General features: G+C 64.0%; 89 protein-coding genes, 1 other RNA gene and 1 pseudogene (1 of these 91 cut by a window edge). 61 read left to right on the top strand and 30 right to left on the bottom strand.

Annotated elements, in window-relative coordinates:
• Positions 1-309 precede the first annotated feature (309 nt).
• Positions 310-828: an Rrf2 family transcriptional regulator gene (locus P9272_RS11160; RefSeq protein WP_278160578.1), complete on the top strand. Its 519-nt coding sequence runs from the start codon at positions 310-312 to the stop codon at positions 826-828.
• Positions 829-864: 36 nt separating this feature from the next.
• Positions 865-1,323: a carboxymuconolactone decarboxylase family protein gene (locus P9272_RS11155; protein WP_128256414.1), complete on the top strand. Its 459-nt coding sequence runs from the start codon at positions 865-867 to the stop codon at positions 1,321-1,323.
• A 131-nt stretch (positions 1,324-1,454) separates the two neighbouring features.
• On the opposite strand, the gene P9272_RS11150 is transcribed toward P9272_RS11155, so the two are convergent.
• Together P9272_RS11150 and P9272_RS11145 are read right to left on the bottom strand one after the other, a co-directional pair.
• A complete protein-coding gene (locus P9272_RS11150) occupies positions 1,455-2,177 on the bottom strand; it encodes an SDR family oxidoreductase (RefSeq protein ID WP_128256413.1) in 723 nt (240 codons plus the stop codon).
• On the bottom strand, positions 2,174-3,019 hold the full coding sequence (locus P9272_RS11145; RefSeq protein WP_278160577.1) for an SDR family NAD(P)-dependent oxidoreductase: 846 nt from the start codon (positions 3,017-3,019) through the stop codon (positions 2,174-2,176). Before P9272_RS11145 ends, P9272_RS11150 begins: the two co-directional genes overlap by 4 nt.
• Positions 3,020-3,122: 103 nt before the next feature.
• Here P9272_RS11145 and P9272_RS11140 point away from each other — a divergent pair, with 103 nt between their 5' ends.
• A complete protein-coding gene (locus tag P9272_RS11140; protein ID WP_278160576.1) occupies positions 3,123-3,995 on the top strand; it encodes a helix-turn-helix transcriptional regulator in 873 nt (290 codons plus the stop codon).
• 310 nt (positions 3,996-4,305) lie between these two features.
• Here the strand turns inward: P9272_RS11140 and P9272_RS11135 are convergent, their stop codons facing one another.
• Complete coding sequence (locus tag P9272_RS11135; protein ID WP_095769027.1) at positions 4,306-4,935, bottom strand: TetR family transcriptional regulator C-terminal domain-containing protein; 630 nt, start codon at positions 4,933-4,935, stop codon at positions 4,306-4,308.
• A 234-nt stretch (positions 4,936-5,169) separates the two neighbouring features.
• On the opposite strand from P9272_RS11135, the gene P9272_RS11130 reads away from it, so the two are divergent.
• The gene (locus P9272_RS11130; RefSeq protein ID WP_128256410.1) at positions 5,170-6,498 is read left to right on the top strand and encodes an aspartate aminotransferase family protein; all 1,329 of its coding nucleotides are present in this window, start codon (positions 5,170-5,172) and stop codon (positions 6,496-6,498) included.
• A gap of 98 nt (positions 6,499-6,596) precedes the next feature.
• On the opposite strand, the gene P9272_RS11125 is transcribed toward P9272_RS11130, so the two are convergent.
• On the bottom strand, positions 6,597-7,235 hold the full coding sequence (locus P9272_RS11125) for a TetR/AcrR family transcriptional regulator (RefSeq protein ID WP_128256409.1): 639 nt from the start codon (positions 7,233-7,235) through the stop codon (positions 6,597-6,599).
• Between the two features lie 121 nt (positions 7,236-7,356).
• Here P9272_RS11125 and P9272_RS11120 point away from each other — a divergent pair, with 121 nt between their 5' ends.
• From P9272_RS11120 to P9272_RS11110, 3 genes are all read left to right on the top strand, one after another.
• Positions 7,357-8,607 (top strand): Zn-dependent hydrolase, encoded by a 1,251-nt coding sequence (locus tag P9272_RS11120; RefSeq protein ID WP_278160575.1) that lies wholly within the window; start codon positions 7,357-7,359, stop codon positions 8,605-8,607.
• Between the two features lie 65 nt (positions 8,608-8,672).
• Positions 8,673-10,124, top strand: a complete 1,452-nt coding sequence (gene hydA / locus P9272_RS11115) for a dihydropyrimidinase (RefSeq protein ID WP_278160574.1) — start codon at positions 8,673-8,675, stop codon at positions 10,122-10,124.
• Between the two features lie 2 nt (positions 10,125-10,126).
• Positions 10,127-10,504: a hypothetical protein gene (locus tag P9272_RS11110; RefSeq protein ID WP_278160573.1), complete on the top strand. Its 378-nt coding sequence runs from the start codon at positions 10,127-10,129 to the stop codon at positions 10,502-10,504.
• A gap of 17 nt (positions 10,505-10,521) precedes the next feature.
• Here P9272_RS11110 and P9272_RS11105 read toward each other — a convergent pair whose 3' ends face one another.
• Positions 10,522-10,932, bottom strand: coding sequence for a cupin domain-containing protein (locus P9272_RS11105; RefSeq protein WP_278160572.1), 411 nt, complete (start codon positions 10,930-10,932; stop codon positions 10,522-10,524).
• A 113-nt stretch (positions 10,933-11,045) separates the two neighbouring features.
• On the opposite strand from P9272_RS11105, the gene P9272_RS11100 reads away from it, so the two are divergent.
• From P9272_RS11100 to P9272_RS11080, 5 genes are all read left to right on the top strand, one after another.
• Positions 11,046-11,837, top strand: a complete 792-nt coding sequence (locus P9272_RS11100; RefSeq protein ID WP_042637335.1) for an ABC transporter ATP-binding protein — start codon at positions 11,046-11,048, stop codon at positions 11,835-11,837.
• A gap of 351 nt (positions 11,838-12,188) precedes the next feature.
• The gene (locus P9272_RS11095) at positions 12,189-13,067 is read left to right on the top strand and encodes an ABC transporter permease (protein ID WP_278160571.1); all 879 of its coding nucleotides are present in this window, start codon (positions 12,189-12,191) and stop codon (positions 13,065-13,067) included.
• Entirely contained in the window at positions 13,064-14,218 is a 1,155-nt protein-coding gene (locus P9272_RS11090) for an ABC transporter permease (protein ID WP_128256402.1), read from the top strand. Before P9272_RS11095 ends, P9272_RS11090 begins: the two co-directional genes overlap by 4 nt.
• A gap of 39 nt (positions 14,219-14,257) precedes the next feature.
• Positions 14,258-15,229 carry an ABC transporter substrate-binding protein gene (locus P9272_RS11085; protein WP_128256401.1) on the top strand — a complete coding sequence of 324 codons (972 nt, stop codon included), beginning with the start codon at positions 14,258-14,260 and terminating at the stop codon, positions 15,227-15,229.
• A 165-nt stretch (positions 15,230-15,394) separates the two neighbouring features.
• On the top strand, positions 15,395-15,832 hold the full coding sequence (locus P9272_RS11080; protein WP_128256400.1) for a CHRD domain-containing protein: 438 nt from the start codon (positions 15,395-15,397) through the stop codon (positions 15,830-15,832).
• A 65-nt stretch (positions 15,833-15,897) separates the two neighbouring features.
• On the opposite strand, the gene P9272_RS11075 is transcribed toward P9272_RS11080, so the two are convergent.
• The 3 genes from P9272_RS11075 to P9272_RS11065 form a co-directional block, all read right to left on the bottom strand.
• Positions 15,898-17,547 carry a thiamine pyrophosphate-binding protein gene (locus tag P9272_RS11075; RefSeq protein WP_278160570.1) on the bottom strand — a complete coding sequence of 550 codons (1,650 nt, stop codon included), beginning with the start codon at positions 17,545-17,547 and terminating at the stop codon, positions 15,898-15,900.
• Positions 17,544-18,716 (bottom strand): CaiB/BaiF CoA-transferase family protein, encoded by a 1,173-nt coding sequence (locus tag P9272_RS11070; RefSeq protein ID WP_278160569.1) that lies wholly within the window; start codon positions 18,714-18,716, stop codon positions 17,544-17,546. Before P9272_RS11070 ends, P9272_RS11075 begins: the two co-directional genes overlap by 4 nt.
• Before the next feature lie 181 nt (positions 18,717-18,897).
• Positions 18,898-19,830, bottom strand: a complete 933-nt coding sequence (locus tag P9272_RS11065; RefSeq protein WP_278160568.1) for an alpha/beta hydrolase — start codon at positions 19,828-19,830, stop codon at positions 18,898-18,900.
• Between the two features lie 192 nt (positions 19,831-20,022).
• On the opposite strand from P9272_RS11065, the gene P9272_RS11060 reads away from it, so the two are divergent.
• On the top strand, positions 20,023-21,027 hold the full coding sequence (locus P9272_RS11060) for a ribonuclease (RefSeq protein ID WP_278160567.1): 1,005 nt from the start codon (positions 20,023-20,025) through the stop codon (positions 21,025-21,027).
• A gap of 15 nt (positions 21,028-21,042) precedes the next feature.
• Here P9272_RS11060 and P9272_RS11055 read toward each other — a convergent pair whose 3' ends face one another.
• Positions 21,043-22,320: a GGDEF domain-containing protein gene (locus P9272_RS11055; protein ID WP_278160566.1), complete on the bottom strand. Its 1,278-nt coding sequence runs from the start codon at positions 22,318-22,320 to the stop codon at positions 21,043-21,045.
• A 249-nt stretch (positions 22,321-22,569) separates the two neighbouring features.
• Between P9272_RS11055 and ettA the strand changes: the two genes are divergently transcribed.
• The 3 genes from ettA to P9272_RS11040 all read left to right on the top strand — a co-directional run bounded on the left by ettA (position 22,570) and on the right by P9272_RS11040 (position 26,267).
• Complete coding sequence (ettA, locus tag P9272_RS11050) at positions 22,570-24,219, top strand: energy-dependent translational throttle protein EttA (protein ID WP_128256394.1); 1,650 nt, start codon at positions 22,570-22,572, stop codon at positions 24,217-24,219.
• 40 nt (positions 24,220-24,259) lie between these two features.
• Positions 24,260-25,027, top strand: coding sequence for a trans-aconitate 2-methyltransferase (gene tam / locus P9272_RS11045; RefSeq protein WP_278160565.1), 768 nt, complete (start codon positions 24,260-24,262; stop codon positions 25,025-25,027).
• 118 nt (positions 25,028-25,145) lie between these two features.
• A complete protein-coding gene (locus P9272_RS11040) occupies positions 25,146-26,267 on the top strand; it encodes a beta-ketoacyl-ACP synthase III (protein WP_278160563.1) in 1,122 nt (373 codons plus the stop codon).
• A gap of 10 nt (positions 26,268-26,277) precedes the next feature.
• Here the strand turns inward: P9272_RS11040 and P9272_RS11035 are convergent, their stop codons facing one another.
• Positions 26,278-26,844, bottom strand: coding sequence for an isoprenylcysteine carboxylmethyltransferase family protein (locus P9272_RS11035; protein WP_278160562.1), 567 nt, complete (start codon positions 26,842-26,844; stop codon positions 26,278-26,280).
• A 179-nt stretch (positions 26,845-27,023) separates the two neighbouring features.
• On the opposite strand from P9272_RS11035, the gene P9272_RS11030 reads away from it, so the two are divergent.
• A complete protein-coding gene (locus P9272_RS11030) occupies positions 27,024-27,650 on the top strand; it encodes an MOSC domain-containing protein (RefSeq protein WP_278160561.1) in 627 nt (208 codons plus the stop codon).
• Positions 27,651-27,695: 45 nt separating this feature from the next.
• Here the strand turns inward: P9272_RS11030 and P9272_RS11025 are convergent, their stop codons facing one another.
• The 3 genes from P9272_RS11025 to tsaA all read right to left on the bottom strand — a co-directional run bounded on the left by P9272_RS11025 (position 27,696) and on the right by tsaA (position 29,557).
• Positions 27,696-28,655 carry a D-amino acid aminotransferase gene (locus P9272_RS11025; RefSeq protein WP_278160560.1) on the bottom strand — a complete coding sequence of 320 codons (960 nt, stop codon included), beginning with the start codon at positions 28,653-28,655 and terminating at the stop codon, positions 27,696-27,698.
• 84 nt (positions 28,656-28,739) lie between these two features.
• The gene (locus P9272_RS11020; protein ID WP_278160559.1) at positions 28,740-29,054 is read right to left on the bottom strand and encodes a DUF2293 domain-containing protein; all 315 of its coding nucleotides are present in this window, start codon (positions 29,052-29,054) and stop codon (positions 28,740-28,742) included.
• Positions 29,051-29,557, bottom strand: a complete 507-nt coding sequence (tsaA, locus tag P9272_RS11015; RefSeq protein WP_278160558.1) for a tRNA (N6-threonylcarbamoyladenosine(37)-N6)-methyltransferase TrmO — start codon at positions 29,555-29,557, stop codon at positions 29,051-29,053. Before tsaA ends, P9272_RS11020 begins: the two co-directional genes overlap by 4 nt.
• 140 nt (positions 29,558-29,697) lie before the next feature.
• Between tsaA and P9272_RS11010 the strand changes: the two genes are divergently transcribed.
• Positions 29,698-30,705, top strand: a complete 1,008-nt coding sequence (locus tag P9272_RS11010; RefSeq protein ID WP_278160557.1) for a metalloregulator ArsR/SmtB family transcription factor — start codon at positions 29,698-29,700, stop codon at positions 30,703-30,705.
• On the top strand, positions 30,705-31,622 hold the full coding sequence (gene metF, locus P9272_RS11005) for a methylenetetrahydrofolate reductase [NAD(P)H] (protein ID WP_278160556.1): 918 nt from the start codon (positions 30,705-30,707) through the stop codon (positions 31,620-31,622). The genes P9272_RS11010 and metF overlap by 1 nt, the downstream gene beginning before the upstream one ends.
• Before the next feature lie 391 nt (positions 31,623-32,013).
• On the opposite strand, the gene P9272_RS11000 is transcribed toward metF, so the two are convergent.
• Complete coding sequence (locus tag P9272_RS11000; protein ID WP_278160555.1) at positions 32,014-32,934, bottom strand: DMT family transporter; 921 nt, start codon at positions 32,932-32,934, stop codon at positions 32,014-32,016.
• A gap of 206 nt (positions 32,935-33,140) precedes the next feature.
• Between P9272_RS11000 and P9272_RS10995 the strand changes: the two genes are divergently transcribed.
• Positions 33,141-34,361 (top strand): alanine racemase, encoded by a 1,221-nt coding sequence (locus P9272_RS10995; protein ID WP_278160554.1) that lies wholly within the window; start codon positions 33,141-33,143, stop codon positions 34,359-34,361.
• Positions 34,362-34,425: 64 nt separating this feature from the next.
• Here P9272_RS10995 and P9272_RS10990 read toward each other — a convergent pair whose 3' ends face one another.
• Complete coding sequence (locus P9272_RS10990; protein ID WP_278160553.1) at positions 34,426-35,604, bottom strand: lytic murein transglycosylase; 1,179 nt, start codon at positions 35,602-35,604, stop codon at positions 34,426-34,428.
• Positions 35,605-35,788: 184 nt separating this feature from the next.
• Positions 35,789-36,580 (bottom strand): GH25 family lysozyme, encoded by a 792-nt coding sequence (locus P9272_RS10985; RefSeq protein WP_278160552.1) that lies wholly within the window; start codon positions 36,578-36,580, stop codon positions 35,789-35,791.
• A 236-nt stretch (positions 36,581-36,816) separates the two neighbouring features.
• On the opposite strand from P9272_RS10985, the pseudogene P9272_RS10980 reads away from it, so the two are divergent.
• Positions 36,817-38,201: pseudogene (locus P9272_RS10980) on the top strand (serine hydrolase).
• 15 nt (positions 38,202-38,216) lie between these two features.
• Here P9272_RS10980 and P9272_RS10975 read toward each other — a convergent pair.
• From P9272_RS10975 to P9272_RS10965, 3 genes are read right to left on the bottom strand one after another with little or no spacing between them, the layout of a single operon-like run.
• Positions 38,217-38,876, bottom strand: coding sequence for a class I SAM-dependent methyltransferase (locus P9272_RS10975; protein WP_278160551.1), 660 nt, complete (start codon positions 38,874-38,876; stop codon positions 38,217-38,219).
• Positions 38,873-40,171, bottom strand: coding sequence for a DUF3419 family protein (locus P9272_RS10970; protein ID WP_128256378.1), 1,299 nt, complete (start codon positions 40,169-40,171; stop codon positions 38,873-38,875). The genes P9272_RS10975 and P9272_RS10970 overlap by 4 nt, the downstream gene beginning before the upstream one ends.
• Positions 40,172-40,202: 31 nt before the next feature.
• Positions 40,203-43,835, bottom strand: coding sequence for a hydantoinase B/oxoprolinase family protein (locus tag P9272_RS10965; protein ID WP_278160550.1), 3,633 nt, complete (start codon positions 43,833-43,835; stop codon positions 40,203-40,205).
• Positions 43,836-44,012: 177 nt separating this feature from the next.
• Between P9272_RS10965 and P9272_RS10960 the strand changes: the two genes are divergently transcribed.
• From P9272_RS10960 to rnpB, 5 genes are all read left to right on the top strand, one after another.
• Positions 44,013-44,219, top strand: coding sequence for a hypothetical protein (locus tag P9272_RS10960; RefSeq protein ID WP_128256376.1), 207 nt, complete (start codon positions 44,013-44,015; stop codon positions 44,217-44,219).
• Positions 44,220-44,510: 291 nt separating this feature from the next.
• The gene (locus P9272_RS10955; protein WP_128256778.1) at positions 44,511-45,230 is read left to right on the top strand and encodes a DnaJ family molecular chaperone; all 720 of its coding nucleotides are present in this window, start codon (positions 44,511-44,513) and stop codon (positions 45,228-45,230) included.
• A complete protein-coding gene (locus P9272_RS10950) occupies positions 45,227-45,994 on the top strand; it encodes an N-acetylmuramoyl-L-alanine amidase (protein ID WP_278160549.1) in 768 nt (255 codons plus the stop codon). The genes P9272_RS10955 and P9272_RS10950 overlap by 4 nt, the downstream gene beginning before the upstream one ends.
• Positions 45,995-46,178: 184 nt before the next feature.
• The gene (locus P9272_RS10945; RefSeq protein WP_278160548.1) at positions 46,179-46,877 is read left to right on the top strand and encodes a transglycosylase SLT domain-containing protein; all 699 of its coding nucleotides are present in this window, start codon (positions 46,179-46,181) and stop codon (positions 46,875-46,877) included.
• A 128-nt stretch (positions 46,878-47,005) separates the two neighbouring features.
• Positions 47,006-47,401: RNase P RNA component class A (gene rnpB, locus P9272_RS10940), an RNA gene on the top strand.
• A gap of 97 nt (positions 47,402-47,498) precedes the next feature.
• On the opposite strand, the gene P9272_RS10935 is transcribed toward rnpB, so the two are convergent.
• Positions 47,499-48,614 (bottom strand): cystathionine gamma-lyase, encoded by a 1,116-nt coding sequence (locus P9272_RS10935; protein WP_278160547.1) that lies wholly within the window; start codon positions 48,612-48,614, stop codon positions 47,499-47,501.
• A 401-nt stretch (positions 48,615-49,015) separates the two neighbouring features.
• Between P9272_RS10935 and mraZ the strand changes: the two genes are divergently transcribed.
• From mraZ to P9272_RS10820, 23 genes are all read left to right on the top strand, one after another.
• Positions 49,016-49,474: a division/cell wall cluster transcriptional repressor MraZ gene (gene mraZ, locus P9272_RS10930; protein WP_128256372.1), complete on the top strand. Its 459-nt coding sequence runs from the start codon at positions 49,016-49,018 to the stop codon at positions 49,472-49,474.
• Complete coding sequence (gene rsmH, locus P9272_RS10925; protein WP_128256371.1) at positions 49,471-50,487, top strand: 16S rRNA (cytosine(1402)-N(4))-methyltransferase RsmH; 1,017 nt, start codon at positions 49,471-49,473, stop codon at positions 50,485-50,487. The genes mraZ and rsmH overlap by 4 nt, the downstream gene beginning before the upstream one ends.
• A 4-nt stretch (positions 50,488-50,491) precedes the next feature.
• Positions 50,492-50,887 (top strand): hypothetical protein, encoded by a 396-nt coding sequence (locus P9272_RS10920; RefSeq protein ID WP_128256370.1) that lies wholly within the window; start codon positions 50,492-50,494, stop codon positions 50,885-50,887.
• Positions 50,884-52,608: a penicillin-binding protein 2 gene (locus P9272_RS10915; RefSeq protein WP_278160546.1), complete on the top strand. Its 1,725-nt coding sequence runs from the start codon at positions 50,884-50,886 to the stop codon at positions 52,606-52,608. Before P9272_RS10920 ends, P9272_RS10915 begins: the two co-directional genes overlap by 4 nt.
• Positions 52,609-52,661: 53 nt before the next feature.
• A complete protein-coding gene (locus tag P9272_RS10910; RefSeq protein WP_278160545.1) occupies positions 52,662-54,116 on the top strand; it encodes a UDP-N-acetylmuramoyl-L-alanyl-D-glutamate--2,6-diaminopimelate ligase in 1,455 nt (484 codons plus the stop codon).
• Positions 54,113-55,546 carry a UDP-N-acetylmuramoylalanyl-D-glutamyl-2,6-diaminopimelate--D-alanyl-D-alanine ligase gene (locus P9272_RS10905; RefSeq protein WP_278160544.1) on the top strand — a complete coding sequence of 478 codons (1,434 nt, stop codon included), beginning with the start codon at positions 54,113-54,115 and terminating at the stop codon, positions 55,544-55,546. Before P9272_RS10910 ends, P9272_RS10905 begins: the two co-directional genes overlap by 4 nt.
• Positions 55,547-55,572: 26 nt before the next feature.
• Positions 55,573-56,655, top strand: a complete 1,083-nt coding sequence (mraY, locus tag P9272_RS10900; protein WP_128256366.1) for a phospho-N-acetylmuramoyl-pentapeptide-transferase — start codon at positions 55,573-55,575, stop codon at positions 56,653-56,655.
• A gap of 11 nt (positions 56,656-56,666) precedes the next feature.
• The gene (gene murD / locus P9272_RS10895) at positions 56,667-58,070 is read left to right on the top strand and encodes a UDP-N-acetylmuramoyl-L-alanine--D-glutamate ligase (RefSeq protein WP_278160543.1); all 1,404 of its coding nucleotides are present in this window, start codon (positions 56,667-56,669) and stop codon (positions 58,068-58,070) included.
• Positions 58,070-59,221, top strand: coding sequence for a putative lipid II flippase FtsW (gene ftsW / locus P9272_RS10890; RefSeq protein WP_278160542.1), 1,152 nt, complete (start codon positions 58,070-58,072; stop codon positions 59,219-59,221). Before murD ends, ftsW begins: the two co-directional genes overlap by 1 nt.
• Positions 59,222-59,227: 6 nt before the next feature.
• The gene (murG, locus tag P9272_RS10885) at positions 59,228-60,346 is read left to right on the top strand and encodes an undecaprenyldiphospho-muramoylpentapeptide beta-N-acetylglucosaminyltransferase (RefSeq protein WP_278160541.1); all 1,119 of its coding nucleotides are present in this window, start codon (positions 59,228-59,230) and stop codon (positions 60,344-60,346) included.
• Positions 60,343-61,749 carry a UDP-N-acetylmuramate--L-alanine ligase gene (gene murC / locus P9272_RS10880; protein WP_128256362.1) on the top strand — a complete coding sequence of 469 codons (1,407 nt, stop codon included), beginning with the start codon at positions 60,343-60,345 and terminating at the stop codon, positions 61,747-61,749. The genes murG and murC overlap by 4 nt, the downstream gene beginning before the upstream one ends.
• Positions 61,746-62,711, top strand: coding sequence for a UDP-N-acetylmuramate dehydrogenase (murB, locus tag P9272_RS10875; protein WP_128256361.1), 966 nt, complete (start codon positions 61,746-61,748; stop codon positions 62,709-62,711). Before murC ends, murB begins: the two co-directional genes overlap by 4 nt.
• A gap of 311 nt (positions 62,712-63,022) precedes the next feature.
• On the top strand, positions 63,023-63,949 hold the full coding sequence (locus tag P9272_RS10870) for a D-alanine--D-alanine ligase (RefSeq protein WP_128256360.1): 927 nt from the start codon (positions 63,023-63,025) through the stop codon (positions 63,947-63,949).
• Positions 63,937-64,881 (top strand): cell division protein FtsQ/DivIB, encoded by a 945-nt coding sequence (locus tag P9272_RS10865; protein WP_278160540.1) that lies wholly within the window; start codon positions 63,937-63,939, stop codon positions 64,879-64,881. Before P9272_RS10870 ends, P9272_RS10865 begins: the two co-directional genes overlap by 13 nt.
• On the top strand, positions 64,878-66,185 hold the full coding sequence (gene ftsA / locus P9272_RS10860) for a cell division protein FtsA (RefSeq protein WP_278160539.1): 1,308 nt from the start codon (positions 64,878-64,880) through the stop codon (positions 66,183-66,185). The genes P9272_RS10865 and ftsA overlap by 4 nt, the downstream gene beginning before the upstream one ends.
• A gap of 67 nt (positions 66,186-66,252) precedes the next feature.
• Positions 66,253-67,920: a cell division protein FtsZ gene (ftsZ, locus tag P9272_RS10855; protein WP_278160538.1), complete on the top strand. Its 1,668-nt coding sequence runs from the start codon at positions 66,253-66,255 to the stop codon at positions 67,918-67,920.
• Positions 67,921-68,296: 376 nt separating this feature from the next.
• Positions 68,297-69,244, top strand: coding sequence for a UDP-3-O-acyl-N-acetylglucosamine deacetylase (lpxC, locus tag P9272_RS10850; RefSeq protein ID WP_128256356.1), 948 nt, complete (start codon positions 68,297-68,299; stop codon positions 69,242-69,244).
• Positions 69,245-69,445: 201 nt separating this feature from the next.
• Positions 69,446-70,315: an outer membrane protein assembly factor BamD gene (locus P9272_RS10845; protein WP_278160537.1), complete on the top strand. Its 870-nt coding sequence runs from the start codon at positions 69,446-69,448 to the stop codon at positions 70,313-70,315.
• An 8-nt stretch (positions 70,316-70,323) separates the two neighbouring features.
• Complete coding sequence (recN, locus tag P9272_RS10840; RefSeq protein WP_278160536.1) at positions 70,324-71,997, top strand: DNA repair protein RecN; 1,674 nt, start codon at positions 70,324-70,326, stop codon at positions 71,995-71,997.
• A gap of 285 nt (positions 71,998-72,282) precedes the next feature.
• A complete protein-coding gene (ligA, locus tag P9272_RS10835) occupies positions 72,283-74,490 on the top strand; it encodes an NAD-dependent DNA ligase LigA (RefSeq protein ID WP_278160535.1) in 2,208 nt (735 codons plus the stop codon).
• Positions 74,490-75,182: a TIGR02453 family protein gene (locus P9272_RS10830; protein WP_278160534.1), complete on the top strand. Its 693-nt coding sequence runs from the start codon at positions 74,490-74,492 to the stop codon at positions 75,180-75,182. Before ligA ends, P9272_RS10830 begins: the two co-directional genes overlap by 1 nt.
• A 199-nt stretch (positions 75,183-75,381) precedes the next feature.
• Entirely contained in the window at positions 75,382-76,110 is a 729-nt protein-coding gene (locus tag P9272_RS10825) for an AzlC family ABC transporter permease (protein ID WP_278160533.1), read from the top strand.
• Positions 76,107-76,403: an AzlD family protein gene (locus tag P9272_RS10820; RefSeq protein WP_128256350.1), complete on the top strand. Its 297-nt coding sequence runs from the start codon at positions 76,107-76,109 to the stop codon at positions 76,401-76,403. The genes P9272_RS10825 and P9272_RS10820 overlap by 4 nt, the downstream gene beginning before the upstream one ends.
• 92 nt (positions 76,404-76,495) lie before the next feature.
• On the opposite strand, the gene P9272_RS10815 is transcribed toward P9272_RS10820, so the two are convergent.
• The 3 genes from P9272_RS10815 to P9272_RS10805 form a co-directional block, all read right to left on the bottom strand.
• Positions 76,496-78,340 carry an aminopeptidase P family protein gene (locus P9272_RS10815; RefSeq protein WP_278160532.1) on the bottom strand — a complete coding sequence of 615 codons (1,845 nt, stop codon included), beginning with the start codon at positions 78,338-78,340 and terminating at the stop codon, positions 76,496-76,498.
• A gap of 98 nt (positions 78,341-78,438) precedes the next feature.
• Positions 78,439-79,311: a 50S ribosomal protein L11 methyltransferase gene (locus P9272_RS10810; RefSeq protein ID WP_128258255.1), complete on the bottom strand. Its 873-nt coding sequence runs from the start codon at positions 79,309-79,311 to the stop codon at positions 78,439-78,441.
• The gene (locus P9272_RS10805; RefSeq protein ID WP_278160531.1) at positions 79,311-79,895 is read right to left on the bottom strand and encodes an SCO family protein; all 585 of its coding nucleotides are present in this window, start codon (positions 79,893-79,895) and stop codon (positions 79,311-79,313) included. Before P9272_RS10805 ends, P9272_RS10810 begins: the two co-directional genes overlap by 1 nt.
• A 255-nt stretch (positions 79,896-80,150) precedes the next feature.
• Between P9272_RS10805 and P9272_RS10800 the strand changes: the two genes are divergently transcribed.
• From P9272_RS10800 to P9272_RS10790, 3 genes are all read left to right on the top strand, one after another.
• Complete coding sequence (locus tag P9272_RS10800) at positions 80,151-80,579, top strand: CreA family protein (protein WP_278160609.1); 429 nt, start codon at positions 80,151-80,153, stop codon at positions 80,577-80,579.
• 71 nt (positions 80,580-80,650) lie between these two features.
• Entirely contained in the window at positions 80,651-81,292 is a 642-nt protein-coding gene (locus P9272_RS10795) for a DapH/DapD/GlmU-related protein (RefSeq protein ID WP_128258253.1), read from the top strand.
• Positions 81,293-81,621: 329 nt separating this feature from the next.
• Complete coding sequence (locus P9272_RS10790) at positions 81,622-82,116, top strand: low affinity iron permease family protein (protein ID WP_278160530.1); 495 nt, start codon at positions 81,622-81,624, stop codon at positions 82,114-82,116.
• 7 nt (positions 82,117-82,123) lie between these two features.
• On the opposite strand, the gene P9272_RS10785 is transcribed toward P9272_RS10790, so the two are convergent.
• Complete coding sequence (locus P9272_RS10785; protein WP_278160529.1) at positions 82,124-82,990, bottom strand: SDR family NAD(P)-dependent oxidoreductase; 867 nt, start codon at positions 82,988-82,990, stop codon at positions 82,124-82,126.
• 171 nt (positions 82,991-83,161) lie between these two features.
• On the opposite strand from P9272_RS10785, the gene P9272_RS10780 reads away from it, so the two are divergent.
• The gene (locus tag P9272_RS10780) at positions 83,162-83,443 is read left to right on the top strand and encodes a hypothetical protein (protein ID WP_128258271.1); all 282 of its coding nucleotides are present in this window, start codon (positions 83,162-83,164) and stop codon (positions 83,441-83,443) included.
• Positions 83,444-83,446: 3 nt separating this feature from the next.
• On the opposite strand, the gene P9272_RS10775 is transcribed toward P9272_RS10780, so the two are convergent.
• Complete coding sequence (locus P9272_RS10775; protein ID WP_128258251.1) at positions 83,447-84,022, bottom strand: TMEM175 family protein; 576 nt, start codon at positions 84,020-84,022, stop codon at positions 83,447-83,449.
• 138 nt (positions 84,023-84,160) lie between these two features.
• On the opposite strand from P9272_RS10775, the gene P9272_RS10770 reads away from it, so the two are divergent.
• Positions 84,161-85,369 carry an MFS transporter gene (locus tag P9272_RS10770; protein WP_278160528.1) on the top strand — a complete coding sequence of 403 codons (1,209 nt, stop codon included), beginning with the start codon at positions 84,161-84,163 and terminating at the stop codon, positions 85,367-85,369.
• Positions 85,370-85,375: 6 nt separating this feature from the next.
• On the opposite strand, the gene P9272_RS10765 is transcribed toward P9272_RS10770, so the two are convergent.
• The 3 genes from P9272_RS10765 to P9272_RS10755 form a co-directional block, all read right to left on the bottom strand.
• Positions 85,376-86,848, bottom strand: coding sequence for an MATE family efflux transporter (locus P9272_RS10765; protein WP_278160527.1), 1,473 nt, complete (start codon positions 86,846-86,848; stop codon positions 85,376-85,378).
• A gap of 107 nt (positions 86,849-86,955) precedes the next feature.
• On the bottom strand, positions 86,956-88,380 hold the full coding sequence (locus P9272_RS10760) for an esterase-like activity of phytase family protein (RefSeq protein WP_278160608.1): 1,425 nt from the start codon (positions 88,378-88,380) through the stop codon (positions 86,956-86,958).
• A gap of 222 nt (positions 88,381-88,602) precedes the next feature.
• Positions 88,603-89,628: a LacI family DNA-binding transcriptional regulator gene (locus P9272_RS10755; protein WP_278160526.1), complete on the bottom strand. Its 1,026-nt coding sequence runs from the start codon at positions 89,626-89,628 to the stop codon at positions 88,603-88,605.
• 197 nt (positions 89,629-89,825) lie between these two features.
• Here P9272_RS10755 and P9272_RS10750 point away from each other — a divergent pair, with 197 nt between their 5' ends.
• From P9272_RS10750 to P9272_RS10730, 5 genes are all read left to right on the top strand, one after another.
• Positions 89,826-90,857, top strand: coding sequence for a Gfo/Idh/MocA family oxidoreductase (locus P9272_RS10750; RefSeq protein ID WP_278160525.1), 1,032 nt, complete (start codon positions 89,826-89,828; stop codon positions 90,855-90,857).
• Positions 90,858-90,859: 2 nt separating this feature from the next.
• Complete coding sequence (locus tag P9272_RS10745; RefSeq protein WP_278160524.1) at positions 90,860-91,765, top strand: sugar phosphate isomerase/epimerase; 906 nt, start codon at positions 90,860-90,862, stop codon at positions 91,763-91,765.
• A gap of 83 nt (positions 91,766-91,848) precedes the next feature.
• Entirely contained in the window at positions 91,849-92,862 is a 1,014-nt protein-coding gene (locus tag P9272_RS10740) for a substrate-binding domain-containing protein (RefSeq protein WP_128258244.1), read from the top strand.
• Positions 92,863-92,947: 85 nt separating this feature from the next.
• Positions 92,948-93,745, top strand: a complete 798-nt coding sequence (locus P9272_RS10735) for an ATP-binding cassette domain-containing protein (protein ID WP_278160523.1) — start codon at positions 92,948-92,950, stop codon at positions 93,743-93,745.
• Positions 93,742-94,800, top strand: coding sequence for an ABC transporter permease (locus tag P9272_RS10730; protein ID WP_278160522.1), 1,059 nt, complete (start codon positions 93,742-93,744; stop codon positions 94,798-94,800). The genes P9272_RS10735 and P9272_RS10730 overlap by 4 nt, the downstream gene beginning before the upstream one ends.
• A gap of 9 nt (positions 94,801-94,809) precedes the next feature.
• Here P9272_RS10730 and P9272_RS10725 read toward each other — a convergent pair whose 3' ends face one another.
• Complete coding sequence (locus P9272_RS10725; protein ID WP_278160521.1) at positions 94,810-97,440, bottom strand: UvrD-helicase domain-containing protein; 2,631 nt, start codon at positions 97,438-97,440, stop codon at positions 94,810-94,812.
• Positions 97,441-97,718: 278 nt separating this feature from the next.
• Here P9272_RS10725 and P9272_RS10720 point away from each other — a divergent pair, with 278 nt between their 5' ends.
• The gene (locus P9272_RS10720; RefSeq protein WP_278160520.1) at positions 97,719-100,031 is read left to right on the top strand and encodes a glucose/quinate/shikimate family membrane-bound PQQ-dependent dehydrogenase; all 2,313 of its coding nucleotides are present in this window, start codon (positions 97,719-97,721) and stop codon (positions 100,029-100,031) included.
• Between the two features lie 15 nt (positions 100,032-100,046).
• On the opposite strand, the gene P9272_RS10715 is transcribed toward P9272_RS10720, so the two are convergent.
• Positions 100,047-100,484, bottom strand: coding sequence for a hypothetical protein (locus P9272_RS10715; protein WP_278160519.1), 438 nt, complete (start codon positions 100,482-100,484; stop codon positions 100,047-100,049).
• Between the two features lie 229 nt (positions 100,485-100,713).
• Here P9272_RS10715 and P9272_RS10710 point away from each other — a divergent pair, with 229 nt between their 5' ends.
• Positions 100,714-101,316, top strand: partial view of a dienelactone hydrolase family protein gene (locus tag P9272_RS10710; protein ID WP_128258238.1) — the 5' portion only. The gene runs 294 nt beyond the window's last position; 603 of the gene's 897 nt are visible here — the first part of the coding sequence; the start codon lies at positions 100,714-100,716; the stop codon falls past the right edge of the window.

The following is a 101,316-nucleotide window of genomic DNA, read 5'->3' as shown; positions in this document are numbered from 1 at the left end:
CCCCCCCCTCCCCCCGCCCCCCCCCCCTCCCCACCCCCCCCCCCCCCTCCCCCCCCCCCCCCCCCCCCCCGCCCCCCCCCCCCCCCCCCCCCCCCCCCCGCGCCCCGGGCCCCCCCGCGGCCCCCCCCCCCCCGCCCCGGCCGCGCGGGCCCGCCTCTCCCCCGCTTTGCGGGGTGCGAGGAACCCAAGTCCTGCGAAGGCGCCGTTCTTCCTCACATTGCCGTTGCGAATGGTCGGGAATTTTCATTTTTCTATTGCAGATAAAATATATCCACGATAAAATATATCCATGAATAGGAGATCGGCACCATGAAACTGGGCGATGGCGTTGAGGCGGCCATCCACTGCGCGTCGACGCTGGCCAGCGTCGATGGCAACAGCACCATGCCCGGCGCGGCTCTCGCGGAGTGTTTTGGGCTGTCGCCGAGCTATCTGTTGAAACATCTGAACCAGCTCACGGCGGCGCGCGTCCTGGAATCGGTGCCGGGGCCGGCGGGCGGTTACAGGCTGGCGCGGGCGGCGGAACGTATCACGCTGCTCGATATCGTGCTGGCCGTCGAGGGCAGGGAGCCTGCCTTCCGCTGCGGCGAAATCCGCCAGCGTGGCCCGGTCAAGATCGATGCCTCGGCCTATGTCAAACCCTGCGGCATCAATGCCGCGATGCTCAAGGCGGAGCGCGCCTATCGGGCGGCGCTCGCCGAAGTGAAGCTGTCCGACATCGTGGCGGAATACGCGGCTGAAGGCGATCCGCGATCCTATGCCGCGAGCTGCGCCTTCGTTGAGCGACACCAGCGGCCACAGAAATCCGCTTCATCCAAGCAGATCTAGACCCCTAACCTGCCAAAAACACTGGAAGGAAAGACGATGAAACAGAGATTGCAGTTCTTTGCCAAGGCGCCCGAGATCATGAAGGCGGTGTCGGCGCTCAATAAGGCCGTCGACGAGTGCGGGCTTGAGGTCAGCCTGCTGCACCTGATCAAGCTCAGGGCTTCTCAGATCAATGGCTGCTCATATTGCGTCGAGATGCACAGCCGGGAGGCGAGGCGCGACGGCGAGACCGAGACGCGGCTTTATCTCGTCGCCGCCTGGAAGGAATCGCCGCTGTTTTCAGAGCGTGAGCGCGCCGCCCTCGCATGGACCGAGGCCGTCACGCTGATCGCAGACAACGGCGTGTCGGACGAACTCTATGCCAGCACTCTCGAGCATTTCTCGGAAGAGGAGCTGGTCAAGCTCTCTGTCGCGCTCGGCATGATCAACACCTGGAACCGGCTGTGCGTTCCGTTCCATGCCATTCATCCAATGCCGGCCGCCAAGGCCGCCTGATTTATCCAGCGGCAGCGTGGGCCTGTGACGGGCCCACGCTTTTTCGTTCAATGACGCTGGGCCGAGGCTTCCTGCCGCTGATTGCGAAGATGCTGTGAGCGGCTGCGCTGCTGCGGCCGGGAGCCTCCGGGCTAGGCCGCGAACCGCAGCCCGCCGTCGCAGGTCAGCACCTGGCCGGTCATGAAGCCGTTGGAGACCAGGAAGGCGATCGCCTCGGCGACATCCTCGGCGCGGCCGATGCGGCCGACCGGCGTCTTGCCGGCATATTCGGCAAACACCGCCTGCCGCTGGTCGCCCGGCAAGAAATCCCACCAAGGCGTGTCGATGACGCCGGGCGCCACGACGTTGACGCGCAACGGCTTCAGCTCGACCGCAAGGATCGGCGCGACGGTCAAGAGCATGCCGTTGATGGCGCCGATGCCGGCGATGCCGGGCGTCGCGATCTGCGCCGAGACGGCCGAGATGAAAGTGACCGATCCGGCCTTGTTCAGGGTCGGCAGGGCCGCCTGCAGACAGGACAATTGCGGCCGGATCTTCTCGTCGACGCCGCTGCCGATATCAGCGAGGTCGAGCGTCGCGAACGGTCCCAACCCCTTGCCGCCGCTTGCGGCGAGAACCAGGTGATCGAACGGCCCGAGGTCTTTGAAAAACCGCTGTACTTCATCAGGATTGCCGGCGTCGAACGCTGCCTTGTCGGCTGAGCCGCCCAAGCTCTTCCACGCAGCCTTAAGTTTTTCCTCGTTGCGGCCGGTGATCGTCACTTTCATGCCCGGGCTGACCAGCTTTTTGGCCGTGGCAAGGCCAATACCGGATGAGCCGCCGATGATGACGCAGTGTTCGATGATCTCACTCATAAGTGCTGTTCCTTGGATGTTGCAGAAGATTGTCCGGTCAATTCGAGGCTCAGCGCCCGCAATCGGCGGCGGGCCTTTTCGTCATAGGCCTGGGCATCGGCGCGCGATTCTCGCTGGCCGTCGAAATAGCGGCCGCTGCGCCCTTCGAGAGCGGTGGAGACCGCGAGGTTGAGAATGGCGTCGGCGCCGGTCTCGACCGAGCTCCATGGCGTGACACCGGCCTGCCGGACCATGGTGGTGTCCATGTAGCTTGCTGGATGCAGGGCGTTGACGGTGATGCCGGTGCCTTCGAGCTGTTCTGCCAGATCGACGGTGAACAGGATCTGCGCCAGCTTGCTCTGGCAATAGGCGCGCACGCCGCTGTAGCCATGCGTCAGCATGACATCATCGAAATCGATCGCCTGCTGGCCTGCCGAGGCGACGTTGACGATGCGCGCCGGCGCGCTTGCCTTGAGCAAAGGCAAGAGCTCTGACGTCAGCAGGAAGCCGGCGAGATAGTTGACGGCGAAACGCAGCTCATAGCCGTCTGCGCTCACTTGCCGTTTGGCGCTTTGGCCGCCGGTGCCGACGCCGGCGTTGTTGATCAGGATGTCGAGCCGGTCGGTCCTTGTCCGTACGGCTTCGGCGAGCCGGCGCACATCGGCCAGCGAAGCGAGGTCGGCGGCGAGGAATTCCGCCTTGCCGCCCTTGGCCTCGATGGCGGCGACTGTCACCTTGCCGCGGCCTTCGTCGCGGCCGTGCACCAGCACGCTGGCGCCGGCGGCGCCGAGCCTTTCGGCGACCACACGGCCGACGCCGTCGGTCGAGCCGGTGACGAGAATTGTCTTGTCCTTGAGTTCCATGTTCAGAGCCTCCTTGCGCTGCTCTGAACGCAAAGATGGGACACTGCGCGTATCTCAAACAGTTCAAACTTTATGCTGGTATCAGTACTGCTATAATAGGCGCATGGATGCCATCGCCCATTCCCCTGAAGATCACCGCCGGCGCGAGCTCGGCGCCTTCCTGCGTTCGCGCCGCGAGCGGCTTTCGCCTGATGCCGCCGGCATCGCTTGCGGCGCGCGGCGGCGCACGCCGGGCTTGAGGCGCGAGGAAGTGGCTATGATCGCCGGCGTCGGCACGACCTGGTACACCTGGCTTGAGCAGGGCAGGGACGTGCGGCCCTCGGTCGAGGTGCTGTCGGCGCTATGCCAGGCCCTGCGGCTCGACGCCGCCGAGCAGCGGCATCTGTTCACGCTCGCTGGCCGCCAGCAGCCCGAGCGGCGGTGCATCGTGCAGACAAAGGTCGAAGGGCCGTTGCTGCATATGTTGCACAGCTTGGTGCTGCAGCCCGCCTATGTCGTGGGGCCGCGCTGGGATGTGCTGGCCTGGAACGACGCGGCCGTCGCCATTTTCGGCGATTACGGCCTGTTGGAGGGCGACGCTCGCAACATCCTCCACGGCGTCTTCACCGATCCGCACCGGCGGCACCTTTTGGTGGACTGGGAGCAGTTGGCGCGCGCAACACTTGCCGCGTTCCGCGCCGAGAGCGCGAAATACACCGGCGATCCGGATTTCGAGAGGCTGATCGGGCTGATGATGCGCTCAAGTCCGGAGTTCCGCGAATGGTGGCCGCAGCGCGACGTCGTGCACCGGCTTTCCGGCCTCAAGCATCTGCGCCATCCGATCGCCGGCGCGATGACGTTCGAGCATATGAGTCTGTCGATCGATGACGGCTCAGACATGCGATTGATCGTCTACACACCGCTCGCCGAGCAGAACTCGGTCGCGAAATTGAGCAAGCTCTTGGATGCGCAGACGGCTGAGCGGCGCAGCGCGTAAGGTCGATTGGTGGCAGGCGGAGCCGTCCGAAAGAGGCAGCGGCAAGCCCATCACTTCGTCATCCACGGGCGGAGCAAGGAGCGCAGCGACGCAGCGCAGACCCGAGGATCCATTCCGTGACTTCAACGCGCTTCTGCGGTGCAGAATTCTGCTCCGCTGCGCCCATCGATCAAGGTAACGGAATGGATCCTCGGGTCTCCTCGTCCGCTTCGCCCGTAGATGACGAAGTGATAGACGCCTCGGCCAGTCTCCAAGGTCGGCAACAAGCGGATGATGGACGGGTCGCACCCGCTAAGCCATCTTGTCGACGCTACCCCTTCGGCTTCAACCCATCCAGGAACAACTGCTCCAGGAACCTTGCCGCGTCCTCGAAGCGGCCGTCGCCGCCGCGGTCGGCGCCGAGCACGGCGCGCACCTGGACATCGAAATCGGCATAGTGCTGCGTCGTCGCCCAGATCGAGAAGATCAAGTGCCAGGGGTCGGTGCGGGCGATCTTGCCGGCGCGCATCCAGCCTTTGATGACGGCGGCCTTCTCGTCGACCAGCGTCTTCAGCTCGCCCTCCAGCATTGGCTTGATACGCGGCGCGCCTTGCAGGATCTCGTTGGCGAAGAGCCGGCTTTCGCGCGGGAAGTCTCGCGCCATCTCCAGCTTCCTGCGAATATAGCTCCTGAGCTCCGTCAGCGGGTCGCCAATGTCGTCAAGCTCACGCAACGGCGCCAGCCAGGTGTCGAGCAAGCGCTGCATCAACGTCTCGTGGATGTCCTCCTTGCGGCGGAAGTAATAGAGAAGATTGGGCTTCGACATGCCGGCGGCTTCGGCGATCTGGTCGATTGTCGAGCCGCGAAAACCATTGGCGGAGAAGACTTCGAGCGCGGCTTCGAGGATCAGTTCGCGCTTTTCCTGTTGGATGCGGGTGCGGCGGGGAGCGGAGCCTTCCATTGTGTCGGTCATCCTCGCAGTCCGCTTCGGTCACCGTCTGGACCAATTGTCTGGACCAGTTTTTCCTTGGGCTGTGGAGCGCGCCTTTGATGCCGCATTTCCGCTAGTAATCTCCTGACCGCCGACAGGCGGCGCTAACGTTTGTCCAACCGGTCAAAATTTGCGTAGCACGAAAATGCAGCGAAGACCAAGCGTTGGCCGAATCGAAACAGGTTACAAGGGGAAGTCTTGGTCATGTCCAACCGGCTGAAAGTCACGCCGAACGATCTCAGCGCATTCTGGATGCCGTTCACGGCAAACCGGCAGTTCAAGCAGGCGCCGCGCATGTTCGTGTCCGCCAAGGACATGCATTACACGACCAGCGACGGCCGCAAGGTGCTCGACGGCACCGCTGGCCTGTGGTGCGTGAACGCCGGCCATTGCCGGCCGAAGATCACCGAGGCGATCCAGACCCAGGCCGCCGAGCTCGATTATGCGCCGGCCTTCCAGATGGGCCACCCGATCGTGTTCGAACTGGCGAACCGGCTGGTCGACATCGCGCCGAAAGGCATGGACCATGTCTTCTTCACCAATTCCGGTTCGGAATCGGTCGAGACCGCGCTCAAGATGGCGATCGCCTACCACCGTGTCAGGGGCGAGGGCTCGCGCACCCGGCTGATCGGTCGCGAGCGCGGCTACCACGGCGTCAATTTCGGCGGCATCTCGGTCGGCGGCATCGTCTCCAACCGCAAGATGTTCGGCACGCTGCTCGGCGGCGTCGACCATCTGCCGCACACGCACCTGCCGGAGAAGAACGCCTTCTCGAAGGGCGTGCCGGAGCATGGCGCGGAATTAGCGAACGATCTCGAGCGGCTGATTGCGCTACATGACGCTTCGACCATCGCGGCCGTCATCGTCGAGCCGGTCGCCGGCTCCACCGGTGTCATCCTGCCGCCAAAGGGCTATCTGCAGAAGCTTCGGGAAATCTGCACGAAGCACGGCATTTTGTTGATTTTCGATGAAGTGATCACCGGCTTCGGCCGCCTCGGCGCGCCGTTCGCGGCGGACTATTTCGGCGTCACCCCTGACATCATGACCACCGCCAAGGGCGTCTCCAACGGCGTCATCCCGATGGGCGCGGTGTTCGTGAAGAAGGAAATTCACGACGCCTTCATGACCGGCCCGGAGCACATGATCGAGTTCTTCCACGGCTATACCTATTCGGGCAATCCGATCGCCTGCGCCGCCGCGCTCGGCACGCTGGACACCTACAAGGAAGAGGGCCTTCTGACCCGCGGCGAGGAGCTGGCGCCTTACTGGGAAGACGCGCTGCATTCGCTCAAGGGCGAGCCACATGTCATCGACATCCGCAACATCGGCCTGATCGGCGCGATCGAGCTGGCGCCGATCGCCGGCAGCCCGACCAAGCGTGCGTTCTCGGCCTTCGTGAAGGCCTTCGAGCGCGGCGCGCTGATCCGCACCACCGGCGACATCATCGCGCTGTCGCCGCCGCTGATCATCACCAAGGGCCAGATCAACGAGCTGATCGACCACGTTCGCGATGTGCTGAGGTCGATCGACTGACAGGCCGGCGCGGACATCCTTTCCGTCGAGGGGAGGGTGTCCGTGAAGCGGGCTGGGCGAGGTCGGCGGAGATGCGCCGGCCTCGACAGCGGTGCAATTCAGGCAGGCTGCGCGCCGATGCCGGTCAGGATCACCCGCTTGATGTTCTCCTTGGCTTCCCGCCATTGCCGGTCCGAGAGCGGCTTGCCGCCGTTCAGCGTCTCGATCTGGTGGCCGAAATCGGCGTAATGCTGGGTCGTGGCCCAAAGCATGTAGAGCAGATGCCGCGGATCCACCGGGTCCATCTTGCCTTCCTCGATCCAGCGCCTGATGATCTCGACGCGGCCGTCGGTCCATTCGCGCAGGATCGATTCCATATAGTCCTGCAGCACCGGCGCGCCGTGCATCACTTCCGAGGCCCAGACCTTGGATCCGTCGGGGTGGCGGCGCGATATTTCCATCTTGGCGTCGATATAGGCGCTGATACCGTCTATCGGCCCGCGCGCGGCGTCGAAGCAATTGGCCGCCTGCAGCCAGATCTCGAAAATGTTCTGGACGACGGACCGGTAGAGCTCTTCCTTGGTGGCGAAATAATAGTGGAGATTTGCCTTTGGCAGCCCCGCCAGATCGGCGATCAGCTGCATCGTGGCGCCGCCGAATCCGGCCTCCGCAAACACCTTTTCGGCGGCGAGCAGAATGGCCTTTTCATTCTCCCGCCTTATGTCCTGGCGCCGCATCGGACGGGTGGATTCGGTCATGTCTCCCCCAAGATTCTCGTTGACCGCTTGGTCAGCTTGTGTAGTCTGAAAGCTGACCATACGGTCAGGATGCAAACCACTCAAGGGGCGACAAGACCCCGGATGTAAATGGGAACCGCAAATGGCCGCGCCCGGCGAGAATCTGCGAATCAATTCAGACCGCTTGTGGGACTCCCTGATGGAGATGGCGAAGATCGGCCCCGGCATCGCCGGCGGCAACAATCGCCAGACGCTCACCGATTCCGACAAGGAGGGCCGCGCGCTTTTCAAGTCCTGGTGCGATGCGGCCGGGCTCTCGATGGGTGTCGACCAGATGGGCACCATGTTCATGACGCGCCCAGGCACCGATCCGGACGCGCTGCCGGTCTATGTCGGCTCCCATCTCGATACGCAGCCTACCGGCGGCAAGTATGACGGCGTGCTTGGCGTGCTCTCGGGCCTCGAAGTTGTGCGTTCGCTCAACGATCTCGGCATCAAGACGAAACATCCGATCGTCGTCACCAACTGGACGAATGAGGAGGGCGCGCGTTTCGCGCCGGCCATGCTTGCCTCCGGCGTGTTCGCCGGCGTGCATACGCAGGACTATGCCTATGCCCGCAAGGATCTGGACGGCCTGACCTTCGGCGACGAGCTGAAGCGGATCGGCTGGGTTGGCGACGAGAAGGTCGGCGCGCGCAAGATGCATGCCTATTTCGAGTACCACATCGAGCAGGGGCCGATCCTGGAGGCCGAGAACAAGCAGATCGGCGTGGTGACGCACTGCCAGGGCCTGTGGTGGCTGGAATTCACGCTGACGGGCAAGGAGGCGCATACCGGCTCGACGCCGATGAACATGCGCGTCAATGCCGGCCTCGCCATGGCCCGCATCCTGGAGATGGTGCAGGCGGTGGCCATGGAAAACCAGCCTGGCGCCGTCGGCGGCGTCGGGCAGGTGAAGTTTTCGCCCAATTCGCGCAACGTTTTGCCGGGCACCGTCGTCTTCACCGTCGACATCCGCTCGCCGGATCAGGCGAAGCTCGACGGCATGCGCGCGCGCATCGAGAAGGAAGCGCCGAAGATCTGCGAGGCGCTCGGAGTCAAGTGCTCGGTCGAGGCGGTCGGCCATTTCGATCCGATAACCTTCGATCCGACGCTGGTCGGCCGCGTGCGCACAGCCGCCGAAAAGCTGGGCTACAGCCACATGAACATCATCTCGGGCGCCGGCCACGATGCCTGCTGGGCGGCCAAGGTCGCGCCCGCGACCATGGTGATGTGCCCCTGCGTGGGCGGTCTCAGCCACAACGAGGCCGAGGAAATCTCCAAGGAATGGGCCGCGGCGGGCGCCGACGTGCTGTTCCACGCGGTGGTCGAAACGGCGGGGATCGTCGAGTGACCGACTAGACCAAATCACCTCGCAACGCCGCTCGCAAAGAAGCGCGAAAGAACAGGGGAACAGATATGACCAAAGTCATCCGAAACGGCATCGTCGTGACGGCCGACCGCACGTGGAAGGCGGACGTGCTGATGCAGCACGGCAAGATCGTCGCCATCGGCTCCAATCTGCATGGCGACCACGAGTTCGACGCCACCGGCTGCTATGTCATGCCGGGCGGCATCGACCCGCACACCCATCTCGAAATGCCTTTCATGGGCACCTATTCGGCCGACGATTTCGAATCAGGCACGCGCGCCGCGCTGTCGGGCGGCACGACGATGGTGGTCGATTTCTGCCTCCCGGCGCCGCAGCAGTCGCTCTTGGAAGCGCTGCAGATGTGGGACAACAAGACCTCGAAGGCGTCGTGCGACTATTCCTTCCACATGGCGATCACCTGGTGGGGCAAGCAGGTGTTCGACGAGATGGCGACGGTGGTCGACAGGGGCATCACCTCGTTCAAGCACTTCATGGCCTATAAGGGCGCGCTGATGGTGGACGACGACGAGATGTATGCGTCGTTCCAGCGTTGCGCCGACCTCGGCGCGTTGCCGCTCGTTCATGCCGAGAACGGCGATGTGGTGGCCGCGCTTTCGCAAAAGCTTCTGGCCGCCGGCAACAACGGCCCTGAGGGGCACGCCTATTCGCGCCCGCCCGAGGTGGAAGGCGAGGCGACAAACCGGGCCATCATGATCGCCGACATGGCCGGCGTGCCGCTCTATGTCGTGCATGTCTCCTGCGAGCAGAGCCACGAGGCGATCCGCCGCGCCCGGCAGAAGGGCATGCGCGTGTTCGGTGAGCCGCTGATCCAGCACCTGACGCTCGACGAGACCGAATATTTCAACAAGGACTGGGACCATGCTGCGCGCCGCGTTATGAGCCCGCCCTTCCGCAGCAAGTGGCATCAGGATTCGCTCTGGGCAGGTCTGCAGGCCGGCTCGCTGCAGGTGGTGGCGACCGACCACTGCTCCTTCACCACCAAGCAGAAACGCAACGGCATCGGCGACTTCACCAAGATCCCGAACGGCACCGGAGGGCTCGAGGACCGCTTGCCGGTTCTGTGGACCACTGGCGTCAACACCGGCCGCCTGACGATGAACGAGTTCGTCGCGGTGACCTCGACCAACATCGCCAAGATCCTCAACATGTATCCGAAGAAGGGCGCGATCGTCGAAGGCGCCGACGCCGACATTATCGTGTGGGATCCGAAGCGCAAAAAGACGATCTCGGCCAAGAAGCAGCAGTCGGTGATCGACTACAACGTCTTCGAAGGTTTCGAGGTGACCGGGCTGCCGCGCTTCGTCTTCTCGCGCGGCGAACTCTCGATCGAGGAAGCGGACGTCAAGGCCAAGGCCGGCCATGGCGAGTTCGTCGCCCGTGAGCCGAACGCCGCGGTCAACCGGGCGCTGTCAACCTGGAAGGAAATTTCCGCGCCGCGCAAGGTGGAGCGCACCGGCATCCCGGCAACCGGGGTCTGATCATGCGGGCGCTTCACCTTGCGATCGCGGCGGCCGCGATGCTGTCTGCCGGCCAGACGCTCGCGGCCGGCATCGACCTCTCCAAGCCGTACGGCGACAAATATGGCTGCATCAACCGGAACGGTCAGCAAGTGGCCGCCGACAAGATGCTGCTCCTCACCGACAAGGAACTGATCACGGCGGCCAGTGCCTGCACCTTCAGCGACAAGCAGGCCCAGGCCGACGGATCGCTGGTGGTGACGGCAAAATGCGAGGCGGAGGGCGAAGAGGGACAGGCGCCGACCAAGTTCGCCATCAAGCGCAGCGCGAAGAATGCGAAGAAGCTGGTGGTGGCCGACGAGGACGGCAATGTGATGGGCGAAGTCGCGCGATGCAAATGACGGCCATCCCGTCAGGGTCACGCGACAAGTCCATCCAGTTCCGGCAGCAGGACGACGCTTTCCTGTTCGTTGGGATCGGTGCGGGCGATGACCGCGGAAGACGGCGCCCCGCTCAGATTGGCCGGCAGATGCGGCACGCCGGCTGGAATGTAGAAGAGGTCGCCGGCCTTGACGATGATGTGGTGTTCGAGCCGGTCGCCATACCAGGTGTGGACTTCGCCCGAGAGCACGTAGATGGCCGTCTCGTGGCTTTCATGCATGTGCGCCTTGGCGCGGGCGCCGGGCGGCATGGTGAGAAGATGCATGCAGATGCCGGAAGAGCCGACGGTCTCGGCGGCGATGCCGGCGAAATAGCTCAGCCCCTGCTTGCCCTGGTAGGTGCTTTCGGGGCGAACGAGATGACAGGTGGGTTTAGGCGACATCGGCAAGGCTCCGGGCGGCGTCGATCGAGTGGGACAGGACGAGTGGAAAGCAAGACTATTACAAAATCAACCGGATTTCGGACGGTGCGGCAGCGGCTGCGAAAGGCAGGTAGCAGCCAATGAGCGAACAGCCGCCAGCCGTCGTTTCGGCAAGCAAGCTCGGCCTCACCTTCCAGACCAATGACGGTCCCGTGCAGGCGCTGTCCAATGTCGATCTTACCATCGGCAAGGGCGAGTTCGTCTCCTTCATCGGCCCGTCCGGCTGCGGCAAGACGACTTTGCTGCGCGTCATCGCCGATCTGGAAAGAGCGACATCCGGAACGATCTCCGTCAACGGCATGACACCCGAGCAGGCGCGCGAGAAGCGCGCCTACGGCTATGTCTTCCAGGCGGCGGCCCTGTTTCCATGGCGCACCATCGAGCGCAATGTCGGATTGCCGCTGGAGATCATCGGCCTATCCCAGGCCGAGCAGGTTGAGCGCATCAAGCGCACGCTGGCGCTGGTCAACCTCTCGGGCTTCGAGAAGAAATATCCCTGGCAGCTTTCCGGCGGCATGCAGCAGCGCGCCTCGATCGCACGCGCCTTGGCATTCGACGCGGACCTTTTGTTGATGGACGAGCCGTTCGGCGCGCTGGACGAGATCGTGCGCGACCATCTGAACGAGCAGCTTCTCGACCTTTGGGCGCGGACCAACAAGACGATCTGCTTCGTCACCCATTCGATTCCCGAGGCGGTGTATCTGTCGACGCGCATCGTGGTGATGTCGCCGCGGCCGGGCCGCGTCACCGACATCATCGAATCGACGCTGCCGAAGGAGCGGCCGCTCGACATCCGCGAGACGCCGGAATTCCTGGCGATCGCCGCGCGTGTGCGCGACGGCCTGAGGGCTGGGCACAGCTATGATGACTGAGGGGAGGGCGAATGAGTGCGGACGAGGCCGCCACGCCTTCGTCATCCTAGGGCGGAGCGAGGCGAAGCGGAGCGCAGACCCTAGGATCCATGCCGTGACGTCGGCCGAAGGGTCCAAACGGTGCAGAATGGTCGCTAACCGCCGCAGAACGCAAGGAGTCTTATTCTGGACCGATGCGGAGCGTCCAGGTAATGGCATGGATCCTAGGGTCTGCGCTGCGTCGCTTCGCTCCTTGCTCCGCCCTAGGATGACGAAGAGCGGGTACGTCACGGCACCCCAGTCCAAGCTGCCCGGCCTTCGCTTCGCTCCGGCCACCCTCTCCCCGTGGGGGAGAGGAGGGGAGCCGCGTTAATGGACTCCTTCCGCTCGAAAATCATCCCCGTCACCACCATCCTCGCCGGCGTGGTGGTGCTCTGGTACGTCTTTGCCGTCATCCTCAACGCGCCGTTCCAGCGCGATCTTGATCAACGAGGCAATGAGACGCCGGGCACCGTTGAGTTCATCGGCAAGACGCTGTCGCAGCCGAAGCCGACGCTGCCGGCGCCGCACCAGGTGGCGGTGAATTTCTTCGAGAACACTTTTTTGCGGTCCGTCACCTCAAGCCGCAGTCTGGTCTACAACGCCTGGGTGACGCTCTCCTCGACGCTGCTCGGCTTTGCCTTCGGCACCGGGCTCGGCATCGTCATTGCCGTCGGCATCGTGCATGTGGCGACGCTCGACCGCAGCCTGATGCCCTGGATCATCGCCTCGCAGACCATTCCGATCCTGGCGGTGGCGCCGATGATCATAGTGGTGCTGGCGGCGATCGGCATCACCGGCCTGATCCCCAAGGCGCTCATCTCGACTTATCTGTCGTTCTTCCCAGTCGCCGTGGGCATGGTGAAAGGCCTGCGTTCGCCCGAGCTCATGCATCTCGACCTGATGCATACCTACAATGCCAGCGCCTCGCAGACCTTCTGGAAACTGCGCGTGCCGGCCTCGGTGCCGTTTCTGTTCACCTCGATGAAGGTGGCGGTGGCGGCAAGCCTGGTCGGCGCCATCGTGGGCGAGCTGCCGACGGGCGCCGTCGCCGGCATCGGCGCGAAGCTGCTCGCCGGCGCCTATTACAGCCAGACGATCGATATCTGGTCGGCTTTGGTCGCAGGCTCAATCGTCGCGGCGCTGCTGGTGATGGCGGTCGGAATCGCTGGACGCTTCGTCGACCGCGCCATGGGCGGGAGGCGGGCATGACCTGGATGAAACCGTCCTGGCAAGCCGTGCTGGCAATCCTGCTTTGCCTCACCGCCTTTGCGCTCGGCGCGATGTCGAAACCCGAAGCCGCGGCTTTGGCGCAGCCGACGGCGGCAATTGCCTATCCCTATATGGGCGCGAAAGGCCTGATCATCGGGCTGCTGCTGATCGCTGCCCTGGTCTCGATGGTGAAGCTTACCCCGATTGTTGAAGCCATCGTCCTGTTCGTCGGCGCCCATGCCGCGGCCTGGCTGCTGATCAAGGGCATAGCCGGTTTCGAAGGAACGGCGCTGGCGCCGTATTTCCTGCTGCTTGCCACGGCCTGGCTGCTTGCCTGGCGCTGCGTAGCCTTGCTCTCCTCATTGCGTCCGAGCGAGAGCGCCGCAAGGAACGCCTTGCGGCTGATCATCCCGGCGATCTTCGGCGCCTGGATCCTGATCATCTGGGAAGCGGTGACGCGCGGCGCCGGCATTCCCTTTATTCTTCTGCCGCCGCCAAGCGCCATCGGCGCGCGGATCGCCAACTCGCTGCCGATCCTGGGCTCGGATGTGCGGCAGACGATCTTCAAGGCGGTGCTGATCGGCTATGTCGTCGGCAACCTCGCCGGCTTCGTCGTCGCCATCCTCGCCGACCGCGTGCCTTTCCTGCGACGCGGGCTGCTGCCGATCGGCAACATGGTCTCGGCTCTGCCGATCATCGGCGTGGCACCGATCATGGTGATGTGGTTCGGCTTCGACTGGCCGTCCAAGGCGGCAGTGGTCATCATCATGACCTTCTTCCCTATGCTGGTGAACACGGTCGCGGGACTGGCGGCCTCCGGGCATATGGAGCGCGACCTGATGCGCACTTATGCGTCGGGCTATTGGCCGACGCTGCTCAAGCTCAGGCTGCCGGCGGCAATGCCGTTCATCTTCAATGCGCTGAAGATCAACTCGACGCTGGCGCTGATCGGCGCCATCGTCGCGGAGTTCTTCGGCACGCCAGTGGTCGGCATGGGATTCCGCATCTCGACGGAAGTCGGGCGGATGAACATCGACATGGTGTGGGCCGAAATCGCAGTTGCAGCACTGGCGGGTTCGGTCTTTTATGGCGTGGTCGCTCTCATCGAGAGAGCCGTCACGTTTTGGCATCCCTCTGTCCGAGGTGGATAGGGGCGGTGGGTTTGGGCACTAACTTCAGAGGGTAACAACATGAAAAGACTGCTGATTTCTGCTTTGGCCGGCGCCATGTCGCTGGCCGCCTTCCAGGCGATGGCCGCCGACAAGGTGACACTGCAATTGAAATGGGTCACGCAGGCCCAGTTCGCCGGCTATTATGTCGCCAAGGCCAAGGGCTTCTATGACGCCGAAGGCCTCGACGTCGACATCAAGCCGGGCGGCCCGGATATAGCGCCCGAGCAGGTGATCGCCGGCGGCGGCGCCGATGTCATCGTCGACTGGATGGGTGGCGCGCTCGCCGCCCGAGACAAGGGCGTGGGGCTCGTCAACATCGCCCAGCCGTTCAAGAAGGCCGGCATGGAGTTGGTCTGCCCCAAGGCCGGGCCGATCAAGACGGAAGCCGACTTCAAGGGCCATACGCTCGGCGTCTGGTTCTTCGGCAACGAATATCCCTTCTACGCCTGGATGAACAAGATCGGTCTCAAGACCGATGGCGGCCCGGACGGCGTCACCGTGCTCAAGCAGAGCTTTGACGTACAGCCGCTGATCCAGAAGCAGGCCGACTGCATCTCGGTCATGACCTATAATGAATACGGCCAGGTGCTGGATGCCGGCTACAAGCCGGAAGACCTGATCGTCTTCAACTACTCGGCCATGGGCAACGACCTTCTGGAAGACGGGCTCTACACGCTCGAGAACAAGCTCAAGGACCCGGCCTTCGAGGACAAGATGGTGCGCTTCGTGCGCGCCTCGATGAAGGGCTGGAAATACGCCACCGAGAACACCGACGAGGCGGCGGAGATCGTCGTCGACGCCGGCGGCCAGGACGAGAACCACCAGAAGTTCATGATGAAGGAAGTGGCCAAGCTGATCGACAATGCCGACGGCAAGCTGATCCCCGCCGCTTACGAGCGCACCGCCAAGGCGCTGCTCGACCAGAAGATCATCAGCAAGGAGGCAAGCGGCGCCTACACCACCGCGATCACCGACAAGGCGATCAAGTAGGCCCCGCTCTCAACGCGGAAGGTGGAAAGGGGCGGGCGACCGCCCCTTTTTCGTATTTGCGGTAAAATAATCGTGTGCCGGGATACATCCGGCCACCCAATCGTTGATTGGCGCATCCGCGCGTCGGGGAGCCGCGAAGGATGCTGCAACCAACGGAGGTTCTTCATGCGCATCCTATCCGTGCCAATGCTTTCGGCTTTGGCCGTTTCGACCGCCTTCCTCATCGCATCGCCTGCCATGGCCGAGACGATGAAATTCAAGGCGACGCTCGATGGCAGCCAGCAAAGCCCGCCCGTGACCACCAAGGGCAAGGGAACCGCTACACTCACTTTCGACACCACTAGCAAGAAGCTCAGTTGGAACGTGAAATATTCCGGCCTCAGTGGGCCTGCCGTAGGAGCTCACATCCACGGCCCGGCCGATATGGGCGCGAATGCGGACCCGGTCATCCCGTTCAAGAAGCTGAAGAGCCCGATCAAGGGATCGGCGACGCTGACCGACGCGCAGGCGGCCGACCTTGAAGCTGGTAAATATTACGTCAACATCCACACGGCCAAGAATAAGGACGGCGAGATCCGCGGCCAGATCGAGAAGGCGATGTAGACGAGGAAAGGGGGGCGTCAAGCGCCCTTTCTTTCGACAAAAGGGGCGGTGAGCCGCCCTTTTCCTCAGCTCTTGTTACGGATCTGCGTCAGCGTGCGGGTCGGCGTGATCGCCTCGGGATCGAGCTTGATCTCGACGATCGCCGGCTTGCCGCTGGTGCGGGCGCGTTCGAAGGCCGGCGCGAAGTCGGCGGTTTTCTCGACCGTCTCGCCATGGCCGCCATAGGCGCGAGCAAGTGCGGCAAAGTCCGGGTTCTTCAATTCGGTGGCGACGACGCGGCTCGGATATTCCCGCTCCTGATGCATGCGGATGGTGCCGTAAATGCCGTTGTTGACGACGATCACGATGATCGGCAGGTCATACTGGACCGCCGTCGCGAACTCCTGGCCGTTCATCAGGAAGCAGCCGTCGCCAGCGAAGGCGACCACGGTGCGATCCGGGAACAATGATTTCGCGGCGACCGCGGCCGGCGTGCCGTAGCCCATCGAGCCAGAGGTGGGCGCCGCTTGCGTGCCGAAGCGGCGGTTGCGGTAGAAGCGATGCACCCAGGTGGCGTAGTTGCCGGCGCCGTTGGTGAGGATGGCGTCCTCCGGCAGGACCTTTCCCAGATGCTCGATGATCGGGCCCATCTGCACGGCGCCCGGGCCGGTCTGCGGCGGCGTCGACCATTCGAGATAAGCGGCATGCGCCTTTTCCGCCTCGGCCGCCCAGGAAGGGCGAACGGCGGGCTTGCGTTTGGCGAAGGCCTTCACAAAGGCAGCGGGCGAGGCATTGATGGCTATCGTCGGCCGGTAGACGCGGCCGAGCTCGCCGGCGTCGGCATGGACATGCACCAGCGTCTGGTCCGGGTAGGGGCTCTTCAGCAGCGTGTAGTCGGAAGACGGCATCTCGCCCAGGCGTCCGCCGATCAAAAGCACGACGTCGGCCTGCTTGATCCGCTCCGCGAGCTTCGGATTGATGCCGATACCGACATCGCCGGCATAGTTCTGATGGAGATGGTCGAACAGCATCTGGCGGCGGAAGGAGCAGCCGACGGGCAGCGACCACGCCTCGGCAATCGCGCGGATTCGTGCCACGGCTTCCTCGTCCCAGCGCGTGCCGCCGAGGATGACGAACGGCCGCTTTGCATTGCCAAGCAGCATCTGCAGCGCATCGAGCTCGGCTTCGCCGGGGCTCGTCTCGACCGGCGTGTGGGGAAGGGCTGCCGGCGCCTCGACTTCGCTGGTCAGCATGTCCTCGGGCAGCGAGATGACCACCGGCCCGGGGCGGCCCGAAGTGGCCACCGCATAGGCGCGGGTGACGAATTCCGGGATGCGTGCGGCATCGTCGATTTCGACCACCCATTTGGCGATGTCGCCAAAGAAACGCTTGTAGTCGACCTCCTGGAAGGCCTCACGTTCCTTGGCGTGACTGGCGACCTGGCCGATGAATAGAATCATCGGCACCGAATCCTGCATCGCGATATGGATGCCGGCCGAGGCGTTGGTGGCGCCGGGGCCGCGGGTGACGAAGCAGATGCCGGGCTTGCCGGTCAGCCGGCCCTGGCAGTCGGCCATCATCGCGGCGCCGCCCTCCTGACGGCAGACGATGGTGCGGATCGAGGAGTCATGCAGCGCGTCAAGCACCGCTAGATAGGATTCGCCCGGAACGCAGAAGATGCGGTCGGTGCCGTTCGCCTCGAGCGCCTCGACGATCAGTTGTCCGCCGGTCTTCATCTTGATCTCTCCAGTTCGGCAAGGATTTCTTGCGTGTGCTCGCCAAGGCGCGGCGAGGGGCGCTCATAGACGAGCGGCGTGCCCGACATCACCATCGGCGCGCGCACCGAGGGCAGGCGGTTGCCATGGCCGTCGTCGAGGTCAAGCCGCATGCCGCGCGCGATCGTCTGCGGATCGGCGAACATCTGGCCGATCGTGTTGATCGGACTCGCCGGCACGCCCGCCGCCTCCAGCTTCGCCAGAAGCGGATCGCGATCCCAAGCAGCGAGGGTCTCGATGATCCGTTCGCGCAGCTTCGCGCGATTGGCGACCCGCGCGGGGTTGGTGGCGAAATCCGGATTGGCGGGCAGATCGGCGAGGCCGACCACTGCGCAGAACTTGCCGAACTGGCCGTCATTGCCGACGGCCAGGATGATATGGCCGTCCCTGACCGGCATCACCTCATAAGGGGCGATGTTCATATGCGCATTGCCCATCTGTACCGGCGACTTGCCGGAGACCAGATAGTTGAGGTTCTGGTTACCGAGCGCCGAGATCTGGCTGTCGTAGAGGGCCATGTCGATATGCTGGCCCTCGCCGGCCTTTTCGGCATGGCGAAGTGCTGCCTGGATGGCGATCACGGAATAAAGCCCGGTGAAGAGATCGGAGATGGCGACGCCGGCCTTCTGCGGCTCGCGGCCCGGCTCGCCGGTGATCGACATCATGCCAGCCATGGCCTGGATGATGAAATCGTAGCCCGCGCGCGGCGCATAGGGACCGTCCTGGCCGAATCCGGTGATCGAGCAATAGACGAGGCGCGGGTTGATCGCCTTCAGGCTTTCATAGTCGAGGCCGTATTTCTTGAGGCCGCCGAGCTTGAAGTTCTCGATCAGCACATCGGCGGTGGCGACCAGCTTGCGCAGCGTCTCGGCGCCCTCGGGCTTGGAGAAGTCGACGGCGATGGAACGCTTGCCCCGATTGCAGGAGTGGTAATAGGCGGCCGAAAGATTCTCGCCGTCATGGCTCATGACGAAGGGCGGACCCCATTTGCGCGTATCGTCGCCGCCGTCCGGGCTCTCGACCTTGATGACATCGGCGCCGAGATCGGCCAGCAATTGCCCGGCCCAGGGACCGGCCAAGATGCGGGCGAGTTCGATAACTCGGATGCCTTTCAGCGGAGGTTCTGCCATGGATCACCGTGTTCTAGAGCGTTTCACGGTTTCGCAGAAACGGCGACGCGCTCTATTTTATCTTTTGACGCAATTCCGGACGGAAAACCGCTCATTCTTTGCCTGGAATTGCCCTAACTAAGCGCAGCCTCTAGCAACCTGCATCGGCCGTGTCACGGCCCATGCGATAGGCCACGCCGGATCAGGACTTCAGGACGCTGTCGGCCCAGGCGGCAAAATCGTTCATGACGGTGTCGCGGTTGATCTCGTTCAGGCTTTCATGGCGGGTCTCGGCGTAAACCTTTGAAACCAGATTCGAAAAACCCATTGCCCGCATGCGCTTTGCCAGGTGATTGACAGCCTTGCCGTAATCCGATGCCGGATCCTTTTCGCCACCGACAAGATTGACGAAGAGGTTGCGCCGAACTCCGGCGAAGCAGGAGTCCTTGCCGGCGTACTGTGCCATGTTGACGACATCGCGCCACATCGAGATCGAGGCGTCCCAGCCGCAGAGCGGATCGGCGATATATTTGTCGACCTCGGCAGGGTCGCGCGACAGCCAGTCGAACAGGGTGCGATGTTGGGGCACCGCCTTCCCCCAAGCCTGGAAAGTGAGCTTGGGCAGAAGGCGCGACGGCACGTCGGAGCCCAGCCGCATGCGCTCCCAGCCTAGGATGAGCAGTGCCAATTGGCCGAGAAGGCCTTGCGAGAAATTGCCGTTCCAGATCGCCGCCGCATGGATCCGTCCGGAATGGCGTAGCACAAAGTTCAGCGCGATCGAGGCGCCCAGAGAATGTCCAAAAACGATCACCGGCAAGCCCGGATGATTGGCCGCGATCAGATCGTGGACCGCGTCGACATCGGCGATCACCTTGGCGATGCCGTCGCTATCGGCAAACTTGCCGAGCGGCGCGTCGGGCGCCTTCGTCGCGCCATGACCGCGATGGTCGTGGGCGTAGACGTGGAAACCGCGCGGCGCGAGGCAATCGGCAAATCCGGCGTAGCGCGCAGCATGCTCGGCCAGGCCATGGTTGATTTGGACCACCGCGCGCGGATGTCCCGCGGCTTCCTTCACATAAAGGTTGAGCTCGGCTCCGGTCGGTGAGGCCAGCCCGGCCTGCTTGTCAAATGGCATGTCTCGCTCCCTCGGCGACTGTTGGGCGAGGGCTTTGCCGGCGTCAAGTGGATGAGCGCGCTTGCGAACACGCCGATGGAGCGCTCAGTTGGGGATTGTTGCTCGCGCGGTGAAAAAGATCGCAATTCTGACACGTCGCCTGTTCTAGTGTGACGAATCCAATACGGGACAAGGATCGCCGGGAGAGCGGGAATGCGGGTTTGGGCATTGTGGGGTTCGATGGTGCTGGCTCTGGCCGATGCCGGCGCGGCGCATGCGGACGTGAAGATGAGCGGAACGTTCGTTGCCGACAGCGCCTGTCCAGCGACGCAGGCAATCAGGAACGGCAAGAATCCCGGCAACATCTCCACCGAGGCCGGGAAGGGCTATGAGCTTCTTGCCGGCAACAAGGACGATCCCACCCATTATCTCATCCAGGTGCCGGGCGCCGATCCCGAGCGGCGCTGGGTGAAGATCGGCTGCGGCCACGTTACCGGCGGCGGCGCGGCGACCCCGGCGCCTTCCGGCCAGTCCAAGCCGTCGTCTGCCTCCGGGAAACCCGAATATGTCTTTGCCATAAGCTGGCAGCCGGCATTCTGCGAGACCCAAGCGAGTAAGCCCGAATGCAAGGCACAGAACCCCAGCGAGTTCGACGCCTCTCACTTTACGCTGCACGGGCTGTGGCCACAGCCGAACAGCAATTTCTATTGCCAGGTGTCGGCGGCCGACAAAGCCAATGACAAACCGGCGCATTGGGGAGATCTTCCGCCGGTCAATCTCGATGCCAACACACGCGCCGAGCTCGACCAGGTGATGCCGGGCACTGCCTCCAAGCTGGACCGGCACGAATGGATCAAGCACGGGACCTGCTACGGCAAGAGCCAGCAAGAGTATTTCTCCGACGCCCTCAATCTGATGCGGGCGGTGAACGCCTCGGCGGTGCGCGATCTCTTCACCAAGAACATCGGCAAGCAACTGACCTCGGACGAAATCCGCGGTGCCTTCAACACGGCCTTCGGCGCGGGCGCCGGCGACCGCGTGCGCGTATCCTGCCTTGTCGACCCGTCGAGCGGCCGCCGCCTGATCGGCGAATTGACGCTCGGCCTGTCCGGCCCGATCGGTCCGGATAGCAAGCTTGCCGATCTCCTGATGGCTTCGGCGCCGACGACCAAGGCCGGCTGCCCGAAGGGCACGGTCGACCCGATCGGATTCCAATAGGCGAGCCGTGTTTGATCAGGCCGATCTGGGCGTCGCCTGGATGATGATCGGCTCGCTGCCTGGCTCGCCGATCACGCGGTCGCGGCCGCTCGATTTGGCCTTGTAGAGACGCTGGTCGGCCAGCGCGAAAATGTCGGCCAGGGAGCGCGTCGTGTCGCTGACGGTGGAGACGCCGACGCTCACCGTAATGTTGAAGCGAGCGGTGTGCGCCGAGGTCTTGGTGGCGTTTCTGATGGTCTCGCCGAGCAGCCTGGCAGGCGCGTGCGACTGTTGTGTCAGTATGGCGAATTCCTCGCCGCCGATCCGGAACACCTGATCGTTGCCGCCGATCGTCTCGGCCAGCAGCATGGCCATCGCTTTCAACACCTTGTCACCCTCGGCGTGGCCGAAGCGGTCATTGATCGACTTGAAATGGTCGACGTCGACGATAAGAAGGCTTAGCGGCTTGCCCATCCTGATGGCGGCCGTGACCGCGGATTCGCCGTCGGCATCAAAGCTGCCGCGATGCAGCAGGCCGGTCAGACCATCGCGGCCGACATATTTGACCAGGGCCTCATAGCGTTCGCGATAAGTGAGGGTGTCGAAGATGTCGGAGAGGCCGCGCGGCACGGCGACATCATTGTCCTCGACCCATTTGAGATAGGCGACGAGCATGCCGCTATAGGCGAGTGCCGCGCCCATCTTGGCGAACCAGCCGCCGAAGAAGACCTCGACCGGCGCCCCGGCGACGAAATGCAGCGCGGTGAAGAAGCCTGCCTGATCAAAGGTGAGCACACAGGCGACCGATGCGATGATGCGCATGAACGGCCTCGCACGCAGATAGGCGCCGAGCTTCTCGTAGAGCAGGATGATCAGGATGGCGTCGATAAAGAGCAGTGAGGTGCCCCACACCATCAGCCAGCCCATCTCGTCGATGAAGGCGATGTTGGGCATCCTGCCGTCGGGAAGCGGCGAAACGGCGTGCAGCCGCAGGATCAGCACCAGGCCAATCATCAGCGCGTTGCCAAGCAAAAGGCCATAGATCGGTTGGCGTACGGTCGCGGCATCCTCCTTCATGTAGAGCAGGAGGATCATCACCAGCTTGCCCGAGAAGAGCACGGCGGAGCCCGGCGACACCAGCCCGAACGGCAGCGCGACATAAAAGACGCTAGCGAGATAGGTTTCCAGGAAATGCATGACGCCGAGCGCGCAGATGAACACGCCAAGCCCGATGCGGCGCCGGAAGCGGAAGAGCGTGACCATGGCGCCGAAATAGAGAACCGCTTCGGCAAGGAGCAGGGCAGCGTTCAACACGTCGTCGATCTTTCCTCGCAAGCACGGCAGGGCCGCCCAACCTATTAGCGTTTTGAAGGCGAATGGTTAACCACTGATTTTGTCGCGGGCGGCAGCGAAAAGATGTGGGCGAGGTTGGGGGCGCAAACGGCCGACTGCGCGCGGATTGGCCGTCGGCGCGCCGAAAGCGATTGCCGTGCGGCGCTTCATCGCCTACATAGCGCGCAACCCCCATTCACTTTGACACTTCAGTTTCCAGGGAAAGCGCGCGTGGCTCGCCAATTCATCTATCACATGTCAGGCCTGTCGAAGGCCTATGGCACCAAGAAGGTGCTCGATAATGTTCATCTGTCCTTCTATCCGGACGCCAAGATCGGCATCCTTGGCCCCAACGGCTCGGGCAAGTCGACGATCCTGCGCATCATGGCCGGGCTCGACAAGGAGTTCCAGGGCGAGGCCTGGCTGGCAGAAGGCGCGACCGTCGGCTACCTGGCGCAGGAGCCGCAGCTCGACAACACCAAGACTGTGCGTGAAAACGTCATGGACGGCGTCGCCAGGAAGACCGCCATCATCGAGCGCTACAATGAGCTGATGATGAACTATTCCGACGAGACGGCCGATGAGTCGGCCAAGCTCCAGGACGAAATGGACCGCCTCAATCTTTGGGACCTCGAACAACAGGTCGAGATGGCGATGGATGCGCTGCAGTGCCCGCCTCCGGATTCCGAGGTGACGAACCTGTCGGGTGGTGAGCGTCGCCGCGTCGCGCTCTGCCGGCTGCTGCTTGAACAGCCCGACCTGCTGCTGCTCGACGAACCGACCAACCATCTCGACGCCGAGACCACGCAGTGGCTGGAAAAGCATCTGCGCGACTATCCGGGCTCGGTGCTGATCATCACCCACGACCGCTACTTCCTCGACAATGTCACAGGCTGGATCCTCGAGCTCGATCGCGGCCGCGGCATCCCCTATGAGGGCAATTACACCAAATATCTCGACGCCAAGGCCAAGCGCCTGATCCAGGAAGGGCGCGAGGACGATGCCCGTCAGAAGTCGATCTGGCGCGAGCGCGAGTGGATCCAGTCCTCGCCCAAGGCGCGCCAGACCAAGTCGAAGGCGCGCATCAAGGCCTATGAGGAATTGGTCGAGCAGTCGCAAAACCGCAAACCGACCGACACGCAGATCGTCATCCCGGCGAGCGAGCGCCTCGGCAACGTCGTCATCGAGGTCGAAGGGCTCAACAAGGGCTTTGGCGACGAGCTCCTGATCGAGAACCTGTCGTTCAAGCTGCCGCCGGGCGGTATCGTTGGCGTGATCGGCCCGAACGGCGCCGGCAAGACGACGCTGTTCAAGATGATCACAGGGCAGGAAAAGCCGGATGCCGGCTCGATCCGCATCGGCGAGACGGTCAAGCTCGGCTATGTCGACCAAAGCCGCGACGCGCTCGAACCGAACAAGACGGTGTGGGAAGAGATTTCGGGCGGCGCCGAGGTCATCAAGCTCGGCAAGCACGAGGTCAACAGCCGCGCCTACTGCTCGTCCTTCAACTTCCGCGGCGGCGACCAGCAGCAGAAGGTCGGCAACCTGTCGGGCGGCCAGCGCAACCGCGTGCATCTAGCCAAGATGCTGAAGGGCGGCGGCAATGTGCTGCTGCTCGACGAGCCGACCAACGACCTCGACACCGAAACGCTGGCCGCGCTGGAAGATGCGCTGGAAGCCTATGCCGGCTGCGCCGTCATCATCAGCCACGACCGCATGTTCCTCGACCGTATGGCCACCCATATGCTCGCCTTCGAGGGCGACGCGCATGTCGAATGGTTCGAGGGCAATTTCGAGGAATATGAGAAAGACAAGCTGCGTCGCCTCGGCGCTGAAGCGGCAACCCCGCACCGCATGACTCACAAGCGGCTGACGCGGTAAGATCGGTCCCGAGGGGCGGCGAACAGATCGAGGTTCTCATATGGCTGACTGGTCCGCCGCCCAATATCTGAAATTCGAGGATGAGCGCACCCGTCCCGCGCGTGACCTCGTCGCGCAGGTGCCAGTCGATTTTCCGCGCCGCGTCGTCGATATCGGCTGCGGCCCGGGCAACTCGACCGAGCTTCTGGTCGAGCGCTGGCCTGATGCAAAGGTCAGCGGTTTCGACACCTCTCCCGACATGATCGAGAAGGCGCGGGCGCGGCTGCCCAATGTCAATTTCGAACTGGCCGATGCCGCCAAATGGCAGCCCGAGCATCCAGTCGACGTCATCTTCGCCAACGCCGTCTTCCAGTGGCTGCCGGAACACCCGGCGGTGTTCCTGCGGCTGATGGGATTGCTGGCGCCGGGCGGCGCTCTCGCCGTCCAGATGCCGGACAATCTCGGCGAAGCCTCTCACCACCTGATGCGCGAAACCGCCGCGGAAGTGCCGTTCGCGGCCAAGCTCATGGGCGCCGCGCGCGAGCCGCTGCCGCCGGTGTCCTTCTACTACGATCTTCTGTCGCCGCTCGCCGACCGGCTCGATATCTGGCACACCATCTACAACCACCCACTTGCCGACGCCGAGGCGATCGTCGAATGGGTCAAGTCGACTGGGCTGAAGCCCTTCCTCGATCCGCTCGACGCGGATGAGAAGAAGCTGTTCCTTGACAGCTATACCGCCAAGATCGCTGAGGCCTATCCCAAGACGGCGAACGGCAAGGTGCTGCTGCGCTTCCCGCGGATATTCATCGTCGCCAAGCGCGCTTAAGCATCTACCACCTGGATGCCAGCGCTGGTTGTCGAATTAAGCTGGAATAAACCGGGCAAATGCGACAAGTGTAGCGCCTCGCCTCGGCACCACTTGCCTCCCCTCGGACGGATTGGACATGCATCGCGTCATCATCAGCGGCATCGGCGCCGAAATCCCTGAACCCGTCATCACCAATGAGGAGCTGGTCGCAAGCTTCAACAGCTGGGTCGACACCGAGAATGCGCGCCGCGCCGAGACCGGCGAACTGCTTCTGCAGAAGTCGGACAGCGATTTCATCGTGCATGCCTCGGGAGTCAAGAGCCGCCATGTCATCGAACGCGAGGGCATCCTCGATCCGACCCGCATGTCGCCGCGCATTCCGGCACGACCGGACGATGTGCTGTCATTGGAGGCGGAGTTCGGCATCGCTTCCGCCAGGAAGGCGCTTGCCCATGCAGGCGTCGATGGGGCGGACATCGACCTGGTGATCTGCTCGGCCTCGCATCATCAGCGGCCCTATCCGGCGATCGCCATCGAGATGCAGGAGGCGCTGGGCACCAAAGGCGCCGCCTTCGACATGGGGCTTGGCTGCTCTTCCGCCGCGGCGGCGCTGCATGTCGCCGTCAATCTGGTGAGGGCCGGGGCGCACAAGCGCGTCCTGGTGTCGACACCGGAAATCATCACCGGCCATCTCAATTTCCGCGACCGGCAGACGCATTTCATCTTCGGCGATGCTTCGGTCGCCATGGTCGTCGAGGGACTGGCGCAAGGCGAAAAGCGGCCGGGGCGGTTCGAGGTGCTCGACACGCGCACCTGGACGCAGATGTCGAACAACATCCGCACCAATCTCGGCTACTACACGCGCACCGCCCAGGAGGATCCCTACATGATCAACCTGGAAGGGAACCTCATCAAGCAGGTCGGCAACAAGGTGTTCAAGGAAGTCACTGTCGCCGGGCAGAAGTTCATCGTCGAGTTCCTGGCCGAGCACGGGCTGACGCCGCAGGGGATCCGCCGCTTCTGGCTGCACCAGGCCAATGCGCGCATGAATGCGATGATCCTGAAATTGTCCTTCGGCCACGACGTCGACCATGACCGCGCGCCCATGGTGCTTGAGCGGATCGGCAACACCGCCGGCGCCGGCGCGATCGTGGCGCTATCGGAGAGCCATGCCGACATGAAGGCCGGCGATTTTGGCCTGATCTGCGCCTTCGGCGCCGGCTATTCGATCGGCGGCGCGCTGCTGCGCATGCTTTGAGGATGCGGCTTCACGCCGGCGCGAACGGCACCAGCATCGGCACGCGCCTGGCGTAGTCGTCATAGGCCGGACCGAGTTCGCTGCGCAGGAAGCGTTCTTCCAGCCTCGCCTTGACGACGACGCCGACGAGCAGCAGGGCAGCGCCGGCGACGCCCCAGACTGTGCCTTTGACGGCCGCTGTGGCCAGGACCGACAGCAGTAGTCCGGTGTAGATCGGGTGGCGGACCAGGCCATAGGGGCCGGTATCGACCACGCGATGATCGGCCTTGGCGGTGACGTTGGCCGACCACAGCCGGCCAAGATGGAAGCGCGCCCACCAGGCGAAGGCGATCCCTATGGCGATCAGGGCAACGCAGATCCAGGCCTCGATGAGCGTCGGCGTCCAGAGCCGCAGCCTGCCGACATAGCCGTGCACCGGCACGAACATCAGCACCGTGCCGGCAAGCCAAAGGGAACGATAGCGCGCCTCAGACTTTAGATCGGCGCGCTTTTGCGCGGGATCCGCCCAGGCAGCGGCAAGGACCCAGGATACCACCCAGAACAGCCACAGCGCTGCGATTGCGTGTCCAACCTGCATGATCGAGCCTCCTCCCGATTGTGCGCCATCGCTTATGCCGGCGTCGCGGCGGCAATGCGGCTGCTGCGGCCGACGAAAGGGATTTTCGCTAAGAAGATCGTGATCGTCATCAAGCGGCGTGATCGGATCATCAGTGCTTTCGACTGGACCGCATTCTTCGGCGCCTTTAGACCAGCGGCATGCAGGACACGAACCTGGAACTTTTTCCCATGGCGGAACCGGCGGTCGATATCGTGCCCGGCCGCAAGCTGACGGCCAGGGCGGCGGCGCTCCTTGCGGCCCCGCACGATCATTTCGAGACGAGGGCGGTCGAGGAACTGCATCTTGGCTTCGACGGTATCGCCGGCGACTTCCATGGCGGGGCGACGCGGCGTTCGGGCGGGCGCGAGCCCTGGTATCCGCGGGGCACCGAGATGCGCAACGAGCGGCAGTTGTCGCTTGTCGCCGCGGATGAGCTTGCCGTCGTTGCCCGACGCATGGGGCTCGAGGACATCAAGCCGGAGTGGATAGGCGCCAATCTTGTGATCGAAGGCGTGCCGCATCTGTCGATGCTGCCGGCCGGCTCGCTGATGTTCTTCAAGGGCGGCGTGACGCTCAAGGTCGACGGCCAGAACAAGCCCTGCCGCATTGCCGGACAGTCGATCGCCGAGCATGTCGCCGCCGCGGATATCAATGCCACCGCGCTGCTGTTTCCCAAGGAGGCGAAACGGCTGCGCGGCCTTGTCGCCTGGGTCGAGAAGCCGGGCATCATCAGGGCTGGCGAGGAGATTTCCGTGCGAGTGCCGGAGCAGTGGATTTACCGCTGATGGGCCACGTCGCCGGAAGCGGCAGCGTCTTATCCGGCTGGCAGGTCAGGGATAGCGCACGGCGTTCGACCAGGCCGGATCCTCATGCCTTTTCCAATAGAGCCCCATCAGGTGCTCGGTGATCGGACCGACCTTGCCGGCGGCGACGGGCGCACCGTCGATCATGGTGACCGGCATGAGGCCCCCGGCTGTCGAGGTGATGAAAACCTCGTCCGCCTCTTTCAGCGAGGCCACGCTGACTTCGGTCGCGACCGCCGAAAGGCTCGCCTCCGCACAAAGATCAAACACGGTGCGGCGCGTGATGCCGGGCAGAACGCCGGCGGCGGGCGTCGATAGCTTGCCGTCCTTGACGCAGAAGACGTTGAAGCCCGGGCCTTCGGCAACATTGCCGTTGAAGTCGAGGATCAGCGCGGTGTCGGCGCCACGGTCATAGGCATCGTAAAGGCCGCGAACGAGATCGAGCCAGTGGTAGTTCTTGATCGAGGGGTCGATCGAGGCCGGCGGAATGCGCACCTTGTCACTGATCGCGACATGGAGGCCGCTGCGCAATTGCTCGGCATTGGCGACCGAGCCGAAGGGGACGGCAAACGCCATGAAGCGGTTGATCGCCTGGCGCGGGTCGCGGCTGAAGGTCGGCGAGGCGCCGCGCGTGCACAGCATCTCGACATAAGCCGCGCGATGGCCCGACAGCGCGACGCAGTTGTGGAGAATCTCCGCAACGCCGCCGCGATCGAACGGGATCGTCATGCGCAGCTTCTCCAGCCCGCCGAAGAAGCGGTCGAGATGCAGGTTGAGGCGAAAGAAGCGGCCGTCCCAGACATGGACTGTGTCGTAGGTAGCGTCGGAATGCAGAAAGCCCCAGTCCAGCACCGAGATCTTGGCCTGCGACATCGGCAGATACTGCCCGTCGAGGAAAGCAACGCCATCGGGATAGGCATGCGGGTCGAGATGGCGCTCGGAAAGAAAAGGGAACGACGTGGCTGGCGTGGTGGCGGCCTGGCTCATTTCATTCCTCCTCGGGCGTTCGGCGAGGCAGGCTAGCGCCCAGTTGTGGATCCAGTAGAGCCAGGCAGAAGGCGCCGCTTGGCCTCACTCGTCCTCGTCGTCTTCGTCCAGCAACCTTGTCGCGCGCCAGCGAGTGAGCACGGCATTGGTCTCATCAATCACAAAGAAGCGCGCGCTATCCCGGTCGTAGCCTTCGGCGAGGAGCTTCTCGTAGTCGGTATGGGCGTGACGGACATGGGCGATGGTTGCCAGCCAGACCGCGATCGTCGGCGGCAGAGTCTTCATGTGCACCGAACCGGCATCGGCGCGGATCTTTTCCAGGTCGGCGTAAGGAGCCAGCGGCAACAGCGCTGTCAGCGCCTTGGCGATGGCGCGGCGGCGGCCGGTGGGCGCGCTCATTTGTCGTCGCGTCCGGCAATGGTCGCCTCGGGGAAGGCGTCGGTCGAGGCGTAGTAAGGCTTGACGTCGATGACCGGTGTGCCGTCGAGCACGTCGATGGCGTCGATCTCGATCCGTCCGGCCCCGATGTCGAGCGCGACGAGCTTCGCCACGTGCAGGCCGACAGGGTTCGGCCGCGCAGGGGAGCGCAGCGAGAAAACGCCTTTCGGTTCAGCCGCATGACGGGGTTTCTGCACAATCAGATTTCGCGGCGCGTGATGGAGCCAAGACAGAATGACGATGTGGCTGGCGCGTTCCAGGTTTCGCAGCCCTGGGCGATAAGGTTCGTCGATCAGGACTGTTGCGGCTCGCCCGGATTCGCGGGCGGCCCGCATGTTCTTGGGGCAGTCCTCGCGCCTCGACCAGGGCGAGACGATGCGTCCGACAAAGACGACATGGCCGTCCGGCCGCAGCTCTGCCGGATCGGCAGCAAGAAGCGTTTCACCTTCGCGCGTCTCGAACATGCTCTTCACTCCGCGCAAGAGGGGTCTGGCAGGCGCGGATCACGGCTGCGCCATTTTCTTGTCCGGAAGCGACATAGCGCTTGCCAGGGTTTCAAAATCGACATAAACATATCTTTATATCTTTCAACGAGAACCCGCTCATGCATGTCTCGCTCGACACAATGGTAGATACATTGAAGGCGGCGGCTGAATCCAGCCGGCTGCGCATCCTGGTGCTGCTTTCGCGTGGCGATCTCACTGTGTCCGACCTCACCGAGATCCTCGGCCAGTCGCAGCCGCGCGTCTCGCGCCATCTGAAGCTGCTGCTCGATGCCGGGCTGATCGGCCGCTACCAGGAAGGATCCTGGGCCTTCTTCCGGCTGACCGACACGGATAATTCACGCGATTTCGTGCAGCGCCTAGTCTCCGGCATCAGCGAGGCCGATCCGCAGGTGGTGCGCGATCTCGAGCGACTGGCGGCGGTGAAGCGCAAAAGGCAGGACCGGGCCGCCGAATATTTCTCCGAGAACGCTGCAAGCTGGGATCACATCCGCTCGCTGCATGTGCCGGACCGCGCGGTGGAGACGGCGCTCATCAAGCTCGTCGGCAAGCGGCCGTTCCAATCGATGCTCGACCTCGGCACCGGCACGGGCAGGCTGCTCGAAATCTTTGCGCCGCTCTACCGGCGCGGCGTCGGCATCGACATGTCGCGCGAGATGCTGACGGTGGCGCGCGCCAATCTCGACAAGGCCGGCATCTCCAACGCCCAGGTTCGCCAGGGCGACATTTTCTCGCCACCGGTCGAGCGCAACGCCTTCGATCTCGTCACGATCCACCAGGTACTCCATTATCTCGACGACCCGGCCCGCGCCATCGCCGAAGCGGCAAGGCTGCTCAGGCCATCAGGCAGGCTGATCGTCGTCGACTTCGCGCCGCATAATCTCGAATTCCTGCGCGACCAGCACGCCCATATGCGGCTCGGCTTCTCCGATCGGCAAATGTCCGACTGGTTCGCGGAGGCCGGACTCGAACTCGAGGAAAGCCAGGAGTTCGAGCCGCGCGGCGGCAACGAGGCGAGGCTTACCGTCAAGCTCTGGCTTGGCCGCGACCGCCGCCTGCTGATCGCCGATCCGCCCAACGATTCCTTGCCAGTGAGGGAAACAGCCTGATGAACCAGTTCCGCTTTTCCCGCCGCCCCGACATCGGCGACAAGGTCAGGGTCTCGTTCGAATTTTTCCCGCCGAAGAATGACGAGATGGAAGCAAGGCTGTGGGACACGGTCACCCGGCTGGAGCCGCTCAAGCCGAAATTCGTCTCGGTGACCTATGGCGCCGGCGGCTCGACCCGCGAGCGCACGGCGCGCACGGTCAAGCGCATCCTCAACGACACGACGCTGACGCCGGCGGCGCATATGACCTGCGTCGACGCCGCGCGTGATCAGGTCGACACCGTCATCCGCGAGTTCGCCGACATGGGTGTCAAGCGCTTCGTGGCATTGCGCGGCGATCCGGCGGCCGGCGTCGGGACGAGCTACCGTCCGCATCCCAGCGGCTACGCCAACGGCGCCGAACTGGTCGGCGCGCTGAAGAGTGCCGGCGATTTCGACATTTCCGTCTCGGCCTATCCGGAGAAGCACCCGGAAAGCCCGGATTTCGCCACCGACATCGACATGCTGAAGCGCAAGGTCGACAATGGCGCGACGCGGGCGATCACCCAGTTCTTCTTCGACAACGACCTCTACGAGCGCTATGTCGAGCGGGCGCGCCGCGCCGGCATCTATATTCCGATCGTGCCGGGCATCCTGCCGGTGCATAATTTCACACAGGTCGCCAATTTCTCGTCGCGCTGCGGCGCGCTGGTGCCGGCGTGGCTCGCCGAGCGTTTCGAAGGGCTGGAAAACGACCCGCAGACGCACGCGCTGGTGGCCTCGGCCGTGGCGGCCGAGCAGGTGCTCGACCTCGTCGAACGCGGCGTCGGCGACTTCCATTTCTACACGATGAACCGTGCGGACCTCGTCTTTGCCGTCTGCCACATGATCGGCATCCGGTCGCATGACGCGGAGGCGGCCGGGTCTGCCGCGGCCTGACCTAAAGCTGTAACGGAAGTCAGGGTCAGCAATGGAAAAGGCCGGGTGGAAACCCGGCCTTTTCGAACTGGTGGACTATTCTCGGTGCTTGGTCTTCCCGGCTTTGGCGGGTCAGGGAAGAACACCTATGATCAGGGCACCGATGAATGCGAATGCGGCACAAATCATCAAAGCGTTGATCGGCCTCGTCAGTCCCATGCCATAGCCTCCTCTTCAGAGCTATGGCAGGAGTCTAGGGGCATTTGGGCCACAGGCAAGCGGAAAACGTGCTGCAATGCGACATGATTGTGAAATTTGCGACCCGGGATTTGCCGTTAGGCATTGAAACTCTTCGGCAAAAACCGGCTTCGCCGTTGTGAATAAATTGTGGCGGCGGTGCGGCATGACACCGCTACCATTTGCCGAACAGTCGACCGTCGATGGTGATGAGGCCCAATCCGATCAGCGTCATGCCGCCGATCTCGAACAGCGCCAGCCGCTCGCCGAGGAAGAGGAAGCCGAGCAGAACCGCGCTGACCGGGACGATCAAGGTGACCAGCGAGGCATTGGTGGCCCCGGCGGAGGCGACGAGATTGAAATAGAGGATATAGGCGAAGGCGGTGGACAAAAGCGCCAACCCCAGCACCGCGGCCCAGACCGAAGGCGAGGCCGAGAACAAGCCCGTCGGACCATAGGCAATGAGCACGATAGGGATCATGATGATGGTCGATGCGGTCAGTTGCCCGGTGGCGATGACCGGCGAGGGCACGCCCTTGAAGCGGCCCGCGATCATCAAGGCGATCGCATAAGATATTGAAGCGCCGATCAGCGCGAACTTGGCCCAGACCGGCCCGCCGAGGCCGGCAACAAGGCCCGGGCCGATCATCACCGCGGTGCCGGCGACCCCGAGCGCGATGCCGGCCAGCTTGTTCCAGGACAGCTTCTCATCGGTGGTGAGCGCATTGGCGAGCACCAGCGTCCAGAACGGCGTCGTGGCGTTGAGCACCGAGGCGACGCCGGCGCCGAGCTTGGTCTGGCCGGCGAAGATCAGCGAGAAGGGCACGACATTGTTGGTGAGCGCCAGCAGGAAGAGCAGGCCGGCCTGCGGGAAGGCGAGCCGGAACGAGGGGCCGCGGATCGCCAGATAGAGCTGGAGCGCGGTCGCGGCGATGGCGACGCGAAACAGCACCAGGGCGAGCGGGTGGATCTCGGACGCCGCAATACGGGCAAAGAAGAATGAGCCGCCCCAGATCGCGCCGAGCAAGAGAAGCTGCCCCCAATCCCTGAGCGTCATCGGTCCGCGCGTCGGCGCGGCGGCGGCCGTAATGGACATGCTGTCTCCCCAGGCCGATCGCAATCTCAGCCTTCACATCTCACCAACCGATCATGCGTTCGCAGGCAAGGGCCACCCGAAACCTGACTGGTGCTTTAACGTTGGCAAAATGTGCAGCCAGCCGCGCCGGGTCGCCAGACACAGAACTGTTTTCTTTGGCGGCTAGCTAGGATTAATTGTGCGCGCCCCAGCCTGAGGATTCGTCCATGCAGCGATTCGAAAATGCCCGCGATGCGGCACTGGCGCTTCGTCCCGACGATCCGGTCTATTGTTTCCGCCCGCAGGTTCTGAAGGCGGATGCCCTGCAGTTCATGGGCATGTTTCCCGGCAAGACCGCCTATGCGGTGAAGACCAATGGCGAGCAGATCGTGCTGAAGACCCTGGTGGAAGCCGGCGTCAGCACTTTCGACGTCGCCTCGCCGGGAGAGTTCGCCGCCGTGCGGGCAGTCTCGGCAGATGCCGAGATGCTCTACATGCACCCCGTCAAGGCGCAGTCGGACATTAAGCTAGCGCTGGAGAAATACGGCATCCGGGTGATCTCGCTTGACCATGAGGACGAGATCACAAAGCTGACGCGCGTGGTGCGGGCGCTCGATATCGACCCAGGCGCCATCACCGTCTTCGTGCGTATCCAGACCAAGGGCCATGCCGCTTACGAATTGTCGAAGAAATTCGGCGCCGGGCCGGCCAACGCAGTCGAGCTTGCGGAGCGGCTGAACCGCACCGGCTACAAGGTGGGGCTCTGCTTCCATGTCGGCAGCCAGATCGAGGATCCCGACACCTATGAGCGGGCGCTGGCCTCGGCCGACTGGGTTCGCAACCGGCTCACCTTCGACATTGCTGGGCTCGATGTCGGCGGCGGCTTCCCCGCCGAATACGGACACGATCCGAACCGCAAGCAGGCCGAGATGCCTTCGCTCGGCCAGCTGATGTCGCGGCTCGCCGGCGACCTGAAGGAGTATCAGTTCGACCGGATGCCGCTGGTGGCGGAGCCCGGCCGCGTGATCGTGGCGCGGTGTCTGTCGCTGATCGTGCGGGTGCTCTTGCGCAAGGGCAAGCGGCTCTACATCAATGACGGCATCTGGGCGTCGCTTTCGGATTCATGGACGGGCAAGATCACGCTGCCGGCCCGCTTCATCCCCGATCCGGCGATCCGCACGCGCAACGGCGACGAGAGAAACGTCGTGCCGTTCAAGGTCTGCGGCGCAACCTGCGATTCGGTCGACATCCTGTCCAGGCCATTCTGGCTGCCGGAAACGGTCGACACCGGAGACTGGATCGAGATCGGCCATATCGGCGCCTACTCGCTGTCGCTCAGGACGCGCTTCAACGGCTTTTACCCCGACACATTCGTCGAGGTGACGACGCCGTTCGACGAGGGCGACGCGCCGCAGGGATTTGCGAGCTTGGAGACGATGGCGGATTAGGCGGTAGGCAGTAGGGAAAATGTAGAGCCCTTGCAGGCCAGCCACTTGCGACCAAACCAGTTGCCTACAATTTCGCCAAAAGCTCCGGCGTTGGCCAGCCGTCCACCGGTAGGCCAAGCCGCATCTGCTCCTTGCGGATCGCTTCGCGCGTGTTGGTGCCGAGGATGCCGTCGACCGTGCCGACGTCGTAGCCCTTGGCTTCGAGCTTGGTCTGCAGCGCCTTCATCTGGTCGCTGCTCAAGCCCTGCTCGGGCGTGCGCGGGTCGAATGGCGGCGCGCCGGCAAACCGCGTCGCCATGACGGCCGCGGTCAGCGCATAGGTGAAGGACTGGTTCCATTCCAGATAAACGTCGAAATTGTCGTAGGTCAGGAAGGCGGGACCCTTGCGGCCCATCGGCAGCGCCAGGCCGGCTTTCAGACCGTTGTCGATGAGCGGGTTGCCATTGGGCTCGGTGACGCCCCACTCAGTCCACTGCGACAGCGGCAGCTTGTTGGTGCGGCCGGTCTGGTCCCATGGCATGTCGTCGGGGACGCGCACTTCCTCGACCCATGGCTGGTCGCGCTTCCATCCGCGCGACTGGATCTTGCTGGCCGTTGTCATGATGACGTCCGGCACGCTGTTCCTGAGGTCGACCTTGCCGTCGCCGTCGCCGTCGACACCGTGCGCCAGATAATCGGTCGGCAGGATCTGCGTCTGGCCGATCTCGCCGGCCCAGGCGCCCTTGACGTCGGCCGGCAGGACGCCGCGATCGATCAAGGTGAGCAGCGGCACCAGCTGCTGCCGGAAGAGCTGAGGCCGGCGGCAATCATGCGAAAGTGTGACCAGCGCATTCAGCGTATGGAAGTCGCCCTGGACGGCGCCGAAATCGGTCTCCAACCCCCAGAAGGCAGCGATGATGGCCGGCTGGACGCCGAACTGCTTGTCGGCGCGGTCAAAGATGTCGGCATACTTCTTCAGATTGGCTGCGCCCTGCTTCAGGCGGTAGGCCGAGATCATGCGGTTGGCGAATTCGGTGAAGGTCTGGGTGAAGACGCCTTGGGCGCGGTCGCGCGCCAGCGCCCGTTGGTCGATGGTGGCGTCTTCCAGCGCGTCGAGCCCGGTTTCGCCGACGCCGGCCGCCTTGGCTTCGGCCGCCACACCCTGTTTCCAAGTCTCGAAATCGCCGCCGCATTCCTGCGCTGCCGCAGGAAGTGCAAACGTGCCAACAAAGAGCGCCGCCAGGATTTCAACGCGCAATCGCATCGCTTTCCTTTCGAGACCGGCGCATGACCTGATCGTGATCCCGGATTGGGACCGCACAGGCGCATGCGAGGATTTCAAAGCTCAGGAGCAGCGCCAGGCACTCGCGCGAATGCGCCGCTCCAGATTACCAGCGGTTGCATGTTTCGCCGCCCGCCGTGTCGAAAAGCAGGCGGAAGGGCCGATGTCAACGGGTGTTCTGCCGAAGCCACTTCTTCCAGGCGGCTTCCGAGCCGTTGAAGACGTTGATATCGGACTTGCCAGTCATGCCGGGCACGATGCCGGTTCCGGTATACTGCCAGAAGGTGAAGGGATGGCTGCCGTATTTCTCGCGAGGGTGCCCTGCGACCGAACGCAACCAATAGGGGTAGCCGCGGAAGGTCGCGAGCTGATTGTCGTCGAAGAAGTCGACCGAGGTGTAGATGATCGGCTTCTTGCCGTAATGGCGCTCGACCATCTGCAGGAAAACGCTCATTTCGCTGCGCACGGTGGCCGGATCGGGGCGCAGCCTGCAGGTTGGCGATTTCGGGTTCCATTCCATGTCGAGCACCGGCGGCATGGCCGACGGGTCATTGGGGACATTGGCGATGAACCAGCGCGCCTGGGCTTCCGCCGGCGTGCAGAAATAGAAGAAATGATAGGCTGCGCGCGGAATTCCAGCCGCCCTGGTGCGTGCCCAGTGCTCGTTGAAATTTTCGTCGAAGCGGTCGCCGCCTTCGGTCGCCTTGATGAAGGCGAAGGAGATGCCGTTGGCTCTCGCCGTCGGCCAGTCGACCGAGGTCTGGTATTTGGAAACATCCGTGCCATGGATGGCGTAGGTCCACGGCGCGCCGCTTTCCCATACATGCGGCTTGGAATCCTCGAATTTGGGCGCGCGCACGGCGACCGTCTGCGAGGACGGCGACAAGGGCGAAAGGTCGTCGACGGTCGAGCAGGCGCAGAGCAGCGTCAGCATCAGGATGGCCGCAAGACGGCGCATGATATTCCCCGAGCCGGGTTCAGCCGGCCGCTGATGGGTCCTTTACTTATGGTGGCGCTTACGCAGGCCCCCTCCGGACGGTCGCCCCACAGGACCGTCCTGGTTCTTCTATTGATCGCCGAACATGGTTGATAATCCATTGACGGCGCTCGATGACACCAGTGATTTTGCGGAAGCAATGGCGGCAAATCGATGACATAAATCGAGCCGGCGAATCCAAAAAGGCGGGGGGAAAGATGCGGGCTGTCGTGAGGTTCATCAAGTGGCTGCTTGCTCTTGTGATCCTGGCGGTGGTTGCGCTCTTCGCCTGGCTCTATTTCGCGCCGCCGGAACTGATCCGCGTCGGCTCCGGCTATTCGGCCAAGATCGTCTGCTCGAACGTCTTCATCGCCGGCCGGGACCCGAACCAAGTGCTGGCGGTCGACGTGCAAGCGCCCGGTCATCCGCTGCTCAAGCTGATGAAGGTTTCCGTCGACAAGGAGCGGGGGCTGGTTTCGGCCGGCCTGCTCTGGGTGCTGGGCAAGAGTGTCGCGGTCGAGCGCGACGGCGTCGGTTGCGCCTCGGTTCCCGATGGCAACACCGGCAAGGCGCGGCAGACGTCGCTGCGCTCGGCGCCGTCGGCAGCGGCGGCGCAGCCTGATACGCTCTGGCCCGAGGGCGAGCGGGTGGATGCTTCGCAAATCCCGAGGTCGCAAAGATCGTCGACGATGCCGCTATGGCCGGCACCGGCATGCGCGCGATCGTGGTGGTGAAGAATGGCCGCGTCGTCGCCGAGCGTTATGGCGACGGCTTCTCGGCCAAGACGCCGCTGCTCGGCTGGTCGATGACCAAGACGGTGAATGCGGCGATCGTCGGCACGCTGGTCAAGGACGGCAAAATGGCGATCGACAACAAGGGCCTTTTCACGCCGTGGAAGGCCGATGGCCGCGCCGCCATCAGCCTTGGCGATATGATGGCGATGTCGAGCGGACTTCGGTTCAACGAGGATTACGGCGATGTCGCCGACGTGACGCGCATGCTCTATCTCGAGCCGGACATGGCTGGTTTCGCCGAGGCTCAACCGCTGACCGGCGAGGTCGGAAAGGTGTTTTCCTATTCGAGCGGCACGGCGGTGATGCTGTCGCGCCTGTGGCAGGATGCGATCGGCGACAAGACCAAAGCACTGGCTTGGCCGCGCACGGCGCTGTTCGAGCCGCTCGGCATGCATAGCGCGGTGCTCGAGACTGACGAGAAGGGCACCTTCGTCGGCTCATCCTATCTCTATGCCACGGCGCATGACTGGGCGCGCTTCGGCCAGTTCCTGCTGCAGGGCGGGACCTGGAATGGCAACCAGATCCTGCCCACCGGTTTCGTCGACTGGATGCGCGAGCCGGCACCTGCCTCGAAGGGGTATGGCAGAGGCCAGCTCTGGGTCGAGGGGCCGGGCGATGAGGAAAGGCCTGGGGCGGGCGCCGCCGCGGGCCTGCCCAAGGACACCTACTGGATGGAGGGCCATGACGGCCAGACAGTGGCGATCGTTCCCTCGGAGCAGCTGGTGGTGGTCCGGCTTGGGTTGACCCCAGCCAAGCTCGGCTACCGTCCGCAAGCGATGGTCGGCGCGTTGGTGAAGGTGCTGCATTAGTAGCGCTTGCTATTTTCAGGATCCGATCACGCCCAGATATGCATAGCCGCGATAAAGCGTTCTGAACCGAAAAGTCGCGCCGGCGCGCTCGGATTCCGATTCAAGCACGTCGCGCATCAAGGCGCGCGGTGTGACATGGAATTTCCCAAGCCAGCCGCGCAAGAGCGCGCGGAACCAGCGCGGCAGTCCCTCCTGCTGGCCGAAATCGACGACGTGCAGCGAGCCGCCCGGCGCAAGCGCGGCCAGCGCCGCCGATACAGTCTTTTCCCAGCCGGGGATCATCGACAGCGAATAGGACACGAAGACGCGGTCGAAATGCTCGACGCCGAACAACGCCTTGGCGTCGAAATCGGTGGCGTCGCCGCGCGCCAGTTTGACCTTGCCGGAGAGACCTTCGCGAGCGATGACGGCATTGGCCGTCTCCAACATCTCGGCCGAGATATCGAGGCCGAAGAAGTGAGCGCTGGGGTAGTGGCGGACGGCAAGCACGATGTTGCGGCCAGTTCCGCAGCCGAGCTCCAGCACGGTGCAGCCCTGCGGCACATCCAGCCCGTCGATCAGCCGGTCGCGGCCGAGAAGGTAGTATTTTCGGGTCAGGTCGTAGATGTGGCGCTGCCAGCGGTAGACGCCGTCCATCAGTTCGGCATGGCTGGCCGGCAGCTCCGTCGTGCTCATGCGGCGCGCTTCACGTAGAGGTGGAAGCCGCCATAGATCGCCGAGCGGTCCTTTGCGGAGAATTCGCGCGAGGCGTCGGCCTCATACGTCCACTGGTCGAGCAGCGAGCTGGAAACGCGGCCGGGCAACAGGGTGGGCTCGGCCGCGGTGCGGAAGATAACGCGAGCGCCCACGGAAGCCGTGCGCGTGATCTCGGTCCACAGCGCGTTGAGCAGGTCGTCGGTCATCCAGTCCTGCGCATCGAGCAAGACGAAACGGTCGACGCTGCCGGCGCCCTTGGCGCCCAGGAACTTGATCAGGTTGGCGTGGTGGATGGCGACGCGATCGATGTTGTCGCGGATCGTCTTGTAATTGTGCTGTTCCAGATAGGCAGGCAGCGCCGCCTCGCCAGGCTGCGGATAGCGGCGGGCGAAGGCCTGCCAGGCGAAATAATTGTTCCTCAGCGGGAAGTCGCAAGCGAGCTTTTCCAGCCGCGCCTTGAGCACGCTTGCCATCGAGCCGTCGCCGGAGGTGATGAGCGAGTCGTATTGCGCTGGCGGGATGCCGAGGCCGAACAGAGAAGCCTTGCGCGAAGTCGCCCAGCGCAAGAGCTTCTTGTCGAAGACGGGGGCCAGTTCCTCGTTGAAGAAGCGGCGCTGCTCGCCGATGTTCTGAGCCTTCATGATGCCGGCCGGGTCGACGCCAAATAGTTTGCCGACGCGATGGCCCATGGCGATGAAGAGGCCGAGCAGGCCGGTCTGGTAGAAGTTGCGGTCGAAGACCGAGATGCGGCGGCGGCCGCGCCAGTTGCGGCGCTCCCAGTAATGGCGGCTGACCGGATCGAGATGCGGCGCGATGAAGCGGTCGTACGCATCGGAATTGTGACTGGTGTCGGTGGCGCCGAAGAAGCGGAAGAGGTCACCCTGCGACGGCAGGTGGCGCACCGCCTCCAGCTTCATCCTGTTCAGCGCGATGTGCGCGGCGTTGAGATCGACGGCATCGATCCGGGCCGGCGAGCGGGTCAGGTAGGCCAGGATGTTGCAGCCCCCCGAGGCGATCGTGACGACGCGGTGACCAGAGCCCAACTGCATGGCCTCCATGTCGACATCCGGGTCCTCCCAGATCTGCGGATAGACCAGGCCGGAGAACAGGAAGGCGAAGAGCCGCTCGGAAATGCCGTCCTTCGACAATGCCCGGTTCTGATAGACGGCCTTTCCGACTTCCTTGCCTCGACGATAAACGAGTTCTCCGGATACGTCCGACATGGAAAGGTGATTCCCCGTTTGCGTTGGCGCAAGCGGGTAGCGCAGCGTCATGACAGGCAGGTGACAGGCTGTTGACGGCGACTCACGCCTTTCCGAATGCTCCGGGCGTCGGCGTGGTGACGATGACGGCTTCGCCGGCGTCGAGCCTGGTCTGGTCGCAGGCCTTCAGGACGTCAATCGAGCCGTCATTGCGCCTGACCTTGGTCGAGCCGGCCTCGCCGTCGCCGCCGCCTTCGAGACCCTGGGGCGGCCGGTTGCGGTGCGAGGACAGGATCGCGCATTCCATCTTCTCGAGAAAACGGATGGTGCGCCTGGTGCCGTCGCCGGCATTCCACTTGCCCTTGCCGCCGGAGCCCTCGCGGATGTGGAAATCTTCCAGCACGACGGGGAAGCGCAGTTCCAGCACCTCGGGGTCGGTGAGGCGCGAGTTGGTCATGTGGGTGTGGACTCCGGAGGTGCCGGCGAAGCCGCGGCCCGAATTCATCCGGCCGGCCGGCGAGCCGGAGCAGATCGTCTCGTAATACTGGTATTTCCTGTTGCCGAAGGTGAGGTTGTTCATCGTGCCTTGCGCGTTGGCCATGGCGCCCATCGCGCCGAACAGCGCATTGGTGACATGCTGCGAGGTCTCGACATTGCCGGCGACGACAGCGGCAGGGTAGGCTGGCTTCAGCATCGAGCCGTCGGGGATGACGATGTTGATCGGCCTGAGGCACCCGGCATTCATCGGGATCATGTCCTCGACCATGACGCGGAAGGCATAGAGCACGGCGGCGCGGGCGACCGGCTCCGGCGCGTTGAAATTGTTCTTCATGACGGGCGAGGTGCCGGTGAAATCGACGCTTGCCTCGCGCTTTTGCCGGTCGACGCTGATCTTCACTTTGATCACCTGGCCGGTGTCGGTCGGGTATTCGTAAGCCGCGCTGTCGGGGAGCCGCTCGATCACGCGCCGCACGCTCTCGGCGGCATTGTCCTGGACATGGCCCATATAGGCTTCCACGACATCGAGGCCGAAATGCGCGACCATCTTGCGCAGTTCCGCCACACCCTTCTCGTTGGCGGCGATCTGCGCCTTGAGATCGGCAATGTTCTGGGCGGGATTGCGGGCAGGGTAGGGATGATCGGTAAGGAGCGTCTCCAGCTCCTTCTCGCGGAAGCGGCCGCGATCGACGATGCGAAAATTGTCGAACAGCACGCCTTCCTCATCGACCGTTGCCGCCAGCGGCGTCATCGAGCCGGGCGCAGTGCCGCCGACATCGGCGTGATGGCCGCGCGAGGCCGCCCAGAACAAGATCTCGTTCTGCGCATCGTCGAAGACAGGCGTCACCACCGTGATGTCGGGCAGATGCGTGCCGCCATTATAGGGCGCGTTTAGCGCGAAGACGTCGCCCGGATGGATGTCGCCGGAATTCAGGCGGATGACGGTCTCGACGGAACGGTCCATGGAGCCCAGATGCACCGGCATGTGCGGCGCATTGGCGACCAGCGCGCCATGGCGGTCGAACACGGCGCAGGAGAAATCGAGCCGTTCCTTGATGTTCACTGAATACGCGGTGTTCTGCAGCGTCACGCCCATCTGCTCGGCGATCGACATGAAGAGGTTGTTGAACACCTCCAGCATCACTGGATCGGCCTCGGTGCCGAGTGCCGCGGCACGTGCTTTCCGTTCCGTGCGGCGGATCACGACGTGATTGAGACCGGTGATTTCGGCGCGCCAGCCAGGCTCGACGACGATGGTCTGGTTCGGCTCGATGATCAGCGCGGGTCCAGCGACCGTGTCGGACGGCCGCAAGTTTTCACGCCGGTAGACGCCGGCTTCGTGCCAGCGGCCCTCGGTATAGATGCGCCGGCTTTCCGAAGGCTTGGGCTCGACTCCTGCCAGTCCGGCAGGGGCGGAGGCTTCAGCCTTGTCCTGTCGGGCGGCTTCCATGCCTTCGACGGCGACGGTCTCGACGATGATCAGCTTGTCGTCATAGACGAATCCGAACTGCGCCTTGTGCGCTGCCTCGAAGTCGCTTCTGGCGCGGAAGATCGAGCCATGCTCGAAATTGACCGGCAGAGCCGTATCGGTACCGTCATAGCGGATATGCAGCACTGGTCTGGTCGAAACCACGTCCTCGGCGATGCCTTGCTCGCCGAGCTCGGCGATGACGTCGCCGCGCAAAGCCGCAATGAGTGCCTCGATCGCCGGGCGGGATTCCTCGGCGAGCGGCTGCAGCAGACCCTGTTGGCGCGAGGCGAAGACCGACGAGAGGCCGATGCCGTAAGCCGAAAGCAGGCCGGAAAATGGATGGATCAGCACCGCTTCCATGCCGAGCGCGTCGGCGACGAGGCAGGCATGCTGGCCGCCGGCGCCGCCGAAACAGTTGAGCAGATATTCGGTGACATCGTAGCCGCGCTGCACCGAGATCTTCTTGATGGCGTTGGCCATGTTCTCGACGGCGATGGTGACGAAGCCTTCGGCGACCGCCTCGGGTGTCCGGCCGTCGCCGATCTGGGCGGCAAGTGCGGTGAATTTCTCGCGAACCGTGCCGACGTCCAGCGGCTGGTCCTGGCCTGCGCCGAAGATCGCCGGGAAGAAATCGGGCTGTAATTTGCCCAGCATGACGTTGGCATCGGTAACGGCGAGCGGGCCGCTGCGCCGGTAAGCGGCGGGGCCTGGATTGGCGCCGGCGGAATCCGGGCCGACGCGGAAGCGGCCGGCTTCATAATGCAGGATCGAGCCGCCGCCGGCGGCGACGGTGTGGATGCGCATCATGGGCGCTCGGATGCGCACGCCGGCGACCTCGGTGTCGAAGGCGCGCTCATATTCGCCATCATAATGGGCGACGTCGGTCGAGGTGCCGCCCATATCGAAGCCGATGACCTTGTTGAAGCCGGCCAGCTTCGCCGTCTCGACCATACCGACGACGCCGCCGGCCGGGCCGGACAGCAGCGCGTCCTTGCCCTGGAACATGTCGGCGGCGGTGAGGCCGCCCGACGACATCATGAACATCAGACGTGGACCAGCGCCCAGTTCGCCGGCCACCCGACGCACATAGCGCGACAGGATCGGCGACAGATAAGCGTCCACCACGGTGGTGTCGCCGCGGCCGACCAGCTTGATCAGCGGCGACACCTCGTGGGAGACCGATATCTGGCCGAAACCGATCTTGCGGCAGACTTTTGCCACGGCTTTTTCGTGGTCGGGATACTTCCAGGCATGCATGAAGACGATGGCGACCGCTTCGATGCCGTCGGCCTTCGCCTGTTCGATCGCCGGGCGGCAGGCGGCAATGTCGAGCAACCGCTCGACGCAGCCGTCGGCGCGCACGCGTTCATCGACCTCGATCACCCGCTCATAGAGTTGCTCAGGCAGGATGATTTCCTTGGCGAAGATGTCCGGCCTCGCCTGGTACGCGATGCGCAACGCGTCGCGAAAACCCTTGCTGATGAGCAGCAGCACACGGTCGCCCTTGCGCTCGAGCAGCGCGTTGGTAGCAACGGTCGTGCCCATTTTGACGTCGCCGATCGCGTCGGCGGAAATGGCAGCGCCAGCCTTCAAACCCAGCAGGTCGCGGATGCCCTGGATGGCGGCGTCCGCATAAGCCTCGGGATTCTCGGACAGGAGTTTTCGAGGATGTAGGCGGCCTTGCGGATCACGGCCGATGATGTCGGTGAAGGTGCCGCCGCGGTCGATCCAAAAATCCCATTTCTGAGTTTCCGCGGCTGCCGGCATTCTCTCTACCCATCATGTCTTCGAGCGTATGTTCTGTTAGTTCGGGATTTCGGCGCCAGCAATTGCAAGTTGATGTTACACATCGAAATGCAACGTTACGAAACCGGCGAGCCTGCTGATGCATTTCCCGTGCGACCGCTCACCGAAACGTGAGCGTTCTGTTGAAGGAGAGATACCATGAAGAAGCTCATCTTGGCGTCTGTTTCGGCGCTCGCCCTGCTGGGGGTCGCGGCTTGCAGCGACAGTGGCACCGATAAGACCACCACCCAGAGCACCAATCCGCCGGCCAGCGAGCAGCCGATGAAGCCTGCTTCGCCCGACGCCTCGAAGCCCGCTGAACCGGCTCCGGCAACAAAACCGGCTCCTGCCGCGCCAGCGCAGTAAGAGCCGACCAATAGGTTCGAGGAAGGCCGGCACTGCCGGCCTTCCAGATTGATTACAAACCCCTCGATCTTTGGCGGCGGTCAAATCGAGGGGTTTTGATTCCGATCGGTTCACGATGTGAATCTGTGACATTCCGGGAATCTGAGGCCATTTGCCCCGCTGGAGGTTTGTCACCGGCCTGAGGCCGGCACTGCCGGCCTTCTTCTTGCACCATCGATCCCGAAGCTCGCCGATCACCTGCGGCATTGTCCAGGCTTGATAGAACCGCCCGGTTCGCTCTATGAAGCCGGCATGTCGATTTGGGACCGCCTTGGCGACTTCATCGCTCGTGTTTCGTCGTCGGCGTCCTCGGGTGTCGCGGATGTCGTGGAAGCTGTGCGCACCGTGTTTTCTGGAGACCCGGACCTGCGCCGGCGCGTAGCCTTCTCGGTGGCCATGATTGCGCTCTCCGCCAAGATGGCCAAGGCCGACGGCATCGTTACGCAGGACGAAGTGCGCGCCTTCCAGGAAATCTTCGAGGTGCCGCCGAGCGAGACACGCAATGTGGCGCGGCTTTACGACATCGCCAAGCAGGATGTAGCGGGGTTCGAGATCTATGCCCAGCGCATGGCGCAGCTCTGCGGCTCCGGCCATGCAAACTGCATGATGCTGGAAGACATCCTGGACGGCTTGTTCCACATCGCCAAGGCGGATGGCCTCATCCATGAGCAGGAGGGGCAATTCCTGCATCGGATCGCGGAGATTTTTCGGATCGACGAGGTGCATTACGAGGCGATCCTGTCGCGACATGTCGATCTTGGCGCCGCCGATCCCTACGTCGTTCTGGGGATCGAGCGGGGCAAGCCGTTCGAGGAAATCAGGAAACGCTATCGCAAGCTGATCTCGGACAATCATCCCGACCGGCTGATCGCGCGCGGGCTGCCGCAGGAATTCATCAAGATCGCCACGACCAGGGTCGCCGCGATCAATGCCGCCTATGAGATGATCGAGCGGGGCCTCAGGCACGCATGAGCGGTTTTCTGCCCGACCAGCCGGGCGCCGAGGTCCGGGTCTCGCCCAATTTCGGCCCGCGCCGCGACACGCTTCGACCCGACATGATCGTGCTGCACTATACCGGCATGGCGAGCGGCGCCGGCGCCGAGGCGTGGCTGTGCGATCCGTCAAGCGAGGTGTCATCGCACTACCTTGTTCATGAGGATGGCCATGTCGTGCAAATGGTGCGCGAGAGCGATCGCGCCTGGCATGCCGGCAAGAGTTCCTGGCTCGGGCGAACCGACATCAACTCCTGCTCGGTCGGCATAGAGATCGTCAATCCCGGGCACACGCTGGGCTACAGGGCCTTCCCGCGACGGCAGATCGGCGCCGTGATCGAGTTGTGCGCGGGTATTGCGGGGCGCCATTCCATTCCCGCGCCAAGGGTGCTCGCCCATTCGGACGTGGCGCCGGGCCGCAAGGTCGATCCGGGCGAGAAATTCCCCTGGAAGGCGCTGTTCGCAGCCGGTGTCGGTCACCTCGTGCCCGCGGCGCCTATAAAGGCGGGCGCTGCGCTGAAGGCCGGCGATGCCGGCCCCGATGTCGAGGCGCTGCAATCGATGCTGGCGCTCTATGGCTATGGTGTCGAGATATCGGGCGTCTATGATCGGCAGACGGAAATCGTCGTGGCGGCCTTCCAGCGACATTTTCGCCGACGGCTGGTTGACGGCGTGGCGGACAGTTCGACGATCTACACACTGCAGAGGCTCCTGGCTTCCGTACAGGAAGCTCCCGTCAAATAATCGCGCCGGGATCCTTAAATTACAATCTGTCACTCAAAGTGAATTGCGCCGCCTTCATTGCCGCCAATTCCGCCGCCAAATGCCTCTCCCGCAAGTCGTCGGGTGTCTATCCCCTGGATGATCCGATGTTGAATTGGCGCAGCCGTGTGAAGTTCTTCGCGCGGTTCTAACAGAACAGGACTACATGCAAAGATTGACCGTTGTGGCGGCAGCTGTTGCTGCCGGAGTGATAAGTTTTGCCTTCAACCAGGCCGACAGTGCCCCGCTGAGCCCCAGGGCGGACAATGGCTTCGCAGCCGCCGCGCCAAAAGCAGTCTCGAGCGCTAAAACAGCAAAACCCGCCCGGGCTGCTCCGGCAAGGGTTCAGAAGGCCGCCGCAGCCCGGGTGACAAAATCGACGGCCAAACGCGCCACGCGCGGCAGGAAGGCTGTCGATCTCACCACAACGGCCTCGATCCAGCCTACCAAGATCGCTGAGGTAACCCCTGCAGCCGGCGACGGCCAGTATTCGGCGATCATTGCCCGCTATGCCGCCAGCTATGGCGTGCCGGTGTCCCTGGCCAAGGCCGTCATCAAGATCGAGAGCAATTATCGGCCGAACATGGTCGGCGGCGCCGGCGAGATCGGCCTGATGCAGATCAAGCCGGCGACGGCCCGCATGATGGGTTATGCCGGTTCGGCCAAAGGATTGTTCGATCCCGACACCAACATAAAATACGGCATGAAGTACCTCGCCATGGCGCGGGACCTCGGCGGCGGCACCACCTGCGGCACGATCCTCAAATACAATGCGGGTCATGGCGCGACGCGGATGAATCCTGTTTCGGCCGCCTATTGCAGCAAGGTCAAGGTGCAGATGGTGGCGCTGGGCTCGCCGGCCTGAGCTCACTCATCGCGGTGGATTTGGGCAACGCGCGCTTTGTGCAGTTCGTTGCTCCAAACCGCCGCGCATTTGGCACTATGCGCTTTTTCGTTTGCGTTTTCAGGCGGGATTCCCTTTATACGCGCTTGCCAGCTGGCCGGGCGGTCGCGCTCGCGAGAACCGAAAGGTTGCGGGTGAGGAAAGTCCGGGCTCCATGGAGACACGGTGCCGGCTAACGGCCGGCGGGGGCGACCCCAGGGAAAGTGCCACAGAAAGCAAACCGCCGCGGCATTGCCGCGGCAAGGGTGAAAGGGTGGGGTAAGAGCCCACCGCGCGACTGGCAACAGGAGCGGCACGGCAAACCCCACCGGGAGCAAAACCGAATAGGGGCGGTGCGAGGGGAAACCTTCGAGGGCTGTTTCCGGCCCACCGTCCGGGTAGGTTGCGTGAGGCGCGTGGCAACATGCGCCCAAGATGAATGGCCGCCACGTTCTCGCCGCAAGGCGAGGGCCATACAGAACCCGGCTTACAGGCCAGCTGGCATTTTTCTCGTCACAATAGCTGAACGGGATCAGGAGGTTACGCTGACAGGCGGGTCCTCTGATTCAAGGTGAGAGGCATCTGGCGTGGGCGGAGGATTGCTCAACCAGCGACCTTGTCCAGCGACGCCTCGATTGCCTTCCAAAGTTCCTCGACCGGCTCGCAGCCGATCGCGAGGCGAACGAAGCCCGGCGGCACGGCGTCGCCGCGTTTCGAGCGTCGCTCGGCCGATGTATGCACGCCTCCGAAGGACGTTGCCGATTCAATCAGCGCGCAGTTGTCGATGAATGCCTCTGCCTCTTCTTCCGAGGCAAGCTCGAAGGAAATCAGGAAGCCGAAGCGTTCCATCTGGGCGCGCGCCAGATTGTGCGAGACATCGCCTTCAAGCCCGGGAAAGCGCAGGCCGCTGACCGCACGATGGTCTTTCAGGCGCCGCGCGATCGTTTCGGCCGACGAGCACATGCGGTCGAACCGCACTTCCAACGTCTCGAGGCCGCGGTGGACCAGCCATGCCTCGAACGGGCCGGGGATGCCGCCGGCCGTCTCGCGCCAATCCTTCACCCTGGCGATTATGTCGGGATCTCGGCTGGCGACATGGCCGAAAAGAACGTCGGAATGGCCGTTGATGGCTTTGGTATCGGCCGAGACCACGATGTCTGCGCCTAAATCAAGCGGGCGCTGGCCGAAGGGAGTCATCGCCGTGTTGTCGACAATCAAGATACCTCCTTGCCCATGGACGGCCTTGGCTACGGCGGTGATGTCGCAGATGTCCAGCCGCGGGTTCGACGGACTTTCGACAAAAACCGCCCGGTAGCCGGCGAAACCGCCGTCGAGCATGCTTGCCGTCGGCCGCACCTCGTAGGCGACGCCGAGCGGTTTCAGGAAACGCTCGGCCAGCGCACGCGTCGTGTGATAGCCGTCCGACGGCAAGAGGATACGGTCGCCCGATTTGACGAGCGCGAAGAGAGCTGCGGAAATCGCCCCCATGCCCGATGGAAAGATGATGCATTGCGCATCTTCCAGATGGCCAAGCGCGTGCTCGACCGCATGCCAGGTCGGGTTGCTGAAGCGGCCATATTGATCGAAGCCCGTCGCGTCGCCCGGCGCGTGGAAGATCGATGCCATGGTCAGCGGCAGAGGGATCGGATCCCCCTTGGCGAAATCGCGGCTGCGCAAATGGGCAAGCGCCGCAGCGCGGGACTTCGCTGTTTCGGACATCAGGCTTCATCCCTCCGGCTGAATAAGAAATTGCCCGTGACGCTATGCGTGCCGGCTGTTCCCGGCAAGCAGCGTCCTTTTGGGCCAGAAGGCTCTAAACGCTTCGTTAGGCTTAATGGAGGATAAAGACGAGACGTGCCTTCAGCCTGCGCTTTCCGGTTGTGGTCCGCATGTTTGTGATGCCTGTTCCCGTTGACGCCCATAGCACCCCATGATATCCCATTTACATCATCAAGCTTTCGTTCCGCGTCAGGGTGAAGCGTACGCCTATCGGGCAGCCGCGGCGGCTGTGCGTTTGCCGGTTTTCACCCCGGTGAATGAAGCGATTTGCCGCGAGTGCGGCGAGGGCGCGGAGAACAACATGGGAAGGGGTGCGGCGGCGGAAGCGGCTGTAGCGTTCATTGGACCGATTTCTGTCAAATGCGGTGAACAGGATCGATGCGAAGGGGCGGGTCTCCGTTCCGGCGCATTTCCGCGCGGTGGTCCAGAAACGCGGCTATTCGGAGCTTTACGCGCTGCGCTGCCTGGACCTGCCGGCTATGGATGTCGGCGGGCTCGACCTGCTCGACCGCTACGAGCAGCGGATCGCGCTGGAGGATCCCTTTCTGCAGACGGCGGACGACATGTCGTTCTTCTGCCATGGCGACGGGACGTTCCTGAGGCTCGACCAGGACGGCCGCATCACCATGACCGACTTCATCCGCGAGCATACGGGCATCTCGAACGAGGTGGCCTTTGTCGGTCGCGGCAACTTCTTTCAGATCTGGGAGCCGGGACGGCTTTCCGCCTATGGGGCACAGGCGCGCGCCAGGCTTTTGCAGCTTCGGCAGGGGACGAAGCCCGGGGAGCGATCGGAATGATGGCTGGCCACGGCGATGATCCTCACGCCGTTGGCGGACCGGCCCGCCACATTCCGGTCCTCCTTGCCGAGGTGCTCGACGCGCTTGCGCCGAACGCTGGCGAGACGATCGTCGACGGGACGTTCGGCGCCGGCGGCTACACCAGCGCGATCCTCGGTCGTGGCGCTTCCGTCGTTGCCATCGACCGCGACCCGGACGCAATCGCGGCGGGCAGGGCGCTCGAAGAACAGGCCGGCGGCCGGCTGAGGCTTGTCCAGGCGCCGTTCTCGACGCTGGACGAGCATGTCGAAGGCGCCGACGGCGTGGTGCTCGACATCGGCGTTTCCTCCATGCAACTCGACCAGGCGGAGCGCGGCTTTTCTTTTCGCGCCGATGGGCCGCTCGACATGCGCATGGCGCAGTCGGGGCTTTCTGCCGCCGACGTCGTCAACACGTTCAAGGCCGGTGACCTTGCCCGCATCTTCGGCTTTCTCGGCGAGGAGCGCCATGCCGGCCGCATAGCGCGCATGATCGAAAGCCGGCGCGAGAAGAGACCTTTCGAGCGCACGCTCGATCTCGCCGACGCCATCGAAACACATATCGGACGCGGACCCAAGGACAAGATCCATCCGGCCACGCGTGTCTTCCAGGCGTTGCGCATTTTCGTCAATGACGAGCTTGGCGAGCTTGCAAGGGCGCTGTTCGCAGCCGAGCGGGTGCTGAAGCCCGGTGGTCGGCTTGCCGTTGTGACCTTCCACTCCCTGGAAGACCGCATCGTCAAGCGCTTCATCGCCGACCGTTCCGAAGCCGCCAGCGGCTCGCGACACATGCCAGACGCGCCCCAGCGCGCCGCGACCTTCCGCAAGGCTGGCGGCGGCGTGACGCCGGGGCAGGCCGAGATTGCAGCCAACCCGCGAGCGCGCTCCGCCAGGCTGCGCGCTGCGACGCGGACCGAAGCGCCGGCGCGCGCAGGTGATTTTTCGATTTTCGGCCTTCCAAAGCTTCCCGCCGTCGAACGGCCGGGAGAGAGGTGAGCACGTGTTTCGTACCAGCGACATAGTCCTGATCGCCGTCATGGTCTCGGCCGCGGCCCTGACCTACAAGACCAAGCGCGAGGCCGAGGAGCAACTGGCGGCCGTGCAGAAGATCCAGGCGCAGATCCGCTACGAGGAAGACACGATCGATCTCCTCAAGGCGGATTGGAGCCTGCTCACCCAGCCATCGCGGCTGCAGAAGCTTGCTGACGTCTACAAGAGCCAACTCGGGCTCGAACCGGTCGGCGCCCGCCAGATCGGCGGCCTTGACGACATCCCCGTGAAGCCGGTGACCATCGAGGATCTCTCCTCGCAGCGGCTGGGCGGCATGGCCGACAATTCCGGCAATGGACCTGCGGACGATAAGGATCCGGTCGTCACGGGGAGCACGGTGCAATGATCAGCAGGCTTCCTAGGATCGGTGACCTGCCGAAGCGTCGGAAGAAGACCGCCGAGGATGGCTCGATCGTCGTCGATGCGGCGCGCAAGGCGACTGGCGGCAAGGCCAGGACCCGCATCGTCATGACGATGGCTGTGTTCTTCACCCTCTATTCGACGATTGCCGGCCGGCTTGTCTATCTCGGCCTGCAGGATCCGGACCTGTCGGACGGTCCGCAGAGCAGGGTTACCGCATCGCGTCCCGATATCGTCGACCGCAACGGCGAAGTGCTGGCGACCGACATCAAGACTGCGTCGCTGTTCGCCGAGCCGCGGCGCATCGTCGATGCCGACGAAGCGATCGAGAAATTGTCGACCGTGCTGCCGGAGATCGACTACGAGCAGACCTATCGCAAGCTCAAGAGCGGCGCCGGCTTCGTCTGGCTGCAGCGCCAACTGACGCCGAAGCAGCAGGCCGACATCATGGCGCTGGGCGTCCCCGGCCTCGGCTTCCGCACTGAGAAGCGCCGCTTCTATCCGAGCGGCGAGACCTCGTCCTATATCGTCGGCCTGACCAATATCGACAACCAAGGCATCTCCGGCATGGAGAAGTATATCGACGAGCAGGGGCTGAGCGACCTGCAGGCGTCGGGGCTTGCCGTCGCCAAGGACCTCAAGCCTGTCAGGCTTTCGATCGATCTGCGCGTCCAGCATGTGGTGCGTGACGAGATCGCCGCCGGCCTGGAGCGTTATCGCGCCATGGGCGCCGGCGCCGTCGTGCTGAACATCAAGACGGGCGAAGTGGTGGCGATGGCCTCGGTGCCGGACTTCGATCCGAACAACCCCTACAATGCCCAGGACAAGGACCGGCTGAACCGCATGTCGGCGGGCCTCTATGAGATGGGCTCGACCTTCAAGAGCTTCACCTCGGCGATGGCGCTCGATTCCGGCAAGGCGACGATGAACAGCCGCTTCGACGCATCGCATCCGATCCGGGTCGGCCATCAGGCCATTCACGATTTCCACGGCAAGAACCGCGTGCTGTCGCTGCCGGAGGTGTTCCTCTATTCATCCAACATCGGCTCAGCCAGGGAGGCGGAGCTCGTCGGCATCGAGGGACACCGCGAATTCCTGCATCGCCTTGGCATTCTTGACAGGATGCAGACCGAACTGCCGGAGGTCGCGCGCCCGACCGAGCCAAAGGTCTGGAAACAGGTCAATTCGTTCACTATTGCCTTCGGCCACGGCGTGTCGACGACGCCGTTGCAGGCCGCCGTCGGTTGCGCGGCGCTGATGCAAGGCTATCTGATCGAGCCGACATTCCTGGTCCGCGGCGAGCAGGACGCCATGGCGGCGGCCAAGAGGGTGGTCAGCGACAAGACGGTCGAAGGCATGCGCTATCTCTATATGCTCAACGCAGAGAAGGGTTCGGCCAGAAACGCCAGAGTCCCCGGCTATAGGGTCGGCGGCAAGACCGGAACGGCCGAAAAGGTCATCAACGGCCGTTACTCCAAAGAGTTGAATTTCAACACCTTCGTCGCCGCCTTCCCGATGGACGATCCGCAATTTCTGGTGTTCACAATCGCCGACGCCCCGCATCCGGAAAAGCCCGGCATGACGGACGTCGCCGCCGCCAATGCGGGAGTTATCGCCGGCAACATCATCAGGCGGTCGGCGGCCATGCTTGGCGTGAAGCCAGATTTCAGCCATGAAAATGGTGCAACGCTGGTTTCCTATCAGTGATTCTGGGGCGCGCCGGCAACTGCGCGCTATTTTGTTGCGGTGAGCGGGACTCAATGCATCTAAAAGATCTAGCCGGTGTCCTCCCTGTCGAGGGAACAGCTTCCCGCGATCTGGAGGTTACCGGACTTTCCTCCGATTCCCGTCAGGTAGGACCGGGCGTGGTCTTCTTCGCGCTCGCCGGCAGCAAGGCCGATGGCTCGGCCTATGCCGCCGAGGCCGCCGGCCGGGGTGCCGCTGCAATCGTCACAGGCAAGGGCGCAGCGGTTTCCGGCCTGTCGATCCCGGTTCTTGCTGTTGATGATCCGCGCCATGCGCTGGCCTTCGCGGCCGCACGCTTCTTCGGCCGCCAGCCTGAGACCATGGTCGCCGTCACCGGCACTGCCGGCAAGACATCCGTCGCCGCGTTCACCCGCCAGATCTGGGAGCAGGCGGGATTTGCCGCCGCCTCGATCGGCACGACGGGCGTGGTGGCGCCCGGCCGCAACGAATATGGCTCACTGACGACGCCAGATCCGGTGGCGCTGCACCGGTTGCTCAAGGAACTTGCCGACGCGGGCGTGACCCACGCCTCGATGGAAGCCTCGAGCCACGGCCTCGACCAGCGCCGCCTCGACGGCGTGAAGCTCGCGGCAGGCGCCTTCACAAATCTCGGCCGCGATCACATGGATTATCATCCGACCATCGAGGACTATCACCGCGCCAAGTTGCGCCTGTTCGACACGCTGTTGCCGAAGGGCGCGGCGGCGATCGTCTTTGCCGACGATCCATGGTCGGAACCGACGGTTGATGCTGCAAAGGCGGCGGGCCTCAAGGTCCTGACCGTCGGCCGCCATGGCGACTTCCTGACGCTGAAACGGGTCGAGCATGAGCGCCATCGGCAGCGCGCCGAGGTCGAGGCCGACGGCGTGCTGCACGAGATTGATCTGCCCTTGGCCGGAGACTTCCAGATCGCCAACGCGCTGGTGTCGGCCGGCCTTGCCATCGCGACTGGAACGCCGGCAGGCAAAGCCTTAGCGGCATTGGAGAAATTGAAAGGCGCGCCGGGACGTCTCGACCTCGTCGGCGCCACCGCCGCTGGTGCTCCCGTTTATGTCGACTACGCGCACAAGCCCGACGCGCTGGAAAACGTGCTGACCTCGGTCAGGCCTTTCACCACGGGCCGCGTCATCGTGGTGTTCGGCTGCGGTGGTGATCGCGATCGGGGAAAGAGGCCGATCATGGGCGAGATCGCGACGCGGCTCGCCGATATCGTCATCGTCACGGACGACAATCCGCGCACGGAAGTGCCCGAGACCATCCGCGCGGCCATCCTCGCCTCAGCGCCCGGCGCCATCGAGATCGGCGACCGCCGCAAGGCGATCCATGAGGCAGTCGCGATGCTGCTCGCGGGCGATACGCTGATCGTCGCCGGCAAGGGGCATGAGGAAGGCCAGACCATCGGCGCCCAGACCTTTCACTTCTCCGACCACGAGGAAGTGCGCGATGCACTCAAGGAGCGCGCCGCATGAGCCTGCTCTGGACGTCGGAAGCGCTGGTCGAAGCCATGGGCGGCAGGCCCATCGGCTCGCTGCCGCAAGGCATCACCGGTATTTCGATTGACAGCCGCAGCCTGGAACCGGGAAACGCCTTCTTCGCCATCAAGGGTGAGGCGATGGACGGCCACGATTTCGCGACCGCCGCCGTGAAAGCAGGTGCGGCCGTGCTGGTGGTCGCCGAGGGCAAGCTGCCGTCACTCGGCCGGCTGACGGCGCCGATGATCGTCGTGCAGGATGTGCTTGCGGCCCTGGAGAAGCTCGGCGTTGCTGCACGCGCGCGCTCGAAGGCCAAGATCATCGCGGTCACCGGCTCGGCCGGCAAGACGACCACCAAGGAAGCGCTGCGCCATGTGTTGTCGGCGGTCGGCAAGGTGCACGCCTCGGCGCAGTCGTTCAACAATCATTGGGGTGTGCCGCTGACACTCGCGCGCATGCCGCAGGACTGCGACTACGCGGTCTTCGAGATCGGCATGAACCATCCGGGCGAGATCAGACCGCTGGTCAAGATGGTCAGGCCGCATGTCGCTATCGTGACGATGATTGCTGCTGCCCATCTCGGCTTCTTCAAGAATCTCGACGAGATCGCCATGGCCAAGGCCGAGATTTTCGAAGGGATCGAGCCCGGCGGCGCCGCGCTGCTCAACCGCGACGACCCACGCTGGAAGCTGCTCGGGAAAATGGCGAAAGAGGCCGGCGTCGAGCATGTCTTCGGCTTCGGCGAAAATGCCCGCTCGGCCTTCCGCCTTGTCGCCTGCGAGCTTCATGCCGAGCATTCCGACATTGCTGTCAAGGTCGGCAAGAGGGACCTGTCGGCCCGTGTCGGGGCGCCCGGCCGCCATATCGTGCAGAACGTTCTGGCGGTGCTCGGCGCCGCGCAACTGGTCGGCGCCGACCTCGACAAGGTTGCGGCGGCGCTTGCCGACCTGTCGGCCGAGCGCGGGCGTGGCCGGCGCCATGTCCTCCACCATCCAAACGGGCCGATCACGCTGATCGACGAGAGCTACAACGCAAACCCCGCATCGATGGCGGCGGCTATGGCGCTGCTCAATGCCACGCCGGTATCGGGCGAGGGCCGGCGCGTCGCGGTGCTGGGAGATATGCTGGAGCTTGGCAGCCATTCGGCGAAGCTTCATGCGGCACTGGCCGAACTGATCGTCGGCACCGGCACGCGCAATGTCTTTCTCGGCGGGCCGGAAATGCAGGCGCTGGCCGAGGTTTTGCCTGCCGATGTCCAGACCGAGTACCGGGCAGGCGTCGAGGAACTGAAGCCGATCGTGATCTCCTCGCTGAAGCCCGGCGACGTGGTGATGGTCAAATCGTCGAAGGGCATTGGGTTTTCAAAGCTGGTCGAGGCATTGCTCGGCAAATTTCCGGCCGAAGCCACAAACATTGAACCGACTTGAGGTCGGCTCCGGGGGACCGAAGGACCATGTTCACACTGCTCGTCGATTTCGCGGACAAGATCTCGATCTTCAACGTCTTCCGCTACATCACTTTCCGCACCGGCGGCGCGCTGATCACCTCGGCGCTGATAGTCTTCATCTTCGGGCCGACGATCATCAATTCGCTGCGACTGCGGCAAGGCAAGGGCCAGCCGATCCGCGCCGACGGCCCGCAGACGCATTTCAAGAAGGCTGGAACGCCGACCATGGGCGGGCTGATGATCCTTTGCGGCATCATCGGTTCGTCGCTTTTGTGGGCAAATCTTTCTTCGATCTATGTGTGGGTTGTGCTGCTGGTCACCGTCGGCTTCGGCTCGATCGGTTTCTACGACGACTATCTCAAGGTCACCAAGCAGTCGCATCTGGGCTTCTCCGGCAAGGCGAGGCTGGCGATCGAATTCATCGTCGCGGCAATCGCCGCGTGGGTGATCATGCATAACGGCCAGGCGCCGTTCTCGTCGTCGCTGACCTTCCCTTTCGCCAAGGAGTTCCTGATCAACCTCGGCTGGTTCTTCGTCCCGTTCTCCTGCTTCGTCATCGTCGGCGCCGGCAATGCTGTGAACCTGACCGACGGTCTCGACGGCCTTGCGATCGTGCCGATCATGATCGCGGCGGCGTCTTTCGGCGTCATCGCCTATCTCTCGGGCAACGCGGTCTTCGCCGAATATCTGCAGATCCATTTCGTTCCGGGCACCGGTGAGCTTGCAGTCGTGCTCGGCGCGGTGATCGGCGCCGGCCTCGGCTTCCTCTGGTTCAACGCCCCGCCGGCCGCAATCTTCATGGGCGACACCGGCTCGCTGGCGATGGGCGGGCTGATCGGCACCATCGCCGTCGCAACCAAGCACGAGATCGTGCTGGTCATCGTCGGCGGCCTGTTCGTGGTCGAGATTTTCTCGGTCATCATCCAGGTCGGCTATTTCAAGATGACCGGCAAGCGCGTCTTCCTGATGGCGCCGATCCATCACCATTTCGAAAAGCTCGGCTGGACCGAAAGCCAGGTGGTGATCCGCTTCTGGATCATTGCCGTCATCCTGGCGCTGGTCGGCCTCTCCACCCTCAAGCTCAGATAGGGCCAGCCCGCTTGATCCCCGCCGCTTCCTTTTCAGGCAAACGCGTTTCGCTCTTCGGGCTTGGCGGCTCCGGAATCGCCACCGCGCATGCGCTGATCGCGGGCGGCGCCGAGGTGCTGGCCTGGGACGACAATCCTGAAAGCGTCGCCAGGGCGGCGGCCGCCGGCATCGCGACAGGCGATCTGCGCGCCGCCGACTGGTCGCGCTTCGCCGCCTTCGTGCTGTCGCCAGGGGTGCCGCTGACGCATCCGAAGCCGCATTGGACGGTGGAGCTCGCACGCGGCGCCGGCGTAGAGGTGATCGGCGATATCGAGCTGTTCTGCCGCGAGCGCATGAGCCACGCGCCGGCAGCACCGTTCATCGCTATCACCGGTACCAACGGCAAGTCGACGACCACGGCGCTGACGGCGCATATATTGAAGTCGGCGGGGCGCGACACGCAGATGGGCGGCAATATCGGCCGCGCCATCATGACGCTAGATCCGCCCGAACCGAAGCGGCACTATGTGGTGGAGTGCTCGTCCTACCAGATCGACCTGGCGCCCTCGATCAACCCGACCGCTGGCATCCTGCTCAACCTGACGCCCGACCATCTCGACCGGCACGGCACGATGGCGCATTACGCCTCGATCAAGGAAAGGCTGGTTGCCGGCTCAGACACCGCGATCGTCGGCGTCGACGATTCCTGGGGCGCCCAGATCGCCGACCGGCTCGAGCGGGCAGGGCGGCAGGTCATCCGCATTTCCAAGCGCCTGCCGCTGACCGACGGCTATTTCGCCGACGGCACCAATCTGATGGAAGCCGTGCATGGCCGCTACAGCCGCGTCGCCTTCCTCGAGGGCATCGGCTCGCTGCGTGGCCAGCACAATGCCCAGAACGCGCTGGCCGCTGTGGTCGCCTGCCTCAAGGTCGGGCTCGAGCTCGGCGAGATCCAGGCAGGGCTCGAAAGCTTCCCCGGGCTGGCGCACCGCATGGAACAGGTCGGCCGCAAGGACCATGTGCTGTTCGTCAACGATTCCAAGGCGACCAATGCAGATGCCGCAGCTCCCGCGCTGTCGAGCTTCCCCAACCGCATCTACTGGATCGCCGGCGGCCTGCCCAAGGAAGGCGGCATCGAGCCGTTGCGCGGCTTCTTCCCGCGCGTCGCCAAAGCCTATCTGATCGGCGAGGCGGCGCCCGCCTTTTCGGCGACACTCGGCGAGGCCGTGCCCTACGAGATATCAGGAACGCTGGCGGCGGCGGTCGAGCATGCCGCCCATGACGCGGCAAACGACACCGGCGGCGAGGCCGTGGTGCTGCTTTCGCCGGCCTGCGCCAGTTTCGACCAGTTCAAGAATTTCGAAGTTCGCGGCGAAGCTTTCAGGCAAGCTGCGACTGCTATTGATGGTGTAAAACCCATCGGAGGGCCACGTTGATGCAAAGCCGTCTCGACAAGAGTCCCGTCGCCACCTGGTGGTGGACCATTGATCGCTGGTTCCTGGCGGCGTTCCTGTCGCTGATGGGACTGGGCATCGTGTTGTCCTTCGCCGCCAGCCCGGCGGTGGCCGAACGCATCGGCCTCAGCAGCTTTCACTTCGCCACCAGGCAGATCATCTTCACCATCCCGGCGCTTGTCGTGATGCTGGCGATATCCTTCCTGCAGGCGAGGCAGATAAGGCGCATGTCGCTGGTGCTGATCTGTGTCATGCTGGTGCTGATGGTGGCGGTGCTCTATATCGGCGTCGAGGTGAAGGGCGCGAGGCGCTGGGTGTCGCTTGCCGGCCTGTCCATCCAGCCTTCCGAGTTCCTGAAGCCGGCTTTCGTCATCATCTGCGCGTGGCTGTTTGCCGAGCATAAGCGCCAGCTCGACATCCCCGGTAATCTGTTCGCCCTCCTGCTTCTGGTCCTGGTGGTTTCTCTTCTGGTCGCTCAGCCCGATCTTGGCCAGACCATGCTGGTCACCGGCACCTGGGGCGTCATGTTCTTCATGGCCGGCTTGCCGTGGTTGTGGATCATGGCCCTCGGCGTCACTGGTGCGACTGGCCTGTTCGCCGCCTATACGGTGTTCCCGCACGTTGCCTTGCGCATCAACAAGTTCCTGACCGGTGAGGGTGATACGTTTCAGGTCGATATGGGGCGCGAGGCGCTGATCAACGGCAGTTGGTTCGGCGTTGGGCCGGGTGAGGGTACCGTCAAGCGCATTGTTCCGGATGCTCATACCGACTTTGTCTTCTCGGTCGCGGGCGAGGAGTTCGGCCTGATCATGTGCTTCTTCATCATGTCGATCTTCGCCTTCATCGTGCTGCGCGGCTTGAGCATCGCGCTCAAGGAGCATGACGATTTTACCCGGTACGCGGTGGGCGGTCTCGTCACCATCTTCGGCTTGCAGTCGGCCATCAACATGTGCGTGAACCTGCAGCTGATGCCCGCCAAGGGCATGACGCTGCCCTTCATCTCCTATGGCGGCTCCTCGCAGATCGCCATCGCGGTCTCGATGGGCATTGTGCTGGCGTTGACGCGCAAGCGTCCGGAAAAGCGCAAGCAGATGGGCTTCGTCCTCGCGCAGCGCGCAATCCCGGCGGAATGAGGCGGGATGGCGAAGGGTGTCATCCTGCTTGCAGCCGGCGGAACGGGCGGGCACCTGTTTCCGGCCGAGGCTCTCGCGCATGAGCTGATCGAACGCGGTTGGAAGGTGCATCTTGCCACCGACCGCCGCGCCGAGCGCTATTCCGGACAGTTTCCCGCCGCCGACATTCACGCGATCCCGTCGGCGACGCTGGGTTCGAAAAATCCGGTCGCCGTGATCTCGGCTTTCTGGAAAATCTGGCAGGGGGTGCGCGAAGCGGGCCGGATCATCGTCCGGATCAAGCCGGAGGCGGTCGTCGGCTTCGGCGGCTATCCGACGTTGCCGCCGCTCTATGCGGCGACAAGGCGCAAGGTGCCGACGCTGATCCACGAGCAGAACGCCGTCATGGGTCGCGCCAACAAGGCGCTTGCCGGCCGCGTCGACGCGATTGCCGGCGGCTTCCTGCCGGAGAGCGCGAGCGCCGACGGCGCAAAGACGGTGACCACCGGCAATCCAGTCAGGCCGCAGGTGCTCGAGGCAGCGAAGACGCCCTATACGAATGATGGCGGGCCGTTCCGCCTGCTGGTCTTCGGCGGCAGCCAGGGCGCGCAGTTCTTTTCCGATGCGGTTCCGGCGGCGGTCGCGCTGTTGCCGCAAGACCTGCGCAAGCGCTTGGTGATCACCCAGCAGGCCCGAGCGGAGGATGTGGCCAGGGTGAAGGCCGCTTATGCCGAACTCGGCGTCGGCGTCCAGGTCTCGCCCTTCTTTACCGACATGGCGGGGCGTATGGCGGAGGCGCATCTGGTGATGTCGCGTTCCGGCGCCTCCACGGTTTCGGAGATCGCGGTCATCGGCCGGCCGGCGCTGCTGGTTCCTTATCCGCACGCGCTCGACCACGATCAGGCGGCGAATGCTGCGGCACTTGCCGCCGCCGGCGGCGCCGAGCTCCATCTGCAGTCGACGCTGTCGGCCGAACGGATTGCGCAACTGGTCGGCGCACTGATGCAGGACCCGGACCGGCTGGTGGCCATGGCCTCCGCCGCCCGTTCGGCCGGAAAACCGAACGCGGCGCGGTTGCTCGCCGATCTGACAGAGGCTATTGCGTCCGGCAAAACTGTTTCGGAATACAGGAGGACGCGCGCATGAAGATGCCGCAGACGATCGGCCTTGTACATTTCATCGGCATCGGCGGCATCGGCATGAGCGGCATCGCCGAGGTGCTGCACAATCTCGGCTACAAGGTGCAGGGGTCTGACCAGGCCGACGGCGCCAATGTGCAGCGGCTGCGCGACAAGGGTATCGAATGCTTCGTCGGCCACAAGGCCGAGAATCTCGGCGACGCCGAAGTCGTCGTCGTTTCGACCGCGATCAAGAAATCCAATCCTGAACTCAAGGCCGCGCGCGAGAAGCTTTTGCCGATCGTGCGCCGGGCCGAGATGCTGGCCGAACTGATGCGCTTCCGCCAGGCGGTCGCAATCGGCGGCACGCATGGCAAGACGACGACCACTTCGATGGTGGCGACGCTGCTCGAGGCTGGCGGGCTCGATCCGACTGTCATCAATGGCGGCATCATCAACGCCTATGGCACCAACGCGCGGATGGGCGACGGCGAGTGGATGGTGGTCGAAGCCGACGAGAGCGACGGCACGTTCCTGAAACTGCCGGCCGACATTGCCGTCGTTACCAATATCGATCCCGAACATCTCGACCACTATGGCAGCTTCGACAATGTGCGCGAGGCCTTCCGCCAGTTCGTGGAGAACGTTCCGTTCTACGGCTTCGGCGTGATGTGCACGGATCATCCGGAGGTGCAGGCGCTGGTCGGCCGCATCGAGGACCGGCGCGTCATCACTTATGGCGAGAACGCGCAGGCCGATGTTCGCTTCACCAACCATCGCATGCTGGGCGCGACCTCGGAATTCGACGTGGTGATCCGCGACCGCAAGGGGCGCGGCACCGCGACGATAGCCGGCCTGCGCCTGCCGATGCCCGGCAAGCACAACGTCTCCAACGCGACCGCGGCGATCGCGGTCGCGCACGAACTCGGCCTGTCGGATGACGCCATCAAGAAGGGCCTGTCGTCCTTCGCCGGCGTCAAGCGGCGCTTCACTCACACCGGCTCGTGGAACGGCGTCGAGGTGTTTGACGACTACGGCCACCACCCGGTGGAGATCGCGGCGGTGCTGAAGGCCGCGCGCAGCGCCACCAAAGGGCGCGTGATTGCCATAGCGCAACCGCATCGCTTCACCCGGCTGCACGATCTGTTCAACGAATTCTCCGTCTGCTTCAACGACGCGGATACGGTGATGGTGGCGCCAGTCTATGCGGCCGGCGAGGAGCCTATCGACGGCGTGACCTCCGATGCGCTGGTTGCACGCATCCGCTCCGGCGGCCATCGGGACGCCCGCTATATCGACGGTCCGGCGGCGATCGCGCCCGCCATTCGCGAGCTTGCCAAGCCCGGCGATTTCATCGTCTTCCTTGGCGCCGGCAACATCACGCAATGGGCTTACGCGCTGCCCAAGGAACTTGGCGGGACGCCCTCATGATGCGCGGCCAGGATCTCATCAACAAGCTCGGCGACAAGCTTTCGGGCCTGCGCGGCCGCATCACGCCGAACGCCGAAATGGACAAGATCACCTGGTTCCGGGCCGGCGGGCTGGCGGAGGCGCTGTTCCAGCCGGCCGATGAGGAAGACCTAGCGGCCTTTCTGCGCGCAGTGCCGGAGGAGGTGCCGATCACGGTCGTCGGCGTCGGCTCGAACCTCCTGGTGCGCGACGGCGGCATTCCCGGTTTCGTCGTCAGGCTCTCGGCCAAGGGTTTTGGTGAGGCCGAAGTTGTTTCGTCAATCGGTATCAAGGCGGGCGCTGCTACGCCCGACAAGCGCCTCGCAGCGGTGGCCTATGAGGCTGGGATCGGCGGATTCCATTTCTATCACGGCATCCCCGGCTCCGTTGGCGGCGCACTCAGGATGAATGCCGGCGCCAACGGCGTGGAGACGCGGGAGCGCGTGGTCGAAGTGACGGCGCTGGACCGCAAGGGTAATCTCCACACGTTGCTCACCGATGATATGGGCTATGCCTATCGTCATTCATCCGCGCCTTCCGGACTGATCTTCACCTCAGCCATCTTCGAAGGGTTTCCGGAAGACAAGGCGACGATCAAGGCGGCGATGGATGCCGTGCAGAACCATCGCGAGACGGTGCAGCCGATCCGCGAGAAAACCGGCGGCTCGACCTTCAAGAATCCGGAAGGCACCTCGGCCTGGAAGGAAATCGACAAGGCCGGCTGCCGCGGCCTGATGATCGGCGGCGCGCAGATGTCGCCGATGCATTGCAACTTCATGATCAACACCGGCACGGCCACCGGCTATGACCTCGAATATCTTGGCGAGACGGTGCGCGCGCGTGTGCTCGAGAATTCCGGCATCCGGCTGCACTGGGAGATCAAACGCCTTGGCAATTTCCGGCCCGGTCATGAGGTGCAGGAGTTTCTCGGGCAGCTCCTTTAACGCTGTTGAAGTTCATGTGATGCTTGAACTTCCCGCGCCGCGCGGCGGCGCCAACCGTTGCTGCAAAGACTCAACAACACACTTTTCTCGGCTGTTTTCGCGGAAAGTGAATCTCTCGGAATCATAGGCACTTGCCAGCGAATCAACTCTCTGATTCTCTGCCCTGAAGCGTTTCCTGATTTGAGTCGTTCGACGCGTTCAGCCGCGTTTTCCGTCTGGGGGGCAACCTGCCGGAAGACTCGGACTCAATGCTCGGGAATGCGGTGCGGGAATATCGGTTGCAGGCCCGGCGTGAGAGGGGATGACGGGAAATGAAGAAGAAGCATGTGGCTGTTCTCCTCGGTGGATTCTCCTCGGAGCGGCCCGTGTCTCTGTCCTCGGGGAAGGCGTGTGCGGATGCGCTCGAGACTGAAGGCTATCAGGTCACCCGTGTCGATGTTTCGCGCGATGTCGGGTCTTTGCTTGCCGAGCTCAAGCCTGACGTTGCCTTCAACGCGCTGCATGGCCCGTTCGGCGAGGATGGCACCATCCAGGGAATTCTCGAATATCTCGCAATTCCGTACACCCATTCGGGCGTGCTCGCTTCGGCTCTGGCCATGAACAAGGAGCAAGCCAAGAAAGTTGCCAAGGCGGCGGGCATTCCGGTCGCCGAATCCAAGGTGGTCAATCGCTTCGCCGTCAAGGATGTGCATCCGATGAAGCCGCCTTATGTGGTCAAGCCGGTCAATGAGGGGTCGAGCTTCGGCGTCGTCATCGTGCATGAGGGGCAGTCGCATCCGCCACAGGTGATCGGCTCGACCGAGTGGCAATATGGCGAGACCGTCATGGTCGAGCGCTACATCCATGGGCGCGAATTGACCTGCGCGGTGATGGGCGATGTGGCGCTCGGCGTCTGCGAGATCATTCCGACCGGGCATTCCTTCTACGACTACGATTCAAAATACGTGCCCGGCGGGTCAAAACACGAAATCCCTGCTAAAATTTCACCGAATATTTACCAAAAAATACAGACACTGGCCCTCAAGGCTCATCTTGCCATTGGTTGCCGGGGCGTCTCCCGATCGGACTTCCGTTACGACGACCGTCATTCCGAAAACGGCGAGATTGTCTGGCTCGAGGTCAACACTCAGCCGGGCATGACGCCGACGTCTCTGGTGCCCGAAATCGCCGCGCAAGCGGGACACTCGTTCGGCGATTTGTTGAGTTGGATGGTGGAGGACGCTTCGTGTCTGCGTTGAGGTGGGGACAGGATAATGGCGGCAACGCGGCTGGTCCCGCGCTGTTCGGCGTGCCGCTGTCGTTCGACCGTTTCGTCTTGCCGCGTCAGCTTCGCCGGCCGGTGCGTGTGCTGGCGCGCCTCTGTGGCGGCGAGTATGAGGCGCCGCGCTTTTCGGCGGCGATCCTTTCCGCTGCGCTCATCGCTTCGAGCAGTGCCTATGGCGCCTTTCTTGGCGGCTACTCCGACACTGTCGTGCAGGGCATCACGGCCCGCACCGGCTTTGCCGTCGACCAGATCAAGGTGGTCGGTAACCGTCAGACGTCCGAGATCGATGTGCTCGACCGGCTCGGTCTCGACGGCTGGACGTCACTGATCGGCTTCGATGCCGAGGCTGCGCGCGAGCGCATCGCGACGCTGCCCTGGGTCGAGGGTGCGGCTGTGCGCAAAATCTACCCTCACACGCTGGAAGTGCGCATCGAGGAGCGCGAGCCCTTCGCGCTCTGGCAGCAGGGCACTTCGGTTTCAGTGATCGAGCGGTCCGGCGAGGTGATCGCGCCGTTCTCGGGCGGCAAGCAGGCGCTGCTCCCGCTGATCATCGGTAGCGGCGCGCCGGCCATGGCGCCGGCCTTCCTCGACAAGATCAAGCGCTATCCAGAGCTTGCGGCGCGGGTCAAAGGGTATATCCGTGTCGGCGAGCGCCGCTGGGACCTGAGGCTTGAGAATGGTATCACGATCAAGCTCCCGGAAGACGACGAGGACCAGGCGATCGCCGAGCTCGTCAAGATCGACCATGACAATGGGCTTTTGACGCGCGACATCGCGGCCGTCGATATGCGGCTCCCCGACCGGCTCGTCGTGGAACTCTCGCCGGAGGCGGCCACGCAGCGCGAAGCCGCGCTCAGCGACAAGCCGAAGAGCCTGGCCAAGCGCAAGATGGGGACGAAGATATGAGCTGGCTTGGCGGCAGCGGTGATCAATCCTCGCGCCGGTCGGGCACGCTCACGGTGCTCGATGTCGGCTCCAGCAAGGTTTGCTGCGTTGTGGCGAAGCTGAAACCCAACGAGGACGGCAAGCTTCTGCGCGGACGTTCGCATCGTATCCAGGTGATCGGCATCGGCCACCAGAAGTCGCAGGGCGTGAAGTCCGGCGTCGTGGTCGATCTCGATCGCGCTGAGCATGCCATCCGGCTTGCCGTCGACGCGGCTGAGCGTATGGCTGGGCTCACGGTCGATTCCCTCATCGTCAACATGACGGCGGGCCGGCTGAAGAGCGAAGCCTTTTCAGCGACCATCAACCTCGGTGGTCATCAGGTCGAGGAAGTCGATATCAAGCGGGTGCTCGCCGCCGGCGCCAAGCAGGCGCTCAGGGCCGAGCGCGAGGTGATCCATTCCCTGCCGGTCGGCTTCTCGCTCGACGGCGAGCGCGGCATGCGCGACCCGCGCGGCATGGTGGGTGATGCGCTCGGCGTCGAGATGCATGTGCTGACGGGCGACGCCGCGCCGATGCGCAATCTCGAGCTTTGCATCAACCGCTCGCATCTGTCGGTCGAGCGCATGGTGGCGACGCCCTATGCCAGCGGGCTTGCCTCGCTGGTGGACGACGAACTCGAAATGGGCGCCGCCTGCATCGACATGGGCGGCGGCACGACGACCATCTCGGTCTTCTCGGAAGGCAAGTTCATCCATGGCGACGCCATCGCCATCGGCGGCAACCACGTTACGCTCGACATGGCCAAGGGCCTGTCGACCTCGCTCGATGCCGCGGAGCGGCTGAAGGTGATGCATGGCTCGGCGCTGCCTGGAAGCGCCGACGACCGCGACCTCGTCTCGATCCAGCCGATCGGCGAGGAAGGCGATGTGCCGCTGCAGATCCCGCGCTCGGTGATGACGCGCATCATTCGTGCGCGCATCGACGAGACGCTCGAGCTTTTGCGCGACCGACTGAACAAATCCGGCTACGGCAATGCCGTCGGCAAGCGCGTCGTGCTCACCGGAGGCGCCAGCCAGCTCGCCGGTCTGCCGGAAGCGGCGCGCCGCATTCTCGGGCGCAATGTGCGCATCGGCCGTCCGCTGGGCGTGGCCGGTCTGCCGGAAGCGGCCAAGGGACCAGCGTTCTCGACGCCGGTCGGATTGATGATCTACCCGCAGATGGCGAGCTTCGAAAGCCATTCGGCGAAAGGACTTTCCGGTTTCAGGATGACCGGAACGGGCGGAAGACTGCATCGCATGAGTCAGTGGTTGAGAGACAGTTTTTAATTTGACGGGGACAGCCCCATAGGCGGCCGCAGCGGCGAAGCGGCGGGAAAGGCAAAGGACGGAGACAATGACCATCAATCTGCAAAAGCCGGACATCACCGAGCTTAAGCCACGCATCACCGTCTTCGGTGTCGGCGGCGGCGGCGGCAATGCGGTCAACAACATGATCACAGCCGGGCTGCGCGGCGTCGAGTTCGTGGTTGCCAATACGGACGCTCAGGCGCTGACGATGTCGAAGGCCGAGCGGCTGATCCAGCTTGGCGCGCATGTCACCGAAGGCCTGGGCGCCGGCTCGCAGCCGGAAGTTGGCCGCGCGGCGGCGGAAGAGTGCATCGACGAGATCATCGATCATCTGTCCAACACCCATATGTGCTTCGTCACCGCCGGCATGGGCGGCGGCACCGGCACGGGTGCCGCTCCGGTCGTTGCCCGCGCGGCACGCGAGAAGGGCATCCTCACGGTCGGCGTCGTCACCAAGCCGTTCCATTTCGAGGGCCAGCGCCGCATGAAGACGGCCGACATGGGCATCGAGGAACTGCAGAAATGCGTCGACACCCTGATCGTCATCCCCAACCAGAACCTGTTCCGGCTGGCCAATGACAAGACCACCTTCGCCGATGCCTTCGCCATGGCCGACCAGGTGCTTTACTCTGGTGTCGCCTGCATCACCGACCTGATGGTCAAGGAAGGCCTGATCAATCTCGACTTTGCCGACGTGCGCTCGGTGATGCGCGAGATGGGCAAGGCGATGATGGGCACCGGCGAAGCTTCGGGCGAGGGGCGCGCGATGGCCGCCGCCGAGGCCGCGATCGCCAACCCGCTGCTCGACGAGACCTCGATGAAGGGCGCCAAGGGCCTGCTGATCTCGATCACCGGCGGCCGCGACCTCACGCTGTTCGAGGTGGACGAGGCAGCGACCCGCATCCGCGAGGAGGTCGACCAGGACGCCAACATCATCCTGGGCGCTACCTTCGACGAGGAACTGGAGGGCGTGATCCGCGTGTCGGTCGTCGCCACCGGCATCGACAAGTCGGCCGCCGAAATCGCCGCGGCGCCGATCTCGATCCGCGCGCCGCAGAAGCCGGCCGCCCGCCCGGCGGCGGCTCCGGTCGCCGAAATCCGCCCCGCTCCGGTTCAGCCGCAGGCCTATGAGCCGCGTGCGGCCGACCCGGTCGCCGAGGCGATCCAGCTTGCCGAGGCAAACGCAGCCGCAATGGCGCAGCCGCGCCCCGCGCCAGTCGACGACTTCCGGCCACAGAGCAAGATCTTCCAGGCCCCGCCGGCACAGCCGCAACCGCAGCCGCAACCCGTGATGCAGCCTCAGGTCATGCAGCAGACCGCGCCGCAGCGCGAGATGCCGCAGCCGGTGGCTGCCGCTCCGCAGCGCATGCCGCGCGTGGAGGATTTCCCGCCGGTGGTAAGGGCTGAGGTCGAAGCCAAGGCCCGCCCGGCGGACCATGAGAACAGCGGTCCGATGGGGCTGATCAAGCGGCTGACCAACGGCCTCACCCGCCGCGAGGAAGAGCCGGCCCGGCTCCAGCCGGCGCAGCCGCGCGAACCGAAGCTGCGCCAGGCTGCGCCCGAGATGCGCCGCCTCGCCAGCCAGGATCCTGCGCTCTACGCGCCGCGCCGCGGGCAGCTCGACGACCAAGGCCGGCTGACGCCGCAGCCCCGCACGGTCCAGGAAGACGACCAACTGGAAATCCCGGCCTTCCTGCGCCGCCAGGCCAACTGAGCAATACGGCGAACCGCCGATCGTTATACAGCGAGCGCTGTTCGTTAACGATATATAACGGTTGTTAACAGGCGGACGAGAAATCGTCTGCCTGTTGTTTTTGCAAAAATCATTAAAAACAATGGCTTATGATCTGTTTCTGACGCACTGTCGCGGTTACAAGGGGTAAGAAACCGTGATTTGGAGTCTCTAGGGTGGGCCATTATCTTCGCCACGGACTAAAGTCGGTTTGCCGGGATTCGGGGAGTAGCCCTGCCTGCCGATCATACAGAGCCGCATGCTCTTGCTTATTTTGCCGCATTCCATGCGAGCGTCAGGGGATCACCTGGCTGCAAGATACCCAAGGCCGATGAAGCGGACGCAGGCATTTGGGCGTATGGGGTTACTCTTGCACGATTATCAGACGACAGTGAAATCGCGCGCGACGCTGGACGGCGTCGGCGTCCATAGCGGCAAGACCGTCACCGTTCATTTCCTGCCCGCCGACGCCGATACGGGTATTGTCTTCCATCTTTCGAACGGCGGCGAAACCCGCGAACTCCGCGCCCTGGTAGCGGAAGTGGGCGCCACCGATCTTTGCACCATGCTCGGCGATCCGGCCGGCGCGCATATCGGCACCGTCGAGCATCTGATGGCCACGGTGTTCGGCCTCGGCATCGACAATCTCATCATCGAGATCGACGGCTCGGAAGTCCCCATTCTCGACGGCAGCGCCATGGCGTTCGTCGAAGCTTTCGACCAGGCGGGCATCGAGACGCTGGCGGTGAAGCGTCGCTATATCCGCGTCGTCAAGCCGGTGCGCGTGGAAGCCGGCGCATCCTGGGCTGAATTCCGTCCCTATGACGGCACGCGGTTCGAGGTCGAGATCGATTTCGAGAGCCCGGCGATCGGCCGCCAGCAATTCGCTTCAGACATCAACCCCGATATCTTCCGCCGCGACATAGCGCGGGCGCGGACCTTTGGCTTCATGAAGGACGTCGAGAGGCTTTGGGCCGCCGGCTACGCGCTCGGCTCGTCGCTCGAAAACTCGCTGGTCATAGGCGACGACAACCGCGTCATCAATGTCGGCGGGTTGCGCTACCCCAACGAGTTCGCCCGCCACAAGACGCTCGATGCGATGGGCGATCTGGCGCTGGCCGGTGCGCGCTTCATCGGCTGCTTCCGTTCCTATCGCGGCGGCCACCGGATGAACGCGTCCGCGTTGCGCCGGCTGCTTTCCGACCACACGGCCTTCGAGATCGTCGAGACCCGGCGCCGCGAGCGCGGCCGCGTCGCCGAGATGATCGCCGTCAGCCGGCCGGTCTACGCACCTTGGGTGATCTGATTCTTAACCGTTTTCTGGCTTTGTAGTCAGGCTTGTGTTGCGCGATTGCATCACGAATCGCTGAAATTGCACAACCTCGGTCGCAGCGACAGGCCGCCACAAAAATGTGCGATTGGCCGGACATAGCGTTGCCGGGCAAGGGGATAATGGTTTATGGCTTCGGCCCGGACCGAAACGACGCCGAAGGGGCGGAATCCAAACATGTTTTTTTCGCGAGTTGGTCAATCGGTAGCGCCGCGTCGGGGTGTTCTGCTAGCGCTGTCTGTGGTTGCTCCCGCGCTCGTTGTGTCAGCCTGCACGTCGGACAAGAAGGACATCAACCTGGCGACCTATGTCGATCAGACCGAGCCGGCCGACGTCCTCTACAACCAGGGCCTCGCCAACATGAATGCCGGCCGCCTCGACGAGGCGAGCAAGAAGTTCGACGCCGTCGACCGCCAGCATCCCTATTCGGAATTCGCCCGCAAATCGATGGTGATGGGGGCTTTCGCCGATTACCGCGCCGGCAATTATGACGAGGCGATCGGCACCGCGAAGCGCTACCTGACGCTCTATCCGTCCACCGACGATGCCGCTTACGCCCAATACATCATCGGCCTGAGCTACTACCGCCAGATCAAGGACGTCACCCAGGACCAGAAGGAGGCGCGCCAGACCATCCAGACCATGCAGGATCTGGTGACGCGTTGGCCGAACTCCGAATATGTCGGCGACGCCAAGGACAAGATCCGCTTCGCCACTGACCAACTCGCCGGCAAGGAGATGCAGGTCGGCCGCTACTATCTCGAGCGCCGCGAATACATCGCCGCCGTGAAGCGCTTCCGCACCGTGGTCGAGAATTATTCCAACACCCGCCATGTCGAGGAGGCGCTCGCGCGCCTGACCGAGTCCTATTATGCCATGGGCCTGACCTCGGAAGCGCAGACGGCCGCGGCGGTGCTCGGCACCAATTATCCGGACAGCCAGTGGTACAAGGATTCCTACAAGCTCCTGCAGAGCAACGGGCTTCAGCCGCGCGAGAATGCCGGATCGTGGATCTCCAAGGCCGGGAAGCTGATCACCGGCGCCTGAAGCTTGCGATGCTGTCCAGACTGTCGATCCGCGATATCGTCCTGATCGAGAAGCTGGACATCGACTTCCTGCCTGGGCTTTCGGTGCTGACCGGCGAAACCGGCGCCGGCAAATCCATCCTGCTGGATGCCTTGTCGCTGGCGCTCGGCGCGCGCGGCGATGCGTCGCTCGTGCGCCATGGCGCCGCGCAAGGTCAGGTCATCGCCGTGTTCGACGTTCCGCGCAACCACCCGGCCCGTGCGCTACTTGCCGAAAACGACATCGAGGACGATGGCGACATCATCCTGCGCCGTGTGCAGACCGGTGACGGTCGCACCCGCGTCTTCGTCAACGACCAGCCCTCCAGCGTTACCCTGATGCGCGATGTCGGCCGCGCGCTGGTCGAGATCCACGGCCAGCATGACGAGCGCGCTCTGGTCGATCCCGGCGCGCATCGCGAATTGCTGGACAATTTCGGCGGCCATCTGGGCGCCGTGCGCGGCACGGGCGAAGCCTGGCGCTACTGGCGAAACTGCGAGCAGGAGCTTTCCCGCCATCGCGCCAAGGTCGAGGCGGCAGCGCGCGAGGCCGATTACCTGCGCGCTTCCGTCGCCGAGCTCGCGAAACTCGATCCGCAGCCGGGCGAGGAGACGGAACTTGCGGAACTGCGCGCGCAGATGATGCGGGTCGAAAAGATCGCCGCCGAGATCCACGACGCGCAGGATGTCCTGTCGGGGCCTTCGTCGCCCTTGCCGCAGCTTGCCAGCCTGTTGCGCCGGCTGCAGCGCAAGTCGGGCGAAGCGCCGGGCCTGCTCGACGATGTGGTGAAATCGCTCGACGAGGCGATGATCTCGCTCGATGCGGCACAGTCCGGCGTGGAAGCTGCGCTTCGCGCCACCGAATATGATCCGCAGCGCCTGGAGAAAGCGGAAGAGCGCCTGTTTGCGCTGCGCGCCGCTTCGCGCAAGCATAGTGTCGCGGTCGACGATCTGGCACAGCTGCGCGATACGATGGTGGCCGATCTTGCCGATCTCGATGCCGGTGAGGAGCGGCTGGATGCGCTGGAAAGGCAGGCCGCCGCGGCGCGCGAGGCCTACGATATTTCCGCGGCCCAGCTTTCCTCGCTGCGCCAGGCGGCGGCATCGGGCTTGACCAAAGCGGTGATGGCCGAATTGCCAGCGCTGAAGCTCGAACGGGCCGAGTTCATCGTCGAGATGGGAAGCGACGCTGAAAAGCGCATGGAAGAGGGCATCGACCAGGTCGAATTCTGGGTGCGGACCAATCCGGGCACCAGACCGGGGCCGATGATGAAGGTCGCCTCCGGCGGCGAGCTGTCACGCTTCCTGCTGGCTTTGAAGGTGGCGCTGGCCGATCGCGGCTCGGCGCCGACCCTGGTTTTCGACGAAATCGACACCGGCGTCGGCGGCGCGGTTGCTGACGCCATCGGCCAGCGGCTGGCGCGGCTGTCGAAGCGTGTGCAGGTGCTTTCGGTGACGCACGCGCCACAGGTTGCGGCACGCGCCGCGACGCATTTCCTTATCTCCAAATCCGGCGGCAAGGACCGTGTCGCCACCGGCATCGCCGAAATGGACCGCGCCGCGCGTCAGGAAGAGATCGCGCGCATGCTGGCCGGCGCCATCATCACCGACGAAGCGCGCGCCGCTGCCGACAGGTTGCTGCGCGAGAACACGGCCGCCGCCTAAGATGTGCTGATATTCGGGTGAGGCCGGTCTGCGAACGGTGGTTTCCTGCGCTTCCGGTGCTCACCTGCCTCGAGTACGCTCCGCGCCGGTTCTCGGGAAAACCATCCTTCTCGACTCGGCCTGACCCGAATCTCAACAGATCCTTGGAGCTTGGTTCTCCCAGCCTGCAGCTTGAGTCAGCAGATGGCTGCATCCCGCTGTTCAGCAATGATTTTTGCGCAAGGCGACTTCATGCCGGCGAATCCTGATTTATAGTGGCCCGCCATAATTCGAGGACCGCGTTTCATGTCGGAAAAACCAGTCGAATCGCTGAGCGAAGGGGAGGCCGCGAGGGAGCTGAAGCGGCTCGCGGCGGAGATTGCCGAGCACGACCGGCGCTATCACACCGAGGACGCGCCGACGATCTCGGATGCCGAATATGACGCGCTGGCGCGGCGCAACCTCGCGATCGAGGAGCGCTTCCCGGATCTCGTGCGCGAGGATTCGCCGTCCCGCCGGGTCGGCGCGCCACCGGCCGAGGGCTTTGCCAAGGTGCGGCACGCGGTGCCGATGCTCAGCCTCGCCAAGGCCTATACCGACCAGGACGTCGCCGATTTCATCGAACGCGGAAGGCGCTTCTTCGACCGCGACAAAGACCTCGACATCGCTTTCACCGCCGAACCGAAGATCGACGGGCTGTCGGCCTCGCTGCGCTACGAGAACGGCCTGTTCGTGCAGGGCGCGACGCGCGGCGACGGCGCGGTCGGCGAAGACATTACCGCCAATCTCAAGACCATTGCCGACATCCCGAAGGAGCTGCAGGGCTCGGGCTGGCCGGAGGTCATCGAAATCCGCGGCGAAGTCTATATGACCTATGCCGAATTCGAGGCGCTGAAGCAGCGCTCGGCGGCGGTCGGCGGCCAGGATTACGTCAATCCGCGCAACACGGCGGCCGGATCGCTGCGCCAGAAGGATCCGTCGGTCACCGCAAGCCGCAATCTCAAATTCTTCGCTTATGCCTGGGGCTATACGACGGCGGATCCTGCCCCGACCCAGTATGATTCGGTTCAGAAATTCAGGGAGTGGGGCTTCAAGGTCAGCCCGCTGATGGTGCGGGCGAAATCGATCGAGGAGCTCATCGCGCAGTATCATCGGATCGAGGAGCTGCGTTCCTCGCTCGGCTACGACATAGACGGCGTCGTCTACAAGGTCGACCAGCTCGAGCTGCAGCGCCGCTGGGGTTTCGTCACCGGCGAGCCGCGCTGGGCGGTCGCGCACAAATTCCCGGCCGAGCAGGCGATGACCACGGTCGAGAAGATCGACATCCAGGTCGGCCGCACCGGCACGCTGGCGCCCGTGGCGCGGCTGGCGCCGGTAACGGTCGGCGGCGTGGTGGTCGAGAACGTCACGCTGCACAATGAGGACTACATCAAGGGTTTCGACAGCAACGGCCAGCCGATCCGCGACGGCATCGACGTGCGCATCGGCGACACGGTGGTCATCCAGCGGGCAGGGGACGTCATCCCGCAGATCGTCAGCGTCGTCATCGACAAGCGGCCTGCAGGCGCGGTTCCTTACCAATTTCCGCATACCTGCCCGGTCTGCGGCTCGCAGGCGACGCGCGAGATCAACGAGAAGACCGGCAAGGAGGATTCGCGCCGGCGCTGCACCGGCGAGCTGATCTGCGCCGCCCAGGCCGTGGAGGGGTTGCGCCATTTCGTGTCGCGTGGCGCGATGGATATCGAGGGCCTGGGCGCCGAGAACATCGACCTCTTCTTCAACTCCGGGCTGGTCAAGACCGCCGCCGACATCTTCACACTGAAGGATCGTCGCCCGGCCGTCACCAAGGCGCTGGCCGAGCGGCGCGAGGAGCAGGCGCGGCTGCGCGAGCAAGCGTCAGGCAAGACACGCAAGAATGTGCGCAGCGTTGAGGAGCGCAACTATGAGGGGCTCGACAAATTGTTCGCGGCGATCGACGCTCGGCGCGAGCCCGAACTCGACCGGTTCATCTTCGCGCTCGGCATCCGCCACATCGGCGAGACGACGGCGGCCGTGCTTGCCCGCCAGTTCTCGACCATCGAAGAGCTGATCCGCGTGGGCAAGGAGGCGGCAAAGGCGGAGGATCCGCACAGCGTCTTCCCATCGATCAACGGCATCGGCGACACGGTGATCAACGCGCTGCGCGACTTTTTCGGCAATGAGCGCAACGATGACGTGCTGGATGCCCTGCTCGCGCAAGTCCACCCCAAACCCTATGTCATGGAAATCTCGGCTGCCAGCGAAGTCTCCGGCAAGACGGTGGTGTTCACCGGCACGCTGGAAAAGATGACGCGTTCGGAAGCCAAGGCGATGGCGGAGCGGCTCGGCGCCAAGGTGGCTGGCTCGGTTTCGGCCAAGACCGACCTGGTGGTGGCGGGGCCCGGCGCCGGCTCAAAGCTGAAAGTTGCAAGCGAGCTCGGCATCGAGGTCATCGACGAGGACACCTGGCTGCAGCGCATCGGCAGGGCCGGCTGATGACAGGCGCGTTCAAGGGATTTGGGCAGAAGGCCATCCCGTTCCTGAAGGCGCTCGACTTCCACCAGAGCCGCGAATGGTTCCAGGAGAACCGGGACCTCTACGAAAGCGAGCTGCACGAGCCGTTCTGCGATCTGGTCGAGACGCTTACCACGCGTTTCGAGGTGGCGAAGCTCGGCTTGCGCGGCGACCGAAAGAGGTCGCTGTTCCGGATCAATCGCGACGTGCGCTTCTCAAAGGACAAGCGACCCTACAACCGGCATCTGTCGGCGATCCTCTCGCCGGACGGCACCAAGATGGAGCAGGGCGTCTTCTACGTACATATCGGGCTCGAGCGCTGCTTCGCCGGCGTTGCCTGGTGGCAGCCGGCGCCCGAACTGCTGCAGGCGATGCGCAAAGCGATCGTGACCAAGCCGGCCGCGTTCCGCGCCATGGTCTCGTCGCTCACCAAAGCCGGGCTGGAACTCGATGCGGAAGATCGCCTGAAGCGGGCGCCGCGCGGCTTCGAGGACGTCAGTGACGAGGATCTCGCCCAGGCGGTGCGGAACCGGCATTTCGTGGTCCGGCATGACATCGATCCGGCGACGATCCATTCGCCGGCGCTCGTCGACGGTCTCGTCGACTTCGCGCTTTGCGCAAAGCCGCTGCTCGACTGGGGCAGAGCGATCCAGGGGACGGCAGTCAAGTCCTGACGGTCGCGATCAGTTCCGCTGATCGCTGGGTCAAGCGAATTGGTGTGACATTGAGGGCGACGCTCCCTAAATCAAGCCGCACTTGAAGCGCGTCGCGCTGAACGGATTCAGGCGACGCGCTTCAAGTCTGTTTGTTGATGCATGCCGCTGTCCCAGAACCGCTGCGCACTTCTGGGCGACATGCGTTAGGAGCGGCTTGATGACGGCGGAAGCAATCTCTGAGAGCAGGGCTGGCGGCGATTTCTGGGATGGCGTGCGATTGTCGATGCCGGTCGTGGTCGCCTCGGCGCCGTTCGCCATCCTGTTCGGCGCGATCGCCGCCGACAATGGTTTTTCGGTGCTGGAGGCGTTCCTGATGAGCGCCATGATCTATGGCGGCGCGAGCCAAATGGTCGGCATCGAGCTGTTCGGCCAGCATGTCGCGCCATGGCTGATCGTGCTGTCGATCTTCGCGGTGAATTTCCGCCATGTGCTCTACTCGGCCGGCATCGGCCGGCGCATCGCGCATTGGCCGCTGCTGCAGCAGGCGCTGGGCTATTTCATCCTGACCGACCCGCAATTTGCCGTGGCCGAGGCGAGGGCCGTGTCGGGCAAGCCGGTCGGGTTCGTCTGGTATCTTGGACTTGGCTTGCCGGTCTACGTGTTCTGGGTAATCGAAAGCGGGCTGGGCGCGGTGTTCGGCAAGCTCGTTCCGGATACCCATGCGCTGGGGATCGATTTCCTGCTGCCGATCTATTTCCTCGGCCTTGTCCTTGGTTTCCGCAAGCGGCCGCTCTGGCTGCCGGTGGTCGCCGCTAGCGCGGCCGCATCGATCATCGCCTACAAGACGGTCGGCTCTCCCTGGCATGTCTCGATCGGCGCGATCGCCGGCGTGCTGCTGGCGGTGATCCTGCCTCCGCATCACAGCGGAATAGGAGAGCGGCAGTGAGCACGACTTTCTGGATCATCATCGCCGGCGCGATCGCCACCTATCTGACCCGTGTCGGCGGCCACCTCGTCATCTCGCGCTTCGAGAATATTCATCCCCGCGTCGAGGCGGGGCTGAACGCCGTGCCGGCCGCGGTTTTGACGACGCTGGTCGCGCCGGCAGTCCTTGGCGCCGGGCCCGCCGAATGGGCGGCGCTGGTGGTCACTGCCTTGGTGTCGCTGCGCGGCGGGTTGATGTCGATGTTCCTGGCGGGAGCGGCGGTGCTGATCATCGCGCGGCAGTTTGTGGGCTGATCTCGCCGATCTTTCCGTTTTCAAACGTTGGCGCTGCCCCTCATTGCCCTGCCGGGCATTTCTCCCCTTGAACGGGGAGAAATGAGCTAATCTCAGATCTTCGCGTCGTGCTGCAGCGGGGCGGTGGCTTTCGCCAGCCAGGCCAGCGTCTCGCCGTCGACCATCGGGCCGATCTCGGCCAGCACCCATGCATGATACCGGTCGAGCCAGTGCAACTCATCGCGCGTCAGAAGATCGGTGCGGATGAGCCGCTTGTCGATCGGCGCCAGTGTCAGCGTTTCGAAGCCATGCATGGCGATGTCGCCGCCTTCGATCTGTTCCGTCGGCGTGACCAGGATCAGGTTCTCGATACGGATGCCGTAGGCGCCTTCCTTGTAGTAGCCCGGCTCGTTGGACAGCATCATGCCGGCCAGCAATTTCTCGGTGCCCGTACGGGCGATGCGCTGCGGGCCCTCATGCACGGCAAGGTAGGAGCCGACGCCGTGGCCGGTGCCGTGGGCGAAGTCGCAGCCATGCTTCCACAGCGCCATGCGGGCGACGGCGTCGATTTCCGAGCCGCGCGTGCCGGCGGGGAAGCGCAGCGTCGAAATGCCGATCATGCCCTTCAGCACGAGTGTGAAGCGCTCGCGCATCTCCTGCGTCGGCTCACCGATCGGCACGGTGCGGGTGATGTCCGTGGTGCCGTCCTGATACTGGCCGCCGGAATCAAGCAGGAACAGCTCGCCGCTTTCCAATTTCCGGCTGGTGGCGTGTGAGACGCGGTAATGCATGATCGCGCCATTCGGGCCGGCGCCTGAAATGGTGTCGAAGGAGACGTCGCGCAGCGGCATCTGGGTTTCCTCGCCGGTCTGCCGGCGCACTTCCTCCAGCTTGGTGACGACGGCGATTTCGTCGAGCGTGCCGGGCTTCTGGCGGTCGAGCCAGCACAGCAGCTTGGCGATCGCTGCGCCATCACGGCGATGCGCGGCACGGCTGCCGGCGATCTCCGCCTGGTTCTTGGTCGCGCGGGGAATACGCGCCGGGTCAGCCGCCAAAACGACAGTGCCGCCATTGTCCTCGGTCAGCATCCGCAGCTTTTCCGCCGCCAGCACTGGATCCAGCGCGATCCTGGCGCCGTTCTTGGCCAGCTCGACGATGGCGCTTTCGAACTCGCCCGGATCACGCAGATCGGCAAGCTGGGTGAGATAGGCCGCGACCTGGCGCGGGAATTTGCGCTGGTCCATGAAGAGCTGATGCTTGCCGTCGGCGGAGAGGATGGCAAAGCCGAGCGCAAGGGGTGTATGCGGCACGTCGCCGCCGCGGATGTTGAAGGACCAGGCGATGGAAGAAGGGTCGGTCAGCGCTGCGTGGGTGGCGCCGTCCTTCTGGATGGCGCTTGCCAGCCGCACAAGCTTGTCCTTGGCGAGCTCACCGGCAAAATTGAGCTCTTGCAATTCCACCGGTGCCCGCGGCGGTTCGGGCTGGTCTTTCCAGATGATGTCGATGGGGTTCCTGTCGAGCGGCACCAAGGTCGCGCCGGATTGCTCGGCCGATGCCTTGAGGGCCTTGATCTCGCCGATCGTATGCAGCCAGGGATCGAAGCCGAGCCTTGCGCCCTTGCCGAGATTGTCCTTGATCCAGCTGGCCGGCGGATTGTCGATGAGGCTTTCGATGGTGAAGATCGAAAGGTCGACCTCGTTTCGCACCTGCAGCGTGTAGCGGCCGTCGACGAAAATGAAGGCGCGGTCCCGCAGGATGATGGCGACGCCGGCCGAGCCGGAAAAGCCGGTCAGCCACTTCAACCGCGCCGAGCGGTCGGCGACATATTCGCCCTGGTGCTCGTCAGCGCGGGGAACGATGAAGCCATCCAAGCCATTGTCGGCCAGCCATTGGCGCAGCAGCGCCACGCGAGGCTTGCCGCCGGCCGGATCGCCTGCGGAATCAAAGGTCTGGAACATTTCAGGCATCTCCCTCGAATGGCTTGCGGCGAGCCTAATGCATGCCCTTCCAATCCGGAATCGATTTCAGCAGGGCCAGACAGTTGGATAGGTCAGGCTCAGCGCTTGAGATGGATGGTAACCCAGCCCTCGCGGTGCAGCGTGCGGACATGGCGGAAGGCTTGGCCGACATAGGCCGAGATCACCGCGTCGCGCTGCCGGTCGAGGATGCCGGAAAGCACCAGCGAGCCGCCGAGCCTGATATGCCGGGCCATCTCCGGCGCGAGCCGCATCAGCGGCCGGGCCAGGATGTTGGCGACGATGAGATCGAACGGCGCGCGCTTGGCGAAGATGTGGTTGTGGAAGCCCGGCGCCGTCACCGTTTCAACCAGCGCCTTCACATGGTTCAAGCGGGCATTGGCGGCGGCAACGCGGACGGCGACCGGATCGATGTCGGTCGCCAGCACCGGGATATGGGCGAGCCTGGCGAGCGCGATGGCAAGCACCGCGCTTCCCGTTCCGAGGTCCAGCGCGTTGCGCGGCCGCTCACGCAGTACCACCTGCTCCAGCATTTCGAGGCAGCCGGCAGTGGTGCCGTGATGGCCGGTGCCGAAGGCAAGGCCTGCCTCGATCTCGATGGCGAGATCGCCAGCGTGGCGCTTGGCGCGGTCGTGCGAGCCGTGGACGAGGAAGCGGCCGGCGCGGACCGGCTTCAGGCCTTCCAGCGAGCGGGACACCCAGTCGACGTCGGGAAGGACCTCGCGTTCGATGGCCCTCGGCAGACTGAGACCGGCGAGGATATCCCTGACCCGCGCCTCGACAGGATCGACGTTGCCATCGGTATAGAGCGACACTTCGTGGATGTCTTTCTCCTCGTCGAGCTCCAGCACGGCGATCGGCAGGCCGTCGTCCTCGAAGGCGGCGTCGAGCGCCGCGAAGATCCGGTCGGCCTCGACCTTGCTGGCGGTGAGGTGCAGCCTTGTCTGGCCCATCAGGTTTGCCCGCCGGCAGCCAGCCGCCTCAGCTTGGCGACGGCGGTGTCGGGGCTCTCGCCATAGGCGATGGTCCCGGCGAAATCGCCCTTGGCGTTGAGCAGCAGCACCGAGGCCGTATGGTCCATCGTGTAGTCGCCGTCGCCGGTGTCCACCTTCTTCCAATAGATGCCGAAGGCCTTGGCCATGGCATGCACCTTGTCCGGATCGCCGGTGATGCCGGTGATGCGGTCCGAGAAGTTGCTGACATAGGCGTTCATCGTCTCCGGCGTGTCGCGCTCCGGATCGACTGTGACGAAATAGGCGTTGAGGTTCTTGCCGCTGTCGCCCATCGTCTTTAGCCAGCCGGCCAGCTCGAACAGGGTCGTCGGGCAGACTTCCGGGCAATGTGTGAAGCCGAAGAACACGATGCTCGGGTGGCCCCTGAAGGCCGCTTCGGTGATCGGCGCGCCCTTCTGGTCGACCAGCGTGAAGGGCGCGCCGAAGGGCTCGCCACCATAATGGCCGCGGTACCAGTCGAATGTCAGCCAGCCGATGCCCGCCGCCATCAGGACAAGAATGCCGACCAGGATTGAACGCATCATCAGTGAAATGTCCGTCGTGATTGCTTTGGGCAAGCCAGTTTTGGCGACAGTCTTAACGGGTCGGTGCCGGGCACGCAAAGATGTCGCGTTGCCGCAAGCATAGATCCAGCCGGGAGCACAAACCCGCACCGGGCGGCTTGCAAACGCCACGATCCTGTCCCACCTGACATCGGCAAACGCCAACCCAGGAGGCAACCTTTGCGAAAACTGATCGGCGTGTTCGCCGCATGTCTTGCTCTTAGCGCCGGCGCGGCCATGGCCGACGAGGTGGGCAAAGTGGGTGTCGACTGGGTCGGCAACGACATCATGATCGACGCCATCAAGGATCCGAAAGTCGATGGCGTCACCTGCCATGTCGCCTATTTCGATCGCAGCATCATCGACCGGCTGCATAAGGGCAACTGGTTCGAGGATCCGTCCGATTCCTCGATCTCCTGCCGCCAGACCGGACCGATCACCATCGGCGACATCGACATGAGCGAGGGCGGCGAGGAGGTGTTCAAGCAGGGCCTCAGCCTGATCTGGAAAAAGCAGGTGGTAAACCGCATCTACGACAAGAAGAACGAGACGCTGATCTATCTTTCGCATTCGCGCCAGGTGCAGAACGGCTCGGCGAAGATGTCGGTCACGACCGTGCCGCTTTACGGCCAGAATGTGGTGTGGACCAAGGGCAAGCCGCAATAGCCTCTCGAGACAGGCTCGGCCGGGGACAGGTCGCGCTTGCGGGGCCGTCCCCGCCGGCGTAAAGCCGCTTCATGGACCGTCCTGAAAATCTCGTCCTCAAGGACTCCGAGCCGCGCATCCATCCGACCGCGGAGCTGAAGGCGTGCAAGCTCGGCCGCTATGCCTCGATCGGCGAGCGGGTGATCCTGCGCGAGGTGAGCGTCGGCGACTTCTCCTATTTCGAACGTCATTGCGAGGCGATCTACACGACGATCGGCAAGTTCTGCTCGATCGCCGCAAACAGCCGCATCAACGCGCTCGAACACCCGATCGAGCGGCTGACGCAGCACAAGGTCAGCTACAGGCCGAACGAGTATTTCCGCTGGCTGGGCGTCGACGCTGAATTTCGCGCGCGCCGGCAAGCCAAATCGGTCAGTGTCGGCCACGATGTCTGGATTGGCCATGGCGCCGTCGTCATGCCGGGCGTTGCGATCGGCAACGGCGCGGTTATCGGCGCCAATGCCGTGGTGACGCGTGACGTCGCGCCCTACGCGATCGTCGCCGGCGTTCCGGCGAATCCCTTGCGCGAACGCTTCTCAGCGGCAGTCGCGGCGCGTGTTGAGGCCCTGGCCTGGTGGGACTGGGCGCCGGAGAGACTGGCGAGTGCAATCCCCGACATGCAGGCCTTGCCGATCGAGGCCTTCCTCGATCGCTGGGAAGGCAATACTGACTGATACACAAAGAACGCCGTCAGCAGGCATGACGGCGCTGTCTGGATGTTACGCTTCTGTCGGGGGTGGGTGCCCCTTCCGCCATGCGGGGTGGCGCGGCGGAAAGGGGCTGGAGGCAAACCGCCGTGGGGCGGAAGGAACAGGCTCTCTTGCCTGCACCGGCACTATCGCAAGCAAAAACCGATAAGGCGTTTCTTCACGCGCCTGCGCTTCTGGCGTGTGTCTGATTGCGGCCGCGTGTAGGCACCAAAATTCACACCCTTGGAACCTGAGGCGGCGGCAGCTTGTTTCTCCGCAGATGCTCTTGAATCTACTGTTTTCGAAGGACTTGCATGATCGAGAGAACTTTTAGCAAGGTAGCCAATTGGGTTGCGCATCTGGCCGGCCTGCCGTGGACTTTCGTCATCTGTGTGCTGATCGTGGTCGTATGGGCGGCAAGCGGCCCGATCTTTGGGTTCTCGGACACCTGGCAGCTGGTCATCAACACCGGCACCACCATCGTCACCTTCCTGATGGTGTTCCTGATCCAAAACACGCAGAACCGCGACGGCGCGGCGATACAGGCCAAGTTGGACGAGCTGATCAGGGTCAGCCGCGCCCAAAATCAATTCATCGGCATCGAGCACCTCACGGAATCCGAGGTCGAGGAGATCCGCTCCAAATGCGAGGCGGCTGCAGAACGCCATGACCGCAAGATCGCCGAAACGGCCGCCAACAAGGCCGTGGCCAGAAAGAACGGGGGCAGACAAGCGCCCAAGACCACGCACGCGGCCGCAAAGAAGCCTGCGGCCGGGAAGAACGCCTCCAGGAAGAAGGCGGCGGCTTAAGAGGTCGTCAGCGGTCCATGAAGGCCGCGAAGGCGTCCTTGTGATCGGGATGCCAGCGAGACAGGGCAGGGCGGTTCTCGATGATGTCGCCGATCGCCCAGGCCATGCGCTTTTCATCCGTCGCCCGCGCCACCTCATTGTCGGGGCACAGGATGTAGAAATCGTCCTCGATCAGCGATGCCAGCATGAAATCGATCACCTGCTCGCCGGTCCAGGCGCCGGCAGGCTTTTCCGTCGCGCCCTCGGTCAGCCCCGTATAGGTGAAGCCGGGGATCAGCAGATGCGCCGACACCTTCGGGGCAGGCTCGTTGCGGAGCGCGTGCGCCAGCCCTTCGGTAAACGTCTTCACGCCGGCCTTGGAGACGTTGTAGGCGAGATTGCCTGGCGGCGTGGTGATGCCCTGCTTGGAGCCGGTGTTGATGATGAGACCCGGCTTTCCAGCTGCGAGCATGCGCGGCGCAAAGGCTTCGACGCCATGCACCACGCCCCAGAAATTGATGTCGAGCAACCGCTTCCAGGCGTCGCGGTTCTCCCATGGCTTACCTGGATTATTGCCGACGCCGGCATTGTTCATCAGCACCGACACCGCACCGAAGGCGCCGTAAGCGAGCTCCGCCAGTCGGTCGACCTCTTCAGCCTTGGAGACGTCGGTTGGGACTGGAAGCACGGCATCTTCGCCAGCGATCGCGGCGACCGCCTCGCTTGCCTGGTCGAGGCGCACGCCGCCTATGTCGGCCAGCACCACCTTCATGCCCATCGCCGCGAACCTTTTCGCGGCGGCAAGGCCGATGCCGCTGGCGCCGCCGGTGATGACGGCAACGTTGCCAGGAGCGAAAGCGGGCAGGGCGGTCTGGACTTGGGCGTCGCTGGTCATGATTTCCATCCTTGTTCTGGTCGGGCGGAACTTAACGCCGGGCGGCGCCGAGGCAAGGCCGGTCGTGCCGAGACGGGCGGGAACGTCGTCAGCGGGTTGACGGCGATAGCCGCAACGGGTTGACCGGTGCCAGGGTCGACGCGCATGTTGCGCCGTAAAAGGAGTTCAGCATTGACCGATTGGATCGGAATTCTCAAGGAGCAGACCGTCAACGGCGATCAGATGGGCCGCGAAGTGCCAAAGATGCTCGCCAGTCCCGACATCAGTGAGGAGCAGGTGAAAACGCTGTTCGCGGCCCTCGAGCAACAAGCGGATTTCGCCGAGAAGTTGCGGCTTGCGCTGGAAAAGTTCGGCCATGACTTCCCGGTCATCAAAGCGGCCGAGCGACTGGAGGAGCGCTATGCCGACCTTGCCGCTTCTGCTGCCGAGAAGCTGAAGGCGATTCGGAAGTAGGTTCTACTTTTCGATCAGTCTCTCGAAGCGCTTGTCGGGCGCAAACCAGATCGCCGCCACAAGCACATAGATCGCCACGCTGATCCATTGGTTGAAAAAGCTGAGCAGGACGGCGGCGATGTAGAGCGCCAGCGAAATCTTGCCTTTCTCGTCGTGGCCGACGGCCTTGGCGAAGGTCGTGTCGGCGCCGTGCAGGTGGCGAAGCTTGATGACCAGAATGGTATAGGCGACGGCGCAAAGCACGAGGTCGATGCCATAGACGGCGACCGGAACCGGGGCGAAGTGGTTCTCTCCCATGAAGGCTGTGGTCACCGGCATCAGCGATAGCCAGAACAACAAGTTCAAATTGGCCCACAGCACGCGCCCGTCGACGCGCTGCACGGTGTGGAACATGTTGTGCAGGTTGTTCCAGTAGATGCCGACATTGATGAAGGAGAGCACATAGCAGAAGAAGACCGGCCACAGCGGGAAAAGGGCGGAAAAATCCTCGCCATGCGGCACCTTCAGCTCCAGCACCATGATGGTGATGATGATGGCGACGACGCCGTCGGTGAATGCCTCGACCCGTCCCTTGCCCATGATTCCTCCCTCGCTCTGAGTAGACGTTACGAGAGGATGCCGCGTCTGACCATCCTGCCACAACTGTCAGGAGGACATCCCGAAGGTTGGAACGACGCCATTAAATGGGCGTTGGGCCTGCAACCCTCGGAGGTCGCCATGACCAGCTACGCTCAAACCATGACGCGTGACCATGAGCTTGGCGGGAGGGCCGCGAAGGCCGCCGTCTCCGCCATGATCGCCGCGCTTTTTGCCGGCAGCACCGCGCTGACCCCGCTCTACGTGATCTACAAGCAGGCCTTCGGCTTCTCGCAGGTCACGCTGACGCTGGTTTATGCCGTCTACGTCGTCGGCAACCTAGCGGCGCTGTTGTTTTTCGGGCGGGTGTCGGATGTGATCGGCCGCCGTCCCGTCGCGCTCGCGGCGATGGGGATTGCCGTGGTCAGCGCGTTGTGTTTCCTCTTCGCCGAAAACCTCGCCTGGCTCGACATCGCCCGCACTCTGAGCGGACTCGGCATCGGCGTCGGCGCGGGGGCGGGCACCGCCTGGCTTGCTGAGCTGATCGAAGGCAAGGACAAGTCGCGCGCCGCTATCATCACCACCAGCACCAATTTCATCGGTCTTGGGGTCGGCGCGCTTATGTCGGGGCTGCTCGCCCAATATGCGCCTTGGCCGCTTAGGCTGACATTTGCCGTCTATCTCGTCCTGCTAGCGCTGGTGACCGTGCTGATCTGGCGCACGCAGGAAACGGTCTTCAGTCCGGGGCGGCTCTCCGACGTCTCGCTGCGACCACGACTTTCGGTGCCCGACAATATCCGCGCGCAATTCGTGGCGCCTGCGGTGACCGGTTTCGGCGCCATGGCCCTGGTCGGCTTCTATGCCGCGCTGGCGCCGAGCATTTTGGCGCAGCACCTGCACGTGACCAATCATGCCGAAGCCGGCGGGCTTTTTTTCGAATTGTCGATTGTGGCAGCCATCACCATCGTGGCCACTGCCTGGCTTGCTAGCCGCTCCACCATGCTCGCGGCGCTCGTCCTGATGATCCCGGCCGTGGCGCTCGTGGTGGCGGCGCAAATCTACGCCTCTATGGCGCTCATGATCGCGGCGACCGCGGTCTGCGGCGGGGCGACGGCGCTCGGCTATCGCGGCGGCCTGCAGGTGGTGAATCAGATCGCGCCGGCCGACCGTCGCGCGGAGGTGGTCTCAGTCTTCTTCATCTGCTGTTTCTGCGGCAACGCGCTGCCGGTGATCGGCATTGGCGTCCTGTCGAGCCTGGCCAACGCCAACGTGGCAAGCCTGGCCTTTGCCGGCATGATCATCGTCTTCTCGCTGGTGGCGCTTGGCTTCGGCGCCAAATACGCGCGGTAGTAGATCTCAACTGGCCGGTGTCTCAGGTGCAAGATTGGCACGCTGGCGCGGCACGCCTAGGCCCGTATCGGGCGGCTCGCCGGCGGCAGGCCGGCCCTCGATCATATGCGTGGTCCGCCAATGGCCGAAACGATAATAGGCGGCGGCTAGCAAAAGCGAGGCGATCGAGCCGGCCGGAAAGCTCCACCACAGCGCCTCCTGGCCGATGACGCTGCGCATGAAATAGGCAAAGCCGGTGCGGATGATCAACACCGAGATGATCAGGATGATGAGCGGCGGCATGACGGCGCCGGTGGCTCGCACCGTGGCAAACAAGACGATCGTGATGCCGAACAGGATGAACGACCAGGACGCCACCCTGTTGATATGGGCGGCAATGTCGATCGCGGTGCTGTCATTGCTGAGGAAGAGGCTGAGCACGGGGCGATCGAAGACGAAAAGCAGCGCCACCAGCGCGCCGGTCAGCACCAAATTGAAACCGATGCCCGAGGCCGCGACTTTGCCGATGCGGTCCCAGCGGCCGGCGCCGACATTCTGCGCCGCCATTGAGGAGACCGCCGCCCCGATCGCCAGCGCCGGCATCTGGATATAGGTCCAGAGTTGCGCGGCGATACCGTAAGCGGCGGCGACCTGCGACCCGTAGGAGTTGACGATGCCCATCACCGTCAATGCAGCGGCCGAGATGACGATCATCTGCAACCCCATCGGGATGCCCTTGAAGACGACGATGCGCAGCAGGGCCGGATCAGGCCGAAGCAGCGCGAGATCGACGCCTGCCAGCCGCAGCGGATGCTTTCGCGCATAGAGCACGATGAGAATGGCGATGACGCTGACCGTCTGACCTATGAGCGTCGATGTCGCCGAGCCGGCGATGCCGAGCTCTGGAAAGGGGCCGATGCCGCGGATCAGCAGCGGATTGAGCACGACGTCAAGCACGACCGCCAGCGCCATGAAGACGAACGGGGTTCGCGAGTCACCGGCGCCGCGCAGCACGGTCATGACGAAGGACAAGAGGTTCATCATAGGCACAGCCACGAAGATGATGCGCAGATAACTGCGCGCCAGCGGCAGGGCGTCCGCCGGCGTGCCGAGCCCGGTGAGGATGGCGTCGACCCAGATCCAGCCGCAGACGGCGAAGACGACCGAGACCAGGAAGAAGAAAGTGGCGCTGGTGCCGACGACGCGCTTCGCCTCGGGCAGGTCGCGGGCGCCGACCGACTGCGCGACCAGGATCGTCGCCGCCATGCCTATGCCGAACACGGTGCCGAGGATGAGGAACAGCACCAGATTGGCGTTGGAGGTGGCGGTCAGCGCCGCCTCGCCGAGGAAGCGGCCGACCCAGACTGCATTGATCGAGCCGTTGAGCGACTGCAGCACGTTGGAGCCCAGCACCGGCAGCGCGAACAGAAGCAGCGTACGCGGGATCGGCCCGCTGGTCAGGTCGTGGGTCCGCCTTCGAGCCGGCTTGTCGTCATCCATGGCAGCACCGAAAATGAATCAGGCCCGCGATGCTATCGCAGGCCTGATGCTCATGCATCCCTTCCGCGCTCAGCCGTATGCGCGCTCAGCATACGGCTGAAGCAGAACTAGTTCGCGGCGAGGCTGTTTCCAGACAGTCCAGGCAGGGTGACCTGATAGACCAGGAAAGTGGTGTCGACGTCGGCGCCGTCCTCGGCCTTGTAGGGCGCACCGACCTGGAAGCCGTCCTGGGTGAGGAAGTCGTTGTCATTGGCAACGAACAGGAAATAGTCGTCGGGAAGCTTCGGGTCGAGCACGGAGACCAGCGACATCGCCTCCCACTTCTCGGACAGGTTGTTCCTGTCGTTCGGCGCGCCATTGTGCAGGCCGAAGCGGCCGAGCTCGCGCTTGTCGTTGATGTCGATGAACGGCGTCAGCCTGGCCGGCGTCACCGATGGCTCGAGCACGCCTTTCGGCGCCACCGGCTGGTCGGCGGCGTCGAACGGACCGTTGGCGATGTCGGTGGCTGCGGAGAGGTCGACGATCTCGATCTTGCGGTAGAGCGACTCGTCGCCCTTGAGACCCTGGCCGTTGCCCGAGTCGCGTGCCAGCATCAGGAAGCTGGTGTCGGAGAGCGCGACGATCTCGCTTTGCGCAGCGACCTTGGTCTTGCCCTTGGCGTCCTTGAAGACCGGCAGCGGCACGACGTATTCATGCGCCAGCTTGAGATGAGCGAGCTCGGAAGCGTCATAGACCAGCGCGCGGGTGTTCTGGCGCGTCGAGCCGGAATCGCCGCCGTCCTGGCGGGTCGCCGACTGTAGCACGGCGATCAGGAACTTGCCGTCGGGCGTCATCGACATGCCTTCGAGGCCCTGGTTATTCTGGCGGCCGGTCTCGGGATCCTTCGGATCTGGCTCGGCCGCGCCCGGGCCTGGATTGTCGGAAGCGAAGTTCGGCTTGCCGTGGCGCATCGGCACCAGCGCCGCGGGCGGCTGCGTCGCCGACATCAGCCGCCCTTCGGCCGAGAACCGATAGATGTTGGGGCCGTATTCGTCGGAGATGAACATGGTGCCGTCGGGCAGGCGCACGATCGCTTCGTCGTCCAGCGAAAGCTTGCCGTTGTCCGCCTGCGGCAAGATCGGCAAATCGCCCGCGGCCGGACGCACTCCGTTCAACGGATCGAGGCCGGTCGCGTCGGCGCCCTTGTCGTCGGTCAAGAGCATCGTATCGGCGAGCGTCGCCTTAACGCCGGTCTGTTCCTTCCCGACGACTGGGGCCACGCCAGGAGCCGTCGGGGTCAGCTCGATTGCTATGGTGTTGAGCCGCGGGCGATAATCGGTGGTGCCGACGACATTGTAGCCGCGGTCGGGCAGCAGCCAGAGCGAGCCCTTGTAGCCCGCGCCGTCGCGCGCCCAGGACTTGGTGTCGATCGCCATGCCGGAACCCGAACCGAAGGTCTCGCCGAACTTATCCTTCTGGATGGCCGGAATGCGGCCGACGCCTACGAGCCCCTTGTTGAGATAAACGACGCCGTCGGCGAGCGCCGGCGTCATGGCAGTGAACAGGGCGAGCAGCGCGCCGAGCGCGGCGGTTCGGTTGAGATGTTTCATCGATATCCCCTTCTTGAAGAGCAGAGCGGCCACTGGCTCAAAAGGGCACGGCATCGACGATGCGGGCAGCCCTTGCCGTCGAGCGGTCTAGGGCGTGAACGTGATGGTTGCGTGACAGGTTGGGTGCGCTTTTCCTTCTCCCACGAGAGGAGAAGGAAAAGGCGCTCAATCGCTTTCTCTGGCGACCAGTTCCAGCGGCCAGATCTCTCGGATGATACGTGTGCCTTCGGGGCCAGCGAAAGCCGGAAGCGAGGCCAGCAGCATTTCGGCCAGCCGGCGGCCCATCGGCTCCAGCGATGGACGGAAGGCGGTCAGCGCCGGCGAGAAGTAGCGGCAAAGCGGCGTGTCGACGATGACGATCACCGCGATGTCGTGGCCGGGCCGGATGCCCATTTCGGCCAGCGCCTTGCAGCCGCCGAGGGCCATGGCGTCATTGTTGAAGATGATGGCTGTCGGCCGGTCCTTGGAGAGCATGACGCGCGGCGTCACCTGATAGCCGCCGGTCTCGTTGATGAAGCCGTCGGCGATCAGGCCGGGATCGATTTCGATGCCGTGCCGCTTCAGCGCCTTGCGGTAGCCGTCGAGGAACAGGTAGCCGAAGTTGAGATCGAGCGAAGGGCGGATGGCGGCGATGCGGCGGTGGCCGCGCGCGACCAGCCGGTCGACTGCTTCCTCACCCGCCCTCTCGAAATCGATATCGAGCGAAGGATAGGTGTCGCCGCCGGATTGACTTCGCCCAAGCGTGGCGAAGGGAAAACCGGCCTTGCTGAGATAGTCTATCCGGTCGTCTTCCCGCCTTGTATTGGCCAACACGACAGCGTCGGCCCGGCGCGTCTCAACCACGCGGCGCAGCCTCTCCGGCTGATATTGGCCGGGCTCACCCATGACCACCATCAGATCGAGGTCGCTCTCGGCGAGCCGCGCCTGCAGACCGGTCAGGAACGGGATGAAGAACGGCTCGCCATATTGCTGGTCGCCGGGATGCGGTTGCAGCATGAAGGCGATCGAATGAGTGGCGCCTTTCCTCAGGCTGCGGCCGGACTGGTTGGGCGAATAGTTCAGCTTCCTGGCCGCCTCGAGCACGCGTTGGCGCGTCTCCGCATTGACATCGGCGCGGCCGTTCAGCGCCCGGGACACCGTGCCGATCGAAATGTTCAGGTGACGCGCGAGATCGTGGATGCTGGACGCCAATGCCGGTTCTCCCCCTGTCTTCGCTAGCACCGGCCGCCCTTCAGGCCAAGCAGTGGATGTCGATTTTCGCGAGCGGGTGATTGACATTCTACGCCATCGGGTGTGTTCTCGTAAACGTTTACGGAAAAACGTTTACGGTGATGCCGGAAATGCCGTGACACTCGGACTGGAGGGGCCGGGCGGAGGAGGAGCGCTGGATGATGAAGGTCGTCCTGGTCGGGTGCGGAGCCATGAGCAAGCAGTGGCTCGATGCCGCAAGGCAGATCGACGGGCTCGCGATTGCCGGCCTTGTCGACCTCGACGCCGAGCGGGCGCAAACGAGGGCGCGCGAATACGATCTTACCAAAGCCGTCATCGGCACCAGCCTCGACGCCGTTCTCGAGGAGACGAAACCCGACGCCGTGTTCGATGTCGTGGTCCCGGCGGCACGCCGCGCCGTCGCGCTTTCGGCTTTTGCCCATCATTGCCATCTGCTCACCGAAAAGCCGCTGGCCGACAGCCCAGAGAATGCGCGGGCCATTATCGATGCGGCGCGTCGCGCCGACCGCGTCCATGCGGTCGTGCAGAACCGGCGCTATGTCGCCAATGTCAGGCGGATCCGGCGCTTCCTGGATTCCGGCGCCATCGGCAAGCCGACCAGTATCCATGCCGACTTCTTCATCGCGCCGCATTTTGGCGGCTTTCGCGAGGAGATGGACCACGTGCTGCTGCTGGACATGGCGATCCACACCTTTGACGCCGCGCGCTACATGGTCGCCGGCGAGCCGGCCAGCGTTTATTGCCAGGAATGGGAGCCGGCCAGTTCCTGGTACCGGCAGGGCTCGTCGGCCAGCGCCGTCTTCGACCTCGGCGACGGCAAGGTCTTCACCTATGCCGGCTCCTGGTGCGCCGACGGTTTCCGCACGAGCTGGGAGGGCAGCTGGCGCATCGTCGCGGAGCGCGGCAGCCTGCTGTGGGATGGCCATGACGGGCTGAAGGCGGAAGTGGTTGCGTCCGGCCGCGACGGCATCATCGACAAGACGCAAGCCATCGAGGTGCCGGCGCTCGACCCGGCCGATCGGGTGGGCGGACATCTCGGCATCATCCAGGATTTCATGCGCGCGATCGAAACCGGCACCGAGCCGGAGACCCGCGGCGCCGACAACATCAAAAGCCTCGCCATGGTCTTCGGCGCGATCGAAAGCGCGGAGGCCGGACGGCGCGTGGCGATCGAGGCCCAGGAAGGATGACGATGCCAAACCCGCTTCTCGATATCAGGATCGGCACCATGGTGCGGGCCAATCTCGACGATCCGGCCGCCTACGTGAAACAGATCCTGCCGCTGGGGTTCGAGAGCATCCAGCCCTTTTTCTGGCAGACGCTGGGCGGCAAGGACCTGCCTCGGCTGGCCGGCGAGATCCGCGACGCGATCGGCGATGCGGACGTCACCGTGTCGTCGCTCGGTGTGTTCGGCAATCCGCTGGAGAGCGGCGAGGTCGATCGCGGCGTGCTCGCGGCTTGGGAGACGGTGATCGACAACGCGCATCTGTTCGGCGCTTCGATGGTCTGCGGCTTCACCGGCCGCCTGCGCGGCAAGAAGCTGACCGACAGCCTGCCGCGCTTCCGCGAGGTGTGGGGACCGCTCGCCAGGCGCGCCGCCGACAAGGGCGTGCGCATCGCCTTTGAGAACTGCGCCATGGACGGCAACTGGGCGAGCGGCGACTGGAACATCGCCCACAACCCAGACGCCTGGGAGCTTATGTTCAACGAATTGCCCAACGATAATCTCGGGCTGGAATGGGAGCCCTGCCACCAACTCGTCTACCTGATCGATCCGATGCCGCAGATCCGCAAATGGGCGCCGCGCATCTTCCATGTCCATGGCAAGGACGCGACGGTGCGCTGGGACGTGATCCGCGAGCATGGCGTGTTCGGCCGCCTGCCTTTCGTGCAAATGCGCACGCCGGGCTTCGGCGATAGCGACTGGACGCGGGTGATCAGCGAATTGCGGCTGGCCGGCTACAAGGGCGCCATCGACATCGAGGGCTGGCACGACCCGGTCTATCGCGGCGACCTCGAGATCACCGGCCAGGCGCGCGCTCTCGATTATCTGAAGCAATGCCGGGGAGGGAGCAGCTACCTGCCCAATCCGATGTGAGTGCCGGCCGGCGGGAGGAGCCGGCCGATTCGAGCAACCGTTGAAAACCCTTGATCGCGAGGGACCAAAAGGGAGGAACGTGCATGAGCATCACGACCAGAAGAACTGTTCTGCGCTCGACCGTCGTGGCGGCCGCCACGGCGCTCTGCGCCTCGATTTCCACCTTGCCGGCGAAGGCGCTTGACGCCCAATGGTGCAAGGACGTCCACATCCGCTTCTTCGTCGGCGGCGCCGAGGGCGACGCCTTCGGAACCATCGTCTATAATGGCGCCAAGCAGGCAGCGGCCGATCTCGGGCCAAAGGTCGACTACATCTTCTCGCAGTGGGACGTCGAGAAGATGGTGCAGCAATTGCGCGAGGCGGTTGCGGTCAAGCCCCAGGGCATCGCCATGATGGGCCATCCCGGTGACGCCGCGATCATGCCCTTGGCCGAGCAGGCGCATAAGGACGGCATCAAGATGATGTACCAGAACGTGCCGGTGCCGAAGGTGGTGGCAGCGTTCGGCGGCGGCTATGTCGGCGCGCAGCAGGAGCAGCAGGGCCGCGCGCTCGGCGCCGAGGCGTTCAAGCTCGGCAAGCTGAAGGCCGGCGACAAGGCGATTATGATCGGTCCGTTCGAGAACGAGAACCGCGGCGCGCGCGAGCGCGGTACGGTGGCTGCCTTGAAGGAGGCGGGCGTCGAGGTGATCCAGCTGTCCTCGCCGCCGAGCGGCGAATGGGCATCCGATCCGAACCTCGCCATTCCGGTGATCACGGCGGCGCTGCTTAACCACCCCGACGTCAAGGCGGTCGGCTATCCCGGCGGCCAGATGCTCGGCAATGTCGCGACCTATATGCAAGCGGCGGGCAGGAAGCCGGGCGACATCTTCAACTTCGGCTTCGACACCAGCCCGCAGATCGTCGAGGGCTTCAAGGGCGGCTGGGTGCAACTGACGGCCGACCAGCAGCCGTTCCTGCAGGGCTATCTGCCGATCCTCAGCCTCTGCCAGCAGGTGGTGCTCGGACTGGCGCCCATGAACGTCGACACTGGCGCCGGTTTCGTCACTCCTGAAAATTACCAGGTCGTCTCAGAGCTCGCCAAGCAGGCGCTGCGCTGACCTCCCAGGCAGCCGGCCGGGCTTGGCTCGGCCGGCTGGACCACCGGCCGGCGGCCGGCAGACAGACAATTCAAGCGAGGATCGCATGGGCGAACGCATCATCGAACTGCGCGACATCACGAAATCCTACGGTCAGGTCTATGCGCTGGGCGGCGTCAATCTCAGCGTCGACCGCGGCGAGGTGGTCGGGCTCATCGGCGACAATGGCGCCGGCAAGTCGACGCTGATCAAGATCCTGTCCGGCGTGGTCAAGCCAACCAGCGGCGAGATTCTCGTGCGCGGCAAGCCGGTCAGCGGATGGAGCGCGGCGCGCTCGCGCGAGGCCGGCATCGAGACCGTGTTCCAGGACCGGGCGCTGGCCGTGCAGCAGACGATCGTGCGCAACATCTTCATGGGCCGCGAGCTCACCGGCTTCATGGGTTGGCTGAAGGTTAGCAAGGAGATCGCGGAAGCGAGCCGGCTGATGCGCGAGATCGGCTTCACCTCGAAAGTGTTCACGCCCCAGTCTATCGTCGGCCAGCTTTCGGGCGGCGAGCGGCAGGGCGTGGCGATCGCGCGCGCCATCTACAAGCAGGCGGAGCTGATCATCCTCGACGAGCCGACGACGGCGCTGTCGCTGACCGAGACGGCAAAAGTCTTCCATTTCGTGCGCCAGGTGCGGGCGAGCGGCCGCTCGATCCTGTTCATCGGCCACAACATCCACCACGTCTTCGACATCGCCGACCGCTTCGTCGTGCTCGACCGCGGCAAGGTGGCGCTAACGGCCGACCGCAGCGAGGTGAAGTCGGCCGACGACCTCATCAACTTCATGGAAGATGTGGCGCATCCCGGCGGTTTGCCGGGACTGCACGAGGCGGACGAAGCGGAGCAGAGAGCGCAATGAGCAAGGCCATGGAACCCGATCTGCAAACGCCTCTGGGAAGGGCAAGCGGCAAGGCGGCCAGGGAATCAGGCAAAGAGTGGAGCCATCCCTCGGACAACTGGCTGCGCGGCTTCGTCCTCGACAACCGCGCTGCGCTGGGCACGCTCGCCGTGTTCATCGTGATGATGGCGGTCTTCATGATCGCCAACCCGACCGTCTTCACCACCTGGTATCTCTACAGTTCGGTGCTCACGACGCTTCCCGTGGCACTGTTCGTGGTGGTGCCGCTGGTCTTCGTCGTCACCTGCGGCGAGATCGACCTGTCGTTCCCGGCGACGATGGGTTTGGCCTCCTGGGTCTTCGCGCTGGTGGTGCAGGCCGGCTACGATCCATTCCTCGGCATTGTCGCGGCGCTCGTCACCGGCACGCTGCTCGGCTTCCTGGTCGGCTCGCTGGTCGTCTATGGCGGGCTGTCGTCGCTGATCGCGACACTCGGCATGAACTTCCTGCTGCGCGGCCTGATCCAGATCATCAACGAGGGCAAGTCGACGGCGCTGACCAACCTTGCCGACAGCACGGCCTACAAGATTTTTTCCAGCCAGGTCTGGGGCATTCCGGTGCAGATCTTCTGGGCCATAGCCTTCGTCGTGTTCTCGGCGCTGCTCTTCAACCGCCACCGCTTCGGCGCGCAGGTGAAGGTCGTCGGCGACAATCCCGACAGCGCCAAGCAGATGGGCATCGACGTCAAGCTCGTGCGGGTGAAGGTGTTCGTCTTCACGGGCATAGGGGCGGCGATCGCCGGCACGTTCTCGGTGATGATCAACTTCACCTGGTGGCCGACGGCGGGCGACGGCTATCTGCTGCCGGTGCTGGCGTCGGTGTTCGTCGGCGGCACGCCAACCTGGGGCGGCATCGGCACGGTCGTCGGCGGCGCCATTGGCGCGGTAACCGTGTCGTTCATCCAGACCGGCGTGGTGGCGGCGGGCCTCAGCGGCTTCTACGTGCAGTTCTTCAACGGGCTGATCATCATCCTGTCGCTGCTCGGCCACAAGTGGAACCAGGCAAGGTATCGGTGAGGAGGCCGGTCACACCGGCGCGACAAACCCGTCCAGCACGCGTTTCTGGCCGGCCTTGTCGAAGTCGATGGTGAGCTTGTTGCCGTCGATGGCGGCGATGTTGCCGTTGCCGAATTTCTGGTGGAAGACGCGGTCGCCGACATTGAAGGCGGACGGCGCGTCGGCGACGGATTTGGCGACCAGCTCGCCCTCGATGGTGCGGCCCTTCACAGAGGTGCGCCCGGCGCCGTAGCCGCTATCGGTCTCGCCATAGCCGATGCGCTCGACCTGGTGGCCGGAGCGGGTGCCCCAGTTGCGGTCGGTCGCCTCGGTGCGGTTGGCCTGGGCGCGCTGCCAGCCGGGCGTCGCGTAGGTGTTGGAGAAGCTGCCCTGGTCCTTGGCGCCGATATTGTCGAAGCGGGAGGCGCCGTAAGGATTTTGCCTGCCCCCGCCACGACCCGAGGCGAAGGCGCCGCCGCCATAGGGATTGCCGTAGCCGCCATAGGAATTGCCGCCCTCGGCGATGTCGATATGGGTTTCCGGCAGCTCGTCGACGAAGCGCGACGGGATGGTCGATTGCCACAGCCCGTGGATCTGGCGGTTGGAGACGAACCAGATGTGCAGGTTCTTCTTCGCCCGCGTCAGTCCGACATAGGCAAGGCGGCGTTCTTCCTCCAGGCCGGAGCGGCCGCCTTCATCCAGCGCGCGCTGATGAGGAAAGAGGCCTTCCTCCCAGCCGGGGAGAAAGACGGTCTCGAATTCCAGGCCCTTGGCCGAATGCAACGTCATGATCGAGACCGCATCCTGTTCGGCATTCTGCTCGGCATCCATGACGAGGGCGACATGCTCGAGGAAGGAGCGAAGCGATTCATACTCCTCCATGGAGCGGATCAGCTCCTTGAGGTTCTCCAGCCGTCCAGGCGCCTCGGCCGAGCGCTCGTTCTTCCACATGTCGGTGTAGCCGCTCTCTTCCAGAATGGTCTCTGCGAGCTCGGTGTGCGGCTTCGTTTCCAGCGCCTTTTGCCAGCGTTCGAAATTGGCCGCGACCTCGCGCAGCGCGGCACGCGGCTTCGGCTTCAGCTCGTCGCTTTCGGCAAGCGTCGCGGCGGCCTCGAGCATCGGAATGCGCATCGCGCGCGCCGTGTCGTGGATCTGGCGGATGGTGGCTTCGCCCAGCCCACGCTTCGGCACGTTGACGATGCGCTCGAAGGCGAGGTCGTCGCCGCCATTCGCGACGACGCGGAAGAAGGCCAGCGCGTCACGGATTTCCAGGCGCTCGTAGAAGCGCGGGCCGCCGATGACGCGATAGTTCAAGCCCAGCGTGATGAAGCGGTCTTCGAAGGCGCGCATCTGGAAGGAGGCTCGCACCAGGATGGCCATGTCGTTCAGATTATGCTTCTGCCGCTGGTAAGCCTCGATGGCGTCGCCTACGGCGCGCGCCTCTTCCTCCGAGTCCCAGGCCGCATGGACATGAACCTTGTCGTCCTCGGGGTCGTCGCGGTCCGTGAACAGCGTCTTGCCGAAGCGGCCCTCATTGTGGGCGATGAGGTGGGAGGCAGCACCGAGGATGTGCGCGGTGGAGCGGTAGTTGCGCTCCAGGCGGATGATGGTGGCGCCCGGGAAATCCTTGTCGAAGCGCAGGATGTTGTCGACCTCGGCGCCGCGCCAGCCATAGATCGACTGGTCGTCGTCGCCGACGCAGCAGATATTCACTTTGTTCTCGCCCACGGCCGCGCGCTCGCTGGCCTCCGTGGGGGCGGCCTGACCGGCCGACGCCCGGTCGGGCTTGCGGCCTTCGGCAGATGGAGCGCGCCCGACATTGGGCCGCTGCGCCAGGAGGCGAAGCCACATGTACTGCGCGGTGTTGGTGTCCTGGTATTCGTCGACCAGTATGTATTTGAACTTGCGGTGATATTCCTTCAGCACGTCCGGATAGGCGCGGAAGATGCGGATCGGGTGATAGAGCAGGTCGCCGAAGTCGCAGGAATTCAGCGTCTGCAGCCGTTCCTGATAGGCCTTGTAGAGCTGACGACCCTTGCCGTTGCCGAAGCTGCGGGCGTCGCCTTCCGGAATCTCGTCGGGGCCGAGGCCCTTGTTCTTCCAGTTGTCGAGCATCTGGGCGAAGGTCTTGGCCGGCCAGCGCTTGTCATCAAGCCCTTCTGCCTGGATCAGCTGCTTGATCAGCCGCACCACGTCGTCCGTGTCGAGGATGGTGAAATCCGATTTCAGCCCGGCCAGCTCGGCGTGGCGGCGTAGCAGCTTCACGCCGATCGAGTGGAAGGTGCCAAGCCATGGCATGCCCTCGACATTGCCTTCGCCGATCAGATGGCCGATGCGCTGCTTCATCTCGCGCGCGGCCTTGTTGGTGAAGGTGACGGCCAAGATCTGCGAGGGGAAGGCCCTCCCGGTGGCGAGGATGTGGGCGATGCGGGTGGTGAGCACGCGCGTCTTGCCGGTGCCTGCGCCAGCCAGCACCAGAACCGGGCCTTCGGTCGTCTCAACGGCGAGCCGCTGCTCCGGGTTCAGGCCCTTCAGATAATCGGGCACGCTGTTCTGGCCGCTACGCGCCGCCATGGCGCGCGCGGCTATGCCGGACGGGGCCGCAGCGGGCCGCGCATTCGGTTCATCGAAAAAAGGCATGTCTTCGGAAAAGCCCGACATCGCCCCGAATGTAGTGATTCGGCAGCGAAAGACCAGAACTGTCTACGTTTTGTTCTAGTTTGGCGTGTGCCGGTCAAACTTGACAGCCGGAGCGGGCAGGGGAAAGCTGCCGGCAGGGCAGGGACGGTATGCCGTCGCTGAAGCCGCACTGGAGCGGATTGCTGTTTCCTGAACGGCGAACCGCTCCATCTTTTGTTTGACGCAGTTCCAAACGGAAAGCCGCTCCACGCTTTTTCTGGAATTGCTGCAAAGCGCGCAACAGTCGAAGGAGCACCGTCTTGGCTGTCACCATCACCTCCCTCGTCCTCTTCCTGATCGGTCTCATTCTCGGCGGCGGCGGCATTTGGCTCATCGCATTGGGCGGCAGCTGGTACTACCTGATCGCCGGCCTGATCTTCCTGATCACCGCCTGGCTGCTGTTCAGGCGCAGGTCGACCTCGCTCTGGCTCTACGCGCTGTTCGTTCTCGCCACTTTGTGCTGGGCGGTGTGGGAAATCGGCTTCGACTGGTGGCAGCTCGGTCCGCGCGGCGGGGTCATCGTGCTCGTCGCGCTGTGGCTTTTGACGCCATGGGCAAGGCGCGGCTTGCGTGGTCCCGACGGACGCGCGCCGCTGATCCTCGCCGTGCTCGCCTCGCTTGCGGTCGCCGGTTATTCGATGACCGCCGATTCTCACGACATTGGCGGCACGCTCGGCACCGAAAAGGTGGCGGCGGCGGCCAATCTGGGCGGCGACATGCCGGCCGGCGAATGGCATTTCTACGGCCGCACGCCTTTCGGCCAGCGCTATTCGCCGCTCGACCAGATCACGCCCGAGAATGTCGTCAAGCTGCAGCCAGCATGGACCTACCGCACCGGCGATGTGAAAGGCCCCGACGACGTCGGCGAGACGACCTATCAAGTGACGCCACTGAAGATCGGCGACACGCTGTTCATCTGCACGCCGCACAATTTCGCCATCGCCATCGATGCCGCGAGCGGCAAGGAAAAGTGGCGCTACGATCCCAAGATCAAGCTCGACAACAACCGCCAGCACCAGACCTGCCGCGGCGTGTCCTATTATGCCGATGCCAAGATCGCGGCCGGCCAGCCCTGTGCGCAGCGCGTCTACCTGCCGACGTCGGACGCTCGCCTGATCGCGCTCGACGCGGCGAATGGGCAGGTGTGTCCGTCCTTCGCCGAGGGCGGCACGCTGAACCTGATGGCCAATATGCCCTATCCGAAGTCGGGCTATTACTATTCGACCTCGGCGCCGCTGATCGTCGCCGGCAAGATCATCGTCGGCGGCGCGGTCAACGACAATTACTCGACCGAGGAGCCGTCGGGCGTTATCCGCGCCTTCGACGTCGAGACCGGCGCCCTTTTGTGGAACTGGGATTCCGCCAATCCGGACGTGACGACGCCGCTGCCCGCCGGGCAAACCTACACCCACAACTCGCCCAACATGTGGTCGACCGCGAGCGCCGACGAGAAGCTCGGACTGCTTTACGTGCCGCTCGGCAACCAGACGCCGGACCAGCTCGGCATGGGCCGCAGCGCCAATGTCGAGAAGTTCTCCTCCTCGATCACCGCGCTCGACCTCAACACCGGACAATTGCGCTGGGTGCGGCAGACCGTGCATCACGATCTGTGGGACATGGACGTGCCGGCGCAGCCGTCGCTGGTCGACATCACCACGGCGAGCGGCGTTGTGCCGGCGCTGGTCGGGCCGACCAAGCAGGGCGACCTCTACGTGCTCGACCGGCGGTCCGGCGAGCCGATCATTCCAGTGAAGGAAGTGCCGGCGCCGGGGGGCGCGATCGAGGGCGATCATGCCTCGCCGACGCAACCGGCCTCCGACCTTTCCTTCAATCCGAAGCCGCTGACCGGCGCCGACATGTGGGGCATCACCCTATTCGACCAGTTGGCGTGTCGGATCGAACTGAAGCGATTGCGCTATGAGGGGCGTTACACGCCGCCCTCTTTGCAGGGCTCGCTGATCTATCCCGGCAATTTCGGTGTCTTCAACTGGGGCGGCGTCGCGGTCGACCCGGTGCGTCAGGTGATGTTCGGCATGCCGACTTATCTCGCCTTTACTTCGAAGCTCATCCCGCGCGCGGACGTGCCGCCACCGGGCGACACGAAGGGCAGCGAGCAGGGGCTGAACCGCAACGAAGGGGCGCCTTACGCGGTGGTGATGGGGCCGTTTCTGTCGCCGCTCGGCATTCCCTGCCAGGCGCCGCCCTGGGGTTATGTCGCCGGCGTCGACCTGAAGACCGGCAACATCGCCTACAGGCACCGCAACGGCACCGTCTACGACATGACGCCGCTGCCGCTGCCGCTCAAGGTCGGCGTTCCAGGCATCGGCGGACCGATGATCACGGCGGGCGGCGTCGCTTTCCTGGGCGCAGCGGTCGATGACTATCTGCGCGCCTATGACCTCACCACCGGCAGGCAGCTCTGGCAGGCGCGGCTGCCGGCCGGCGGCCAGGCGACGCCGATGACCTACACCGTCGCCGATGGCCGCCAGTTCGTCGTCATCGTCGCCGGCGGCCATGGCTCGGTCGGCACCAAGCCGGGTGATTATGTGATGGCCTACGCCCTGCCCAAGTGAGGGATGGGTCGGACTTCAAAGCCCGAGGTGTCCCTTGAGGCCCGGGACCTGGTCCAGAACCCTGTTGGTGAGATCGGGACCCGCGGCGGCTTCAGCTTGCCTGACCAGCGTCTCGCCGGCCTGCTGGATCTGCGCCATATCGAGGCCGGAGGCCTTGAGAGCGGCAATGCCATTAATCAGCGCGCCGGCCTTCTCGCCGAGAACGCCGCCAAGAGCGCCTTCCAGCGACGAGAGAAGGCCGCCGCCCGAATTGGCTGCCGCGCCGGCGGCCATTACGTCATATTTCTGCGCCAGCGCGTCGGCGCCGGGGATCTTGGCGAAGAAAGACGAAACGGTGGTGCCTTCCGCCTCGTGCTCCAGCACGGAAAAGATGGTCCCGACAACCTTCTCTGTGGTCGGCTCGTCGAGGCCGGCCTTCGAGGAAACGGTGTTGATGATATCCTGGGCGTTCATGGCATTCCCCTTTTTGTCATTAGTATCGGTGAGGCGGCTCCGGCAACTTCGCGTCCTAATGTGACAGCACCATCAAGCCTTTCGGAAATGACCAAAATGTGATGAATCAAGTTGGCTCCCCGGCGCACCGCTCCGCTAAGATCCTTCGCAGGATCGTCACCCGGGGTGACTGGACCACGCAACTCTCGACCCTATCTTGCGGATCATCCGCCAACCGTCGAGGGCAGCCATGAACGAACCCGTCGCCAGGTCCACCCGGAGCATCATCACGCAGGCGATGATCGATGTCTATGACGAGTACACACATCTGACACTCGACCGGCGCCGCTTCGTGGAGCAATTGACAAGGCTGGCAGGCTCAGGCGCCGCGGCCGCCGCGATCGCGCCGATGCTGGCGGCCAATTCCGCCAAGGCGGCGATCGTTGCCGAAGACGACAGCCGCGTGAAGGGCCAGGACATTGCCTACCCCGGCTCGAGCGGCGAGATGAAAGCCTATCTGGTCAAGCCGGCCGATCAGTCGGGCAAGCTCGGCACCGTCATCGTCATCCATGAAAACCGGGGCCTCAATCCGCATATCCGCGATGTCGCCCGGCGTGTGGCTCTGGAAGGGTTCGTGGCGCTCGCGCCGGACTTCCTCTCGCCGCTTGGCGGCACGCCGCCCGACGAGGACAAGGCGCGCGACATGTTCACCAAGCTCGATCCTGCCCAGGTCGCGGCCGACGGCGTGGCGACGGTCGCCTATCTCAAGAGCCTCAAGGACGGCAACGGCAAGGTCGGTGCGGTCGGCTTCTGCTGGGGCGGCGGCGCGGTGAACCAGCTTGCCGTCCATGCG

Source organism: Mesorhizobium sp. WSM4976, from assembly GCF_029625685.1.
In the GTDB taxonomy this organism is placed as follows: domain Bacteria; phylum Pseudomonadota; class Alphaproteobacteria; order Rhizobiales; family Rhizobiaceae; genus Mesorhizobium.
The sequence above is the reverse complement of the archived record's forward strand: the minus strand, read 5'-3'. Positions and strand labels throughout refer to the sequence as shown.

Coding starts and splice junctions, on each gene's coding strand:
- P9272_RS11160 (WP_278160578.1), top strand. CDS start 310: ATGAAACTGGGCGATGGCGTTGAGGCGGCCATCCACTGCGCGTCGACG.
- P9272_RS11155 (WP_128256414.1), top strand. CDS start 865: ATGAAACAGAGATTGCAGTTCTTTGCCAAGGCGCCCGAGATCATGAAG.
- P9272_RS11150 (WP_128256413.1), bottom strand. CDS start 2,177: ATGAGTGAGATCATCGAACACTGCGTCATCATCGGCGGCTCATCCGGT.
- P9272_RS11145 (WP_278160577.1), bottom strand. CDS start 3,019: ATGGAACTCAAGGACAAGACAATTCTCGTCACCGGCTCGACCGACGGC.
- P9272_RS11140 (WP_278160576.1), top strand. CDS start 3,123: ATGGATGCCATCGCCCATTCCCCTGAAGATCACCGCCGGCGCGAGCTC.
- P9272_RS11135 (WP_095769027.1), bottom strand. CDS start 4,935: ATGGAAGGCTCCGCTCCCCGCCGCACCCGCATCCAACAGGAAAAGCGC.
- P9272_RS11130 (WP_128256410.1), top strand. CDS start 5,170: ATGTCCAACCGGCTGAAAGTCACGCCGAACGATCTCAGCGCATTCTGG.
- P9272_RS11125 (WP_128256409.1), bottom strand. CDS start 7,235: ATGACCGAATCCACCCGTCCGATGCGGCGCCAGGACATAAGGCGGGAG.
- P9272_RS11120 (WP_278160575.1), top strand. CDS start 7,357: ATGGCCGCGCCCGGCGAGAATCTGCGAATCAATTCAGACCGCTTGTGG.
- hydA (WP_278160574.1), top strand. CDS start 8,673: ATGACCAAAGTCATCCGAAACGGCATCGTCGTGACGGCCGACCGCACG.
- P9272_RS11110 (WP_278160573.1), top strand. CDS start 10,127: ATGCGGGCGCTTCACCTTGCGATCGCGGCGGCCGCGATGCTGTCTGCC.
- P9272_RS11100 (WP_042637335.1), top strand. CDS start 11,046: ATGAGCGAACAGCCGCCAGCCGTCGTTTCGGCAAGCAAGCTCGGCCTC.
- P9272_RS11095 (WP_278160571.1), top strand. CDS start 12,189: ATGGACTCCTTCCGCTCGAAAATCATCCCCGTCACCACCATCCTCGCC.
- P9272_RS11090 (WP_128256402.1), top strand. CDS start 13,064: ATGACCTGGATGAAACCGTCCTGGCAAGCCGTGCTGGCAATCCTGCTT.
- P9272_RS11085 (WP_128256401.1), top strand. CDS start 14,258: ATGAAAAGACTGCTGATTTCTGCTTTGGCCGGCGCCATGTCGCTGGCC.
- P9272_RS11080 (WP_128256400.1), top strand. CDS start 15,395: ATGCGCATCCTATCCGTGCCAATGCTTTCGGCTTTGGCCGTTTCGACC.
- P9272_RS11075 (WP_278160570.1), bottom strand. CDS start 17,547: ATGAAGACCGGCGGACAACTGATCGTCGAGGCGCTCGAGGCGAACGGC.
- P9272_RS11070 (WP_278160569.1), bottom strand. CDS start 18,716: ATGGCAGAACCTCCGCTGAAAGGCATCCGAGTTATCGAACTCGCCCGC.
- P9272_RS11065 (WP_278160568.1), bottom strand. CDS start 19,830: ATGCCATTTGACAAGCAGGCCGGGCTGGCCTCACCGACCGGAGCCGAG.
- P9272_RS11060 (WP_278160567.1), top strand. CDS start 20,023: ATGCGGGTTTGGGCATTGTGGGGTTCGATGGTGCTGGCTCTGGCCGAT.
- tam (WP_278160565.1), top strand. CDS start 24,260: ATGGCTGACTGGTCCGCCGCCCAATATCTGAAATTCGAGGATGAGCGC.
- P9272_RS11040 (WP_278160563.1), top strand. CDS start 25,146: ATGCATCGCGTCATCATCAGCGGCATCGGCGCCGAAATCCCTGAACCC.
- P9272_RS11035 (WP_278160562.1), bottom strand. CDS start 26,844: ATGCAGGTTGGACACGCAATCGCAGCGCTGTGGCTGTTCTGGGTGGTA.
- P9272_RS11030 (WP_278160561.1), top strand. CDS start 27,024: ATGCAGGACACGAACCTGGAACTTTTTCCCATGGCGGAACCGGCGGTC.
- P9272_RS11025 (WP_278160560.1), bottom strand. CDS start 28,655: ATGAGCCAGGCCGCCACCACGCCAGCCACGTCGTTCCCTTTTCTTTCC.
- P9272_RS11020 (WP_278160559.1), bottom strand. CDS start 29,054: ATGAGCGCGCCCACCGGCCGCCGCCGCGCCATCGCCAAGGCGCTGACA.
- tsaA (WP_278160558.1), bottom strand. CDS start 29,557: ATGTTCGAGACGCGCGAAGGTGAAACGCTTCTTGCTGCCGATCCGGCA.
- P9272_RS11010 (WP_278160557.1), top strand. CDS start 29,698: ATGCATGTCTCGCTCGACACAATGGTAGATACATTGAAGGCGGCGGCT.
- metF (WP_278160556.1), top strand. CDS start 30,705: ATGAACCAGTTCCGCTTTTCCCGCCGCCCCGACATCGGCGACAAGGTC.
- P9272_RS11000 (WP_278160555.1), bottom strand. CDS start 32,934: ATGTCCATTACGGCCGCCGCCGCGCCGACGCGCGGACCGATGACGCTC.
- P9272_RS10995 (WP_278160554.1), top strand. CDS start 33,141: ATGCAGCGATTCGAAAATGCCCGCGATGCGGCACTGGCGCTTCGTCCC.
- P9272_RS10990 (WP_278160553.1), bottom strand. CDS start 35,604: ATGCGATTGCGCGTTGAAATCCTGGCGGCGCTCTTTGTTGGCACGTTT.
- P9272_RS10985 (WP_278160552.1), bottom strand. CDS start 36,580: ATGCGCCGTCTTGCGGCCATCCTGATGCTGACGCTGCTCTGCGCCTGC.
- P9272_RS10975 (WP_278160551.1), bottom strand. CDS start 38,876: ATGAGCACGACGGAGCTGCCGGCCAGCCATGCCGAACTGATGGACGGC.
- P9272_RS10970 (WP_128256378.1), bottom strand. CDS start 40,171: ATGACGCTGCGCTACCCGCTTGCGCCAACGCAAACGGGGAATCACCTT.
- P9272_RS10965 (WP_278160550.1), bottom strand. CDS start 43,835: ATGCCGGCAGCCGCGGAAACTCAGAAATGGGATTTTTGGATCGACCGC.
- P9272_RS10960 (WP_128256376.1), top strand. CDS start 44,013: ATGAAGAAGCTCATCTTGGCGTCTGTTTCGGCGCTCGCCCTGCTGGGG.
- P9272_RS10955 (WP_128256778.1), top strand. CDS start 44,511: ATGTCGATTTGGGACCGCCTTGGCGACTTCATCGCTCGTGTTTCGTCG.
- P9272_RS10950 (WP_278160549.1), top strand. CDS start 45,227: ATGAGCGGTTTTCTGCCCGACCAGCCGGGCGCCGAGGTCCGGGTCTCG.
- P9272_RS10945 (WP_278160548.1), top strand. CDS start 46,179: ATGCAAAGATTGACCGTTGTGGCGGCAGCTGTTGCTGCCGGAGTGATA.
- P9272_RS10935 (WP_278160547.1), bottom strand. CDS start 48,614: ATGTCCGAAACAGCGAAGTCCCGCGCTGCGGCGCTTGCCCATTTGCGC.
- rsmH (WP_128256371.1), top strand. CDS start 49,471: ATGATGGCTGGCCACGGCGATGATCCTCACGCCGTTGGCGGACCGGCC.
- P9272_RS10915 (WP_278160546.1), top strand. CDS start 50,884: ATGATCAGCAGGCTTCCTAGGATCGGTGACCTGCCGAAGCGTCGGAAG.
- P9272_RS10910 (WP_278160545.1), top strand. CDS start 52,662: ATGCATCTAAAAGATCTAGCCGGTGTCCTCCCTGTCGAGGGAACAGCT.
- P9272_RS10905 (WP_278160544.1), top strand. CDS start 54,113: ATGAGCCTGCTCTGGACGTCGGAAGCGCTGGTCGAAGCCATGGGCGGC.
- mraY (WP_128256366.1), top strand. CDS start 55,573: ATGTTCACACTGCTCGTCGATTTCGCGGACAAGATCTCGATCTTCAAC.
- ftsW (WP_278160542.1), top strand. CDS start 58,070: ATGCAAAGCCGTCTCGACAAGAGTCCCGTCGCCACCTGGTGGTGGACC.
- murG (WP_278160541.1), top strand. CDS start 59,228: ATGGCGAAGGGTGTCATCCTGCTTGCAGCCGGCGGAACGGGCGGGCAC.
- murC (WP_128256362.1), top strand. CDS start 60,343: ATGAAGATGCCGCAGACGATCGGCCTTGTACATTTCATCGGCATCGGC.
- murB (WP_128256361.1), top strand. CDS start 61,746: ATGATGCGCGGCCAGGATCTCATCAACAAGCTCGGCGACAAGCTTTCG.
- P9272_RS10870 (WP_128256360.1), top strand. CDS start 63,023: ATGAAGAAGAAGCATGTGGCTGTTCTCCTCGGTGGATTCTCCTCGGAG.
- ftsA (WP_278160539.1), top strand. CDS start 64,878: ATGAGCTGGCTTGGCGGCAGCGGTGATCAATCCTCGCGCCGGTCGGGC.
- ftsZ (WP_278160538.1), top strand. CDS start 66,253: ATGACCATCAATCTGCAAAAGCCGGACATCACCGAGCTTAAGCCACGC.
- lpxC (WP_128256356.1), top strand. CDS start 68,297: ATGGGGTTACTCTTGCACGATTATCAGACGACAGTGAAATCGCGCGCG.
- P9272_RS10845 (WP_278160537.1), top strand. CDS start 69,446: ATGTTTTTTTCGCGAGTTGGTCAATCGGTAGCGCCGCGTCGGGGTGTT.
- recN (WP_278160536.1), top strand. CDS start 70,324: ATGCTGTCCAGACTGTCGATCCGCGATATCGTCCTGATCGAGAAGCTG.
- ligA (WP_278160535.1), top strand. CDS start 72,283: ATGTCGGAAAAACCAGTCGAATCGCTGAGCGAAGGGGAGGCCGCGAGG.
- P9272_RS10830 (WP_278160534.1), top strand. CDS start 74,490: ATGACAGGCGCGTTCAAGGGATTTGGGCAGAAGGCCATCCCGTTCCTG.
- P9272_RS10825 (WP_278160533.1), top strand. CDS start 75,382: ATGACGGCGGAAGCAATCTCTGAGAGCAGGGCTGGCGGCGATTTCTGG.
- P9272_RS10815 (WP_278160532.1), bottom strand. CDS start 78,340: ATGTTCCAGACCTTTGATTCCGCAGGCGATCCGGCCGGCGGCAAGCCT.
- P9272_RS10810 (WP_128258255.1), bottom strand. CDS start 79,311: ATGGGCCAGACAAGGCTGCACCTCACCGCCAGCAAGGTCGAGGCCGAC.
- P9272_RS10805 (WP_278160531.1), bottom strand. CDS start 79,895: ATGATGCGTTCAATCCTGGTCGGCATTCTTGTCCTGATGGCGGCGGGC.
- P9272_RS10800 (WP_278160609.1), top strand. CDS start 80,151: ATGGCCGACGAGGTGGGCAAAGTGGGTGTCGACTGGGTCGGCAACGAC.
- P9272_RS10795 (WP_128258253.1), top strand. CDS start 80,651: ATGGACCGTCCTGAAAATCTCGTCCTCAAGGACTCCGAGCCGCGCATC.
- P9272_RS10790 (WP_278160530.1), top strand. CDS start 81,622: ATGATCGAGAGAACTTTTAGCAAGGTAGCCAATTGGGTTGCGCATCTG.
- P9272_RS10785 (WP_278160529.1), bottom strand. CDS start 82,990: ATGACCAGCGACGCCCAAGTCCAGACCGCCCTGCCCGCTTTCGCTCCT.
- P9272_RS10775 (WP_128258251.1), bottom strand. CDS start 84,022: ATGGGCAAGGGACGGGTCGAGGCATTCACCGACGGCGTCGTCGCCATC.
- P9272_RS10770 (WP_278160528.1), top strand. CDS start 84,161: ATGACCAGCTACGCTCAAACCATGACGCGTGACCATGAGCTTGGCGGG.
- P9272_RS10765 (WP_278160527.1), bottom strand. CDS start 86,848: ATGGATGACGACAAGCCGGCTCGAAGGCGGACCCACGACCTGACCAGC.
- P9272_RS10760 (WP_278160608.1), bottom strand. CDS start 88,380: ATGACGCCGGCGCTCGCCGACGGCGTCGTTTATCTCAACAAGGGGCTC.
- P9272_RS10750 (WP_278160525.1), top strand. CDS start 89,826: ATGATGAAGGTCGTCCTGGTCGGGTGCGGAGCCATGAGCAAGCAGTGG.
- P9272_RS10745 (WP_278160524.1), top strand. CDS start 90,860: ATGCCAAACCCGCTTCTCGATATCAGGATCGGCACCATGGTGCGGGCC.
- P9272_RS10740 (WP_128258244.1), top strand. CDS start 91,849: ATGAGCATCACGACCAGAAGAACTGTTCTGCGCTCGACCGTCGTGGCG.
- P9272_RS10735 (WP_278160523.1), top strand. CDS start 92,948: ATGGGCGAACGCATCATCGAACTGCGCGACATCACGAAATCCTACGGT.
- P9272_RS10730 (WP_278160522.1), top strand. CDS start 93,742: ATGAGCAAGGCCATGGAACCCGATCTGCAAACGCCTCTGGGAAGGGCA.
- P9272_RS10725 (WP_278160521.1), bottom strand. CDS start 97,440: ATGTCGGGCTTTTCCGAAGACATGCCTTTTTTCGATGAACCGAATGCG.
- P9272_RS10715 (WP_278160519.1), bottom strand. CDS start 100,484: ATGAACGCCCAGGATATCATCAACACCGTTTCCTCGAAGGCCGGCCTC.